93 protein-coding genes, 1 tRNA gene and 4 pseudogenes (1 of these 98 running past the window's edge) are annotated in these 115,343 nt (G+C 44.4%); 38 read left to right on the top strand and 60 right to left on the bottom strand.

Annotated features, from left to right (window positions below; translation table 11 throughout):
- Nucleotides 1-2,010 carry the 3' portion of a heparinase II/III family protein gene (locus tag R7O03_RS15850; protein WP_318131839.1) on the top strand. Its footprint begins 171 nt before the window's first position, so only the last 2,010 of its 2,181 coding nucleotides appear in the window; the start codon falls outside the window, past its left edge; its stop codon occupies nucleotides 2,008-2,010.
- A 322-nt stretch (nucleotides 2,011-2,332) separates the two neighbouring features.
- The gene (locus tag R7O03_RS15845; RefSeq protein WP_318131838.1) at nucleotides 2,333-4,084 is read left to right on the top strand and encodes a polysaccharide lyase family 7 protein; all 1,752 of its coding nucleotides are present in this window, start codon (nucleotides 2,333-2,335) and stop codon (nucleotides 4,082-4,084) included.
- A 470-nt stretch (nucleotides 4,085-4,554) separates the two neighbouring features.
- On the opposite strand, the gene R7O03_RS15840 is transcribed toward R7O03_RS15845, so the two are convergent.
- Complete coding sequence (locus tag R7O03_RS15840) at nucleotides 4,555-6,120, bottom strand: polysaccharide lyase family 7 protein (protein WP_213867772.1); 1,566 nt, start codon at nucleotides 6,118-6,120, stop codon at nucleotides 4,555-4,557.
- A gap of 76 nt (nucleotides 6,121-6,196) precedes the next feature.
- Nucleotides 6,197-6,970: an oligogalacturonate-specific porin KdgM family protein gene (locus R7O03_RS15835; protein ID WP_017634227.1), complete on the bottom strand. Its 774-nt coding sequence runs from the start codon at nucleotides 6,968-6,970 to the stop codon at nucleotides 6,197-6,199.
- A 571-nt stretch (nucleotides 6,971-7,541) separates the two neighbouring features.
- Here R7O03_RS15835 and R7O03_RS15830 point away from each other — a divergent pair.
- Complete coding sequence (locus R7O03_RS15830; RefSeq protein ID WP_213867773.1) at nucleotides 7,542-9,287, top strand: hypothetical protein; 1,746 nt, start codon at nucleotides 7,542-7,544, stop codon at nucleotides 9,285-9,287.
- 228 nt (nucleotides 9,288-9,515) lie between these two features.
- Here the strand turns inward: R7O03_RS15830 and R7O03_RS15825 are convergent, their stop codons facing one another.
- The 3 genes from R7O03_RS15825 to R7O03_RS15815 form a co-directional block, all read right to left on the bottom strand.
- On the bottom strand, nucleotides 9,516-10,559 hold the full coding sequence (locus R7O03_RS15825) for a polysaccharide lyase family 7 protein (RefSeq protein ID WP_318131837.1): 1,044 nt from the start codon (nucleotides 10,557-10,559) through the stop codon (nucleotides 9,516-9,518).
- 197 nt (nucleotides 10,560-10,756) lie between these two features.
- Nucleotides 10,757-12,046, bottom strand: a complete 1,290-nt coding sequence (locus R7O03_RS15820; RefSeq protein WP_025998585.1) for an MATE family efflux transporter — start codon at nucleotides 12,044-12,046, stop codon at nucleotides 10,757-10,759.
- 189 nt (nucleotides 12,047-12,235) lie between these two features.
- Nucleotides 12,236-12,952, bottom strand: a complete 717-nt coding sequence (locus tag R7O03_RS15815) for a FadR/GntR family transcriptional regulator (protein WP_017634231.1) — start codon at nucleotides 12,950-12,952, stop codon at nucleotides 12,236-12,238.
- A 560-nt stretch (nucleotides 12,953-13,512) separates the two neighbouring features.
- On the opposite strand from R7O03_RS15815, the gene R7O03_RS15810 reads away from it, so the two are divergent.
- The 4 genes from R7O03_RS15810 to R7O03_RS15795 all read left to right on the top strand — a co-directional run bounded on the left by R7O03_RS15810 (nucleotide 13,513) and on the right by R7O03_RS15795 (nucleotide 19,419).
- Nucleotides 13,513-14,232, top strand: coding sequence for a FadR/GntR family transcriptional regulator (locus tag R7O03_RS15810; protein ID WP_005388529.1), 720 nt, complete (start codon nucleotides 13,513-13,515; stop codon nucleotides 14,230-14,232).
- 141 nt (nucleotides 14,233-14,373) lie between these two features.
- A complete protein-coding gene (locus R7O03_RS15805; RefSeq protein ID WP_017634232.1) occupies nucleotides 14,374-16,236 on the top strand; it encodes a putative nucleotidyltransferase substrate binding domain-containing protein in 1,863 nt (620 codons plus the stop codon).
- Nucleotides 16,236-16,952 carry a 3'-5' exonuclease gene (locus R7O03_RS15800; RefSeq protein ID WP_005388533.1) on the top strand — a complete coding sequence of 239 codons (717 nt, stop codon included), beginning with the start codon at nucleotides 16,236-16,238 and terminating at the stop codon, nucleotides 16,950-16,952. Before R7O03_RS15805 ends, R7O03_RS15800 begins: the two co-directional genes overlap by 1 nt.
- A gap of 685 nt (nucleotides 16,953-17,637) precedes the next feature.
- Entirely contained in the window at nucleotides 17,638-19,419 is a 1,782-nt protein-coding gene (locus tag R7O03_RS15795; RefSeq protein WP_031781211.1) for a sodium:solute symporter family transporter, read from the top strand.
- Nucleotides 19,420-19,761: 342 nt separating this feature from the next.
- On the opposite strand, the gene R7O03_RS15790 is transcribed toward R7O03_RS15795, so the two are convergent.
- From R7O03_RS15790 to R7O03_RS15780, 3 genes are all read right to left on the bottom strand, one after another.
- A complete protein-coding gene (locus R7O03_RS15790) occupies nucleotides 19,762-20,388 on the bottom strand; it encodes a hypothetical protein (protein ID WP_054578994.1) in 627 nt (208 codons plus the stop codon).
- A gap of 325 nt (nucleotides 20,389-20,713) precedes the next feature.
- Nucleotides 20,714-21,034: a DOPA 4,5-dioxygenase family protein gene (locus tag R7O03_RS15785; RefSeq protein ID WP_005375836.1), complete on the bottom strand. Its 321-nt coding sequence runs from the start codon at nucleotides 21,032-21,034 to the stop codon at nucleotides 20,714-20,716.
- Nucleotides 21,035-21,430: 396 nt separating this feature from the next.
- A complete protein-coding gene (locus R7O03_RS15780) occupies nucleotides 21,431-21,625 on the bottom strand; it encodes a hypothetical protein (protein WP_127891143.1) in 195 nt (64 codons plus the stop codon).
- 65 nt (nucleotides 21,626-21,690) lie between these two features.
- Between R7O03_RS15780 and pdhA the strand changes: the two genes are divergently transcribed.
- From pdhA to R7O03_RS15765, 3 genes are read left to right on the top strand one after another with little or no spacing between them, the layout of a single operon-like run.
- Nucleotides 21,691-22,785 carry a pyruvate dehydrogenase (acetyl-transferring) E1 component subunit alpha gene (gene pdhA / locus R7O03_RS15775; protein WP_025998586.1) on the top strand — a complete coding sequence of 365 codons (1,095 nt, stop codon included), beginning with the start codon at nucleotides 21,691-21,693 and terminating at the stop codon, nucleotides 22,783-22,785.
- Nucleotides 22,778-23,761 carry an alpha-ketoacid dehydrogenase subunit beta gene (locus tag R7O03_RS15770; protein WP_017634235.1) on the top strand — a complete coding sequence of 328 codons (984 nt, stop codon included), beginning with the start codon at nucleotides 22,778-22,780 and terminating at the stop codon, nucleotides 23,759-23,761. The genes pdhA and R7O03_RS15770 overlap by 8 nt, the downstream gene beginning before the upstream one ends.
- A complete protein-coding gene (locus R7O03_RS15765) occupies nucleotides 23,758-24,906 on the top strand; it encodes a dihydrolipoamide acetyltransferase family protein (protein ID WP_005375831.1) in 1,149 nt (382 codons plus the stop codon). The genes R7O03_RS15770 and R7O03_RS15765 overlap by 4 nt, the downstream gene beginning before the upstream one ends.
- Before the next feature lie 67 nt (nucleotides 24,907-24,973).
- Here R7O03_RS15765 and R7O03_RS15760 read toward each other — a convergent pair whose 3' ends face one another.
- Nucleotides 24,974-25,939 (bottom strand): electron transfer flavoprotein subunit alpha/FixB family protein, encoded by a 966-nt coding sequence (locus R7O03_RS15760; protein ID WP_017821214.1) that lies wholly within the window; start codon nucleotides 25,937-25,939, stop codon nucleotides 24,974-24,976.
- A 137-nt stretch (nucleotides 25,940-26,076) separates the two neighbouring features.
- Here R7O03_RS15760 and R7O03_RS15755 point away from each other — a divergent pair, with 137 nt between their 5' ends.
- Nucleotides 26,077-27,738, top strand: coding sequence for an electron transfer flavoprotein-ubiquinone oxidoreductase (locus R7O03_RS15755; protein WP_318131836.1), 1,662 nt, complete (start codon nucleotides 26,077-26,079; stop codon nucleotides 27,736-27,738).
- Between the two features lie 59 nt (nucleotides 27,739-27,797).
- Here the strand turns inward: R7O03_RS15755 and R7O03_RS15750 are convergent, their stop codons facing one another.
- Nucleotides 27,798-28,682, bottom strand: a complete 885-nt coding sequence (locus R7O03_RS15750) for a LysR family transcriptional regulator (RefSeq protein WP_005388553.1) — start codon at nucleotides 28,680-28,682, stop codon at nucleotides 27,798-27,800.
- A 117-nt stretch (nucleotides 28,683-28,799) separates the two neighbouring features.
- On the opposite strand from R7O03_RS15750, the gene R7O03_RS15745 reads away from it, so the two are divergent.
- Complete coding sequence (locus R7O03_RS15745; RefSeq protein ID WP_318131835.1) at nucleotides 28,800-29,471, top strand: type 1 glutamine amidotransferase domain-containing protein; 672 nt, start codon at nucleotides 28,800-28,802, stop codon at nucleotides 29,469-29,471.
- 84 nt (nucleotides 29,472-29,555) lie between these two features.
- Here R7O03_RS15745 and R7O03_RS15740 read toward each other — a convergent pair whose 3' ends face one another.
- The gene (locus R7O03_RS15740; protein ID WP_170893283.1) at nucleotides 29,556-30,203 is read right to left on the bottom strand and encodes a glutathione S-transferase family protein; all 648 of its coding nucleotides are present in this window, start codon (nucleotides 30,201-30,203) and stop codon (nucleotides 29,556-29,558) included.
- 118 nt (nucleotides 30,204-30,321) lie between these two features.
- On the opposite strand from R7O03_RS15740, the gene R7O03_RS15735 reads away from it, so the two are divergent.
- On the top strand, nucleotides 30,322-31,152 hold the full coding sequence (locus R7O03_RS15735) for a LysR family transcriptional regulator (RefSeq protein WP_318131834.1): 831 nt from the start codon (nucleotides 30,322-30,324) through the stop codon (nucleotides 31,150-31,152).
- Nucleotides 31,153-31,161: 9 nt separating this feature from the next.
- On the opposite strand, the gene R7O03_RS15730 is transcribed toward R7O03_RS15735, so the two are convergent.
- The 5 genes from R7O03_RS15730 to artP form a co-directional block, all read right to left on the bottom strand.
- Nucleotides 31,162-31,734, bottom strand: coding sequence for a protocatechuate 3,4-dioxygenase (locus tag R7O03_RS15730; protein ID WP_318131833.1), 573 nt, complete (start codon nucleotides 31,732-31,734; stop codon nucleotides 31,162-31,164).
- A gap of 138 nt (nucleotides 31,735-31,872) precedes the next feature.
- Complete coding sequence (artM, locus tag R7O03_RS15725) at nucleotides 31,873-32,541, bottom strand: arginine ABC transporter permease ArtM (protein ID WP_005388569.1); 669 nt, start codon at nucleotides 32,539-32,541, stop codon at nucleotides 31,873-31,875.
- The gene (gene artQ / locus R7O03_RS15720) at nucleotides 32,538-33,227 is read right to left on the bottom strand and encodes an arginine ABC transporter permease ArtQ (RefSeq protein ID WP_042521067.1); all 690 of its coding nucleotides are present in this window, start codon (nucleotides 33,225-33,227) and stop codon (nucleotides 32,538-32,540) included. Before artQ ends, artM begins: the two co-directional genes overlap by 4 nt.
- Nucleotide 33,228: 1 nt before the next feature.
- Entirely contained in the window at nucleotides 33,229-33,960 is a 732-nt protein-coding gene (locus R7O03_RS15715) for an arginine ABC transporter substrate-binding protein (protein WP_054579000.1), read from the bottom strand.
- 88 nt (nucleotides 33,961-34,048) lie between these two features.
- Nucleotides 34,049-34,777, bottom strand: a complete 729-nt coding sequence (artP, locus tag R7O03_RS15710) for an arginine ABC transporter ATP-binding protein ArtP (RefSeq protein ID WP_318131832.1) — start codon at nucleotides 34,775-34,777, stop codon at nucleotides 34,049-34,051.
- Nucleotides 34,778-35,204: 427 nt separating this feature from the next.
- Between artP and R7O03_RS15705 the strand changes: the two genes are divergently transcribed.
- Together R7O03_RS15705 and R7O03_RS15700 are read left to right on the top strand one after the other, a co-directional pair.
- Nucleotides 35,205-37,439: a hypothetical protein gene (locus tag R7O03_RS15705; RefSeq protein WP_318131831.1), complete on the top strand. Its 2,235-nt coding sequence runs from the start codon at nucleotides 35,205-35,207 to the stop codon at nucleotides 37,437-37,439.
- A 141-nt stretch (nucleotides 37,440-37,580) separates the two neighbouring features.
- Nucleotides 37,581-38,576, top strand: coding sequence for an ABC transporter substrate-binding protein (locus R7O03_RS15700; protein WP_005375798.1), 996 nt, complete (start codon nucleotides 37,581-37,583; stop codon nucleotides 38,574-38,576).
- 82 nt (nucleotides 38,577-38,658) lie between these two features.
- On the opposite strand, the gene R7O03_RS15695 is transcribed toward R7O03_RS15700, so the two are convergent.
- The 7 genes from R7O03_RS15695 to R7O03_RS15665 form a co-directional block, all read right to left on the bottom strand.
- On the bottom strand, nucleotides 38,659-39,036 hold the full coding sequence (locus R7O03_RS15695; RefSeq protein ID WP_005390944.1) for a nuclear transport factor 2 family protein: 378 nt from the start codon (nucleotides 39,034-39,036) through the stop codon (nucleotides 38,659-38,661).
- 142 nt (nucleotides 39,037-39,178) lie between these two features.
- Complete coding sequence (locus R7O03_RS15690; protein WP_025767672.1) at nucleotides 39,179-39,910, bottom strand: DUF3726 domain-containing protein; 732 nt, start codon at nucleotides 39,908-39,910, stop codon at nucleotides 39,179-39,181.
- Entirely contained in the window at nucleotides 39,907-41,643 is a 1,737-nt protein-coding gene (locus R7O03_RS15685; protein WP_318114073.1) for a hypothetical protein, read from the bottom strand. Before R7O03_RS15685 ends, R7O03_RS15690 begins: the two co-directional genes overlap by 4 nt.
- 101 nt (nucleotides 41,644-41,744) lie before the next feature.
- Nucleotides 41,745-43,346 carry a BCCT family transporter gene (locus R7O03_RS15680; RefSeq protein WP_017634251.1) on the bottom strand — a complete coding sequence of 534 codons (1,602 nt, stop codon included), beginning with the start codon at nucleotides 43,344-43,346 and terminating at the stop codon, nucleotides 41,745-41,747.
- Nucleotides 43,347-43,455: 109 nt separating this feature from the next.
- Nucleotides 43,456-44,445: a membrane dipeptidase gene (locus tag R7O03_RS15675; protein WP_005388594.1), complete on the bottom strand. Its 990-nt coding sequence runs from the start codon at nucleotides 44,443-44,445 to the stop codon at nucleotides 43,456-43,458.
- Between the two features lie 69 nt (nucleotides 44,446-44,514).
- A complete protein-coding gene (locus R7O03_RS15670; RefSeq protein WP_137282552.1) occupies nucleotides 44,515-45,975 on the bottom strand; it encodes an aldehyde dehydrogenase family protein in 1,461 nt (486 codons plus the stop codon).
- A 73-nt stretch (nucleotides 45,976-46,048) separates the two neighbouring features.
- Complete coding sequence (locus R7O03_RS15665; RefSeq protein WP_005375789.1) at nucleotides 46,049-46,447, bottom strand: RidA family protein; 399 nt, start codon at nucleotides 46,445-46,447, stop codon at nucleotides 46,049-46,051.
- Between the two features lie 155 nt (nucleotides 46,448-46,602).
- On the opposite strand from R7O03_RS15665, the gene R7O03_RS15660 reads away from it, so the two are divergent.
- Entirely contained in the window at nucleotides 46,603-47,493 is an 891-nt protein-coding gene (locus R7O03_RS15660) for a LysR family transcriptional regulator (RefSeq protein ID WP_104970091.1), read from the top strand.
- A gap of 80 nt (nucleotides 47,494-47,573) precedes the next feature.
- Here the strand turns inward: R7O03_RS15660 and R7O03_RS15655 are convergent, their stop codons facing one another.
- From R7O03_RS15655 to R7O03_RS15595, 13 genes are all read right to left on the bottom strand, one after another.
- Nucleotides 47,574-48,680, bottom strand: a complete 1,107-nt coding sequence (locus tag R7O03_RS15655; protein ID WP_053303714.1) for an NADH:flavin oxidoreductase — start codon at nucleotides 48,678-48,680, stop codon at nucleotides 47,574-47,576.
- A 661-nt stretch (nucleotides 48,681-49,341) separates the two neighbouring features.
- Entirely contained in the window at nucleotides 49,342-50,256 is a 915-nt protein-coding gene (cyoE, locus tag R7O03_RS15650) for a heme o synthase (protein WP_047100930.1), read from the bottom strand.
- The gene (cyoD, locus tag R7O03_RS15645; RefSeq protein ID WP_005375783.1) at nucleotides 50,217-50,528 is read right to left on the bottom strand and encodes a cytochrome o ubiquinol oxidase subunit IV; all 312 of its coding nucleotides are present in this window, start codon (nucleotides 50,526-50,528) and stop codon (nucleotides 50,217-50,219) included. Before cyoD ends, cyoE begins: the two co-directional genes overlap by 40 nt.
- Nucleotides 50,528-51,130 (bottom strand): cytochrome o ubiquinol oxidase subunit III, encoded by a 603-nt coding sequence (gene cyoC / locus R7O03_RS15640; protein ID WP_005375782.1) that lies wholly within the window; start codon nucleotides 51,128-51,130, stop codon nucleotides 50,528-50,530. The genes cyoD and cyoC overlap by 1 nt, the downstream gene beginning before the upstream one ends.
- Nucleotides 51,120-53,156 (bottom strand): cytochrome o ubiquinol oxidase subunit I, encoded by a 2,037-nt coding sequence (gene cyoB, locus R7O03_RS15635; protein ID WP_005375781.1) that lies wholly within the window; start codon nucleotides 53,154-53,156, stop codon nucleotides 51,120-51,122. The genes cyoC and cyoB overlap by 11 nt, the downstream gene beginning before the upstream one ends.
- A 5-nt stretch (nucleotides 53,157-53,161) precedes the next feature.
- Nucleotides 53,162-54,043 (bottom strand): ubiquinol oxidase subunit II, encoded by an 882-nt coding sequence (gene cyoA / locus R7O03_RS15630; protein ID WP_005388604.1) that lies wholly within the window; start codon nucleotides 54,041-54,043, stop codon nucleotides 53,162-53,164.
- A gap of 799 nt (nucleotides 54,044-54,842) precedes the next feature.
- The gene (locus R7O03_RS15625; protein WP_053307782.1) at nucleotides 54,843-55,601 is read right to left on the bottom strand and encodes an SDR family oxidoreductase; all 759 of its coding nucleotides are present in this window, start codon (nucleotides 55,599-55,601) and stop codon (nucleotides 54,843-54,845) included.
- Nucleotides 55,602-55,711: 110 nt separating this feature from the next.
- On the bottom strand, nucleotides 55,712-56,617 hold the full coding sequence (mmsB, locus tag R7O03_RS15620) for a 3-hydroxyisobutyrate dehydrogenase (RefSeq protein ID WP_053303716.1): 906 nt from the start codon (nucleotides 56,615-56,617) through the stop codon (nucleotides 55,712-55,714).
- A gap of 11 nt (nucleotides 56,618-56,628) precedes the next feature.
- Entirely contained in the window at nucleotides 56,629-57,768 is a 1,140-nt protein-coding gene (locus tag R7O03_RS15615) for an enoyl-CoA hydratase/isomerase family protein (RefSeq protein ID WP_262665074.1), read from the bottom strand.
- Nucleotides 57,769-57,776: 8 nt separating this feature from the next.
- Nucleotides 57,777-58,562: an enoyl-CoA hydratase gene (locus tag R7O03_RS15610; protein WP_318131830.1), complete on the bottom strand. Its 786-nt coding sequence runs from the start codon at nucleotides 58,560-58,562 to the stop codon at nucleotides 57,777-57,779.
- 38 nt (nucleotides 58,563-58,600) lie between these two features.
- A complete protein-coding gene (locus R7O03_RS15605; RefSeq protein ID WP_262665076.1) occupies nucleotides 58,601-59,755 on the bottom strand; it encodes an acyl-CoA dehydrogenase family protein in 1,155 nt (384 codons plus the stop codon).
- Between the two features lie 19 nt (nucleotides 59,756-59,774).
- Nucleotides 59,775-61,268: a CoA-acylating methylmalonate-semialdehyde dehydrogenase gene (locus tag R7O03_RS15600; RefSeq protein ID WP_213915508.1), complete on the bottom strand. Its 1,494-nt coding sequence runs from the start codon at nucleotides 61,266-61,268 to the stop codon at nucleotides 59,775-59,777.
- Nucleotides 61,269-61,291: 23 nt separating this feature from the next.
- Nucleotides 61,292-62,503 (bottom strand): thiolase family protein, encoded by a 1,212-nt coding sequence (locus R7O03_RS15595; protein ID WP_005375769.1) that lies wholly within the window; start codon nucleotides 62,501-62,503, stop codon nucleotides 61,292-61,294.
- A 275-nt stretch (nucleotides 62,504-62,778) separates the two neighbouring features.
- Between R7O03_RS15595 and R7O03_RS15590 the strand changes: the two genes are divergently transcribed.
- The 5 genes from R7O03_RS15590 (at nucleotide 62,779) to R7O03_RS15570 (ending at nucleotide 67,796) form a co-directional block, all read left to right on the top strand.
- Nucleotides 62,779-63,153, top strand: a complete 375-nt coding sequence (locus R7O03_RS15590) for a MerR family transcriptional regulator (protein WP_017821195.1) — start codon at nucleotides 62,779-62,781, stop codon at nucleotides 63,151-63,153.
- Between the two features lie 66 nt (nucleotides 63,154-63,219).
- Nucleotides 63,220-64,389, top strand: coding sequence for an isovaleryl-CoA dehydrogenase (locus tag R7O03_RS15585; protein WP_262665077.1), 1,170 nt, complete (start codon nucleotides 63,220-63,222; stop codon nucleotides 64,387-64,389).
- Between the two features lie 25 nt (nucleotides 64,390-64,414).
- Nucleotides 64,415-66,019, top strand: a complete 1,605-nt coding sequence (locus R7O03_RS15580) for a carboxyl transferase domain-containing protein (protein ID WP_318131829.1) — start codon at nucleotides 64,415-64,417, stop codon at nucleotides 66,017-66,019.
- Between the two features lie 29 nt (nucleotides 66,020-66,048).
- Nucleotides 66,049-66,888 (top strand): enoyl-CoA hydratase-related protein, encoded by an 840-nt coding sequence (locus R7O03_RS15575; protein ID WP_064354630.1) that lies wholly within the window; start codon nucleotides 66,049-66,051, stop codon nucleotides 66,886-66,888.
- On the top strand, nucleotides 66,888-67,796 hold the full coding sequence (locus tag R7O03_RS15570; protein ID WP_262665079.1) for a hydroxymethylglutaryl-CoA lyase: 909 nt from the start codon (nucleotides 66,888-66,890) through the stop codon (nucleotides 67,794-67,796). The genes R7O03_RS15575 and R7O03_RS15570 overlap by 1 nt, the downstream gene beginning before the upstream one ends.
- Nucleotides 67,797-67,842: 46 nt before the next feature.
- On the opposite strand, the gene R7O03_RS15565 is transcribed toward R7O03_RS15570, so the two are convergent.
- The 7 genes and pseudogenes from R7O03_RS15565 to R7O03_RS15540 form a co-directional block, all read right to left on the bottom strand.
- The gene (locus R7O03_RS15565) at nucleotides 67,843-68,721 is read right to left on the bottom strand and encodes a DMT family transporter (protein ID WP_262665080.1); all 879 of its coding nucleotides are present in this window, start codon (nucleotides 68,719-68,721) and stop codon (nucleotides 67,843-67,845) included.
- 391 nt (nucleotides 68,722-69,112) lie between these two features.
- Nucleotides 69,113-69,466 (bottom strand): annotated as a pseudogene (locus tag R7O03_RS22775) (methyl-accepting chemotaxis protein); the annotation flags it as partial.
- A gap of 180 nt (nucleotides 69,467-69,646) precedes the next feature.
- Nucleotides 69,647-70,333, bottom strand: a pseudogene (locus R7O03_RS22770) (PAS domain-containing protein); the annotation flags it as partial.
- 1,314 nt (nucleotides 70,334-71,647) lie between these two features.
- Complete coding sequence (locus tag R7O03_RS15555) at nucleotides 71,648-72,562, bottom strand: hypothetical protein (protein WP_025577788.1); 915 nt, start codon at nucleotides 72,560-72,562, stop codon at nucleotides 71,648-71,650.
- A gap of 349 nt (nucleotides 72,563-72,911) precedes the next feature.
- Nucleotides 72,912-73,214, bottom strand: a complete 303-nt coding sequence (locus R7O03_RS15550; RefSeq protein ID WP_031781024.1) for a hypothetical protein — start codon at nucleotides 73,212-73,214, stop codon at nucleotides 72,912-72,914.
- 205 nt (nucleotides 73,215-73,419) lie between these two features.
- Nucleotides 73,420-74,358, bottom strand: coding sequence for an alpha/beta hydrolase (locus R7O03_RS15545; protein WP_005386208.1), 939 nt, complete (start codon nucleotides 74,356-74,358; stop codon nucleotides 73,420-73,422).
- A 72-nt stretch (nucleotides 74,359-74,430) separates the two neighbouring features.
- Entirely contained in the window at nucleotides 74,431-75,345 is a 915-nt protein-coding gene (locus R7O03_RS15540) for an alpha/beta hydrolase (protein ID WP_017821078.1), read from the bottom strand.
- Between the two features lie 128 nt (nucleotides 75,346-75,473).
- Here R7O03_RS15540 and R7O03_RS15535 point away from each other — a divergent pair, with 128 nt between their 5' ends.
- On the top strand, nucleotides 75,474-76,403 hold the full coding sequence (locus R7O03_RS15535; protein ID WP_137282529.1) for a LysR family transcriptional regulator: 930 nt from the start codon (nucleotides 75,474-75,476) through the stop codon (nucleotides 76,401-76,403).
- A 68-nt stretch (nucleotides 76,404-76,471) separates the two neighbouring features.
- Here R7O03_RS15535 and R7O03_RS15530 read toward each other — a convergent pair whose 3' ends face one another.
- Nucleotides 76,472-77,665, bottom strand: coding sequence for an acetate/propionate family kinase (locus R7O03_RS15530; protein WP_005386205.1), 1,194 nt, complete (start codon nucleotides 77,663-77,665; stop codon nucleotides 76,472-76,474).
- A 363-nt stretch (nucleotides 77,666-78,028) separates the two neighbouring features.
- On the opposite strand from R7O03_RS15530, the gene R7O03_RS15525 reads away from it, so the two are divergent.
- A complete protein-coding gene (locus R7O03_RS15525; protein ID WP_031781023.1) occupies nucleotides 78,029-79,567 on the top strand; it encodes a putative bifunctional diguanylate cyclase/phosphodiesterase in 1,539 nt (512 codons plus the stop codon).
- 72 nt (nucleotides 79,568-79,639) lie between these two features.
- Here R7O03_RS15525 and R7O03_RS15520 read toward each other — a convergent pair whose 3' ends face one another.
- Complete coding sequence (locus tag R7O03_RS15520) at nucleotides 79,640-81,571, bottom strand: DEAD/DEAH box helicase (protein ID WP_005375680.1); 1,932 nt, start codon at nucleotides 81,569-81,571, stop codon at nucleotides 79,640-79,642.
- Nucleotides 81,572-81,984: 413 nt separating this feature from the next.
- Between R7O03_RS15520 and rnb the strand changes: the two genes are divergently transcribed.
- Both rnb and R7O03_RS15510 read left to right on the top strand, forming a co-directional pair.
- The gene (rnb, locus tag R7O03_RS15515) at nucleotides 81,985-83,988 is read left to right on the top strand and encodes an exoribonuclease II (protein WP_318131828.1); all 2,004 of its coding nucleotides are present in this window, start codon (nucleotides 81,985-81,987) and stop codon (nucleotides 83,986-83,988) included.
- Nucleotides 83,989-84,059: 71 nt separating this feature from the next.
- The gene (locus tag R7O03_RS15510) at nucleotides 84,060-84,869 is read left to right on the top strand and encodes a helix-turn-helix transcriptional regulator (protein ID WP_151515454.1); all 810 of its coding nucleotides are present in this window, start codon (nucleotides 84,060-84,062) and stop codon (nucleotides 84,867-84,869) included.
- A 33-nt stretch (nucleotides 84,870-84,902) separates the two neighbouring features.
- Here the strand turns inward: R7O03_RS15510 and R7O03_RS15505 are convergent, their stop codons facing one another.
- Nucleotides 84,903-85,256, bottom strand: a complete 354-nt coding sequence (locus R7O03_RS15505) for a DUF3024 domain-containing protein (protein ID WP_017635751.1) — start codon at nucleotides 85,254-85,256, stop codon at nucleotides 84,903-84,905.
- Nucleotides 85,257-85,522: 266 nt separating this feature from the next.
- On the opposite strand from R7O03_RS15505, the gene R7O03_RS15500 reads away from it, so the two are divergent.
- Complete coding sequence (locus R7O03_RS15500; protein ID WP_017635752.1) at nucleotides 85,523-86,347, top strand: phosphate ABC transporter substrate-binding protein; 825 nt, start codon at nucleotides 85,523-85,525, stop codon at nucleotides 86,345-86,347.
- Between the two features lie 63 nt (nucleotides 86,348-86,410).
- On the opposite strand, the gene R7O03_RS15495 is transcribed toward R7O03_RS15500, so the two are convergent.
- Nucleotides 86,411-87,091: a MaoC family dehydratase gene (locus R7O03_RS15495; RefSeq protein WP_005386198.1), complete on the bottom strand. Its 681-nt coding sequence runs from the start codon at nucleotides 87,089-87,091 to the stop codon at nucleotides 86,411-86,413.
- 329 nt (nucleotides 87,092-87,420) lie between these two features.
- On the opposite strand from R7O03_RS15495, the gene R7O03_RS15490 reads away from it, so the two are divergent.
- Nucleotides 87,421-87,511 (top strand) — tRNA-Ser (locus R7O03_RS15490).
- Between the two features lie 161 nt (nucleotides 87,512-87,672).
- Here the strand turns inward: R7O03_RS15490 and R7O03_RS15485 are convergent.
- Nucleotides 87,673-89,223 carry a PAS domain-containing methyl-accepting chemotaxis protein gene (locus R7O03_RS15485; protein WP_213916936.1) on the bottom strand — a complete coding sequence of 517 codons (1,551 nt, stop codon included), beginning with the start codon at nucleotides 89,221-89,223 and terminating at the stop codon, nucleotides 87,673-87,675.
- A 285-nt stretch (nucleotides 89,224-89,508) separates the two neighbouring features.
- On the opposite strand from R7O03_RS15485, the gene modF reads away from it, so the two are divergent.
- Nucleotides 89,509-90,963 (top strand): molybdate ABC transporter ATP-binding protein ModF, encoded by a 1,455-nt coding sequence (gene modF, locus R7O03_RS15480; protein WP_104976535.1) that lies wholly within the window; start codon nucleotides 89,509-89,511, stop codon nucleotides 90,961-90,963.
- Here the strand turns inward: modF and R7O03_RS15475 are convergent.
- Nucleotides 90,951-92,423, bottom strand: coding sequence for an EAL domain-containing protein (locus tag R7O03_RS15475; RefSeq protein WP_005386194.1), 1,473 nt, complete (start codon nucleotides 92,421-92,423; stop codon nucleotides 90,951-90,953). The genes modF and R7O03_RS15475 overlap by 13 nt on opposite strands.
- 348 nt (nucleotides 92,424-92,771) lie before the next feature.
- Between R7O03_RS15475 and R7O03_RS15470 the strand changes: the two genes are divergently transcribed.
- The 3 genes from R7O03_RS15470 (at nucleotide 92,772) to R7O03_RS15460 (ending at nucleotide 97,686) form a co-directional block, all read left to right on the top strand.
- Entirely contained in the window at nucleotides 92,772-93,506 is a 735-nt protein-coding gene (locus R7O03_RS15470; RefSeq protein ID WP_005386192.1) for an IclR family transcriptional regulator, read from the top strand.
- A 6-nt stretch (nucleotides 93,507-93,512) separates the two neighbouring features.
- The gene (locus tag R7O03_RS15465; protein WP_213960757.1) at nucleotides 93,513-94,352 is read left to right on the top strand and encodes an arginase family protein; all 840 of its coding nucleotides are present in this window, start codon (nucleotides 93,513-93,515) and stop codon (nucleotides 94,350-94,352) included.
- A gap of 307 nt (nucleotides 94,353-94,659) precedes the next feature.
- On the top strand, nucleotides 94,660-97,686 hold the full coding sequence (locus R7O03_RS15460) for a DUF6701 domain-containing protein (RefSeq protein WP_318131827.1): 3,027 nt from the start codon (nucleotides 94,660-94,662) through the stop codon (nucleotides 97,684-97,686).
- A gap of 64 nt (nucleotides 97,687-97,750) precedes the next feature.
- On the opposite strand, the gene R7O03_RS15455 is transcribed toward R7O03_RS15460, so the two are convergent.
- The 4 genes from R7O03_RS15455 to pcp all read right to left on the bottom strand — a co-directional run bounded on the left by R7O03_RS15455 (nucleotide 97,751) and on the right by pcp (nucleotide 101,363).
- A complete protein-coding gene (locus tag R7O03_RS15455) occupies nucleotides 97,751-99,043 on the bottom strand; it encodes a DEAD/DEAH box helicase (protein ID WP_005375652.1) in 1,293 nt (430 codons plus the stop codon).
- Nucleotides 99,044-99,213: 170 nt separating this feature from the next.
- On the bottom strand, nucleotides 99,214-100,200 hold the full coding sequence (locus R7O03_RS15450; RefSeq protein WP_213872395.1) for a CobW family GTP-binding protein: 987 nt from the start codon (nucleotides 100,198-100,200) through the stop codon (nucleotides 99,214-99,216).
- Between the two features lie 63 nt (nucleotides 100,201-100,263).
- Nucleotides 100,264-100,527, bottom strand: a complete 264-nt coding sequence (locus tag R7O03_RS15445) for a hypothetical protein (protein ID WP_318131826.1) — start codon at nucleotides 100,525-100,527, stop codon at nucleotides 100,264-100,266.
- A gap of 197 nt (nucleotides 100,528-100,724) precedes the next feature.
- Nucleotides 100,725-101,363, bottom strand: a complete 639-nt coding sequence (pcp, locus tag R7O03_RS15440; RefSeq protein ID WP_025768981.1) for a pyroglutamyl-peptidase I — start codon at nucleotides 101,361-101,363, stop codon at nucleotides 100,725-100,727.
- 289 nt (nucleotides 101,364-101,652) lie between these two features.
- On the opposite strand from pcp, the gene R7O03_RS15435 reads away from it, so the two are divergent.
- The 4 genes and pseudogenes from R7O03_RS15435 to trpB all read left to right on the top strand — a co-directional run bounded on the left by R7O03_RS15435 (nucleotide 101,653) and on the right by trpB (nucleotide 104,712).
- Nucleotides 101,653-101,901, top strand: a complete 249-nt coding sequence (locus R7O03_RS15435) for a hypothetical protein (protein WP_005375646.1) — start codon at nucleotides 101,653-101,655, stop codon at nucleotides 101,899-101,901.
- A 306-nt stretch (nucleotides 101,902-102,207) separates the two neighbouring features.
- Nucleotides 102,208-102,420 carry a cold-shock protein gene (locus R7O03_RS15430; protein WP_005375644.1) on the top strand — a complete coding sequence of 71 codons (213 nt, stop codon included), beginning with the start codon at nucleotides 102,208-102,210 and terminating at the stop codon, nucleotides 102,418-102,420.
- Nucleotides 102,421-102,779: 359 nt separating this feature from the next.
- A pseudogene (locus R7O03_RS15425) lies at nucleotides 102,780-103,088 on the top strand (S1 RNA-binding domain-containing protein); the annotation flags it as partial.
- A gap of 400 nt (nucleotides 103,089-103,488) precedes the next feature.
- Nucleotides 103,489-104,712: a tryptophan synthase subunit beta gene (gene trpB / locus R7O03_RS15420; protein ID WP_005375643.1), complete on the top strand. Its 1,224-nt coding sequence runs from the start codon at nucleotides 103,489-103,491 to the stop codon at nucleotides 104,710-104,712.
- A 131-nt stretch (nucleotides 104,713-104,843) separates the two neighbouring features.
- Here the strand turns inward: trpB and R7O03_RS15415 are convergent, their stop codons facing one another.
- Nucleotides 104,844-106,301, bottom strand: coding sequence for a DUF3360 domain-containing protein (locus tag R7O03_RS15415; RefSeq protein ID WP_005375642.1), 1,458 nt, complete (start codon nucleotides 106,299-106,301; stop codon nucleotides 104,844-104,846).
- A gap of 418 nt (nucleotides 106,302-106,719) precedes the next feature.
- Between R7O03_RS15415 and R7O03_RS15410 the strand changes: the two genes are divergently transcribed.
- Complete coding sequence (locus R7O03_RS15410) at nucleotides 106,720-107,136, top strand: VF530 family DNA-binding protein (RefSeq protein ID WP_005375544.1); 417 nt, start codon at nucleotides 106,720-106,722, stop codon at nucleotides 107,134-107,136.
- A 151-nt stretch (nucleotides 107,137-107,287) separates the two neighbouring features.
- On the opposite strand, the gene R7O03_RS15405 is transcribed toward R7O03_RS15410, so the two are convergent.
- Nucleotides 107,288-108,538: a DEAD/DEAH box helicase gene (locus R7O03_RS15405; protein WP_213903698.1), complete on the bottom strand. Its 1,251-nt coding sequence runs from the start codon at nucleotides 108,536-108,538 to the stop codon at nucleotides 107,288-107,290.
- Between the two features lie 329 nt (nucleotides 108,539-108,867).
- Nucleotides 108,868-109,662 (bottom strand): AraC family transcriptional regulator, encoded by a 795-nt coding sequence (locus R7O03_RS15400; protein WP_005389423.1) that lies wholly within the window; start codon nucleotides 109,660-109,662, stop codon nucleotides 108,868-108,870.
- 122 nt (nucleotides 109,663-109,784) lie between these two features.
- On the opposite strand from R7O03_RS15400, the gene R7O03_RS15395 reads away from it, so the two are divergent.
- Nucleotides 109,785-110,591, top strand: coding sequence for a sulfite exporter TauE/SafE family protein (locus tag R7O03_RS15395; RefSeq protein WP_017635743.1), 807 nt, complete (start codon nucleotides 109,785-109,787; stop codon nucleotides 110,589-110,591).
- Between the two features lie 123 nt (nucleotides 110,592-110,714).
- Here R7O03_RS15395 and R7O03_RS15390 read toward each other — a convergent pair whose 3' ends face one another.
- The 4 genes and pseudogenes from R7O03_RS15390 to tnpA all read right to left on the bottom strand — a co-directional run bounded on the left by R7O03_RS15390 (nucleotide 110,715) and on the right by tnpA (nucleotide 114,338).
- Complete coding sequence (locus tag R7O03_RS15390) at nucleotides 110,715-111,734, bottom strand: hypothetical protein (RefSeq protein WP_318131825.1); 1,020 nt, start codon at nucleotides 111,732-111,734, stop codon at nucleotides 110,715-110,717.
- A gap of 348 nt (nucleotides 111,735-112,082) precedes the next feature.
- A pseudogene (gene tnpC / locus R7O03_RS15385) lies at nucleotides 112,083-113,617 on the bottom strand (IS66 family transposase).
- A gap of 59 nt (nucleotides 113,618-113,676) precedes the next feature.
- Nucleotides 113,677-114,030: an IS66 family insertion sequence element accessory protein TnpB gene (tnpB, locus tag R7O03_RS15380; protein ID WP_318131824.1), complete on the bottom strand. Its 354-nt coding sequence runs from the start codon at nucleotides 114,028-114,030 to the stop codon at nucleotides 113,677-113,679.
- Nucleotides 114,027-114,338: an IS66 family insertion sequence element accessory protein TnpA gene (gene tnpA / locus R7O03_RS15375; RefSeq protein WP_318131823.1), complete on the bottom strand. Its 312-nt coding sequence runs from the start codon at nucleotides 114,336-114,338 to the stop codon at nucleotides 114,027-114,029. Before tnpA ends, tnpB begins: the two co-directional genes overlap by 4 nt.
- Nucleotides 114,339-114,938: 600 nt before the next feature.
- Here tnpA and R7O03_RS15370 point away from each other — a divergent pair.
- The coding region (locus R7O03_RS15370; RefSeq protein ID WP_318131822.1) for a hypothetical protein at nucleotides 114,939-115,343 on the top strand (405 nt) is incomplete at its 3' end.

Genomic DNA, 115,343 nt, shown 5'->3' with positions numbered 1-115,343 from the left:
GAAGGCGGCGGTTACGAGCACAACCGCCACAAGCAAAACTACATCCACATTGATCTAGCAGGTCGCCTATTCCTTATCACTGGCGAACAGAAGTACCGCGATTACATCGTGGACATGCTAACGGCTTACGCGAAGATTTACCCTCAGCTCGAAAGCAACACCAGCCGTGACTCTAACCCTCCGGGTAAGATCTTCCACCAAACTTTGAACGAGAACATGTGGATGCTATACGCATCTTGCGCGTACAGCTGCATTTACCACACGTTGGAAGAAGAGCAAAAAACACTGATTGAAAACGACCTGTTCAAACACATGATTGAGCTGTTCGTAATCACTTACGGTCACGACTTCGACATCGTACACAACCACGGCCTGTGGGCAGTAGCAGCAGTGGGTATCTGTGGTTACGCAATCAACGATCAAGATGCGGTAGACAAAGCGCTTTACGGCTTGAAACTGGACAAAGTCAGCGGCGGCTTCCTAGCTCAGCTAGACCAACTGTTCTCGCCAGACGGCTACTACATGGAAGGTCCTTACTACCACCGTTTCTCGCTACGTCCAATCTACTTATTCGCAGAAGCGATTGAACGTCGTCAGCCTGAGCTTGGTATTTACGAGTTCAACGATTCAGTCATCAAGACTACGTCTTACGCAGTATTTAAGACGGCATTCCCAGATGGTACTTTGCCAGCACTGAACGATTCATCGAAGACGATTTCGATCAATGATGAAGGCGTAATCATGGCTACATCAGTATGTTTCCACCGTTACGAGCAGTCTGAAACGCTACTTGGCATGGCAGACCACCAGCAAGACGTTTGGGTTCATATCTCAGGTAAAACATTGTCTGACGCGGTTGCAGCAACAGACAACATCAAACCATTCAACTGGGGTAGCCTATTCGTAACGGACGGCCCAAAAGGCGAAAAAGGCGGCGTAAGCATTCTTCGTCACCGTGACGAGCAAGACGACGACCCCAATACCGCAGATACAATGGCGCTTATCTGGTTTGGTCAACACGGCAGCGATCACCAGTACCACTCAGCGCTAGACCACGGTCACTATGATGGTCTGCACCTGAGCGTGTTTAACCGCGGTCATGAAGTGCTGCACGATTACGGCTTTGGTCGCTGGGTAAACGTTGAGCCTAAATTTGGCGGTCGTTACATCCCAGAGAACAAGTCTTACTGTAAGCAGACGGTGGCGCACAACACAGTAACGGTTGACCAAAAGACGCAAAATAACTTCGACACAGCGCTAGCAGAAACCAAGTTCGGTTCTAAGCACTTCTTCAAAGCTGATGATGAAAAGCTGCAAGGCATGAGCGGTCGTATTTCTGGTTACTACAACGGTGTAGACATGCAGCGCAGCATCATTCTTGCTGAATTGCCAGAATTCGAAAAACCACTTGTGATTGATGTTTACCGCATCGAAGCAGATCAAGAGCACCAATACGACCTGCCAGTGCACTACTCTGGTCAAATCATCCGTACGGATTTTGAATACGATGTAGAAATCACGCTACGCCCAATGGGCGAAGACAACGGCTACCAACATCTATGGAATGTGGGTTCAGGCCAAGTTCAAGGCAGCTCACTTGTAAGCTGGTTGCACGACAACAGCTACTACTCGCTAATCACAAGCGCAACAAACGGCAGCAAAGTGTTCTTCACCCGCACAGGCGCAAATGATCCAGACTTCAACTTGAAGAGCGAACCAGCACTTATCCTACGTCAATCAGGTCAGAACCACGTGTTTGCCTCAGTGCTAGAAACACACGGTTACTTCAACGAGTCTATCGAAGCATCGGTTGGCGCTCGTGGCCTAGTTGAGTCAGTAACCGTCGTTGGCAACAACGAAGTGGGTACTGTGATTCGTCTGCAAACCACAACAGGCAACGCTTATCTGTTCGCTATTTGCAACTTAGATGAAGACAAGCAAAACGCTGCACATCGCGTTGAATTCGACGGTGTGGCTTACACTTGGGAAGGCGCATTCGCACAAATTTAATCTTTAGCTAGTCACTAAAAATTAATGTAAAAATCGGGAACTAATTCAAAGCCGGACGTCATGTTCGGCTTTTTTTGATTGTTTACATGACTCTACATGAGCTTATCAATTAGCGTTTAATCATAGTAAAACCGTTAATAACTCTTAGGAAAAACAGACATAACTTAACCTTACGCCTTATCAAAGACACCACTTATAGATATAGAACTCTTCTGAGATTTAATTAACACTTTTACTATTTAACTTATGACTAAACTACTCCCCAACAACACTAAAATGATATTGTATTACAAATATTAAATAGTGTAAGAGACGTACTACTGTGTTTATAAAATCAACTAAATTGCTTCTAATAAGCTTCTCTGGGCTTGGATTAATAGGGTGTGGAGGAAATACCTCCCCTACAAGCCAAGATGATAAACCAAATATTCCACACCAAGAGCATGTAGCACCATACTCAATAGCAAAATTTCAAAACATATTGAGTAATTCAGATTTACAAGTATCAGATCCCAATGGGAAGGAGGGAAATAAAACCAGTGACGTCAAAAATGGAGCATTCTCGGATTATAAGAGTGACCACTTTTACGCAGAAAAGGATTCCAATTACCTTGTCTTTAAAATGTCGAACTACAAAATGCGCTCAGAAGTTCGTGAGCGAGAAAACTTCAACATTTCAGAACAAGGCGTCTCTAGAACTTTGTATGCAGATGTTCGATTACCAGAGATTAACCTTGCAATTGCTAGCTCCCCTGCAAACCATGATGAAGTCACTTTCCTGCAAATTCATAACAAAGGCACAGATACTTCTGGTACAGGTGCTATCCCACACCCTTTGTTACGAATCGTTTGGGAACAAGAACGAAACAGTATCACTGGTCATTACTGGGCGGTAGTAAAGAACAATGCCATAGATTGCAGTCTACCTTCTAGCGCATCAGATTGTTATGCAACATCATACGATCGTTATGATTTAGGAAAAGCCGATCTCAACGCATTCACGCGATTCGAAGTAAAAATCGGAGAAAACACATTAACCATTAAAGTGAACGATGAGCAAAAGGTAAATGTAGATGTATCCTACTGGCAGCACCTCCTGAGCTACTTTAAAGCCGGAGTTTACAACCAGTTTGAAAACGGTGAAGCAAAGGTACAATTTAAGCAGTTAGGACTAACCAAAACTGACCATACTGATTCAATAGCTTGGAATATTGACGATTGGAAATTAACCATTCCTACAAGCAAAAATGATTGGTATGGTTTTGGCGGTGACAGCGCGGCTGAATTAGAGCCTGAGCGTTGTAATTCAAGTAAAGATCCTCTGTCTAACGAAGAGAGCGTTTACCAACGCGAGATTGATTTATCATACTTCAATGTTATTGACGGTAGCATGCATTTCCGCGCCGATATGGGTTACGGCACGTCAACGGCCAACTCCAGTTACATCCGTTCAGAATTGCGAGAGCTCTACATCAGTACTAACTCCCCGGATTGCAGCACCAGCGATGAAGAGACAAGTTGGTATATTGAAGATAGTCGTACCGGTGCAACTTCGCATACGCTAAACGCAACACTAAGAATTAACGAATACCCTAAAATCGACGGTCAATTACCAAAAGTCGTGGTAGGCCAGATACATGGTTGGAAAATCAGCCAAGCACTCGTGAAGCTACTTTGGGAAGGTGACAATAAGCCAGTCAGAGTTATTCTGAACGATAACTACAAACTTGATAACAACAAAGACTGTACTGATTGCAACGCATTCAGCGTTAAGCTTGGTACCTACGCGGTAAACGAAGACTGGCAATATACGATCCGTGCCGATAAGAAAGGACTGTTTTTAGCCTCCTACGATGCAGATGGCAGTAATATGGTCTCGCACACACTGAAGTGGGGAGAAGCATACTCAGACACCGCTAACAACAAGTCCTATACTCTGACTGAAAGATGGGCGTCGCCTGATATTGCGTTTTACTTCAAAGCCGGAATTTACCCTCAGTTTAAACCTGATAATGCATATCGAGGAGAAATCTTTGATGTGAGCTTTAGTGCTTTGAGCACTCTTCATCAATAGTCATTTCAATCTCTTAGCAATAGGCTTGCTACTTTGCTCTAAAGCAACGAACAAAGCTCATACCGCCGCCACGGGAAATTTATTTTCTCGTGGCCTCTTCTTTTAGAACACCACAATTCAACTCGCTTCACGCATAGTGTTTCCTTCTACGATAAATATATAAGTCAACCTCCACTTAGGCAGCTTAAAAACAGCTTCTATAGTTTCATGAGATATTTATCTACCCTAACGCTGAGCTATTTTAAATTTAACCAATTAAACTACTCTAATATACATTCGCACTTAAAAATAAACATTGTCAGAAGATAAAAGCAATCAATAATTATTACCTATCTATGGTGATAAATTTTTAAATTAATTTATCTATGTCAATTAAAATAATATTTGAGCTGTTTTATTCTTCTATAGAAAAAAAGCCCTCAGCTACAAAGCTGAGGGCAAAGGACTTCAATCAACTATAAGTGATAGAACTAGCCTTGGTACTTACCAAAAGATTGTTTTAATTTATAGAAAGTAGCTTGTGCGTAATCATCTGGATTACCGTACATATTCTGGTTATAGACACCGGCTTTAAAGTACATATACCTGCCACCTTCGTCATAGCCACTGTCACTCATATCTACGACTTGAACAACATCATCTTTACCATCACGTTTTACCGTAACTGTCATTGTGTTGCCTTTCACATCAATGATGTAGCTGAATTTTTCACCTAGCGCGATGCCATCGTCACCGATTTCACCAGTCATATCACCCACTAAGCTGTAGTAATCCTCTGTTCCAGTTTTGGTTTTTTCGTGAGCAAAGTAAACTGTACCTGTTGGTTGGTCTGGTAGCTTACGATAATAAAGACGAATTGGCTCATCATCTTTGTCATGAATCTGGCCGATAATAAAGCGGCCAACTTCATGCGACTGACCCGTTGTGGTTGCGTGGTCAATCTTCAGAGTAGCTTCAAGCGTACCGTCTACACCACCCGCTTCTTTTTGATCTTCAACTGGTGCAGAACTGAATACCCAGTTATTAGGATTTACACCCTTTGTGCTGTAAGACTTATCACCAGCACGAAGCATGGTACGTAACTCAGTTCGCGCGTATTTAGTGTTTTCAGAAGTTCGAGCGCCTTTCACATAGCTCTTGAATACCATTCCGCCATCATCTGCTGTGTAGAATATATCAGAGTGTTGGAAGCCGTTAGCCAAGTCCCACTCATCAATATCATCAGCACGACCATCTTTGTCATGGTCGAAAGGTGTCGTCAGTTTCCAACGTGTTAAGTCAAAGTTTTCACCCGGTGCATTTGTAGCGAGTGGCTCTTTCGGTAACGTAGGGTAAGGCATCGCTTTAGAAAGATCACACGTCACAGTCGTTTCACAAGGACGGACGATTGGTGCTCCAAAGTCGCCTTTACGATTCTTTTTGAGTAAATCCTTTTGTGCCTTTTGCTCCGCTTTCATTTGCGCAATCATAGCCGCTTCAGCGTTAACAACGTCATCAGTAATGATGTGACTTGCCGGACAGGCATTAATTCCGCAATTAACTGCAGCTAACTCAGTAACTGAGTTCCATTGGTTTTTGCTATTACCGTGGCCAACGTAACGAACATAGCGTGCTTTTACTGCAGGCTCAAACTGGAAGCGCTCTAAGCCAAGCGCGCGACCAGAGCTTTGCGCACCCGCAATAACCGTCACCCAGTTTTCACCATCTGTACTAAACTGAACATCAAATTTGCTGACGCGTTCGTTACCTTTGCTGAACGAGGCTTGAATTGCGTCGAACTCATAAACCGAGCCGTAATCCAACATCGCCCACTCACCATCACCATTTGCTGACCAACGTGTCATAATATCTTGGTCAAACAACTGCTCTGGAACATTACCATCATGACTACTCGCCGTTATCGTAACGGGAGTCAGAATATCAGCACCAGTTTCTTGGTTGTTTGGAAATGGATCTACCATGGTCGCCGTACTATTACAGCCCACAGCAAGTAAAATAGAAGAAGCTAACAAGCTTTTGAAGAAAATATGCTTCATGTAATCTAACACCTACAATATAAAAATGAATTAACAGCTCTTTTGCTGTAACAACAATTAAGCAATAACACTCGGGTTAAAAGCTGTATTTAAGGCCAAGGCGTGTTCTCAATTGGCGGTCATCCGTGGTTGAACCGTCCTTACCTTTGACATTCCACAATTCAAAGTAAGGACGGAAATCTCCCATTTGGTAACCAACAATTAAGCCAGCATCCCACTCAGAATCTTTCCAATCAGATAAACGCACTTCGTCATAGTTTTTGTTGTAGTTGATCTCATAGCTCAGCTTGACGTTATCAAGGTACTCGTTATCAAACTGACGCATATCGTAAGAGCCTGTCAGTGTCCACTTACCTTGTTCAACTGTTTTCCCAGCAACGCTTACCGAAGTACCATCCGTTAGTGTTTTGTTACCTGCACCATCTGAATAAACTTGAAATTCGTGTCGGTAACGTAAAGCGGTACTTAAGCCAAAAGAGGATTTGTAACCAACACGAACTTGTGGTTTATAAGTGGTTTTTTCGTCATCATCACCAAAAGTAATAGGCATCCCTGGTTGGATAAACCATTGTTTATTTATTTGGTAGCGAACTCCCCAATCAAACTCAGAATCACCAGCAACGAGTTGATCCCAAAAATGCGAGTTGTCGTAACTATGGAATTTTTGTTCAACACCAAAGTTCAGTTTGGTCTGATCGTTAATTTTAGAACTACCACTAATTTTGATACGTTGGGCATAAGTTTCACTCTCATGCTTATATTCTGCGCGATAGTCTAAAGTTGCTGCGGAAACCGCTCCCGCCATTAATGTGGAAGCAACGAATAGGGACATTGTTGTAACTGCTTTCATGATTATATCTCTCTGTATATATTTTTTGGGATACCACTTAAATCCCTGGATTTGATTCAACACTATTGAATTAATGTATGACAAATACTAGTTAATTCATCATGAGAGTTCTGTGATATTAATCATGTAAGTGCCCCTCAACTGACAATTTGTATTATTATATATTCAAAAGTGTTAGCTATGTCTGATTCTAAAACGACCTTTGTAGACATCACTTACAGAGAAATGTTTTAACTCGTTTCATATGATAAAGAAGAAGATTAAAAAAACATAAACAACAATAACTTCAATGATTTAAAGTCAAAAATCTTGACATGAAATCAAAATTCCCTTGCTAAATCACCTTTAGTTTTTGCTGTTCCTCTATAAAGAAAGCTGTCAACCTCATAAAGGTTCAGCTCTTATTGATGTTGATATTCAACTATTTTGTGTGACTTATTCATCACTTCAGTGAGCAATCATTGTATCTAGTGTGAGTCGGATCATTCTATTGATAAAACCATCTAGATGACAGAAATTATTTGTCTAACAATATTACATAAATAAAAACACATAGAAGTGAGTACCTACCATGCAAGTAACAAAAATTGCAGCAGCAATTGCTATTTCCACAGGTTTGTTAACCGGATGTAACACTGATTTAAGGGATGCACCATCGGCTCCCCCACCAACAGAAACTGAGTCTGAGTTGAGCCAAGGTATGTGGGATATTTCAACACCAGCCACTGTGGCGAAATCCGATGATGAGCACGACCTGCCAAACGTCTATGTCTTTGAAGACGGTACGCAAAAGTATTATAACGATGATGATAACTTCGGTACTTACACAATCTACACTTCAACTTATACCGAAGATAAAGATACAGAGACGCTTACATTCAACCTTTATGACGAGAGCGATCTAGGTAACCCTACCGAGTTAACAGGGACTTATGAAGTTTCAAACGGCATGTTAACCATCTCAGGAACAAATGACGGAAACTTCACCGGTAACGATGAATCAGAAAACGATGCGGTGAAAGATGCAGTTGCAGCGGCAAATAATGACGCTGGCGATAACAACGTCGTACAAATTTTGGATACCAATAAAGGTGGAACAGAAGAAGACACCGGTGAGTTACGAATCAAGCTGTCTGATTCAACGAGTGTTTCAGAAATTTCAACAGGCCGACTAACTGTAGATCTAACTTACCAGCATCATGAAGAAACAGAACAGGAAGCCGACGGTTCTGGTGACAATGCTTACATCTCATTTTATGCAGCAAAAACCTCGAATTCCAACTTGCATGGCGAAGTGGCATTTGAAAACGGCAAAATCAAATACCGCGATGCAAGTGGAAACTTGACGGAAACAGGCGACACGTTTGAGTTAGGTGAAAACCTCGCGATAGAAGTCAGTTGGATAGAAAACTTCTTCTCTTTTTCGGTTAACGGTAAACAAATAGGTGAAATGTTACCTGTCGCTGATGGCACCGCTGTAACCTATGTATCACTGAGACTAGGTGATAATGGCAACACTACAAACTTTGAATTAAATGCAGACAACTTGAAGATTTACTCTAGTGATTCGGGCTCTGAAGTGTTGGTTCTAGAAGAGGATTTTGACAACTACATTCCAGGCTTAGACCTCGCGACAATTTACAACAGTGCATCAAGCGAAGCGGTTGTCATTTCAGACGGAAGTTCTAATCCTGATAAACCGTCAGAAGACGTGAGTGAAAACTTTGACTCATACCGAGTAGGAACAAATATCAGTTCAGCAAACTCTAGTTGGAAAGAATACAATACGGTTGCTGATGACTCCTCCACCTTGACGTCCGTGGCTGTAGTAAGTGATGACGTATCAAAGAGCGGCGCTAACTCTCTGCTAATATCCGACACAGATACGACCAACAAACCATACGTTACGCGCGAGTTTTCAAACGGAGCAACATCAAACGGTAGCGTGTCATTCGATGTTTACATTCCGTCAGACAACGAAAAAACTACATACATTAATGTTGGCTCAGGTAAAAACAACTCAGATCGTTACTACGAATTGAGAATTTCGGGCAGTGGTAAAGTTGAAGCCGAAGCAGGATCAGATGACGTAGAAATAGGCACTATTACGACTGATGCTTGGAACTCAATGTCCCTAGCTTGGGATGGTGATGAGATTAACGTTTCTATTAATGGAAAAACGGTTGATGCGCCAAGCCAGTCCGAAACAGGCTTAGACGCAACGAATACACCATCACAGCTAACTATTTACGTAGGGGACACAAGTGGTGCTTCAACAAAAGCATATTTCGATAACATCGATTCAAAGCAACTCTAGTGTTATTTTGTAGCACTTGATACTAGGCCAGGCTTTCGAGCCTGGCTTTATTTTTTTACCTCTTCAGAAGAACAAAATTCAACACAATACTCTAAATTCAAGCCAGTCCCAGTGATTGCTTGCTCTATCTTGTTTCTTACCTTTTAAAGAATTCCACTGAAAACAAAAGCCTCATCAAATCGATGAGGCTTAAGTAGAAATCGAGTAGCTCTTAGCTTTCTATTAGTTTCAATTTTGATTTAGCTTGAGCTTAGAAAATGTCACGCTGTTATAGTCACCGTTTTTCTTGTCGACTGAAAAATCACCGGTGCCCGCACATCCTGTACCCCACACAGGGTGAGACTCACTGACGCTACATTGACCATAAGCTCCTGCTTTAAAATAGAACATGTCTTCTGCGTAGCCATGCTCAAAGTCCTTACTATCAATCCCCTTACTGAGATCTATGGAATAAGTCACTGTCTCGTGGCGGTCTGTTTCAAACCTCAAGTTCATCATAGTTCCTTGAACTTCTATCTTGTAGCTGAACTCTTCACCAAGAGCGATACCTGCTTGGCCTGGTTCTTCAAGGTTATCCCAAGTATTTCCCCATACTGGATATGCAATATCAATACGATTTGGATCTTCCTTCGCTAGGTTACGCTCGTAGTTCCAAAATACAGAGCCCATTTTGTGTTCTGGGAATTTTTTATAGAAGATTTTAATGGGTTCATTTCCATGTCCATAACCTTTACCCTCTTTTATTCTTGCATCAATTTTTTTCGCGTGGATTTGACCGACAACAACAGAATGAGCAGGCCCTTTTTCTGGAAATTTGGCGTGTTCAGAAACATGGTTCACTTTCAAGGTCGCTTCCAACGTTCCACCTACGCGACTGTGTTTAGCAGCCTGAGGGTGGCTCGATAAAGCCCAATGGTTTGCTAAATCATCGGTTTGAATAGAAAAGTCAGCGCCACGAGGCATTTCACGTAGTTCAGAGCGAGCATTCTTCGAGTTTTTTGTCGTTACCGCTTTATTCTGCACTTCAAACACCAAGTTGCCTTCTTCGTTCAAGAAGAAGAAGTCTTTGTGTGAATAACTCAGCATCGCCACACCCTCGATTTCGTCCACTTTTCCGTCTTCATTGATATCGGAAGGAATAGTGATCTTCCAGTTTCGCATATCAAATTTATCGGCAGGGACTGGATAATCAACGCCATTATTTAAATCAGAAGCGATAGCAAGAGTTGGTAAGGTAACAGCCATTGCGGCTACGAGTAGATTGAGTTTCATGTTCAAACCTTATTATATGTAATATTGTCATACATATAATAAGGTTTGCAACGGAATGATTCGAGGAAAGAAGTTATGATGTGCTCTATTGATCACAATTTATAAACTCGATAAACCCCAAAATGATAAGCTAGACATACTCCTCTTTAGTCCATAGCATCTACGAATATTTTCGACCTAATCCAATAGTCATAGAATCAATCGTACATTAGCTTGTCTGCCTTATTAATATCGAAATCTTTCAGAGACTTACGTGCTAAATGCCTAAATGGCCATGCCTTAACAATTTCTTCAAACGGCATGATTGCAAACACCCAAAACACTGAAAGGTCCAAGTATAAAATCATCAAAGCACATAACGGTATTGAGATTACCCACTGACCGGTAAAGTTAATCTTAAACACCTCCGTTGTTTTACCTAACGCTCTCAAAATATGACCATGAACGGTGTTATAGCCACGTACTATCGGTAGCAGTATGTAAAGTGGAGCAATCGCGGATAACGCTTTGTAAGTACTCGGGTCTAAGTCGGGATACAAATCAGGAAGAACGAAACTAAGTGCAAAAAAGAAAAATGCTGAAACGAACGAGATCATCACGGCCATATCAATACTAATATCGACATTGTTACGCAGCTCATCCATTTTTCTTGATCCAATTGCTTGGCTAATCGTGATTGCCGATGAATGCGCCCAAGCAGTAATGAACTGAGTACCCGCTTTGATCCAAGGCATCACGATAGTCATAGCGACATAAGCATTTAAGGTCAGTTGCGAGTACAGCAACATGTATATCGTTGCGCCAGTTTGTAACATTGTGACGTTCGCCGCGACGGGGAAAATCTCTTTAAAATGCTTATGTATATTGCTTTTCAATGACGCATCAAGCTTCTTAATAGACAAGATGATAGAATCATCAAGCTTAATGCACATGGTTAAATATAACAGCCGAATACTAATAGCAACCAAACTACCCGCCGCGGCGCCTTGAACGCCAATACCTTCAAAATTAGTCAGGCCGTGAATCAGAACATAAGACATCGCCACGTTGACTGGCAATTCAATCAAATAGCCTTTAAATGGAACTTTGGTCCGTCCAAGCGCATTGAACACCGCAATCATAACCTGAGTAATGGCATTGAATATGACGATGAACTTAGCAATTGCAAGGTAGCATTTTGTCTCCGCATAGAGATCAACGTTATCCGTCAACTTACTGATTAACGCTTCATCAAAGACAGTAATCAACAGCCAGAATAAGGATGCGACTAGAACGTTGATAACTAAAGCTGCCCAGAAACCTTTATTTAACGATAGATAATGACCAGAGCCTACCGCACGGCTAAGTACCAATTGAGACCCATTTGCTAGAGCCATTTGGATACCTAAAACAAAAGAAACTATTGTTGTAGCAATCCCCATAGCAGCAAGTGAAACTTCACCTAATGGCGTAACAAGCAGCGTATCAATCATAAGCATTGATTGCATCAACAAAGCATTAAGAGCAAGCGGCCAAGCAAGAGATAAGTTTTTCTTTATATATGGTTGGGAAAACATTAGTAAACCTTTGTAATGAGGTTAAACGTTTAAACTAAAGAGCTCTGTCATTAGGCAAAGTTCATGACAAAAAGAAACGACAGAAAACTCTTTTTAGTCAATAAAAATGTACGCAAGCTCTTAACTATTCACGGCGTCGGAAAGCCTCTGATTCTCATCATTTAACAGCGTTTGAGAGGCTAAACGAGCTTGAAATGAGTTTCCGACCATAATTGCATCATAAATTGCACGGTGCTCATTAAGGCAGAACCTCCCTCCTTCAACTGACTTGTCAATAAACACCTTAAATATGGTCGAAAGTATATTGCTGAAGGGAACGTAGAATTGATTATCGGTACAAAGGAATATCGTTTGATGAAACAAATGATCGTTAGCAATCCACTCATCATAATCGTGACATCGTGCTGCCATCGTCATTCTTTGAAATACAATTGACAACAGCTTTCTTTGCTCAGCATTGGCATTTTGGGCTGCCAGCGCACACGCCTCTGGTTCTATGGCTTTACGCAATCCTAAAAACTGAGATAGAAACGGCTTAGTATCTTCTAAATCTTGGATCCACTCTAAGAGTTGAGGATCAAGAAAATGCCAATAGTTTCTTGGTAGTACCGTAGTTCCAACTTTTGGTTTAGAGATAATTAAGCCTTTAGCAGACAGCAACTTCGTCGACTCTCGTAGTGCTGTCCGACTAACACCAAACAACTTACACAGTTCTATTTCACTCGGGAGCTTCTCATTTTGACTTAATTCTCCTGACAATATTTTGCGAGAAATCTGTCTTGCTACTTGTACATGTATCTTGTGATTTGAATTCCCGAGAAGTGAAAACTCTGCCATCTATATTCCTCATTGCCAGCAGCCTAAACGACTTGTTTAGCTAATAATTAGAAAAGGCCAAATGAAACACGCTTTGAAGGCGGAGACTTTCTGTGTAAATGTAAAGCACTGTTATTTAGCGTCTAAAATCTAACGATCTTATGAATATGATTTTTACTCGCGAGGTATATTGGCCAAACTCAATATTGAATGGTCGAGTAGTAACATCATGCACACCGATCTTTAGTATATAATAATACAATATCACTTTATTTAACAAGAAACCTGACCTTCTATTCAAATTGTGTGCTGTGTATTGAAAATCAGTGAGTACAATAAGTAGGCGCGACTAGAGTTAACTAACATATTGAGCTAACAAATAAATAAGGAATGATGTAAGAATCGGTGGCCTCATCTGTTATACGCTAAGTATCATAATCATGAAGGCTTCATAAAGCAGTCGGAGATTCAAAATGGATTTGTGAAGACAACTGTTATTACGTAAACATCTTCTTGGTGAGCTACACTTTGGATGATATAGTCCAAGCTTAAATAATACAATTTTAACGATAAGTGATTTTATGTCTGGTGAATTTCATTCTATCTCCGGTTCCAAGCGCAGCTTACATGTACAAGTAGCTCGCGAAATTGCTCGTAGCATTTTGTCAGGCAAGATCCCTCAAGGGTCCATTCTTCCAGGAGAAATGTCCCTGTGTGAACAGTTTGGTATCAGTCGCACAGCTTTGCGTGAAGCCGTAAAACTTTTAACATCAAAAGGTTTACTCGAGTCACGTCCAAAAGTTGGTACTCGAGTCATCAACCGAGCGTACTGGAACTTTTTAGACCCACAATTAATTGAATGGATGGACGGTCTAACAGAGATAGATCAGTTCTGTCATCAATTTTTGGGGTTACGACGCGCGATAGAGCCTGAAGCTTGTGCACTCGCAGCGAAAAATGCCACTGCGGAACAGCGAATTCAGCTATCAGAAGCATTCCAAGATATGTTGGAAGTCGCTAAAGCAGACGAACTGGACAAAGCGCGTTGGATGGATGTAGATATTCGTTTCCATAGCATTATTTTTAACTCAACCGGAAACGACTTTTTCTTACCGTTTGGGCATGTTCTGACTACAATGTTCATTAACTTTATTGCACACTCATCTGAGGAAGGCAATACGTGCATCGAAGAACATCGTGAGATTTATGAAGCAATAATGGCAGGCAATGCTGAAAAAGCACGTCAAGCTTCGGCTAACCACTTGTTGGAGTCAAAACATCGCTTACCCGAAGCCAGTTAAGCTTGGGCTTGGGCGATCTAATAACTAGGCAAAAGCACGCATCTCGCGTGCTTTTTTAATTTCGTTTCCTCCAATTCTTTATGGCACACCATCAATATTTTGATATATAGTAATACAAATGTATTTTGAGAATGTTGTGTTATGACCGACTCGCTACTGCCAAATATCATACAGTTTATCAGCCAGATTGATCCGTTTGACAAGGTACCTAAAGGTGCACTTCGCGAGCTTGCTTCATCTGTTAAGATCACTTATTTAAGCAAGGGGGATGTTGTTGATCAGTATTCTTCTAAGAACGAAAAGTCACTTTATATTATTAGAACTGGCTCTATCGAACAGCGTAAATCTGATGGCATATTGAGAGCTAAACTTGGTCCGGAAGATTTGTTTGGCTTCACTTTTCTTGGTAACGAAGTCGAAAGCGGAAAAGAATACAAAGCAATTGCAATCGAAAATTCATTAGTTTATGTAATTCCAAATGCTGCGCTGAAAAAGTTGTGCACTTCTCATCCTGAATGTGCTGAACATTTTGCATCACAAGCTCAGGTACGGCTAAAGTCAGCATTAGATGTCGTGTGGTCTAACAAAGAAAAAGGGTTGTTTATTCGGCGTGTAGAGGAAGTTGCTAGTGGTCGAGTTGCAATTGTAACCGCTGAGCAATCCATTCAGTCAGTCGCCAACGAGATGATCGATAAGTGCTCTCCCTGCGCTGTCGTTTATCGTGATAATAAAATAGTTGGACTGATTACCGACCGAGATATGACAAAGCGAGTCATCGCCAAAGGATTAAGCATCTCAACACCAGTCGTCGAAGTCATGTCGCCTGATCCTAAAACAATTCATCCTGACGATTTAGTTCTGCACGCAGCCTCCATTATGATGCAGCACAACATAAGAAACTTACCCTTAGTCAGAGACAATAACGTCGTTGGCGTTTTGACCACAACGCACTTGGTTCAAAACCATCGAGTCCAAGCTATATTTTTAATTGAAAAGATCAAATATGCTGGCAGTGTCAAAGCGTTGTCTAGTTTTACGTCCGAGCGCCAAGCTATTTTTGAAGCATTAGTCGAAGGACGGGTTTCACCAGAAATCATTGGTAAAGTGATGACCATGATTATGGATGCGTACACTCGTAGGTTAATACAAATAGCCATTGATAAGTTGGGAACACCTCCCTGTGACTTCTCTTGGATTGTGGCAGGCTCTCATGCTCGCCAAGAAGTACATATGCTGTCAGATCAAGATAGCGCCATCGTATTAGATGATTCGGCAACAGATAACGACCGTATCTACTTCAAACATTTAGCAATGATAGTAAGTAATGGCCTGAATAAATGTAACTATCCATTGTGTCCAGGGAAGTTTATGGCAGCGACCCCTAAATGGTGCCAGCCTCTCTCTGTTTGGAAAAAGTACTATAAGAAATGGGTGGCAAATCCTGAATACGAGCGCCTCCTCAATATCAGTGTCTTTTTAGAAATCCGAACCGTTTATGGAAACAAAGACTTTGAACAGATACTTCGCGATGAGCTTCACTCTAACATCAACGCTAATAGAGAATTCCTTACGATGTTAGTTAACGATGCGGTGAAAACAAACCCACCGCTAGGAATATTCAATAGCCTAGTATTACAAAAATCGGGAGAGAACAAGAAAACGCTCGACGTAAAAAAATACGCGATTAATCTAATCATTGATCTTGCAAGGATTTATGGTCTGGCAGTTGAATGTGACCTCACTGCAACTGATGAGCGTTTTAAAGCAGCTAACGAAAAAGGACTGCTCAGCCATGACGCGTACAAAAATATAATCAACGCATATCAATTCATCTTGTCGTTTCGATTTGCCCATCAATTAGAAGCATTAAAAAGTGGAGATGAGCCAAATAACCACATTGACCCCAATACGTTCGGTAGTTTTGAACGTCAACATTTAAAAGACGCGTTCCGCATCATTGCAGATCTACAAGAAGTCGCCAAACTCCGTTTTGGGAGCCGATAATGAAGCGCTTACTTGAGTACTTTCATCCATTGACACGAAAAAATCGTCAGAGACAAAAGCACTGTAAAAAGAAGCACATCCCTCTTTATCTTAAAAAGCTGCTTCGCTCGCCAAATCTGGACGTAAATCAACGAGCTTTTGACACTGAGTTCATCGTTCTAGATCTTGAAACAACTGGCTTAGACAGTGAGGAAGAAGTCATTCTTTCCATGGGCTGGGTAGAGATTCGACAAGGCCATATTGACTTAGCAACAAGCCAACACCTTTATGTACATAGCGACTCAAAAATTAAGCCCGAAACCATAGTTGTTAACCATATTACCCAACAAATGCTGACTGATGGAATCTCTATTCATGAAGCAATGCGGACATTCTTTAAAGCAGCAGAAAACAAAGTTATTGTTGCGCACGGATGTATAGTCGAAACTAGCTTTATTAATCAATATTTACAGCGAGTTTTCAACATAAAAGAGTTGCCGCTCATTTGGATAGACACCTTGCGAATAGAAAAAAGGTTACAAAGAGCGATCAATGCTTCCGATGAATCAGATGTGACTCTAGCAGCGACAAGGGAACGTTACGGGTTACCCGCTTACAACGGCCATAATGCACTTGCAGATGCAATTGCAACTGCAGAGTTACTATTAGTTCAACAAACCCGTATCGCACCTCAGACAAAAGCGACAGTCGGGCCCCTTTATCGGCTTAGCCTGTAATCATCCAGATCACAGGCCTATTTGCTAAACATGTTCTCTGTCACAATTTGGTATTATCAGTATTTACCTTAATTAATAATACAATATCATTAATGGGGCGACGTTAGCAAAATGCAGCGAATAGCCATTGTCACTTGCCAACATCAGAGCGAGTGTAAACTGATTAGTTGCTCCATATCATAACTACATTTTAGAGAGCTTAGCATTGCATGTGCGCAATGATTGTCGAAGATCTAGCAGCGTTACATAAACAACCGAATTCAGGTGATGTCCCCTCGAACGTCATCTGTAGTGGTTAGTAATCATGTAAAGCCGCTGTTGCGAACTTCAGCCGACAGCTCGCGGTACTAGTACCGTTTGGCCCATGCAGTACAGGCTTGCATGGGCTTTTTTTTAACAATCCTACATCAATCGATGTTAAATCCCTCTGCCAGATATGCATAAATCCGCGTCCATTCTTATTAGAGGACTTAAGATTCTTTATAAGTATATTCATAGAACCCATACCTAAACTCTACACTTTTAGCAGCTTCAGAGAAAAGCAATATCTGACACCGATCACTTGTATGATTAATTAAAGGGTTTATTACGCCTTACCGGTCACGATTTTGAGTTATTGTACTACAAATAAGAGGGGCGAACGTTACTATTACTTAGGACAATAAACTACTTCAAAGGTCTAAAGATGGAACTCAATACTCTCATTGTGGGCATCTATTTTCTATTCTTAATCGCAATAGGTTGGATGTTCAGAACTTTTACTAGTACTACAAGCGACTACTTCCGAGGTGGCGGCAACATGCTTTGGTGGATGGTTGGAGCAACGGCGTTTATGACTCAATTCTCTGCTTGGACATTTACTGGCGCCGCTGGTAAAGCCTACAATGATGGTTTTGCTGTCGCTATTATTTTCCTTGCAAACGCGTTTGGTTACTTCATGAACTTCGCTTACTTTGCACCGAAATTTCGTCAGTTACGCGTCGTAACTGTCATAGAAGCCATTCGTATGCGTTTTGGTACAACAAACGAACAAGTATTTACTTGGTCTTCGATGCCAAACAGTGTTGTCTCTGCAGGTGTATGGCTTAACGCCCTCGCTATTATAGCTTCAGGTATTTTTGGTTTTGATATGACAGCAACCATCTGGATTACCGGTTTAGTTGTACTTGCGATGTCGGTAACTGGCGGCTCTTGGGCGGTTATCGCCTCCGATTTCATGCAAATGGTCATCATCATGGCGGTAACGATCACATGTGCAGCCGTTGCTATTGTTCAAGGTGGTGGCGTTACTGAAATTATCTCTAACTTCCCAGTCGCAGAAAGTGGGAGCTTTGTTGCAGGTAACAACCTGAACTACTTAAGCATCTTTAGTATTTGGGCGTTCTTTATCTTCGTTAAGCAGTTCTCTATTACAAACAATATGTTGAACTCTTACCGTTACCTAGCTGCAAAAGACTCTAAAAATGCAAAAAAAGCAGCTTTGCTAGCATGTGTATTGATGCTGGGTGGAGTTTTCATTTGGTTCATGCCTTCTTGGTATATTGCAGGCCAAGGTGTTGATTTAGCGGCAGCTTATCCAGATGCTGGTAACAAAGCAGGCGACTTCGCGTACCTATACTTCGTTCAAGAATACATGCCAGCAGGTATGGTTGGACTTCTGGTCGCTGCAATGTTTGCTGCTACGATGTCCTCTATGGACTCTGGTCTTAACCGCAATTCAGGTATTTTCGTAAAGAACTTTTATGAACCGATCGTTCGTAAAGGCCAAGCATCAGAGAAAGAGCTAGTCGCAGTTTCTAAAGCAACATCGGCGGTATTTGGCGTTGCAATTATTCTAATCGCGCAGTTTATAAACTCTCTAAAAGGTCTGAGTCTATTCGACACTATGATGTACGTTGGTGCGCTCATCGGGTTCCCAATGACAATTCCAGCGTTTTTAGGCTTCTTTATCAAGAAAACTCCAGACTGGGCCGGTTGGGGAACTCTAGTCGTGGGTGGCATCGTTTCCTACCTTGTTGGGTTTGTTATCACAGCTGATATGGTGTCATCGGCGTTTGGCCTTGAGGAGTTGACTAGCCGAGAATGGTCTGATGTGAAAGTAGCAATAGGTCTAATCGGACACATGACGCTAACTGGTGGCTTCTTCATGTTGTCGACTCTATTCTACAAGCCTCTAACTGACAAACGCCAAGCAGATGTCGATAAGTTCTTTGAAAACCTATCAACGCCTCTTGTAGCGGAATCAGTGGCACAGAGAAAACTCGATAACAAGCAACGTCAAATGCTGGGTAAACTTATCGCGGTCGCAGGTATAGGTGTCATGTTTATGGCTCTGCTACCTAACCCAGTATGGGGGCGCTTAGTGTTTATTCTATGTGGTGCCATCGTCGGAGGTGTTGGTCTACTACTTGTAAAAGCTGTGGATTCAAGCGCTGAACAAGCCTCTGAACCTGTGACAGAAAGTTAAATCTCTTATTCTAATAAACGCGGCTATTCTTTGGCCGCGTTTTTTAATTCTAAGTTCCCAGTACGAACACTTCACCCTTTTACGAAGACATATCATCTTGTCTAGGGTTATCGAATTGCAGCTTTATTTTGTCATTCGATAAGGCTAAACCAGAACGTGATAATCTGATCGAGTTAAAAGTGCAGCCTACCTTGCTTAAGTAAACGCCCCAAAAATACCTGATGAAGTAAAGATCTCGGCTCGTATACTTTGTTGCCACTTCGTGATTTAGACTCGCTAGTCCTTTACATCACTACCTGGTCTACAAGCCAAACTATTCCCGCTGAACAAACCATCTCGGGATTACTTAGGTACACTATTTTCTCTTTTTGCAGATGGCACAACAACCGCTACCAATAAAGCTAACAGCAGGAACACAGGGCTAAGCATTAATCCATGCCAGATTGAATACCCATCATGGAACAGCCAGAATATACCAAGCGTCAGTAGGTACGAAAAGTAGCTGCAAAACACCAAGCTAATCGCGACAAAGCGCTTTTGATTAATAATAAGAATCCGCACTAGATACTGGCTAAGAATACCGGAGCAGCGCATGGCAAGTTGCCAATTAATGATAAAGAAAGCAAGCGCAATAAACCCAGCTACGACCAGTGCATCATGCGTACTTAAAATGAAGTAGCTACCAAATCGGCTTATGATGATCGGATAATCGCCTTCGTATATCGTTGACCAAGATATTGCGTTCGCTGCTGCTACGTAATTGGCAAAATAAGCAATGGCGTAGAAAGTCGTTTGAGAACTGAACGGCTGAAATACGTCTGTACAAAACCCTCGCCATTCTTCTTTGTTGGCGGTAGGCCCAACCCAGTCACGTTTTTTTTGAGCGGTACGCCCGGCAAACGCAGGCTCGTTGCGAAACAACAGCCAAAATATATAGAGTGCAAGTATAACCAAGAGTATCGAAAACATACCCTTCCCCCTCATAAATTATCGGCGCCACTGCCAATGGCGTTGGGGTCGTAAACTGCACTTCCCTGCTATACCTATTTGATTTATCAAAGACTTATTATTTTATTACCACCAAAATTCATTTAATGGCATGCTAAACAGCGATATTTTCACGCTTTGTGCGTGAAGTTCGAAAGCCTACTTTTAGGTTTAGCACAAAAATAGCTACAGCAAAGCGTAAGAGAGGGATTCCGCACCCATCAATGAAGATGAGGCGTTAAGCAGAAGCTGCGACCGCAATGAGAAGAGAAGGATTCAAAGCGGTCATGCATGGGCGAGAAGGCAACTATTTCTCTAACTTTTCTTCAAATACACCAATCTCTCTGCCCAACCAAATCGCGCGTTCTGTGTGATCGAGCAACTCTTCTTCGCTTACTGGGTGAATAAGCACAGAAAAATCGCCTCGAATCGTATCAAGCCACGCCAAGAACTCTTCACTCAATGATTCTAGGTGAATTTCAAACATCGGCATTTTGTGTGGGCCAACTAACCTTCCAACTAATGGAAACACACGCAGCACATCTTGACGCTCTTGACGGATGATCTCGTTCAAGGCTTGCGCTTTATCTTGTTCTCTTAGGGGAAAATAAACATGAGCGTGGTACATAACTTCTCCATAATCACTTCCGCTTGAGCACCACCTACTTTGGATAAGCTCAAGGACTGCCGAGGGTATACATTTGTAATGCCGTCACCCTACCTTGATTCCACTCAGTTGGGAAGAAGTTATGCATTCTCATAAGGTCGAGGCTTCGAGCACAACAAAAATTTGCAATTCATCATATAGCAACTGTTTGAGTTGATTCATTAATAATGACTCACTTTGTCAAATTTTACAGCCAAATTTTGTTGCAAATATGTTTCATTAACCAGTAATTAAATTCGAGTTTAAAAATACCACCAACAAAATATCAGCATATTACTCTGCAAAATCAGGGTGTAAGCAAAACTTTACTACTGATCGAAAGTCAAAATGAAGCATAATTTAACAACTTGTTTACACTTATTGTATCTGGCTATACCACGATTTAGTTAGAGGGTTAGATACAGAAAAGCCTTTCTCTGTATCTTGCGGTGAAATAGTCGCAGCGATGTTATCGACAAATAGTTTAAGGGACGAACAGATGCCTACCGCTATCGAAAGCACACGCAACCTTAGGTATGGCCTTTGCGCTGATATCAGAGTTTGAGTACCCATACAAACTCTGGTTTTGTATGAACAGCTGCAGTCCAAAAGACCCGCAGCGTCAAAAGGAGCTTGAGATGAACGTTCAGGCATTACCCATGCATCGGTTTATCGACCATCGTGGGGACCTCGTCGGCCAACTACCCAACTGGGCTGACACTGAAACATTGGTCGGGTTTTACCGAGACATGGTATTAACTCGCACTTACGACAACAAAGCAGTTGCCTTGCAACGCACCGGTAAGCTAGGGACCTATCCCTCACACTTAGGCGCGGAAGCCATAGGCATTGCGGTCGGCAGAGCACTTAAAGCCGATGATGTGTTTGTCCCTTACTACCGCGATATGCCTGCGATGTGGTGTCGTGGCATTGGCATGGAAAAGAACCTTCAATACTGGGGTGGCGATGAGCGCGGGAGTGATTTTGCTCCTGAGGGCAGTCCGGTTCCTAGCCGAGACCTTCCCTACTGTGTACCCATAGCGACGCAATGTACGCATGCTGTCGGGGTGGCTTCCGCGCTAAAAATTCAAGGTAACCATGAAGCTGCGCTAGTCATGTGCGGCGATGGTGGTACATCCAAAGGGGACTTTCTTGAGTCAATAAACTGCGCAGGTACTTGGAATATTCCACTTGTTTTCGTCGTAAACAATAACCAGTGGGCAATTTCAGTGCCGCGTAGTCTCCAATGTGCCGCCGATTTCTTATCAGAAAAAGCGCAAGGTGCAGGTATACCGGGTATTACTGTCGATGGTAACGATGTCGTCGCCGTTTATGATGCAACTAAAACCGCCCTTGAGAGAGCAAGAAAAGGGAAAGGTGCAACACTCATCGAAGCGGTGAGTTACCGACTGAGTGACCACACTACGGCCGATGATGCGACTCGTTATCGTAAAGAAGATGATGTTCAAACTGCATGGCAATACGAACCTATCGCACGTCTTAAAACGTACCTCCTTAATCAAGGCGCTTGGAGCGACGAACAAGAACAGCAATGGCTAGATTACTGTAAAGAGCAAGTAGAGTTAGCTGTTGAACGCTATCTGAGCTTACCGCCACAAGCACCAGAAACCGGTTTCGATTATTTGTATGAATCGCTACCTCAAGAGCTTCATGCACAAAGAGATGAACTCATCAACAAGGCAATGAGAATGCAGGGAGGCAGACATGGCTGAGCTAACGTTGGTTGAAGCAGTAAACCTTGCCCTGCACCACGAAATGCAACAAGACCCCAATGTTGTCGTACTAGGTGAAGACGTGGGCGATAATGGTGGTGTATTTCGTGCCACTGTTGGACTCAAGCAAGAGTTTGGTCTTAAACGAGTCATCGATACGCCACTCGCTGAAGCCTTAATCGGCGGGGTTGCGGTCGGTATGGCAACGCAAGGATTACGACCTGTCGCCGAATTTCAGTTTCAAGGTTTCGTTTTTCCTGCGATGGAGCACTTAATGTGCCACGCGGCTCGAATGCGTAACAGAACTCGCGGTCGGCTCACTTGTCCCGCGGTTTTTCGTGCGCCATTTGGCGGCGGTATCCACGCTCCGGAACACCACTCAGAAAGCGTGGAAGCGCTATTTGCTCACACTGCTGGATTTAAAGTGGTGATTCCTTCTTCTCCACAACGCGCATACGGCTTACTTCTCGCTGCAATTAGAAGCAATGATCCCGTCATGTTCTTCGAACCGAAGCGCATATATCGCACCGTTAAATCTGAAGTCGTTGATAACGGCGAAGCACTCCCACTCGACACCTGCTTCACCTTGCGTAAGGGGCGAGATATCACGCTCGTTACTTGGGGCGCATGCGTCGTAGAGTCACTTCAGGCCGCGCAAACCTTGTCTAGTCAGGGGATTGAAGTCGAGGTGATTGATTTGGCGAGTATTAAGCCAATTGATACCGCGACGATTTTCAGCTCACTAGAAAAAACTGGACGTTTACTCGTTGTTCATGAAGCGAGTAAAACTTGTGGTGTGGGCTCTGAGCTATTAGCTCGAACCGCTGAACATGCCATGTGCTTACTTAAAGCCCCACCTAAACGAGTAACTGGAATGGACACCATTATGCCTTATTACCGTAACGAAGATTATTTCATGGTTCAGGAAGAAGACATTGTGACCGCGGCGCGCGAACTCGTGGAGGATTGGAAATGAAGACGTTTAATTTACCCGATCTCGGTGAAGGTCTCGCTGAGTCAGAAATTGTCAAATGGCACGTTAATGTCGGAGACATGGTTAAATTAGATCAAGTGATCTTAACTGTAGAGACAGCAAAAGCGACGGTAGACGTCCCTGCCCCCTATTCGGGCCGTGTGGTCAGCCGTCATGGTGAGGAAGGTGAAATCGTCAATATTGGTGCATTACTGCTAGAGATTGATGAAACAGGTGCCGGGAGAGAAGTAACGGCAGAGAAAAAAGCCACTGCTGACGCTGCAACCGTCGTCGGCAGCGTTTCTCACCAAGCGCATCATGTAAACGTTGATGATTTCTGGATTGGTGGCAACCACAACACGACAGAAAGTAACCTCGTTACCGCCCTGCCTTCGGCTCGCTTGTTGGCACAAAAACTTGGGGTAGATCTTAACCTCGTGTCAGGTAGTGGCCCGAACGGACTTATCGTAGATGCCGATATTTACGACGAAGCCGGAAAACAGCGTCCAGGCACCGAAGTTTTGAAAGGCGCTCGACGTACCATGGTATCGTCTATGACCGAGTCGCACGAACATGTTGCCGCCGTAACCATTACGGAAGAAGCGTTGTTGGAAGATTGGCTGCCAAACGAAGATATCAGTATCCGCCTTGTTCAAGCGATTGTTCATGCGTGTCAAGAAGAGCCTGCTTTAAACGCTTGGTTTGATGCCGAAACCATGACACGCTGTGTACACACAACGGTCAATGTAGGAATTGCAGTAGATAGCCGTCATGGATTGTACGTACCAGTCTTGCGCCACGCAGATGAATACGAGCCACAAGATGTTCGTCGTTGGCTCGATCAAACCGTTGAAGGGATCAGAGAGAGAAAAATCGGTCGTGAGCAATTGCAGCACGCAACGATTACGCTTTCCAACTTCGGCGCGATTGCCGGTATTTACGCAACACCTGTCGTCACACCGCCACAAGTCGCTATTGTCGGCGCGGGCCGAATACTCGACCGAGTTGTGATAAGAAATGGTCAAGCAATTTCGGTGAAAGCAATGCCGCTATCCGTAACGTTTGATCATCGCGCTTGTACTGGTGGTGAAGCTGCAAGGTTTACGAAAGTACTTGCAGAGCACCTGCAACGTCCGAGCGAAAAGTAACTTATTAAAATCAAATGATAAAGGCTTCCAGTCCGGAAGCCTTTTGTTTTAGGAAACAAGACTATATCTACAGCTTCTCTAACAGCTCTGGCATTACCACAAACAAATCGTCGACCAATCCATAATCTGCAATGTCAAAAATAGGCGCATCAGGATCGCTATTAATTGCAACAATCACCTTGGAATCTTTCATTCCCGCCAAATGCTGGATCGCGCCAGAAATTCCGACGGCAATGTATAACTCCGGTGCAACAATTTTGCCAGTTTGCCCGACTTGATGGTCATTAGACACATAGCCCGCATCGACAGCCGCTCGTGACGCCCCTACCGCTCCACCTAGCTTGTCAGCCAATTGTTCTACTAAAACAAACTTCTCTTTACTCCCGAATGCACGACCACCCGACACTACTACTCTAGCCGCTGGCAATTCTGGTCGCTCACTTTCTGGCGTTTGTTGCGAAACAAACTCACTAAGTTTATTGATAATCACCGTGTCGACTTGAGTAAGCTTAGGGACAACTGGCGTGTCAGATAGCTCTGCGGCATCAAAAGCCGTACTTCTTATGGTCATCACTTTATAGGGATCATTCGACGTGACTCTCGCCAATGCATTTCCAGCATAAATTGGACGAATCACCGTATCGATAGACTCGATTGTCATCACGTCAGAAAGTTGACCAACATTAAGCAACGCCGCCACACGAGGCATCACATTCTTACCAAATGTACTGGCAGGAGAAAGAATGTGTGAGTAGTTTTTGGCTACTTGTGAGATCAAAGGTGCGATATTTTCCGCTAATCCATGTTCATATCCCTTCGCATCAACCCAGATAATTTCTGCAACACCTTGAACACAATTCAACTCATCCAAAACTGATTGGCACTGATAACCAATAAGCAACACAGAAACAGGAAGCGATTTATCATCATCCTTAATCTCAAATGCCGCTTTAATTGCACACAGCGTCCCTACAGCCAACGATTGGTTGTCATGCTCTGCGAGCACAAGTGTTGCTAATGGTCGGTCTTCCATGGTCATGCCTCATATAACACGTCAGATCCATTACTTGAGCTTAGTCCACTTCACGTTAACGTCAACTGAGCTATAGTTTTCTGTATAGAAACCAAAACCTGTCACGCAGATGACGATAATAGAAAGGAAGCATAAAGATGGAACGAGAATGCATGGAGTTTGATGTCGTGATCGTGGGGGCCGGACCCGCAGGCTTAAGCGCCGCTTGTCGGCTAGCTCAACTCAACCAAGACAGTGAAGGTGACGCACTTTCAATTTGCGTTGTAGAAAAAGGCTCAGAAGTGGGCGCACATATTTTATCTGGCGCTGTTTTTGAAACTAGTGCCTTAGATGAGCTTTTCCCCGACTGGAAAGAAATGGAGGCCCCGCTAGCAGCCTCGGTTCAACGAGATAATTTCCTTTATCTTACTACTGAACAAAACCATATTCGAGTTCCTCACATCCTTACACCGCGTCCAATGATAAATGGCGAGAATAATTACGTAATTAGCCTTGCCAACCTTTGCCGTTGGCTCGCTAACCAAGCAGAAAATCTTGGGGTGGAAGTTTTTCCGGGCTTTGCCGCTGCAAGCATCAATTATGATCAGACTGGCGCCGTGACAGGCATTAACACGAGCGATATGGGACTAGATAAGAACGGCCAGGCCAAACCTAACTTTGAACCAGGTATCGAGCTAAGGGCAAAATACACCCTTTTTGCTGAAGGTTGTCGCGGACATCTGGGTAAAGAACTTATTCAAAGGTTCGACCTAGACGCAGGAAAGCAACCACAGCACTACGCGCTTGGCCTAAAAGAGATATGGGAGTTACCCACTGACAGTAAGGATGTATCTGGCAGTGTTATCCACTCCGCTGGCTGGCCCTTGAGTGAAACAAATACCACAGGCGGCGGTTTTCTCTATCACATGGAGAACAACCAAATCGCCGTCGGGCTTATTGTCGACTTGAATTACAGCAATCCTTACTTGAGTCCGTTTGACGAATTTCAACGCTTTAAGCACCATCCTGCTATTGAAACACATTTGAAAGGTGCTCAGCGCATCGCTTACGGCGCAAGAGCCATTGCGAAAGGTGGGCTTTCCTCTCTGCCGAGACAGCAATTCCCTGGCGGTTTATTGATTGGTTGTGATGCGGGGACTTTGAACGTCGCAAAAATTAAAGGCAGCCACACAGCAATGAAATCCGGAATCATTGCAGCAGAAGCGGTACATACGGCCCGACAAACTGGAGCTTCTGAGCCAGACTACCAGTCGTTGTTTGAATCATCATGGTTGTATGGCGAACTCGCCGAAACGCGCAACTTTGGCGCGAACATTCATAAGTTTGGCAGCATACTTGGCGGTGCTCTTTCGACTTTTGAACACAACCTGTGGCAACCACTGGTTAAGAAGCCGTTACCTTGGTCTATCAAGGACTATTCGCACGATCATGAGCAGTTAAAACCTAAACAAGAGTGCCACCCAATTGCATACCCAAAACCAGATGGTGAAATCAGTTTTGATAAGCCTTCGTCGGTATTTTTGTCGGGAACACAGCACGAAGAGAATCAACCTTGTCACCTTGTTCTGACTTACCCTCACATTCCAATTGATGTGAATTTAGGTATGTATGACGAACCAAGTCAGCGCTATTGCCCCGCTGGGGTTTATGAAGTGGTGGAAGTGAACAATAAGTTGAAGTTTCAGATAAATGCCGCCAACTGTGTGCATTGCAAAACCTGTGACATCAAAGATCCTTCACAAAACATCACATGGAAAGCACCAGAAGGCGGCGGTGGACCGAGCTATCAAAACATGTAGATACGTTAGTATGTTGACGATCTAACAAATGGATAAACAAACCGATTGGCAGAGCCTCATTACTCCTGCCAATCGGCAAAATGATCAAGCAAGAAGTCGATAGCCAATCGCGCTCGTAGTGGCAGAAAGTGACGATTCTGATAAACAATCCAGCTGCTGTTACCACTTCCCCAATAGGGCTCTAGGATTGGCACCAAACGACCAGACGAAATAGCATCGTTGAAACTGCTCTTCGGTAAGTACGCCACACCTAATCCTTCTGCACAGGCTTGCAAGACCGTGTGTGCGTTATTGCTCTTCCATCTGCCCTGCACTTTTACGCCATCTAAAGGCTTGCCGTCTTTTTCAAACAACCAAACGTCCTTATTGGCAATAATGCAGCTATGACGCTTGAGTTGCTCTGGGTGCGTTGGTAAACCATGTTCATCGAGATAACGCTGACTGGCTGCCGCTGCCATGGGACGATCCACCAGCTTTCTCGCAACCAAGCCTGAATCACTCAACCTGCCGTAACGAATGGCAAAATCGAAACCATCTTCAATAAAGTTGACCATGCTGGTGTTGAAGTTAATTTCAACCGTGAGATTAGGATGTTGCTTGGCAAACGCCATCAAGGCAGGCGCTACATGGTTCTCAGAAAACGCACCAGCGGCACTCACGCGTAACGTACCACTCAACTGAGTTTGCTGCGTGGTGAGCTGTTCATTGGCTTGCTGAAGCCCAATCACCAATTCTTTACACTGCTGATAATACGCTTGCCCCGCTTCCGTTAGACTCACCATTCTTGTCGAACGGGCTAACAAAGCGACACCTAATCGCTCTTCTAATCTTGTGACTTGGCGACTGACATGACTGGTACTGCAACCTAACTGTTTTGCCGCTGCAGAAAACCCTAAGCTCTCAGCAACCGTAACAAACTCATTGATGCCTTCAAAACTGTCCATACTTACCTTTGCTATATAGCAATAATGTTTTGCCAATTAATCGTATTATCACTTATTTGTTTAGCAATTAGTATGAAGGTGTTCAACAAATACACGTAAGCCAAAAAGGAAACCATCATGAAGAAAGTACTCATCATTGTGACGAACCATGCGACCCTTGGTGAAACTGACCAAGCAAACGGAACTTACGCGCCAGAGCTCACTCATGCGCTTAGCGAACTAATAGATGCAGGCTTCGATTACGACATTGCCTCTATCAAAGGCGGGCAAGCACCACTGTACGGAACCGACATCGAAGGCGACGCAGTCAACGAGAAAATCTTAGCGGATGATGATTTCCAGAACCGCATCAACAACACGATTCCAGTGTCACAAATCAACGGTGACAACTATGATGCGATCTTCTATCCGGGTGGTTTTGGTCTTCTTTCAGACCTAGCGAGCAACGAAGATTTTGCCAAGATTTCTGCAAAACACTATGAAGATGGCGGTATTGTTGCAGCAGTTTGTCATGGTCCGGGCGCTCTTCTTCCTATCACGCTTAGCAATGGCGAAAAGCTGCTTGCGTCTAAATCAGTAACAGGTTTCACTCGCGAAGAAGAGATCGACTTCGGCACCATCAACGATATCCCATTCCTATTGGAAGAATCTCTTGCACGCAGCGCAGCGCGCTACTCTAAAGTGCAACCATGGCAAGAGTTTGTAATTGTGGATGATCGTGTCATCACAGGTCAAAACCCAACGAGCGCACACGGCGTAGGCAGAGCGATTGTTGAACACCTAGCTTAAACGCGCCGGAAACTACAACTATCCTAGAAGAGGAAAGCGTGCTTTGTCATGCTTTCCCTTGCTACAGGCGATCGCAAGATGCGCTTATACTTCTTCCCCTGCCTCGTCCTCTTCTACGATATCCGTTTCTTGGCTCGCCTCTTCCAACCATTGCTGTAAAGATTCACTTGCTAGCACCTTCTGTTGGTAAGCTTTGGCACCTTCGGATAACTCGATACCGTAAGTTTGGAAACGCAATGCCACAGGTGCATACATAGCATCAGCTATCGACCATTCTCCAAATAGCCAACCGTTGGGATACAGCTTGGCTTGTTCTGCCCAAATAGCGTCAATGCGTGCAATATCTTTACGTGCACCATCCGTTAGAACGACTTTTCTGCGCGCGCGGATGTTCATTGGGAGTTCGTTTCTTAAATCAAAGAACCCCGAATGCATCTCTGAGGCAATGGCGCGTGCTTTAGCTCGTTCTACGGAGTTGCTTGGCCATGCTTTGCCTTGTAAGTATTGCTCGTTAACGTATTCCAAAATCGCTAATGAATCCCACACGGTTGCGTCACCATCCACCAAGGTAGGTACTTTCGCCGTTGGTGTAATACCTTCCAAGGTTTTGTAAAAATCTTCCGTGAATAATTTGAGCTTGGTGACTTTCACATCCAATTTGAATTGAGAAAAGATCAGCCATGCGCGAAGTGACCAGCTCGAGTAGTTTTGGTTAGCAATAAACAGTTTCATGACGCCTCCATGCGGTTCGTGTTTTGATTACCCATTCACAATATCTGATTGTATTTAAGGGGACTAACGGATAGTTTTGATGGAACACTTCAACAAAAACGATGGATGAGTTTTAGATATGGATATCGATGCGTTACGCAGCTTTCTGGCTTTTGTCGAAACGGGAAGTTTCACTCGTGCAGCCAAGCAGATCAATCGCACCCAATCCGCGTTCAGTGCGCAAATGCGTAAGCTAGAAGACGAACTCAGCGTCAGTTTGTTTGAAAAAGAAGGTCGCAATCTTGTCTTAAGTGAAGCGGGATTAGCACTACGCTCTCACGCAGAGCAATTGGTTAGCTTGCACAATCAAGCACTGAAACAAGTGAAACGTTATGAAGATAAGCGTCCTCTTCGATTAGGTTGCCCAGAGGATTACAACGACAATATCTTGCCTAAAGTCATCCGCGTATTACAGCAATCTGAGCCCACATGTTCGATTCAGGTCTTTAGTGAGCCGAGCATCACCTTGAGAGAAAAACTTGATGAAGGAAAGCTAGACGCCGCTATTGTGACAAGAGCACCGGACAGTGAGGAAGGTTACTGGCTAGCAAGCGACAAAGGCGTGTGGATTGCTCATCCTGATTTTGACATTGAGAACGCCCAACCTCTCCCTCTCGCCCTATTCCAAACCGACTGTAAATACCATGCGGCAGCAGTAGACGGATTAACCAAACGTGGCACTCCTTATCAACTACTGGCATGTTGCAATACGGCTTCTGCACAACGAGCGATTGTACGTTCAGGCATGGCTATCGGTGCGATGGGCAGTATTAGCGTTAGCGAGGATCTTAAGATCTTAGACGATATGCCATCGCTGCCTTCCGTGGATATCGTTTTGGTCACGGGCGTCGAGCCTCATCCGATACTGGATAAAGAATGCTTGGCGCAATTGGTTGCGTTAATGGTTTAACCGGATTAGCTAACCAATCACAAAGTTAAATTCGCCCGTTAACCGCCCGTCGATTCGTATAGTTTCAAACTGCAGATAATCACGGGCTTTTCCGCCCCACCACTCGTTACCAGTTCGCCCTTTCAAATAAAGCTGAGTCGTTAATAACTCTTTCCCTCCACGCCATAGTTTGACGTGGATGTGGGGAGGTCGAGAGCTGTATGGAACCGGAAATAACGTTTGAAAAAGGTAATTCCCATCTTCGTCAGTTAAAACTGCACCAAAGCCAGCAAAGTGAGCATCAAACTTATCATTATTTGGCTGCTTAGGATGATCGTAAATCCCCTGCCCATCGCATTGCCAGATTTCTACTTTGATGCCTGAAACTGGGTTTCCCGATGTATCTACTACTCTGCCTTGCAACACGATAGGTTCACCGACCAAGCCTTCTGATTGCAGAATCAAGTTTTGACGAAGAGGAATATCCACTACTGGATAAAATGGCCCTTCTGTTTGTGCTGGCGTCGGCCGCATTGGTGTCGTCGCTTTTAAAGAGGGTGCGAACAACAATGTCCACAGCGCTAAAAAGTGTCTTCTTTCCATGGTGCCACCAATACAATTGCATTGAATTAAGTTTGGTGGAACTTGAGGGATTTGCCATAACGAATATAAAAAATGCCCCTGCAAGAGAGTCATTTGCAAAGGCACTGTGGAACGAGATGATGAGTGTTGATTGAAGGTTTATGCGGCTTCGAACGCCAATGCTTTCTTCTCTACCTGACGGAAAATAAGAGTTAGCACACCATTTACCGTTAAATAAAATGCGCCCGCAATACCAAATACCGTCAACGTATCGTAAGTTTGTGCGTTAATGCGCTGCGCGTAACCCATCAGATCCATGATCGTAATCGTGCTTGCTAGTGACGTGCCTTTGAAGACCAAAATCACTTCGTTCGAGTAAGCCGGAACCGCACGACGAATAGCGTATGGCAGCAGCACTTTTAGTGTTGCGGTTTTGTTCATACCTAATGCACGACACGCTTGCCATTGACCAGAAGGAATCGCGTTAAACGCTCCTTTGAACAACTGAGTGCTGTATGCAGCGGTATTGAGTGCTAGCGCTAACATCGCACAGAACCAAGGTTGGCTTAACCATGTCCAGAATACACTTTCTCTTACGGCATCAAACTGACCCGGACCGTAGTACACCAAGAAGATCTGTACCAGCAAAGGCGTACCTGTGAACAAGGTGATGATGCCACGACTTACCCAATGCAAACCCGGAGTACGTAGGATCAGAGTCAGCGTCATCATCAGAGCTAAAAGACAGCCCACAACCAAGGAAGCGGCGGTCAATTGGAGGCTAGTGCCTAAGCCATCCAGCATTTGCCAAACGTGTTGTTCGTTCATGCGGTCGCCTCCTGTCCCATGCTCATGCCTTGAATTGAGAACTTCTTATCAATCAGTTTGACGGCACGTTGTGTAATCAAAGTAATGCCTAGGTAAATCACCGCAGCGGTTGCGTACCATGTAAACGCTTCATGCGTCGCTGCAGATGTTAGCTGCGCTTGTTTCAACAAATCCGTTACGCCAATCAGTGATACAAGCGCGGTGTCTTTCAGCAGAACCAACCATTGGTTAGTTAAACCTGGTAGTGCGTGTCTTACTGCTTGTGGTAAAACAATGCGAACGAAAGCGTGTGCTTGACTGATGCCGAGTGCACTTGCTGCTTCTCTCTGCCCTCTTCCAACGGCTTTTAATGCGCCACGTAGAGTTTGAGAAGCGTAAGAAGCGAAGATCAATGACAACGCCACCACGCCAGACAAGAACGGGCTAACTTCAATAAAGTCGCCGGTGATTAAAAACAGAACCTGCGTCGAACCAAAATAGATGAACAACACGACAAGGATTTCTGGCAAGCCACGTACAATCGTCACAAACGCCGTCATTGGCCATTTAACGAAAACGCGGCGAGACATTTCACCACTGGCGAATACCACTGCCAGAATCAAACCGACTAAGAGGCTTGTGAAGGCTAGCTGGACAGTCATCCAACTAGCTTGAACAAGCGATAAAGAGTAACCCGTTAGTGCCATATTACTTACCGAAGTATTTGTTGTAGATTACGTCGTATTCGCCGTTTGCTTTCACTGTTTTCAGTGCTGTGTTCAGCTTGTTCACTAGCTCGTCGTTACCTTTATTTACTGCGATACCGAAACCGTTACCGAAGTATTTAGGGTTAGTGATGTGCTCACCCACGTAAGCTAGGTTGTCTTCTTTCTTGAACCATTCTGCTACGACTGCTGTGTCACCGAATACAGAATCAATACGGCCATTTTTCATATCGATGAACGCGTCTTGGTAGCTTGAGTAAGGAACCGCGGTTACGCCCGGCATTTGCTCAATCAGGTAGCTTTGGTGTGTTGAACCGTTTTGAACACCAACACGCTTACCTTCTAGTGCTTTTTGATCAGCCACTTTTTCTTTGATAGAAACAAACGCTGCTGAGTTGTCATAGTATGCATTCGTGAAATTCACTTGCTCCAAACGCGCCTCAGTAATGTCCATTGCAGAGATTGCCGCATCGTAGCGCTTGAATTTTAATGCAGGGATCAGGCTGTCAAAAGATTGGTTGTGGAAGGTGCATTTTGCTTCGATTTCTTTACATAGTGCATTCGCCAGATCCACATCAAAACCTTGGATTTGGTTGTTTTCATCCATGTATTCGAATGGGGCGTACGTCGCTTCCATCGCAAATTTGATCTCTTCTTGTGCTGCTGCATTCGCTGAGACAAGTCCGATTAGTGAAGCTAGTAGAATCTTTTTCATTGCAATACTCCGTGTGTACTTAGTGGGCTGACACTCGCAATGACAGCCGAGCTTATCTGTTAAATAGACTGAACTTTAAAAACGTGATTTAGTGATTTAAGTAGTCAGCAAACTGGGCGGTTTGCGGGTTAGAAAACGAATCATTTGTGCCGTGCTCAACGATGTGTCCTTTTTCTAAATACAGTACGTGGCTAGCGATTTTCTTGGCGAAATCCACTTCGTGCGTCACAACTACTTGTGTAATTCCGGTTTCGCTTAAATCTTTAATAATCTTAACGACTTGGTTAGTAATTTCCGGATCAAGCGCAGCGGTCGGTTCATCAAAAAGCAAGACTTCCGGTTTCATCATCAATGCACGAGCAATCGCCACACGTTGTTGCTGACCACCAGAAAGTTGCATCGGCCATGCATCCGCTTTGTCTGCCAAATGCAGCGTCGCAAGAATTTGCATTGCCTGCTTCTTCGCTTCTTCTTTATCCATGCCAGCGACTTTTACCGGAGCCTCAATCAGGTTCTCCATCACTGTCATATGCGGCCATAGGTTATACTGTTGGAACACCATGCCCACTTTACGACGAAGCGCTAAACCTTGCTTCTCTTTGATTTCAGTTGAAAAGTCGAATGCGTCATTTGCGATGTTTAGCTTGCCGTTATCCGCCCCTTCAAGAAGGTTAAGAACACGTAGTAGAGAGCTCTTCCCTGCGCCACTTGGACCAAGTAACACCAGTGTTTCCCCGCTTTCACACTTAAAGCTGACATCGTGAAGCACTTGTGTCTCACCGTAGGATTTATTGATTCCGCTTACCTGAATAGTCATGCTGACATACCGCATTAATTGTCACTTGGTATTTATATTACTCAACTGGACTTTTTATGCAATAAAAATGTATAAAAATTTAATTTGTTAATTTTTTGTATGATCAGCTACCACCAAGACAGAGTATCTGACTGGTTTGAAGAGTTAGTTTTAACTGAATTTGTTGAAGAAAAATCCAACAACATGGTGACGACCGAAACAAGGTTAAAATGGTGGTTATTTTTGTGCTGACGTGTAGAGGAAGTTTTGAGTCTATGAGGATGATCTATTCCAAGTACACCCGCTCATTTTTGCACAGCATCCCCTGTTAGTTTTCCTGTAAAGTCCTCTATGGCAGGGTCCTGATTACGACTTCGCGAATGGACTATAATTTCTCTTTGTATCTGACTCTTAATTTGAGTCATCTAAGTATTAATGGGATAACTCCATGTTGAAGTCGCATTGTTTTTCTCTCGTTACACTCATTTCTTTGAGCTTGCTTTCTGTACCCAACGTTTGGAGTAGAACAGCAATCGTATTACCTGGGTTGCATGAACAGGGTATTGATCTTCAAGATAAGCCTATCTCTGCTGCCGCTGCACTTGAATGGGAGTTGGATAATGCCGATATCGTGTTTGGAGCTTACAAAGATAAGAGTGATAACGAGCGTGTAAAAGCGCTTGGTTACATGTACAACCAAAAGCTGGAACTTAACTCAGGTTGGCTGGAAAACGATATACGTAACCAAGCAGAACTGAATGGAGTTGACTACGAAGATTTCTTTCTCCACTTTTCTGAAGACACTATCCTAGCTGAAGTCGACTCAAGCCATGGCGAGAATACTCTACTCAATCGAAAACCGATGATCGTTGGCTATACCGCCAGCGCTGACCACGCCGGTTTTTGGCTATATCAACCACCGCCATGGGATGCTGATGTGTTCGGTCAGGCGAATAATGGTGGTGCCCTCTATGTTTATCACTCAGAGAAGTTCGACCGCTTAACCTTTACGTTTTCTCAGTTTGCTCAAGGCGGCAGCTTCACGATTGAATACCCTTTTGCTATCGACTCGTTTGGTCGGGTAACTGAATGGAAAAGCGTCGCGATTAAAAAAGACAAAACTGAGAACATGACTAAAAACCAAACAGTAAGCTGGTCAGTTCCTTTGGATTGGGTTCGCGCTACAACGCATGATGGTAGCGGAAAAACTTATGGTGGCGGTCAGTACTTTGGCTCCACCTTTTTACGCGACGGCGGCCGCCTTTACGTTGCGAAAATTACTTGGCATGACGACAACATAGAAAACCGCCCACGTCTCGAAAACATTCAACTCAAAGATAGCTTCCCTGCCGTCTATATCTCAGGAGCACCAACGGAGACACCTGAAGGTCAAACCATTCAACGCTGGCGTAAAATTCGTGGCTTCGACACATCTGCAGATCGAAACCAAGACAATTATCTTTCTTGGAATGAATACAAAAACCGTTCAAATAAGAATGCAACCGCACGATTTCGTTGGGAGTCACGCGTTATTCCATTTGGTCGTATGTGGAATCAAACCTCTTCTTGGGCATTGACCAATCTCGGCAATCCCTTTTTTGCCAATACAATGCGCCACTCTTACCAAGCTGAATGGGCGAAACAAGGTTTAAATGGTGCGTACAACGACGATACGAATAAGTTACTCGGTGCAAATCAGTTCTACATATATTCCGGAGGCACAGTGGATGAGCTTGGTTTGGTGGCGGGTAGCCAAGCTGCTGACGATGCGTACAAGGCGCAATTCTCGGCGTTCTTGAATAAACTGGCAACGCTGGATGAAGATGCGTTAATTGGCCTCAACATAGGTACGGCAAACTTATTCGGTCGTAATGGGCAAAACCACTTGGTTAACGCTGGCTCCTTGTACTTGCGCGAGCACTACCTTTTCCCTTCTACCGGCTTTAGTGGCTATGCTGGGTTAGCTAAGTTTTGGGATAACTCTGCACTCGCCAAAGCTGGCCAGAAAGTGATTTATCAAGCGACAACGCGTTATGGTCGCGTTCAATACTTTGGGAACACAGAAGACAATTGGAAACAGGACCAATACTCTGCACTAGCAGTGTTCTACTTAAACTATCACCCTGAGCGCAGTTACTTTAATCAGTGGAACAATGGCTACTTATATGGAAGTAATAACACAACAAGTGACAACTTCTGGAAGGCAGGCGTACCAATGAATATTGCTTATCAACCTAGCACCTTGCTTGCCGTTGATTTGGGAGAGCCTGCCAATCAAATACCAGAGGGGTATCAGGCGACTCCGGTAATGATGTCCACCAGCACGCCCTATCCTGCCGATTACACGGTGATTGGAGATGCTTCTATGAGCAAAGTGGCTCATCCTGACTTGCCCAATGGCGCTATCGATTTGTTACCAACCCATACGTACTTTGCGTATCACTCAGACGATACGGTAGTGATGCATGGCCCTACAGAGATGGTGTTAGCCCGCGAATTCACCAAAGGCCGAGTTCTGTATCGAACTGATTTCTTTGGCAAGAATATCGATTATTTCACCTCACCGAAGATGACAATCGTGCTTCCAGAGCCTATGCGACCTGTAGATCAAGACGGTAACATCGGCGACTATGTTTCTCATATTGAGATTGGCGGCTACGAAGGAGTGTTCTTGCTGTATTAACTCCCTTTCAACACGCCTCACCAAACGCTTCATAAATCACCGTTTTTATGCTTAACGTCACTGAAAAAAACTTGTTCACTGAATCTTTATAAACCGATGTATATACTGAAGTAAATGACAACGACAAGGAAATTCAGTCACATGAAGACGACACCTTCAATGCTCTCTGTTCTGCTGCTATCAGCATTATCTACTCATGCAAATGCGGACGAATGCGGAAAAATAACCATCGCAGACATGAATTGGAATTCGGCCAGCTTAATGGCGCACATCGACCAATTTGTCTTAAATGAAGGCTACCAGTGCGATGCGGAATTGATCCCTGGTGATAGCGTTCCTACAGGCACCTCTATGATTGAAAAGGGACAGCCTGACGTTGCGCCAGAGTTATGGACAAACGGTATTAAAGAAGCACTTGATAAAGGGATTGCGGATAAACGCTTGCGCATCGCTAGTGAATCGCTTGTCAATGGTGGTGAAGAAGGTTTTTGGGTTCCCGCCTATCTGGTAAAACAGTATCCAGAACTCGCGACGATAGAAGGCGTCATCAAGCACGCCAAACTATTTGAACACCCAGAAGATGATGACAAGTTCGCGTTCTATAGCTGCCCTGCTGGTTGGACATGCCAAATCACCTCCGGTCACTTGTTTAATGCATTAGGGTTAAGTGAGCACGGCTTTGAGATGGTTGACCCAGGATCTGGCGCAGCATTAGCTGGCACCATCGCCAAAGCCTATGATCGCAAAATGCCTTGGTTTGGTTACTACTGGTCACCGACCCCCGTATTGGGCAAGTATGATATGGTCAAAGTGGATTTTGGTAGCGGAACAGATTTAGAAGAGTATCGTAACTGTACCACTCAGCCTGATTGCGCTTCACCAAAAGTAACAATGTACCCACCTTCTCCAGTTCGCACAGTAACAACGGAGGCGTTTGCGAGCAAAGAACCCCAAGCATTCGCGTACTTGCAGAAACGCGGATTTACCAACGAGCAAATGAGTGAAATGCTGGCCTGGATGGAAGATAACTACGCGGACGGTGAAGAAGCGATGTTTTACTTCTTTAATACCTACCCTGACTTGTGGAAAGGCTGGGTATCTGAAGACGTCGCGGTGAGAATCGAAAAAGCGCTTTGATGATTAATACTTAAAGTGCCACAAATCATTTAACCTCCCATGCCGTTTGAATAAACGGCATGGGAGACTCGTCAACGACTCGTTAATACATGGTGTGACCATTCAATGTTTCTTTGGGTATCTCTTGCAGAGCGTCCCAATGTTCGACGATTTTCCCATTATGATCAAAACGAAAGAAATCCATCGTCACGTATTCAATATCATTAGGCCATGTTTGGTGAGTGTGTAGTGCCACCAGATTCCCTTCAGCAATAGCTCGCACAAACGTAATGTCTTTATTGGGATACTCATTTTGCATTCGCTCAAAATACTCGATAAAAGCCTCGGGGCCATTTCCAACTAATGGATTGTGCTGAATGTACTCATCGCCAACATAGTCTTCAACCGCTTTTCTTGGATTACCTCGATAGGCGGTTTCGTAAAACGCAATGGCATTTCTTTTATTCTCTTGCAGATCCATTTTTCTTACCTGTGTTGCTCCATCTTGCGGATAACGGTAATCATAGTCTTTGAACTTCAGAAGTGACCAAACATCGCGCACAAAAAAGGCCGCTAAACCGCAGCCTTCATCACTTCTACTTGGAATCATCGCCTTTCATCGCTTAAACCACACCACCAGCACCGAGCATAGAGCGCTCACTGTTCTCCACCAGCAACGCGGTTGCGGTTTGTTTCAGTGTTTCCCATTCTTGGTCTTCGACAAAGATACCATTTTGCCAAGAAGCTTGTTGCGTGCGGCTTAACTCATCACCTTCAATGTGGGTGGTATACCCTTGTGCACTTTTCTCGATATCGAAATCGTTCACGGAGAGCTCGATAACCATACTATGCAAATCCGTATCATGCCCATCAAACTGATCCGAGAAAAAGACTTCTGGTGCGATTCGTCCGCGGTTTAACACATAAAGCGTTCGCTTGGGACTAGAGCCATTGACCCATTGTGCGCGACACGCGATGCCTTTCGCAGAGAGCTTCAACAACTCACTGAAACCCAACCAACGGTTATGACACTGTTTCAACGTAATGGTAATCGACTTACGGTTGATCATTTTCTCGAGCGCGAAATCCAACACCGCGGGTAAATGACACGCTACACTCCCGTTGTGCAGTTCTACCTCTATGCTTGACGGCGTACTGTTGGTCACCGATACGGCGCAGTCTGAATCTAACCCAAGAAACAGACTGGCGTTATTAAAATGACGAACTCCATGTAAGCCAACCATTTGCAAGTCCGCCACCATGTTCGCAATGACATCCGCCTCACCACAGTGACGGCGCATGCCAAGAAATGCCTTATTAACCGCGGCCACCAATTCGTTGTGAGAGACGATCATAATGCAAATCCTCCACTGATTTTTTGATTATCACTTTGCGCAATTTCGTCACGTGGCGGCATGCTAGGGAAAATCCATGTGTCTGCCAGTTTAGGGTCGTGAATTTCATCTAACAACGGCGCACCTTGGAAGAAAGTTACTCGAACCCAACGATCCGAGCGCGGATCAAACTTAGTCGCGCCAAAGATCGCCAATTTACAGCGCAGTAAGTGCATTGGTAACGCATCTTTACGCAGCACATTCATTTGAATATCCCCCATCGCACGGTTGCCTAGCGTCCATACGCGACGTGTGATCGAACGATAAGCCGGTTTTTGCAATAGAAACTCTGCTACGGACATTTCTACATCACAGTCAAGCAAGGCCTGGTACAAGCGATTCACTTGTCTGCCGATATCAAGCGGCAGTTCTTTTTCTTCTCCAGCCTCTTCCCCGCGAACACCAAGCCTTGGCTCTTCTTTATCTTGTGAGCGATACCAGAACCAGTAGTTGTTCTCGGCTAGTGAGTAATCCGCATCAATCGCCCAGCGGTACTTGCTTTGCAACACTTCCAGTAAATCTTGGATCTTTTTCCCGCCCGGAATAGATAACATTTCATCCGTATTCATTTGGCTAGCAAATTCATCCACTAAAGATGGGTAGAGTTCGATCAAGCAAGAGGTGAGGATTTCTTGGGCTTCCACACTCATTGTTTTCTTATGCTCGACCAAACTCGCCCAGTTCGGATGTGATGCCATTAACGTTGTTAGCTCTGATAGCAGTTGTTTGATGTCTGATATCGCTTGGTGATTGAGCCTATCTTGATGTTCATTGATGGTGATGACTTGCTCTAAATGACGCTGTGCTTTTTGTAGTAATCCTTGCAAAGGAGCATGGAATGAAGCTTCACATGGCATCGCAAAGACTCGCGCTACCGCACGTTCGCGAGCGGTCATCCATTGGTCAACGATGCACGGGTGATTAATCAAGTATGGAGCCATGCCTAAGCCAGTCGCATTGCCGACACCAAGGTAGCGCTGCAAGCCACGATGCAAAGCCACCGCGTTGTCGCCACCTTGTTGAAGTGCCAGATAGTGCACCCAATCTAGGCTGAATTCACGCAACATATATACGGCACACATTTGCGCACTAAAAGACTGGCTGAAATCTGAGTTGTTCTCTAACAGTTTGAAATCGGCGATACCAAACTTTCCGTTACCATAAACTGCTGTGGTACGCAGGATATAACCCACTTCCGCTAACTCTTTCGGCTCAGGCTGCTCGCCTTGAGAAAGTGCGCTAACAATGTGCTCAAACACGCGCACACTTTTATTTGCGCGAGCAAGAACAAGTACGTTGTTTGGATTACGTCCCGCTTCTTGCAGCGGTACATTTTCTCGCAATCTTTCCAACAAAGTAACATCAACATCGCCTTGAACCAGTGCAAATGTGACGTCCCACTTTTCAGCAATTACGCGATCATTACGCTCGTCGTCGGCAATTTCATCACAGAATACCACCAAATGATAAACGTGCTCTGGCGTGGTCAATTTGTAAATCACATGACCATAACCACGAGGACAAAGCTGCCACTCATGCTTGGTTACTTGCCAGTTTTGGCTTGCCATATTACGAATCAGACTGCGTACAAAGCTGATTCGGTTTTGGTGCATTGCGCCAAGCCTTTCGGCTGCCATGACAATCGCTGCATCGCGCATAGTTGCTTCCGTATAAGTAGAACGATGTGCATCCATTTTGCTCACCACCTATTTGTTATTGTAAGAATACTAGGGTTTGTGCGGATGCAGGAGGAAAACACCCGCACAAGCTCCACGTTGTTTGAATTAGATAATTGTTATAGCCCTTGCTCTTTCGCCATTTTGATTGCGATTTGCGGCGCATTCCAAAGTGACGGTAACAGAATCAACGAAACCGGAACCGCGGTAATCACAATGAAAGATTGCAGTGCAGAGATGCCACCAGAGCCAAGAGAAATCAGGATTAGTGCCGTCACACCCATCATTACGCCCCAGAAGGTACGGATGATCGCATTCGGCTCCGTTTCACCACTGATCACGACACTGATTGTGTAGGTCATTGAGTCGCCCGTCGTGACGATGAAGATCGTGGTTAAAATCAGAAATAGAATTGAAGTCAGCATTGGCATTGGTAGTTGCTGAGTCACCGCAAGCAAAGCACCTGGCAGGTTAAAGCCTTCGAACGCCGCACTCACGCTACCCGGTTCAGCAATTTCAAACGCAAGGCCTGAGCCGCCCACAATCGTGAACCAAAAACAGGTGGTTAACGGAGCCACAATACTGATGGTGGAAATGATTTGGCGGATAGTTCGACCACGGGAAATACGCGCAATAAAAATTGCCATCATCGGACCATAACCAAGGAACCAGCCCCAGAAAAATACTGTCCACCAGCTTAGCCAACCTTCATCACCACGGTAGGTCGCCATTGGGATAAAGTTATCCAGCATGCTCCCTACACCTTGAATGTATCCGTTAAAGATAAAATTCGTAGGGCCAAAAAACAGGATGTAAACCATCAATGCCATTGCCAGAATCACGTTGTAACGACTAAGCAGTTGCATGCCTCGGCTTAATCCACTGAGTGCTGACAGGGTGTAAAGAGCAATCGCAAACAAGATGATGATAAGTTGAGTGGTAAAGCCATCAGGAATATCAAACAGCGCATTTAACGCGTAGCTAACCTGCAAGCCCAGAAACCCAATGGGCCCGATGGTGCCCGCGGCTACCGCGATAATGCAGCATGCGTCAATCAATGCACCGAGTTGGCCTTTAAGTGCTCGTTCGCCCAAGACTGGGTAAAGCAAAATACGGGGTTTTAGTGGTAAACCTTTGTCGTAATGTAGGTGCATCACCACGATGGAAGTTAAGCTACCTACAATCGCCCAAGCTAGAAAGCCCCAGTGCATAAAGGATTGCGACAACGCATTCACCGCACCTTGCTGCGGGTTATCTTGCGCGCCGTACAAAGGAGGTGGGCTAACATAATGCGCGATAGGCTCAGCCGCGGCCCAGAAAACGCCACCACCAGCCAATAAGGTACAGAAAATAATCGCCATCCAGCGGAAAGAATCCATTTCTGGTTTTGCAATCCCGCCCAACATCACCTTGCCTGTTCGCCCTGCAGCCAAGCCAAGACCAATAAGAAAAGTGAGAAGCAGCAGTAACTGCCAGTATGGACCAAATACCTGAACTGCCCAGCCAAAGCCAGCGTTAACGATCGTAGATAACAGCTCGCCGTCATAAAGTGCAATAGCAACGAACAACGCGATGAAACCACCGCTATACCAAAAGGCCGGGTTATTCAGTCCTAATTTGTCCGTCGTGTTTTCTGTTGTTGATGTGTTGTGTTTTGCTTTTGACTTGCCCGATGACACGCTCATCGTGGAAGCTTTCATGCTATTGGTTAAATCAGACATACTCTGGCTCCAGAGGTTCTTTGCAGCAGCCAAAGACTGGCTACAAATGTGAGTTTTACGCCTGCCGTATTGTTATTATGTGGGCAGGCGGTTCCTACTTTGGGGAATGCTATGAAATAGGCTCTAATCCTTCTTTAAGGAAGTTGAACCAGTTTTCACCCAATATTTTTCCAGCCTCAGATTCACTGAATCCGTGACCCATTAATCCGTTGTAGATGTTCTCCATCCCTGCGCTGCCGCAGAACCATGGCAGCGCATCTGGCCATCCCGAGTTACTTGCTGAACCTTCGCCGTAATCCATCGCTTTTGACCAACGCCCGTTGCGCATCCATTCCAATACTTGTTGCGGTTGGTTTAAGCACAGATCACTACCGATGCCTAAATGGTCGACGCCAAACATGTCTGCGGTTTTCGCTACCATCTGGCAGAAATCATCCAGCGTGCACTGGCTGCCATTTGGCAAATGGAATGGATATAAACTGAATCCAATCAAACCACCGCGCTCCGTCAGTGCTTTGATCACGGTGTTGGATTTGTTGCGCAGTGCGTCATGCGCAAACGTCGGGTTAGCATGGCTGATACAAATTGGACGCGAAGAAAGATCGATGGCTTCCAACGTAGAACGCTCCGCACTGTGGGACATATCAATGATCATCCCGACTCGGTTCATCTCTTCAATAGCTTGCTTACCAAAGCGAGTTACGCCGGAATCGTTTTGTTCGTAACAACCTGTCGCCAGTAAGCTTTGGTTGTTGTAGGTCAGTTGCATGATCAGCAGACCTTGGCGGCGCATCACTTCAATCAGACCAATTTCATCATCGATTGGTGAGCAATTTTGCGCGCCGAAGAAGATGCCGACTTTGCCTTCTGCTTTGGCTTTTTCTACATCTGCCATTGAATAAATAGGCATGATGAGGTCCGCATTTTGCTCGAAGCGCAAGTTCCACTCAGCAAAACGCGTTAAGGTTTCGCGCGCAGTTTCGTGGTAGACGATGGTGGCATGAACGGCAGTAATGCCACTCGCCTTAAGCGTTTGGAAATACTCTCGATCCCAATTGCAGTACTGCAATCCGTCAATCACAATCCGTTGTTGGTACATAACCACTCCTTAAACAATTTCTTAGCCTTTTCGTGCGGGCAACTGACACCATCAGTTACCCTGCCGATCTTAGTAAGGACGCTGATAAGCGGTTTTCACTACGGTGTAGAACTCTTTGGCGTACTGACCTTGCTCACGAGGACCAAAGCTAGATTCTTTACGGCCACCAAATGGAACGTGATAATCTGTACCCGCAGTTGGCAAGTTAACCATGACGCAGCCCGTTTGGACTTGCTGTTTGAAGATCGCGCTATTGCGCAAGCTTTGCGTGATAATGCCGCCTGTCAGGCCAAAGCGCGTATCGTTCGCGACTGCAATTGCCTCATCCAGATCAGAAACGCGAATCACGCTCGCCATTGGCGCAAAGACTTCTTCTTGGTTCACTTCCCAGCTGTTTTGTGTGTTCAAGAACAGGGTTGGTGACATGTAGTACCCGTCATGCTCTAGGCTCAGACGCTCGCCACCAAAAGCCAGCTCTGCGCCCGCTTGGCGAGCGTTTTCGATCCACTCAAAGTTCGCATTCAGCTGGTTACCATCAACAACAGGACCCATGAATACGCCCTCTTCTAGAGCGTGACCCACTTTAAGTTCGCTCATGCGTTTGATTAGCGCTTCAACATACGCGTCGTGAATTCCGTCCATAACCACAAGACGAGAAGACGCGGTACATTTTTGACCTGCACCCGAGAATGAGCCTGCGATTGTCGCTTCGACAGCAATTTGAATGTCTGCATCATCTGCCACTACGAGCGCATTTTTGCTACCCATCTCTAGCTGACAACGCACAAAATTTGGTGCTGTTGCCGCTGCAACTTTGCGGCCAGTGTCCACAGAACCAGTGAAGCTAACGCCGTTCACATCCTTCGAATTGATAAGGGTATTACCGACTTGCGAACCGCTACCCAAAACGAGGTTAAACGTGCCAGCAGGTAAACCTTGGCGATGGATAATCTCTGTCAGCGCAACGGCACTTGCTGGGGTGAGGTTGGCAGGCTTCCAGACGACGCTGTTGCCAAACGCAAGTGCTGGCGCGATTTTCCAAGCCGCTGTTGCTGTTGGGAAGTTCCAAGGAGAGATAATGGCGATAACGCCGACGGCTTCGCGAGTAACTTCAACGGAGACACCTGGACGGACGGAAGCAGCGTTATCGCCAATTTGACGCAGAACCTCAGCAGCAAAGTATTGGAAGAATTGGCCAGAACGGTATATCTCACCTCGACCTTCAGCAAATGGCTTGCCTTCTTCACGCGAAAGCAAGGTGCCCAATTCGTCACATCGTGCAATGAGCTCATCACCAATCGCTTGTAGCACTGCTTGCTTGCGCTCGATTGGTGTTTTTTCCCACTCTGGCTGCGCTGATTTAGCCGCTTGAATCGCTTGCTCTACTTGCGACACACTCGCTTGTGCGAAATCGCCAATGTTTTCGCTGATATCAGAAGGGTTAATATTGGCGATGGTGTCCATGCCCGATTGCCATTCACCTGCTATATAGAGGGATTTTTCTGCTTGAACATTGTTAATAAAAGTCATGGTTCTTTCCTTGTTCTTCCGATTTGTGATGGCAAGCCACCCACTCACTGATCTCTAATTGTTCTTATTGGATTTATTCTGGTTGGCTTGCCGACGCGTAGACAACAAACTCCACCAACATCTCTTCTCGCGCTAACCCTGCAACCACCATGGCGGCGCGATTTGGGTACGGCGCTTCAAAATATTCCGCGTACACTTGGTTAACGGTCTTTAAGTATTCTCTGTCGGTCACATAAATCAGGACCTGCAACACCGAGTCCAAAGACTCCCCTGCACACTCCAGGGTGTGAATGAGATTGTTAAAGGTTTGACGTGTTTGTGCTTCGATACCGCCTTCCACAACCGCGCCTGTGTCATCAATAGGAATTTGAGCCGTATACAGGGTTCCGTTGTTGACTATCGCCCATTCAAGCGGCGCTTTAGAAGCAAATAGACTGGTTTTAACTGGGTGTTTTTTAGTAGGAGTATTCACGTGCCTTTCAACCTTTGTAACAACTTTGTTTCAATATGGTTAAATGATGCACATTGACAGGCGATAAATCTAACGGTAAATTTTTGACATTTGATAAGTTAAACTTATCGCTCTATTTAAAATAACGTAAATAAAGGGATTAAGAGGCATTAGGGATGAGTATTAAGCTTCAACAATTAATGCATTTTGTGATGGTAGTCGAGGAAGGAGGCTTTCGAGCCGCTTCACATCGTGCAAATCGTTCTCAGGCGGCACTGTCAACATCGATAAAAGAGCTTGAAAGAATTCTAGGACAAACGCTGTTTGAACCCGGAAACAAAACCAAATTGACCCCGTTTGGTGAAATTTGTCTTCCCAAAGTGGTTCAGTTTCTCAATATCTACAGTGCACTAGACAACGATCTCAAAGCAGCCGCTGCCGGACAGCAAGGGAGAGTGCGAATTGCGAGCGTTCCTTCTGTTGCAGCGAAGCTCATTCCTAGCGTGTTGGGCGCCTTTTGCGAACAGTATCCAAATGTAGAAGTAAGCTTGATAGACGATAATGCCGCTGGCGTCGAGGCTCGCCTACTCTCCGGTGAGGTCGACTTAGCGCTCGGTAACCCCTCTCACCTCGATGAGGGCGGCATTGACTTTACGCCGCTGTTAGCCGATCCAATAGGCGTGGTGTGTTTAAAGGACAACCCTATTGCGAGTCATCCAGAAGGAATCGAGTGGCAAACTTTGTTGGAACAACCCTTTATCCGTAACGGCACTTGTACACTTCTCGATCCAACCCCAGCAAGAGCTCTGAGTCAGCAAGCGCTCTATTCGGTCGAAAATATTACTTCGCTGTTTTCTGTCTTAGAACTTGGGATTGGTGTCACGACCCTACCTAAGCTTGCTTTCCCAACCAATGAAACACGCTTGGTTTGGATTCCGCTTATCGATCCACCACTTGAAAGGCAAATTGGTATATTTACGTTAACCGATCGCACGATCTCGCCTCAAGCTAAAGCATTTCACGATCTTTGTGTCCATTATTTAAACTATCAAAAAGAAGATAAATAATGGTTCGATTAACATGCGGATAATTAAAAGCCTCCATATTCAGAGTGGAGGCTAATTTGTATTTGTGTATTCGCTTCGTTCTATTTTTTGCGACGATTTCGGTTCTTATACACCACGCAAAAGTTACCACGCTTGGTACGACACTTTGAGCAACGTTCACAATCTACTGGTGCGCGATTGCCTTCTTTCCAACGTTTGATCAACTGTGGCTCAGCCAATAAAGGGCGTGACACAGCAAAAAATTGGATATCTGTGTTTTCTGCAATTTTCTCAATCGCATCAATGTCGCTCAGCCCGCCGACAGTAATCACCGGTATGCTAACGTCCTGGCTGATCACGTGACCATATTCGTGAAAGTAACCTTCTTCTTGTAGTGTGTAACCATCGAACGTTTGACCAACAAGTTCGTTTGCTTTGCCGTGAACATTGCCAGATACGATGATCGCATCAACGCCTATTTCTTCAAGTTTCTTGCAGACGACGCGAGTTTCATTGAACGTTAAACCGCCGTCAAAGAACTCTGTTGCCGTCAGTTTAACGAGGATGGGAAATTCGCTTCCAACCAGCTTTCTGGTTTCAGAATAAATTTCTAAAAGAAAGCGCATGCGATTTTCTAAGTCACCACCATATTCGTCTTCGCGACGATTATAGTACGGGCTTAAAAACTGGTTAATTAAATAAGTGTGCGCCGCATGAATCTCTACGCCGTCAAAACCAGCGTCTTGAGCACGTTTACTCGCCAATGCGAATGCCTTTACGATGTAGTCTATTTCGTCCTTTGTCATCGCTTTGCCTTGCGTATTTGTACCACGCTCAGGCACGTCACTCGGAGCGAAGATGACACGCTCACCGACGTTATGGGTGGTTTTGGTGCCACCGTAAGCAATTTGCATCACGATTTTAGAATCTTGTTGATGTACTAGCTCTGTTAGCTTTTTGTATTCTTCAATAAAAGAGTCGTTGTAGATCCCCATCATACCTGCGTTGGGTTTCTCTTCTTCAACGATATTGGCATAACCCGTGACAATAAGCCCAACCTCCCCTTTCGCAAGCGTTTCGTAAATATCGTAAAGCTTTGCCGTCATGTGACCATCTTCGGTCGCCATGTTCTCCCACGTTGCGCTTCTCACAAAACGGTTCTTTAGGGTCATGTTGCCAATGCGGGCTTCGGAAAACAAAATGCTCAAAACCAGTCCTCTTAAAGTTGTCTTTATGTTTTATCTTTTCGCAAGTAAACAAGAACGAAAAAGGAACAGCGATACACGATGTATGGCTGTTCCTTCTCTGAATCCTTGAGACCTGCAAACTACAGGCGCACCTTAATGCCTCGGAGACGACAAAACTTTAATCTGGGTTAAGGTTTAGTGAGTTTTTAGATTATGTAAAAGGATGATTCTTAATCGTGTTCATTTCACTGGAGTTAAGATGCTTCCTCACCCACTTTCAGTCGTAAAACTTTTGTATTTCGCTAGCTGGTGATTCAACTTAAACATTCACATTGTTAGTTTGTATGCTGCTATGGGAACTAGCACTACCCCAAATGTTTACATTACAAACTATCGATATTGAATTCTCATATGGTAAGTAGAGTTATTGCGCTGTTTATACTTTTAGCTTAATCGTCGCTATCTCTTGGCATTATTACGCGTCAGCGGAAACGCGCGATCTACTATGTTTTACACACTGGTTGTTTTTGCTTTTAGATATGAATACGTGATAGTGAAGCTAGAGGAGGAACAGGGAAAATAAAGGACAATAGAAAGTTAAATGACCTTACTTCTAGGTAAGGTCATTCATGCATTCAGCAGCAAAAGATATTGGCGCGTAGCAAACGCTTAGGTCTGGTTGTTACAGAGCTAGAGGAATCAACTCGACACCAAGCACACCACTGATCCCCATCACCACTAGCAGTGAGACTTTAAACACCGACTTTGACCAAGCGATGTAGTTGTTCTCATCAATGCTGCGAAAGGTCACTTTCGTCCACATAAAGCAAACAACCGCTGCAACCGCTAAGTATTCATACCCGGCTTCACCTAGTAAAAATAACCCCAATGATGCTGCCCCAAAAGCCACGACATACGCTTTCATGTGTCGATGCGCTTTATGAATACCTTCTTTAACTGGCAATACGGGAATCCCGGCTTCTCGGTAGTCTTGCATGCGGAACATGGCAATGGCATAAGAGTGCGGCATTTGCCAGAGACAGAACATGGTAAAGAGTAAAATCGCTTCCAAGCTAATGAAGTTTGTTACCGCTAAGTAACCCACCAATGGCGGAACTGCGCCTGAGATACTTCCCACTAAGGTTCCATACACCGAGTTACGTTTGTACCACATCGTGTAAAAGAACACGTAATACACGTAGCCAAGCAACACGACGACAGCGGATAGTGGATTCACTCGGATAAATAAGAGTGCGGTTCCTACCAGCAATAAAGCAAGTGCATAAACAAACGCAATATCGATATTGATGTTGCCTTTCACTGTTTCACGATTTCGTGTACGTGCCATCTTTTGGTCGATATCACGATCGAAAATATTATTCACCACACAACCTGAAGCGATGACTAACCCAACACCAACTAACGTCGTAACGAACAACATTAGACTGGCTGGTTCTGTTTTTGCGGCGAGGAAGAACCCCGCCGCAACAGAAATCAGGTTGCCGAAAATAATGCCCGGTTTAGTGATAGACAAATAACTTTTCAGCATACCTTGGCCTACAACTTCATGTTGACGTTCATGTTGTAGATGATCCATACCGAGCCAGCGATAAGGATAAGTACAACAATGGCGGTAAACATCAGTGATACAAGGTTCCAACGTCCGTCGGATGTTTTTGTTTCCATGTGCAAGAAGTATTTAAAGTGAACAAATATCTGCACTAATGCACATCCAAATAGAATCGCATAGGTCGTTGTATCTGGTAATGATTTCGTCCAAACAAAGTAGAACGGAATTACCGTCAGAATCAGTGAGGCAATAAAACCTTTCACGTAATCTGACGAACTGGTTTCTACATGTTGATCCATTACATTACCCCCAGTAAGTAAACGATGGTAAAGACACAAATCCAAACGATATCTAGAAAGTGCCAGAATAGGCTTAAGCAGTTAAAGCGCATTGCCATATTGTCGTTCAGACCTTTCGTCGACAGTTGATGGTATGCTACCGCTAACCAAATCAGACCAAAGGTTACGTGCAGGCCGTGCGTACCAACCAACGTAAAGAATGCCGACAGGAATGCACTGGTTTGTGGGCCATAGCCTTCTTCAATCAGGTGATGGAACTCATAGACCTCCATACAGATAAAGCCAAGACCAAGCGCGAACGTGACTAACATCCAACGTTTGAGACCAGCAACGTTGTTGCGCTTCATCGCGATAATGCCAAAACCAAATGTGATACTGCTAAACAGCAGCAGCATGGTTTCGACAAAAACGAATGGGAGTTCGAAAATGTCTTTACCTGTTGGGCCCGCAATTGAATTGCTCGACAGCACAGCGTAAGTCGCGAACAAGGTCGCAAACAGTACACAGTCACTCATCAGGTAAACCCAGAAGCCAAATAGCTTGTTGCCATTCGTGTCATGGTGGTGATCATGGTCGTGATGTGCTGCGATATTAGTTTGCATACGTCACCTCCAGATCATCTTTACTTTCGCTGTCTTTCACTGAGTTTTTCTTCGCTTCTTCAAGCTGAGCTCGACGTTCAGCCTCAATTGCTTTGATCTCTTCAACTTCCACGTAGTAATCCACATCATCGTTATAGCTATGCTGAATACACGTCACGATAATACCGACCAAACTTGCCGCCGCTAGCCACCAGATGTACCAAATCATGCCGAAGCCAAATAGGAGCGACCAAGCCGACACGTAGATGCCTGTTGCCGTGTTTTTTGGCATATGAATACGTTCGTATTCCACTTCTTTAGTTGGATCGAACTCGCCACTTTGTTTCTGGTACCAGAAGGCATCCAGCACATCACCTTTTGGTAGGTGCGCAAAGTTGTAGAACGGCGGTGGAGACGATGTTGCCCACTCAAGAGTACGACCACCCCACGGGTCACCAGTTAGATCACGGTTTTGCTCGCGGTCACGGATACTCACGTAAATTTGGATGAACTGAGACAATACGCCCAGCGCAATCACAACCGTACCTGCTGCGGCAATCGACAACAGTGGGAAGTATTCTGGGTTGATGTCTTGGCTTAAACGACGAGTCATCCCCATGAAGCCCAGCGCGTAAAGCGGTAAGAACGCCATTAAGAAACCAATAATCCAAAGATAGAACGCGCGTTTGCCCCAAGTTTCATTCATGGTGAAACCGGTCGCTTTCGGGAACCAGTAAGTGATCGCAGCGAAACATCCAAACACCACACCACCGATGATAACATTGTGGAAGTGAGCGATAAGGAATACTGAGTTATGCAGAACGAAATCTGCGCCCGGAACAGCCATTAGTACGCCCGTCATACCACCAACAGTAAAGGTGATAAGGAAGCCCACCGTCCACATCATTGGCGTCGTAAAGCGGATGCGGCCTTTGTACATCGTGAATAGCCAGTTGAAGATCTTCACCCCTGTTGGGATAGAAATGATCATCGTGGCAATACCGAAGAAGGCATTTACGTTCGCGCCAGACCCCATCGTAAAGAAGTGGTGTAGCCAAACGACAAAGGCAAGAATCGTGATAACTACGGTAGCCCAAACTAGCGATGTGTAACCGAACAACTTTTTACGTGAGAAGGTTGCGGTGACTTCTGAGAACACACCAAAAATTGGCAAGATCAAGATGTACACTTCTGGGTGACCCCAAGCCCAAATCAGGTTGACGTACATCATTACGTTGCCGCCAAGATCATTGGTAAAGAAGTGCATGCCTAGGTATCTATCCAGCGTAAGCAGAGCGATAGTCACCGTTAGGATTGGGAATGAAATGATGATCAAAATGTTTGCACACAGAGACGCCCAAGTGAAAACTGGCATCTTCATCATTGGCATAGACGGTGTACGCATACGCAAAATGGTCGCGAAGAAGTTCACGCCTGTTAACGTCGTACCAACACCTGATATCTGCAGCGCCCAAATCCAATAGTCGACCCCGACTCCTGGGCTAGCCTCAATACCTGAAAGCGGCGGATACGCCAACCAGCCGGTACGACCAAATTCACCTAAGCCGAGAGACATGTTTGTTAGGATGACACCTACAACAAACAGCCAGAAGCTCAAGTTATTCAGATACGGGAAAGCTACGTCACGCGCACCAATCTGCAATGGCACGATGATGTTCATCAGACCAATGACCAATGGCATCGCTACGAAGAAGATCATGATCACGCCATGGGCAGTAAAAATTTGATCGTAGTGATGCGGTGGTAAGTAACCTGCTTCACCCGCAGAAGAAAGGAGTTGCTGACTACGCATCATGACTGCGTCAGCAAAACCACGAACAAGCATCACCATCGCTACTGCGATGTACATGAAGCCAAGTTTTTTATGGTCTACTGAAGTAAACCATTCATTCCACAAATATTGCCACTTTCCGGCTTTGGTCACCGCGTAAACTACGGCTAAACCAACCAGCGCCACAACCGCTAGGGTGATGACAATAATAGGTTCGTGGAATGGAACTGAATCAAGAGTTAATCTTCCAAACATTACGATTATCCTTGGTTTTCAGGCAAACAGTTCATTGAACCAGGATGCTGAGTCACAACGTCGGTGAACAAGAACGGAGGAACGCTAGAGAACAAAGTGACTGGCTCTGCGATACTTGGCGCTGCCAGTGAGCTGTATTGCTCCCAATCTTCAATACGATCAGGGCTCGCCTTCACTTTCTGCACCCAATTTAGGAACGCAGCACGATCAGACATTGCTGAAGCTGTGAACTTCATTTGCGAAAAGCCTTCGCCGCTGTAGTTCGATGCAAAACCCTTGTAGTCACCTTCGTGGTTCGCTATGAGGTTGAGCTTGGTTACCATGCCTGGCATCGCGTAGATCTGTGTACCTAAGCGAGGGATGAAAAACGCGTTCATGATGTTGTCCGAAGTCAGTTTGAACTGCACTGGCACGTCTTTCGGGAACGCCACATAGTTCACCGTCGCAATGTTTTCTTCTGGATAGATGAACAACCATTTCCAATCGAGTGACACCACTTCGATGGTCATTGGTTTAACATCACTTTCCAAAGGTTTGGATGGCTCTAGTTCATGAGTCGAACGCCATGTGATCGTCGCAAGAATCGCAATGATGATGATTGGAATTGTCCATACCACCACTTCGATTTTGGTCGAGTGTGACCACTCGGGTGCGTACTCTTCTTCAGTGTTAGAGGCGCGGTATCGGTAAGCGAAGTAAATCGTCATTAAAATCACAGGGATTACAACGATCAACATCAGCAAAAGAGCAGTAATAATTAACTCTTTTTCTTGCACACCAATGGCACCTTTGGGGTCAAGTAAAGCTGAATTACATCCTGAGAGCATAAGTATGACGGACGCCAAACTTCCCCTCGACAAGATGCGTTTATATCTTGAGGCTTCCATTAACTTTCTCGATGGTTGTCTGGTTTCAAAGCAGATGCCAATCAAAGTAAATAAGAGCTCACAAATAGCGCAGAGGTAATGTATGAGAACAAGAAAAAACCTCGATAAGTAGTTATTCTACTTACAATTTTTTCAACTTCGTCATCAAGCATTTTACCAGCTAGGATGAACCGTTATTTGCTACGATACGATTGGTATCAAGCCAAGAACCAGTTGTTATAGTCATTAGAATGTTTATGTGTTGAGCATGAGTAACGTCGGGCTCAGAGCGAAACAAAACGGAATTGAGTGGAGATCAAAACCACACTCTTAGTGTGAGTTTATTGTTACACTTTGAAACACTATGTTACATTTGGCGCATTATGAGGAGTAAAAAGTTAAAGCTCATTAGCCACAACTGGAAACTAACCTTCCATTAATGGAAGTTACACACTTTAAATAGAATATTAACCTCAACACGAATTTCTCGTGCTTCAACAATTAATTATTTAAAAACAAACAGTTGAAACTAAAAATTGATGAGACTGACTATCAACTTCATTTACGCAGATAGCCTTAATGAGAAGCGGAAGCTAAAAAATCAAAAGTGTGATCAACATCAAATTAATGATTTCACTTAATATTTGAGTGGTATTTACATCTCTTTATTGGATTGTGAGAAATCATTCTCAAGGTAAATCCAAACATAAGTTGTAAATACATTTGGGTTGCGCAGAATTAGCACTCCACAACATAGAAAATGTTGAAATGGAAAGAGACTTATTATTCAGGTCTATCAGAGCCTTATTTCAGTGGTCACTTACATACGAATGCCGCCATCCACTTCTAAAACCCTGCCAGTAAAGTAATCACTCTCAATAATGTATTTTACTGCATGCGCGATTTCGCTTGTTTCGCCCATCCTGCCAACTGGGATCATCTTTTCTAGTCGCTCTATGGCTTCGGGTTTCATTTGCTCTGCCATCGCGGTATGAACTACACCTGGTGCAACCGCCGCCGCGCGAATACCGTATCTTGCGAGCTCACGAGCCCATGTTGTCGCCATGGTCGCGACCGCCGCTTTAGATGCAGAATAATTGGTTTGTCCGATATTCCCTGCTCTCGCAACACTAGAAATATTGATGATAACGCCTCGGGAGCCACTCTCAATCATCTTGACGGCAGCTTCACGCCCACACAAAAATGTTCCTGTCACGTTAACGTTCATGACCAAATTGAATTGATCCAAAGACATCTTACTGATCACGCCATCTTTTGCTTTTACAAGTAACCCATCTCTTAACACGCCAGCGTTATTGACTAACCCATTGAGTTGACCAAAATCTTGGATAATCGCTTCAAACGTGGTTTCAACATCGATTTCGTTGGTGACATCCACTTGATATGTCAACGCTTTCGCACTCAGCATTCGACACTGCTCTTGTGTTTCCATTAAGCCACTGGCGTTTACATCCAACAACGCTAAATCAGCGCCAGCTTGAGCAAGGGTAATGGCCATCATTTGCCCAAGCCCCTGCCCTGCTCCTGTAATGGCAATAACACTACTTTTTATGTCCATATTGGTGCACTCCATAGCTCGTAATGTTCTCTATCTCAACCAGTCTAAGTTGGCCGAAATGATGCGCGTTTTAGGTCACCATCTCGGGCTGGTTTGTCACAAAACTCGGTCTAGCCTTTCTTACTCTTGTATAACTCAAATAAGCTTGAGAAATCGAGCTCGCCGTGGCCGCTCGCGTTGTGGAAAGAATATAAGTTGCGCGCTAACGACCCCATCGGAACCGAAGAATGTGTTTGTAACGCCGCATCTAACCCCAAGCCGAGATCTTTTAGCATGAGTTTGCTCATAAAGCCCGGCTGGTAATCGTGACTGGCTGGCGCACTGTCCATCACGCCTGGGCAAGGATTGTAAAGCTCCAATGCCCAATTTCGGCCAGAGCTTTGCAGCATGATGTTTGATAGCACTTTTGGATCGAGTCCATGATCGATACCTAGGTTTAATGCCTCGCACGTACCAGACATTAAAATGCCGAGCATAAGGTTGTTACAGATTTTCGCCATTTGACCATCGCCTGCTTTGCCAGCATGGAAAACATTTTTTCCCATATACTGCAAAATCGCATTGGCTTTAGAAAACGCTTGATCCGAACCACCAACAATAAAGGTTAATGTCGCCGCTTTAGCGCCAGCAACGCCCCCCGAAACGGGTGCGTCGACAAACAACACGCGTTTATTTGCCGCTTCATTGGCGACTAATCGCGCGGAGTCCGGATCAATGGTTGAACAATCAATTATCAAGGTACTTGGCGAGACAAGATTGAGGACACCTACGCCACCGTGTAAGTCACCAAGATACACGGAACGAACGTGAGACCCTGCTGGTAGCATCGTGATGACTGTGCTAGCACCATCTACTACCTCTTCGATAGAGCTCGCCACCACGGCACCAAAAGGTACTAGTTGCTTTGCGGCTTCGCTATCGACATCGAATACTTGCACGTTAAATCCAGACGCGAGTAAGTTTTGCGCCATAGGATGCCCCATTCTTCCTAAACCGATAAATGCGATGGTACTCATGATCATTCTCCTTATTGACCTAGTGTTTGTTCACCCAAATTAGCAAGCGGATGCTCGTTATCTGACCAAAGCGAGGTAAACAAAGTATCGATAACATCTTCATCGACTTCACTGACACTGTTAAATATCCAGCTCGGCTCGCCATCCCGGTCAATGAGCCGAGAACGGACGCCCTCTTTAAACTCACCTAATAAGGCACTGCGAACCGACAAACTCAACTCTAAACGGAAGCAATCTGCAAGCGGTAAGCTGTGGTACTCTTTCACTTGTCTAAAGCAAATATGCGCGGTGATCGGACTGCCCGATGCGAACGTTTGTTTCGCGTTTTCTATCCACTGGCTATTCCCTTCGATAGTCATGATTCGCTGTGCTATCGCATTAAGATCAAAGCCTTTGCACGCTTCCTCTATCTGATCTAAGTATGGACAAATTTGCGTGGTTGGTTTGCTATCAATAACCTGTTCTTCCATTAATTTTAGTAGCGCAGTTACCAACTCTTTCGCATCTTCTTTGCCCCACTGGAGCCGCTTTAGCTCATCCAGTAAGGTGGGATACTGCTCTTCCAACAGTAACCAATCGGCCAAACCAATAGTGACAGCGTCACTTGAATTTACCATTGAACCTGTCAATCCGAGGAATAAGCCCACTTGCGGATCTATCTGGCTTAAAAACCACGTACCTCCCACATCAGGATACAGTCCGATATTGATTTCTGGCATAGCAAGGCGTGATGTTGTTGTCACAACGTTATGGCTGGTTCCCATAAAAAGCCCCATCCCACCGCCCATGACAATGCCTTCTCCCCAACCGATAATGGGTTTGTTGTAAGTGTGGATGAGATAGTCACACTCATACTCCAACGAGAAATAGTTCGTACAGAACTCTACGATTTTTTCTTTACTCTCGTTATGCATGACGTGATACATAGCTCGAACATCGCCACCAGCACAGAATGCTTTTTCTCCAGCGCCAGTAAGTACCACACAAGTCACATGCGGATCGTCTTGCCACTTGACAAGCTGATCGTTAAGTTGGACTAACATGTCATACGTCAATGCATTCAATGAAGCGGTGTTGTCTAACGTTGCGATACCAATGCGGTGCACGCCATCTAAGCACTCTATTTCACTGATGGTTACCATCCCTGCCATGTGGCCTCCTATCGGTTTTTCCATTGCGGTGGGCGTTTTTCTAAAAAGGCGCGAACACCCTCGACTTGATCTTCCGTATCAAAAAGATTCAGAAACAACTCTCGCTCTTTCATTAAGCCGTGCTTAAGTGGCGCAGAGCGCATATTTTGAATGAGCGCCTTACATGCGGCGACAGAAGATGGTGACTGGTTCGCAACAGATTCAGCAAGTTCCAGCGCTTTACTTAAAGCTTCACCTTTGGGAACCAACTCCTCAACTAGGCCTAGTTCTTTTGCTTTGTCAGCGCTGACTTGCTCTCCACATAAAATGATACGCTTTGCCCAGCCTTCCCCTACTAACGCTGTGAGGTTTTGGGTACCGCCAGCGCAGGGCAAAAGTCCGACTTTGGCTTCAGGTAAAGCAAGTACCGCTTGCTCTTCAACGACTCGAATATCACAAGCTAATGCCACTTCTAAACCTCCACCCATGGCGTAACCATTAATAGCGGCAATGGAAACACCACGGAATTCCGAGAGCATTTCAAAGGCTTCACCAAAGCATCGCGCCATGTCTAACGCAACCGCTTTGTCACCGTCAGAAAATAGCTTGAGATCTGCACCAGCAGAGAAAAACTTTTCTCCACTGCCGGTTAAAACCAGTGCGTAGACCTGCTTATCATTGTTAAGTGTGAGTATCAGCGACTTCAGTACCTTGAGGCTCTCTGCTGTCCACGTATTGGCTGGCGGGTTGTTTATCGTCACCACCGCAACGTGATTAGTGATCGTATGTTGAATGGCTTCTTGGGTTAATGGCATATCTGAATCCTTTCTCAATGAGCAAATCCAATACTTCGCTACAGCAAGGCCGACTCCTCAGAGAGCAAACGGCGCGCGATGATCAAGCGCATGATTTCGTTCGTTCCCTCCAGAATTTGATGCACACGCACATCTCTGAAATGACGCTCCATTGGATACTCTTTGATGTAACCATAGCCGCCATAAAGCTGCAGCGCTTGGTCGCAAACCTGAAAGCCCACATCGGTTGCGAACCGTTTTGCCATCGCGCAATAAGCCGTGGCATCTGGGTCATTTCGGTCGAGCTTGCTGGCGGCATAGCGCACTAACTGCCGAGCAGCCACTAGCTCTGTCGCCATGTCTGCTAATTTGAATTGTAAGGCTTGAAACTGCGCAAGCGACTTGCCGAACTGCTTACGCTCCTGAATGTATTGTGTCGCCTGTTCAAGGGCCTGTTGAGCCGTACCGACGGAACAGGTCGCAATATTTATACGCCCTCCATCAAGCCCTTTCATCGCAAAGACAAAACCTTTCCCTTCTTCGCCCAGTAAATGGCTAGCTGGAATAACGACATTTTCAAAAGTAACCGCTCGTGTTGGTTGGCTGTTCCAACCCATTTTGGGTTCTTTGCGCCCATAGCTGATACCATCTGCGTGAGCAGGAACAACAAATGCAGACACGCCTTTGGCACCCGCTTCTCCGGTTCGCGCCATCACGACCAAAACATCTGTCTCTCCTGCGCCAGAGATAAAGGTTTTGCCGCCGTTGATGACATACTTATCTCCCTTTTTTGTAGCGGAAGTGGTCAGTGCAGCGGCGTCTGATCCTGCGTTAGGCTCAGTTAAGCAATAGGAGCCTAACCACTCCCCCGTAACTAATTTCGGACAGAACTGCGTTTTGGCTTCATCGGTAGCAAAACTGGCTATCATCCAACTGACCATGTTGTGAATCGTCATAAACGCCGTAGTGGACGTACATCCCATGGCCAGTTGTTCAAAGATAATTGAAGCATCCAAACGGCTTAACCCTAAGCCGCCATGTTCTTCTGGTGTGTAGAGACTGAGAAACCCCAGTTCCCCCGCCTCTCTCAATACGTCTTTGGGGAAAATCTGCTTTTCATCCCACTCCGCCGCCATCGGTGCTAAACGCTCATCGGCAAATTGTTGAGCGGTATCGGCAAATGCACGTTGATCTTCATTAAGTTCAAAGTCCATAAAAGCTCCTTTTATTCACTCAGCGCAGTTGGATGGTCAAATTAGGCCCCGTTGGAATATCGTCATCAAACCAACGCGCCGTCACCGTTTTGGTCTCGGTATAAAAACGTACCGCTTGTTTACCATACGCATGTAAATCACCATAGAAACTGCCTCTCCAACCAGTAAAGGAGAAAAATGGTAAAGGGACTGGAATAGGCACATTGATCCCAACCTGACCGACTTGAATGTCATGCTGATATTTTCTCGCAGCAGCGCCATTAGCGGTAAATATAGAAGTTCCATTGCCGTAAGGGTTGCGATTCACTAACTCAATAGCTTCTTGCAACGTTTCGACTTCCATACAAACTAAGACAGGGCCAAATATCTCTTGCGTGTAAATCGACATGTTCGCTGTTACACCGCTAAACAAGGTTGGGCCAATCCAGTTTCCATCGGGAAAGCCTTCCACTTCACACTGACTGCCATCGAGTTCACACACTGCGCCTTGTTGTTTGCCATCTTCAATTAGGTCCAATACGCGTTGTTTAGCTTGCTCACTGATCAGTGGGCCATAAGCAGCTTGCTCATCGTCCCAAGGCCCTGGGTGTACTTTCGCCATTGCCTGTTTGAGGTCTGTAATCCATTGTTTTGAATCACCGACAAATACCGCAACAGAAATTGCCATACAACGCTGCCCCGCAGCCCCTACGGAGGCTCCGATTAGGTTATTCACCACTTGATCTTTGTTTGCATCAGGCATGATCACCATGTGATTCTTTGCACCAGCAAAAGCTTGAACCCGTTTAAAATGTTTAGTCCCTGTGGTGTAGATATAACGGGCAACGGGAACCGAGCCAACAAATGACACCGCTCGAATATCAGGATGAGCCAGAAGAAAGTCGACTTGCTCTTTGCGGCCATGAACGATCTGCAACACTCCTTCCGGCGCGCCAGCTTGCTCAAATAGTTCAGCTAAACGAATAGAGGTCAACGGCACCTGTTCGGAGGGTTTAAGCACAAATGTATTGCCCGCAGCGATAGCGATTGGGAACATCCACAACGGAATCATGGCAGGAAAGTTAAATGGCGTAATGCCGCAACACACACCTAGGGGCTGAATCATTGAGTAACTATCAATATCCGTGGCAACGTTTTCGACGGTTTCGCCCATCATGTTGCTGGCAATATTTGCAGCCTGCTCAACAACCTCTATGCCTCGCCACACATCGCCTTTAGCATCCGCTAAAATCTTACCCGTTTCATGAGAAAGCAGTGTGGCAAGCTCATCATGATGCTCTTTGAGCAAGTGCTGATAACGAAGCATGACTCTGGCACGCTCGGATACTGCCACTTCCTTCCAGGATTGGAATGTCTCTTTCGCATTATCAATGGCGGCTTCCATCTCGTGCTCTGTGGAACATGGAACGTACGCAATGACATCATTAGTGGCAGGATTGGTTACCTCAACCCAATCCGATGTTTGAGATTCACGAAACTCGCCACCAATAAACAAGGGAACCAAACGAGTCATCATTTACTCCTTTCTGATTTCAATTAAAGCGGTATTTCAATGCCTATCGCCGTGGCTTCTCCACCACCGATACAAAGTGATGCAACACCCCGCATCACTTTTTTGGCTTCGAGATCACCATTGGTGCCTAACGCTTGTAGCTGACGTAAACTGTGAATCAATGTCACCAGAATTCGTGCGCCACTAGCCCCTATCGGATGTCCAAGCGCACAAGCTCCACCTTTAATATTTACTTTGCTCGTATCTAGTCCAAGTTCCGCCACCGCTATTTGTGTCACGACGGCAAAGGCTTCATTGATTTCCCACAGGTCCACTTCATAAATTGACCAATCTAGCTGGAACAGCAGTTGCTCAATTGCGTAGACGGGTGCCAAAGTAAATTCTGCAGGTTTTCTGGCATGTGTAGAGTGCGCCTTGATGATCGCAAGTGGTTTAAGCCCCTGATGACGCGCAGTGTCTTCATCCATAAGCACAAGAGCCGCCGCGCCATCAGAAATGGCACTCGAATTAGCAGCGGTCACCGTACCTTTTTCATCGAATGCAGGTTTGAGTTGAGGAATTTTACCAAGGTCAATCGAGCGAGGGTGCTCATCGTAGTCCAGCACCGCTTGTTCTGACTTGGTATTGAGTGAAACCGGCGAAAGTTCATCGGCAAACAAGCCTCGCTCTTGAGCTTCCAACGCACGCTTTGCCGACATCACGGCCCATTCATCCATTTGCTCTCTGGTGAACTTAAGCCTGTCAGCGACTTGCTGAGCATAAACACCCATTAAGTGCCCTTCGTAAGCATCTTGTAGCCCATCGAGAAACATGTGGTCATACGCAGACTGGTGCCCCATACGCATTCCCTTTCTCGCCTCCCTCAGCAAATACGGCGCATTGGTCATACTTTCCATACCACCAGCAATGGCTGAGCGAATCGTTCCAGCTTTAATGAGATCGTGCGCTAACATGACGCTCTTCATGCCAGAGCCACACACTTTGTTAATGGTGGTACACCCTACACCCAAAGGAAGATCTGCCCCCATAGATGCTTGCCTCGCAGGAGCTTGTCCACACCCTGCTGGAAGCACACATCCCATGAACACTTCATCCACCGAAGTTACATTCACTTCGTGCATTGCCGCCTTGATCGCCAGTGCGCCTAATTGAGGAGCAGAGTAAGTTTGCAACTTGCCTTGAAAGCGCCCAATTGGCGTTCTTTTCGCGCTGACAATCCAGATGTCTTTTCCCATGATTCGCATTCCCTTAAGGTATATGTGAACACTTGGCAGACTGATGACACCCTACATAAAATTACTCACCAAGCGCCGCACCAGCCTTTATCGCCTTTTTCACTAACAAACTTTCATTCCGCGATTTCTTGACGTTTACGTAAGCATAGCACTAGCCTTTACAATGAGATGAAAAAATACACCAAGCAGACGTTTATATTTCAAAGTTGATGTTCGGCCTTCCCATTTAAGGTTCGATTTCCAGAAACTGGATTTTTATTCGAGGTAAGTATGTTATGGAAAAATACAAGATCAGTGACCTCGCCAAGGAGTTTGATATTACTACTCGCAGTATCCGGTTTTATGAAGACGTGGGTCTGATTGAACCAGAGCGAAAAGGCAATATGCGCGTTTATCAACGCAGGGATAGAATTCGCCTCAAACTGATTTTAAGAGGGAAACGACTCGGTTTTTCGTTGGCAGAAATTCGTGAACTTTTCGAGCTCTACGACATGCAACAAACCGAAGGACAGTTATTGAAAATGCTCAATATCATTGAAGAGAAACAAGCCGTCCTACAGCAACAACTCAACGACATCAGCGTCGTTATGGCAGAGTTGAATGCCGCTAAGGAGCGTTGTATTCAAACGCTCAAAAGCAAGCAGACATAAACGCTATACTCAATTAGCAACACCGCTATCGGCTTTTCCACCTTACCTCTGATACCGGGAGACGTTATGAAAAGCACCTATACCCCACTCAATTTCGGACTTGGTGATACCATCGATATGCTCCGAGAACACGTTAATGCCTTTGCTACGGAACATATTGCGCCCATCGCCGCTGAGATAGACCGCGATAACCAGTTCCCGAATCATTTATGGCCTTTGTTCGGAGAAATGGGGTTGCTTGGTGTGACCGTCGATGAAGAGCTTGGTGGTGCAGGCATGGGATACCTCGCTCACGTTGTTGCCATGGAAGAAATCAGCCGTGCCTCTGCATCTGTCGCTTTAAGCTACGGCGCTCATTCTAACCTGTGCGTCAACCAAATCTTTCGTAACGGCACGCCTTCTCAACGCGAAAAATACCTTCCAAAACTCATTGATGGTACGCACGTTGGCGCCCTAGCGATGAGTGAGCCCAATGCCGGTTCAGACGTGATAAGCATGCAACTGAAAGCGGAGAACAAGAGCGACCATTTTGTACTGAATGGCAACAAAATGTGGATAACAAACGGGCCCGATGCTGACGTAGTGGTGCTTTACGCTAAAACGGATGTCAGCGCAGGTTCACGTGGCATTACCGCATTCATTATTGAACGTAACTTCGCAGGTTTCACTCATGCACAAAAGCTGGACAAACTAGGCATGAGAGGCTCGAATACTTGCGAACTTGTATTTAACCATTGCGTAGTGCCAAAAGAGAATATTCTTGGCGAGTTGAATCAAGGCGTCGAGGTGTTAATGAGTGGGCTGGATTACGAGCGCGTCGTCCTCGCTGCCGGACCACTCGGGATAATGCAAGCTTGCATGGACATTGTGGTCCCGTACGTACATGAACGAGAGCAGTTTGGAAAACCCATTGGCGAGTTTCAGTTAGTTCAGGGCAAGATCGCCGATATGTACTCTCGAATGAGTGCAGCAAAAGCGTATGTATATACCGTCGCAGCGGCTTGTGATCGAGGTAACGCAACACGCAAAGACGCCGCTGGCGCGATTTTGTACAGTGCAGAACTCGCCACACAAATGGCACTCGATGCAATACAACTGCTCGGTGGGAATGGCTACATCAATGAATACCCTGCTGGTCGTTTGCTACGTGATGCAAAGCTTTATGAAATCGGCGCGGGTACCTCAGAGATTCGCCGCATGTTAATAGGCCGAGAGCTGTTCGAAGAATCTCGCTAACGGAACATACGACAAGGAAGTCATTATGGCCATTATCAAAAGTAAAACTAAGCCAACTGACGAGTTATTTCTTTCCAATAAAGCTGTGATGGAAACGTTGGTCACTCAACTTAATCAACACATCGAGACCATCAAACAGGGCGGCGGTGAAAAAGCCATTCAGCACCAGAGGCAAAAAGGAAAACTCCCCGCCCGAGAACGCATCGCGCGCTTGCTTGATGACAACACTGACTTTCTTGAAATCAGCCAGTTTGCCGCCTGGCAGGTGTATGACGAAGCGATCCCCTGCGCTGGTGTTATCGCAGGCATTGGTATCATAGAGGGGATTCAATGCATGGTCATCGCCAACGATGCTTCGGTAAAAGGCGGAACCTACTACCCACTCACGGTAAAAAAACACCTTAGAGCGCAAGAGATTGCCCAACGTTGCCAACTCCCCTGCGTGTACTTGGTGGACTCCGGTGGCGCAAATCTCCTTCATCAGTCCGACGTCTTCCCCGACAAAGAACACTTTGGTCGCATTTTCTTTAACCAAGCGAGAATGTCAGCGAAAAGCATCCCCCAAGTTGCTGTTGTGATGGGGCTTTGCACTGCTGGGGGCGCGTACGTTCCTGCCATGGCGGATGTGTCCATTATGGTTAAAGAGCAAGGCACCATTTTTTTGGCGGGGCCACCTTTGGTGAAAGCGGCCACTGGCGAAGTCGTGACGGGTGAAGAGCTCGGCGGTGCAGACGTGCATTGTCGAAAATCTGGTGTCGCAGATTATTACGCTGAAAATGATGAACATGCCCTAATGCTTGCGAGAGAAGCCATTGCCAATGCCAATAGAACAAGACCTGTTAAGCCAGAAAACACCGTGCTACCTCCCCGCTACGACGCTGAAGAAATCTACGGAATCGTGAATGCCAACTTACGACTGTCATTCGACGTTCGAGAAATTATTGCCCGCATCGTCGATGATTCTGATTTCGACGAATTCAAAGCCTTGTACGGCAGAACGCTAGTGTGTGGTTTCGCTCGTATTCAAGGACACTTGATTGGCATTGTGGCAAACAACGGTATCTTGTTTTCTGAATCGGCACAAAAAGGCGCGCACTTTATTGAGCTGTGCGCCAAACGGAAAATACCGCTTCTCTTTCTCCAAAACATTACCGGCTTTATGGTCGGAAAAAAGGTTGAAGAAGAAGGCATCGCAAAACATGGCGCCAAGCTAGTGATGGCCGTCGCTTGTGCTGACGTGCCGAAGTTTACCGTGATCATCGGTGGATCGTACGGCGCTGGTAATTACGGCATGTGCGGCCGCGCGTATGATCCAACCATGATGTGGATGTGGCCGAACGCGCGTATTTCTGTGATGGGCGGAGAACAAGCAGCAGGCGTTTTAACACAAGTTCGAAAAGACGCGAAGGAACGTCAGGGGGAAGCGTGGTCAGAGCAAGAAGAGCACATTTTTAGAGAATCGATCATAGACTTGTATGAAACACAAGGACATCCCTATTTTGCGAGTGCTCGGCTATGGGATGACGGAATTATTGACCCTAAAAAAACGCGTCAGGTGTTGAGTCAAGCGTTAACGGCAGCATTAAATGCCCCCATTCCTGATAGCGAGTTTGGCGTCTTCAGAATGTAAACATCCAAAGATGAATTAAGGAAGTTAGTATGCAGGAAATGCAACCAAGCATTATTCCCAACGCCCAAAGGCAAGATGATGTTCTTTGGCATGTCGATGATAATGGCGTAGCGACCATTACCCTAAACAGAACAGCTAAACACAATGCTTTTGACGCTTGTACGATCGACTTGCTGATCCACCGCCTAGATTATCTCGCTTTACGAACGGATGTGCGGTGCTTGGTATTAAGAAGTAACGGTAAGCATTTTTCATCCGGGGCCGATTTGAATTGGATGCAGTCGATGGCCGAAAGCACGAGGCAAGATAACTTCGTTGATGCCCAAAACTTGGCAAGACTCATGGAAACACTAGATTCGTTCCCTCAACCCACCATCGCGGTTGTACAAGGTTCCGCTTATGGTGGCGCTTTGGGTTTGATTTGTTGTAGTGATATCGCCATCGCAAGCCAAAGTGCCAACTTTTGCTTAAGTGAAGTTAGGCTTGGTTTAGTTCCAGCAACCATTGCGCCTTACGTCATGCGCGCGATGGGGAATAGACAAGCTAGACGCTATATCTTAAGTGGTGAAGTCATTTCAGCCGAAGATGCCGAACGGTTTGGTATTGTGCACGAAGTGAAAGAAGCCAAACAGCTTGAAAATGCGGTCGATAGCGTAATCAAGACGTTGCTACTTAATAGCCCAGATGCGATGCGTAAAGCGAAAACGCTCTGCCATCAATGTCATCAAAACCCCATCGATCAACAACTGATTCACTATACTAGCAAGCTCATTGCGGACATTAGAGTATCACCCCAAGGTCAAGATGGGCTGCAAGCGTTTCTTGAAAAACGTAGCCCAAGTTGGGTCACCAAGTCACAGGACAAGTAATGCTACCTTCCAAAGTAAAGATTGTCGAAGTAGGTCCTAGAGATGGGTTGCAAAATGAACCTCCTGTTGCGACCCAGACTAAAATCCGGCTGATCAACTTACTCTCTGATACTGGGTTAACGCATATTGAGGCGGGCTCTTTTGTTTCGCCCAAATGGGTGCCACAAATGGCGGACTCAATAGAGGTCATGAAAGCAATAACACGGCGAAATCATGTTACCTACTCTGCCCTGACTCCAAACCTAAAAGGCTTAGAACAAGCGTTGGAGGCTGACGCCAATCAGGTCGCAATTTTCACTTCATCCTCAGAAGGATTCTGCCAACACAATATCAATTGCTCGATTGCAGAAAGCCTAACTCGCTTCGAACCTGTAATGCGATTAGCCACCAAATACGGCATCCCTGTTCGTGGCTATCTATCCTGCGTTGCCGACTGCCCTTACGATGGCCCGACAGCCCCTAAACAAGTGGCGAGCGTGGTCAAATCACTCATCGATTTAGGGTGTTATGAGGTGTCTCTAGGCGACACAATCGGTACAGGCACGCCAAACCGTATCGCTGCTATGCTAGAAGCCGTCATGTTGGTTGCACCTCTTCCCCGGCTTGCTGTCCATTTCCACGACACATGGGGACAAGCTCTCACCAACATTTATCAGGCACTGAGCATTGGCATCAATACCATCGACAGTAGTGTAGCTGGGCTGGGTGGATGCCCATACGCTCATGGATCATCAGGGAATGTCGCAACGGAGGATGTACTGTATTTATGCCAAGGGTTAGGAATAGAGACGGGGATTGACTTAGAGCTACTGGCTAAAGCTGGCTGGATGATCAGCGAAGAGCTGGGTCGGCAGCCTACATCAAAAGTGTCATTAGCATTGCGTAACCGCGTATTATCACTTTCGTAGAAGGCCATCCGGCACCTCAAATTCTCCCAACCCAAGTTAATTTGCTCTACTTTCGAGTAGGGAAGCGAAACCGCCCGCCAGTACGATAAATAATTAGAGAAAATAAGATAAGCACACAACCTAATAGTTTATTTGCCGTTAGCACTTCGCCATACCACAGCACGCTCAGAATAACCGTCCAAACTGGTTCTAATATCATAATTAGAGCAGCGTTACCTGCCTGAACAAATTTTTGCCCCATGGTTTGCATTACGTAACGCAAGCTCGTCGCTAATAAGGTACTCAACGCAAACCACCACCAAATAGAGGAGTCCACCTCTGCCGGGAAAGATTCCATAAAAAATGAAACCAACAAACCTAAACAACCTGCTGAAAAAAGTTGCACGCAAGTAAGCAGCAGCACAGGTAGTTTTTGAGAGTATTTGCTGTTCACATTAAAATGAAGCGCCAAAACCAGTGCTGCACCAAGAAACCACAATTGACTGGCCGATTGTTTCCAGCCACCAACTAAAGAAAGACAAGCAAGACCTAATACAGCGATAGGCAAAGAAAGCCAGAAAATTCGTTGTGGTCGTTGACGAAACATAACCCATGCAACAATCGGCACAAACAGCATGGAAAGGCTCATGATAAATGCGCCTTCCCCGAGAGTATCACTGATAGAAATAGCGTAAATCCATGTCATAACGGCACTGCCTAACAGGAGCCCGACACCACCAGCAGAAAGCACATCTTTTAAGTTTGCTTTCAGCAAAGGTCGGTAACATAGAGGCAGTAAGCAGAGCGAAGCGATAGTAAATCGCGCCCCAATAAAGCCAAAAGGTGGTAAACCCTGTATTGTTTCCTTAGAGAATATCCAGCCAAGTGCCGCGATCATCGTCGTCGCAACCAGAATAACCGTCGCTTTGCGTTCTGAGTTAAACATAAGTACTCACAAAATATGGAACACACAATAGCGCAGCAAGAGAGTTTTACTGCGCTATTGTGTAAATTTGAAAGGGGTTTGTGTCGAGCGAAAAAGTGAAAGCCCGATCCTCTCCTGTATTGTTGTCACGCAGATTGAAGTTCTGCTGCTAGATACATTAAATGCAGTCAAAGTCTTAAGGCAAGCCTTTTCGCATACTAAATTACTTTAGCATTCTATACAGCAAGCAAACTGGCTAAAACCTGTACCGGGTGTCGAACTACCTCCCCTTCAAAACGCTTAACTTGACTGCGGCAGGAGTAGTATTGCGACTTCAGCGCTCCTCAATACAGGTTGAATAAGGCGAATTGCTTTTTACCAATCGCCTCTGCAATGAAAACTTATTGATTAACTACAACGAGCGGTTAAATTGCTCCACGGCCTCTACAACACGGCTAGCGCCATCTTGTATTTCATTCATCACATTGCCTGCTTTTTCAGAGAGCTCTAGCGTATCTAGTGCTTCTTTTTGGCATTTAGCGATCAGCTTAACTGCGTTATCCGTTCTCTGTAGGTTTTCACTTACCATTGTGACAATTTCATCGGTGGTTGCATTGGTTCTTGTAGCAAGCTGTCTGACTTCATCAGCAACAACGGCAAAGCCTCTACCATGCTCACCCGCACGAGCCGCTTCTATCGCCGCATTTAACGCCAATAAGTTAGTTTGGTCAGCGATACCACTGATGCTATTTACCAACTCGCTAATACGCGATGAGTGCGCTTTAAGCTCGTCAATCGCCGTGTTCGCTTGCTGCATTTGCTCGGAAAGTATCTGCATCTTTTCTAACGTTGAGCCTATAACCTCTTGCCCTTGCAGGGTTTGTGTTCCAGTTTCTTGGGAGATTTCGTTCGCCAATTGTGCAGCCTGGGCCATTTTCTGTTCCTGCATCACCTGCTGGGTAATATCTGTCGCGAACTTAACGACCTTGTAGAGCTCTCCTCTGTCGTTATGGATAGGGTTATATGAAGCCTCTAACCACACCTCTTCACCATAACGGTTAACTCGTTTGAATCGCTCTGATGAAAATTGCCCTTTTGCTAAACGTTGCCAAAACTCACGGTAAGCTTGAGAGCTCGACTCTTCCTGATCACAAAACATGCGATGATGCTTCCCTAGAATCTGATCAAGCGTATAACCCATTGTGTTTAGGAAATTATCGTTGGCTTTTAAAACATGACCATCTAATGTGAACTCAATCACCGCCATAGAACGACTTAATGCATTTAGCATGTCCTCTTGCTCACGAGATGATTTGATCGTTCGCGTAAGTTCAGAAGCAAAAACAAAAAAGCTTTCTACTTCTCTGCGCTCATTTAAAACAGGCTGGATAATCGTTCTTAACCAGGCTTCCTCACCATTACCTTTCTGTACTTGCAATGCCCCATTCCAGAACACTTTATCTTGGACGGCTTTCTTCATTCGATGAAAGTGATCTGTATTGCGCGAATTTGACGGTACCAATTCAGTAATTGATTTCGTTAAGATCTCATCATCATTTAAGAAAAGTTCTTGCTGTAGCTTAGTATTTGCAGAAGTAATGATGCCTTTACTATCCAATGTTAAGCGGATCATCTCTTCATCTAAACTGGTTTGGATTTGCTGCAGGATTTGCAACTCCTGCTTTAATCGTTGATTTTCTTGTTGAAGCGACTTATTAAAAAACATGACTTTCTCTCATTTGACCGACCTTCGGACTAGTCAAAGGTTTATTATTTGTATACCGAATAAACTGCAAGCGGCAAAATCATTTGGTTGCATATTCAAACGCGATTTCTATTTCTCATCAAAGGACCCCGCTGGGAATACGGCGATTTTTTCTACAGTGTAACCTAAGCGCAGTATACTGAAATTTCTCCAGCGCCCAAGATGTTTATATATTTATCAATATTAAAGCTCTTTATCGCCAGTTTGAGGTTTGTATTTGTGGATATACTTATATGGAGAAGTGTTGTGTTCAGATCAATAAGCCTTTTCATTAAAAAAAGGACCTTGACTTAATTCCAATAGTTTTTGCCGTTTTATCGCTGTTCCATCCGCCGTTTGAGCGATTATCCACTCCTTATTCGCTTGTATTTCTATTAACAACGCACGGAGCAACCAATAACAGCACACCGACCAACAAGCTTTTGGACATTTTTGAGTTAGTGATTTTGCTAAATTAGCGAAATACTGATTAGTTTATGTATGGATGGGCTTCAAATGCGTGGCCAAACTCCTTTGGCCACTACAAACTGTAGGATTAGTATTCCATTAACCAACCAAGGAGTGTTAGCTCCAAGAATGGTAAGAATGCTGAAAATTGGCTCGGACATTCGTGACGTGCACCACCCAGTGGACGTTAACGATATTGCCCCTATGAAGATGCCTCTGCGCTATGTGACGAAGTATTGGCAGTGATTACCAAGCTTCCTCAAAAAGTAAACGGCTATTGACTTTCATTGGTCACCAGTTCGCTAGTGGCCATCTTCACTAAACCTTTAATCGCAAGTCTCGGGGGGAAGAACATAAGTTTTGCTTGAGAACTTCAATGCAAGCTCCCGTTCAGATACACATTCAATATAGCCTTTCTCATTAAGCTCTTGCTTTGTTGATACATTCGTATGCCAACCATATGCAAAGGAAGCCAAGAATAAGCAGCTTAGAACTAACACAACCACTTTAGGTAACCATCTTAAGCATCGGCCAGTAATGAATACTATCAATGACAATAACGATGCAGTGATCATTGCGTAGCTAAGAGCCAGTAATGACGCGTCATTTAGTGGGCTGTATATCTTGACCACATTTGGGAGACTTTCTGAGTCGTAAAGGCCATTGGTAGAGAAAGGGACTATGAGCAATGATGATGCTATGCATGCCGCCAAAAATAGTCCAGAGCGAAAACGATTAATTTTCATCAATCAACCTCTCAATTTCTTTTTTCATTGGTTCGGTGAACTTGTATTGGTCATCAATAGCCGAAACAACTTTACCAATACCGAAAGCAGTAAGCACAAAGAAACCCAACAATAACGCTGTTGGTGGCGCTGCAAACGCTGCGGTAACTCCAACTCTAAGCCCTATCGTTATGCCTTGAGCAATCACACCAGCAACCACACCTTTTGATACATCCGATGTAAACTGTCCTACTACCTCACCTAGCGTTTTTTCATCGTGCAATATGTAATCAACTGCATTAACCGCACCACTGAACACAAGTTCTACATAGATATTGCTGCTCAAGAAACTGACATTGCCTCGAACGGTGTTTAGGGCGTGGCCAATTTTAAGCATTTTAGGCGTTGCTTCCTGCCAACGGACACCTAAATCTAAATATCGAGGCTTGTAGTTCTCAACCACAATGTTCATTACACCATTGATATTGACGGCTTTGGCGGTTGCCCCAAATCCACCGAGATCTTTGGCCACGTCATAAGCGTCTTTAAGTCCCTTGCTAACGCCAGTGTAGTCCTTACCTATAGTGAGCTGTCCGTGCGTGTCTTTAATGAGCAAATCCAAATACTCGTTGGCTTCTTCAACGGTTAGTACGGCAATACTGACGTTCTCTTGTTGAGAGGTGTCCCATTGATATTCTTTAGCTTGCTTTTGTAAATCATCGTCCCATTCTTTTTCTGTTAAGCCATAAGCTTGTTGGGCAGCTTTGCGTTCAGCAAGAACGCGCTCTCTATTTTCAGCCCATCGTTTCTCATCGCTCGCGGTATATCTCAGCTCTTCCTGACGTTCTAGGCGTTGACGTACTGTACGTTCTCTTGTGGTTTTTTGTCTTTCTACTGGAGCTACAGGAGCGGATTCATATCTCATGGGGTTTAGTTTTACTAGTAAATGAAAAAGGATAATAACAATATTTTCAGTGCTTTATCATCCTCCAACAAGATACCTCGAGGAATTAACTGGTTAAATAGGCAAATTGCCAAGTCAAACAAGCATAGTGAAGGGGCAAGTTATGTTGGTTTGTATTCTATCGGATAACTTTTTGTAGGGTAAAACGCAAGCACCAAATTTTGTAGAGTATTTATTCCAGCTTATTTTGGGGCAAAGATAAGTTTGGCAGAGAAAGCCCAAGCTTAGTCTTCAGGCTTTATATCAAAACTCATAAAATGAAGCTTTGGATGCCTAAAACAACCCTAACTCACTTCAATTGCTGCCCGCACTAACACTTTTGTTTTGTATCGTAACTGATTTGCTTACTGACGTTCTTTAGTTGCACTCCTACCTTATTAAAGGCCTTTTGAATAGTTGTGGAAACATGCTGGCGGCCCTCTCCTTCAAAAAAGTTAGCTCGATCTTGCTTCGTTTCGAAGACGCAGACTATTTCTAAGCTTTGTGGAAAAGAAGAGAATTTGACGGTATGAGTCACCCAAAGAAAGCCATCGTAGCCTTTTAGCGTATCTTCACAAACTTCGGTCAACACTTCTCTAATTAGATTCTCGACCTTCTTATCTGATTTGCGCATAAATTAAACTTCATTCCTATCTAACGCCTTTAATTAGGTTTCAGTGTACATTGTCTTAAACAGTATTTGGCAGTGGTATTTAGTCAATAGCCTGTAGATGAGGTTATTCGCACGAAGATTTACCGACCTACTCGCTTCGAACTACATCTTACGCTGTTAAAAATAAGCGCTTTGCAACTCTACAAAACGCTTCTAACTTATTAGATTATTTTAAGTGTGTTTCAAGGAATGCAGAAACCTTGTCCATTGCAATGCCGACTGCTTCTGGATGGTCATACAGTTCATAGTGAGACCAATTTTCCAAATTAACCAGCTGTCGGTCTTTTGATTGAACAGAGCGGCCATAAATTTCCTGCCCATCACGATAAGCACCAAATGCCCCGACTTTTTGCCCTACCACGGCCATAACAGGCTGAGTCAATAACGTTTCGGCAAATGCAAAGGCATCCCAGCTCAGTGTTTTCTGTGCATGTGAAAACAGCATACGAGTTGCACCACCTTCGGTTTGTCCACGTGATGTTTTGTAGTATTCAGTAGCTTCGAACACGTCTCGTTCTGTTAATCCATTTTCTTTTGCAAATTCAATATTTGGAGGAAGAAGTTCATCGATTTTCAGCTCTGAGCCGCGAGCTTCGGCTGTTCTCTGTGCAGCCATAGCTTCAAGATTGGCGATAGGGTCGTACATACTAAAGCCTTCACGGAACAAGCGGCCTAAGTTAACAGGCGTAATACCTACGACAGCTTTCAAGCGCTTTTCGGTTAGGGCTGAATTGATCATGTAACCACCACCGCCGCAGATACCGAGTCCACCAATTCTATTCTCATCGACATATGATAAAGTTACTGCATAGTCGATAACGCGACTGATATCTTCAACACGTTGACTTGGGTCTTCTACGTAGCGAGGCAATCCTCCCGATTCTCCTTGGAAGCTCGCGTCAAATGCGATCACGACGTAACCTAACTCAGCAAGGGCTTTACCATAGACAGCGCTGGATGTTTGTTCTTTACAACTACCAAAAGGATGAACACTTATCATTGTTGGGTAGCGTTTCGATTCATTGAAGCCTTCTGGGAATAAAATTAATGCAGACATATCCCAAGACATATCAGCATTTCTAAAAGTGATTTTTTGCATATTCATAATCAATACCTTAAGAGTAAAAAGCCTTGAGAGCAGAAAGGCTCGAAGCAATTGAGCCTTTCATCGGGAATATTAAAGAGTGCGTTGGAAGAAAGATGCGAGTTGGGATACTGCGTCATCGACGTATTCGGCAACATCATAAAGCGACATATGGTTTGCACCATCAATGGCATACAAGGTTTTATCTGAACTCGCTGCACGTTCTATCAGGTCATCACTCATCCATTTGCTGCCTGCGTCACTACCAACGACAGCAAGAATTGGCTGAGTTAGGAATGCTTCCGCTTTGTGGTACGCATCGTAAGTAATGATCTGGTTTAAGTTACGAGTTAGAGCAAAACCCGGCGCATTTGGATGTTCACAACGTGGTGTGTGGTAATACTCCCAAGCTTCGCGTAGCTCTGCATTTGAGGCATCTTCTTCACGCATCGGAGCTAGAGGAATAGTCGCGAATTCTGTACCATTCGTGTCGGTTGTGCGAGCATTCGAACCAAATTCTAAGTAACCAACAGCGTCAGCATCGTTAACCGAATTATCCCAACCATTACGGAACATTTGGCCAATGTTTACGGCACTAACCATACCCAGTGCTTTGATTCGACGATCATTGATCGCTGCATTTGCACTATAGCCCGCACCAGCACAAATCCCCATTGCGCCAATTTTATCGTTATCGACGTACTCTAACGTTGTCAGATAGTCGACGACTGCGCTCACGTCTTCAGTACTCGTGTAAGGGTTTTCCATTTGGCGAGGCTCACCTGTACTTTCACCTTGATACGAACGGTCAAACGCAATGGCAATTATGCCGCTTTTTGCAAGTTTACTCGCATATAGGCCTGCGGTTTGCTCTTTTACGCCACCACCTGGGTGTGAAACAACAACCGCCGCATATTGTTTACTTGCATCAAAATCTGTAGGGAAGTTGATAACCGCTGAAATCTCAATACCTTGACCATTGAGATTTTTGAAAGTGACTTTAGACATAGCGACATTCTCCATTAGAGGTTAACTGTTCATCTCAGGCTGACCTAAGCTTCGATGTAATATTAGTCAACACACTGTTTCGGATAAATATCGTTTTATCTACATGACTGTTTAGTTATACTTAACAAATGAGAATAGAACCTTCTTTAATTTCATCACTGACGTGGTTTGCACATATTGCTCGCCATCGCAGTTTCACTAAAGCAGCCTTAGAAATGGGGGTAACCCGTGCTGCCTTATCACAACACCTAAAAGCGTTAGAACAACAGCTACAAGTTCGGTTAATTAATCGAACCACCAGAAGTATGTCGCTGACGGAAGAAGGCCAACGTCTGCTTGATATTTTGCAACCTTCATTGGTGAACATTGAGCAGGTCGTTAACGAATTGAACGACTCTCATCTTGAGCCTTCGGGATTAATTCGTATCAGTGTATCAAGAACCGCTGCTCGGCTGCTTATTGAGCCCTATCTAGGTGAGTTCCTCTCTCGTTATCCTAAAATACGCCTAGAGCTAATCATGGATGATGGCTTTTCTAACATCGTCGCAGAAGGCGTTGACGCTGGCATTCGCTTAGGATTAAGCTTAGATGAACATATGGTTGCGGTCCCTATTACTCCGCCGTTAACAACGGCAATAGTGGGCTCTCCTGAATACTTTAGGCAAAATGGACTACCTCAAACTCCTGAGGATTTAGAAGGTCACAATTGCCTTGCTTATCGTTTTACCTCTAGCGGAACAATTGATCATTGGTCCCTAACCTCTCCAGATGTTGCAAAGCGCACCCTAGTTTTCGAGCCTAAAGGCAATGCTATTTTTAATGATGACTATAGTATGTTACAAGCTGCAATACAGGGTGTGGGTTTAGTGAAGCATATTGATTTATGGGTGGAAAAGCACATAAATGAGGGAAGATTGACCCGAGTTCTGACACCTTGGTGCAAAGAGTTTCCTGGGTTTTATTTATATATACCTTCACGAGAGCATATGCCGAAAAAAATCCGCGTCTTGATGGATTTTTTAATCGAAAAGCGCGAAGCTCTGAAACTCAAAGAGTAATTACCAAATTGCTTTAAATAAAAAAGCGAGCACGAGGCTCGCTTTTAACTTTCTGTTTTCGTTATATATTACAATAGCTCAACCGATTGTTTAGCTATCACAAATTCCTCGTTAGTAGGAATAACAAGAGCTTTGGCACCTAACAACTCAGATGTTGCAATAACACCTGCGTTACCAAATCTTGCATCTTCGTTACCTTTCTCATCTTCAACAAAACCTAACAGTTTTAGGTTTTTCAAGATTTCACGACGAATTGGTAGTGAGTTTTCACCAATACCACCAGTGAAGATGATGCCGTCTAATGAATCCAGAGCCGCTAGGTAGGAAGTAATGTATTTCGCAACGCGGTAAGTGAAGATCTCAAATGCCAACTTCGCACGTGAATTCCCCGCTTCCATTGCTTCTAGTACACCACGAGCATCACTTGTCACACCAGATACACCTAAGAAACCTGACTTCTTGTTCATCATCTCGAACACTTCGTCTTTTTCCCAGCCTTTACGGAAAAGGAACTCGATAACACTTGGGTCTAGGTCACCACAGCGAGTGCCCATCATTAGGCCAGCTAACGGCGTCAAACCCATACTTGTATCAACACATTCGCCATTTTTAACCGCACTCACTGATGCACCGTTACCTAAGTGCACAGTGATAAAGCTGCTTTCTTCAACCGGCTTATCTAGCATTTTCGCTGCTTCACGGCTTACGTAGTAGTGGCTTGTGCCGTGAGCACCGTAACGACGCACTTTATGCTCTTCGTAAAGCTCGTAAGGAAGTGCGTACATAAAGGCTTTGGCTGGCATTGTTTGGTGGAAAGCAGTGTCAAATACAGCAAATTGAGGCAGTGAAGGGAACGCCGCCATTGCCGCTCTCATGCCTTCAGCGTTCGCTTTGTTATGAAGTGGTGCAAGTTCAGCAAGGCGCTCTACTTCTTGAATAACTGTTTCATCAACTTTCACAGTTCCTTTAAAGGTTTCACCGCCTGCGACAATGCGATGGCCTACAGCGACAAATTTTGAGCTCAAACCTAGAGTTTCGAGTAGTTTTACCACTCGCTCAACAGCGTACTGATGATGGTTACCGCCAGCTGGAATTGCTTCAACGGTTTTTTCTCCCTGATATTTCCAACTGATTTCAGCTTCAGGTAGACCAAAACACTCACCAATACCTGATACCAAAGCTTCACCGGTTTCAGAATCAATAACAGCAAATTTTAATGAAGAGCTACCAGAGTTGATCACCAGTACAAACGAATTAGACATGAAATAGTTATCCTGTTGTAGAGCAGAGGTTGTAATAGCGCTTGTGCGCTGCGTACTTCTTGTTTGCCCCTCTATTATTCAATAATTTTTTAATCTTTCAACAATCTTTTAGTAAAAGCGATTTGATTGAACAAATTTTGTTGATCTGTAGCAAGTTTTGATTTTATTTGAAGACTAAAAAATATCACTTGTTAAACATAATTTATGAATAGGTCAATTTGTACAAAGTCAGATATATAAGCTACGTTGTTTATTGGGTGAACAAAAATAACAAACCAATCAATAAATCGGGGTAATAATGTGCCCACTATTGCATTTCTATTAGTGATCTTAGGTTTGATTTTGCTCTGCTGGGGATGGCAGATGACAAAAAACATTTGCTCGAAAACTGACGTAACCGGGTGGACTTTCCTATTATTGTTAATCAGCTGTTTCATTTTTGCTTATGCCGTTTTTTTGCACGCCATCATGCAAAAACCTATTGCTTCTCTCTTAGAAACGGGGGTTTCTCTTATACTTTTTGGCGGCAGTATCTTTGTCGTGCTGGTGATTAAGTGGAGCAACGATTCGATATTAGAGCTTCATACCGTTGCTGAAAGAGAGAAGCGCAATGCTGTCCATGACGCTCTTACTGGGCTCCCTAATCGTAAATACTGCTTTGAGTCTATCGAAGGCAGAATACAATCTAGAGACCCATTCTCGGTGATCCTTTTTGACGTGGTTAATTTTAAACAAGTCAACGATGCAATGGGTCACTTTTGTGGAGACCAGTTACTTATTCAAATTGGTCAACGCCTTCAGGGGAAACTGAAAGGCAATGACCAGATATTCCGCGTTGGTGGTGATGAATTTGTCATCCTGACATCTTCTGCATGCGAGGAAACGGGTAAAAAACTCATAGAAGAACTAGATTCTGCAATGTCTGAACGCTTTCATTTAGATGAGTTTCAAGTTTCCTGCCGCGTTGTTTTCGGTATAAGCACCTACCCATATGACGCCCTAACCAATGATCTTTTGATCAAGCACGCAGATATCGCTATGTATCACGCCAAGCGTAATGGCAATCTTTTTGCGTTTTATAATGAGGATATGAACGTCGGGGCTAAGTACCAACTTGAGATATCTTCTCGTATTCAATGTGCGCTTGAAAAAGAAGAGTTTCAGTTGTATTACCAACCGTTGATTGATGCACACACTAACTTAGCTGTCGGTTTTGAAGCAGTGATTCGTTGGCATGACGAAAATGGTAAAACGATCTCACCCAACGACTTCATTCCTATCGCAGAGCGTAGCAATCAGGTGCATAACATTACCATGTGGGTTCTTAACCAAGTAGAAAGGGATCTGCAAACATTTATAGAGAAAGGCATTAAGCTTCCTGTCCACGTAAACTTATCAGCGAAAGATCTCTCATCTAACTTGCTGTTTAATCGCTTAGAAACTTTGCTCAAAGTAAACCCGCAATTCGCTGACCTAATAAGTTTAGAGATCACTGAAACGATGGCGATCGATAGGGTCGTTGAGCTCAACCCCTTAATTCATCAAATTAAAGGATTAGGTATAAAGATCAGCTTGGATGATTTTGGCACTGGGTATTCATCTTTGTCACTGTTAAGAGATCTTCCGGTTGATCAAATTAAAATCGACCGCTCATTTCTTTCCACAGCAAGCCGCACAGAAGGCTCCCGCTCTATCGTTGAGAACACGATTGCGCTAGCACATGGATTAGGGTATTCGGTCGTAGCAGAAGGCGTTCAAGACATGGACACACTGCATTTTTTGAGAAGTCGAGGCTGTGACATCATTCAGGGTTACTTGTTCTGTCCAGCCCTGCCCTTAGACGAAGTAATAAGTTGGGTAAACAAACACGATGAAAAGCAAAACCGTATTAGACGCGCATAAAAAAGCCGAGCGCTTTGCTCGGCTTTCAATTCTTTTTGTAGCAACTTAAACCGTCGCTTTAATCACTCGTGATTATGCGTCTGTACGACGGCCACGACCGTGACCACGTTCACCACGATGTGCACCACGGTGATCACCACCACGGTTGCGATCGAAACGACGTTCGCCACCTTCACGATTGCCATCGCGGTTGCCGTCACGGTTACCACGGAAGCCACCTTCGCGACGGCCGCCTTCACGACGATCACCACCACGGTTGCCGCCTTCGCGGTTGCCACGGTAACCACCGCCATCACGACGACCACCATCGCGACGACCACCGTCACGGCGACCACCACGAGACTCGCGGAAATCATCGAAGTCACATACTACAGCACCAACATCTTGTTGACGGATACGTAGTTTGCTTAGCTTGTTCGCCGCGTCTGAAGTCATTGCTTTAGGTAGCTGTACGAATGTGTGACCTTGAGCTAGTTTGATCGCACCGATAGAACCTTTACCTAGACCTAGTTCGTTTGCTAGAGCGCCAACGATGTCTTTAACTTGAACGCCTTGCTCACGACCAACTTGAAGCTGGTAAGTATCCCAGTCTTGGTTGTTGAAGTTACGACCGCCATCGCGACCACCTTCACGACGCTCTTTACGACGTTGCTTGTCACGCTCAATTGCTTCAACCATTGGGTCTTCGCCAATGTAGAACAGAGGACGTTTGCCTTGCTGACGCTTAAGAAGCATAGCAGCAAGTGTTGCTGGGTCGATGTCTAGAGAAGTTTGTAGTTTCTCTACCAACTCAGCAAATTTGTCTAGTGCTTTGTGCTCTTTCTCTGCTTCAAGCTCAGCGCCTAGCTTAGCTAGACGAGCTTCAGCAACTTGGTCACGTAGAGGAAGTTGGATTTCTTCCATAGATGACTTAGTTACACGCTCGATAGTGCGAAGCATACGAATTTGGTTAGTGCGAACTAGAAGGATCGCTTTACCCTTACGTCCAGCACGGCCAGTACGACCGATACGGTGGATGTATGACTCAACATCAAATGGGATGTCGTAGTTGAATACGTGCGTAATACGTGGAACGTCAAGACCACGAGCTACAACATCAGTTGCAACTAGGATGTCAATAACACCTTGTTTGATGTGATCAACAGTACGTTCACGTAGAGACTGAGGAATGTCACCGTGCAGTGCAGCTGCTTTGAAGCCACGTGCAGATAGCCAGTCAGCCAGACGCTCAGTATCTTGACGAGTACGTACGAATACGATTGACGCGTCAGTTTCTTCAGTTTCAAGAAGACGAGACATTGCTTCATCTTTCTCTACACCTTTCACTACCCAGAACTGTTGTTGAACTTTGTCTACAGTGTGGTTTTTACCAGCAACGTCAACCGTTACAGGGTCACGAAGGAAACGTTCAACGATCTTCTTCAGCATTGGAGGCATAGTTGCAGAAAACAGAACGCGTTGTGCTGACTCTGGAGCGTGCTCCATGATCGCAGTTACGTCATCTACGAAACCCATGTTTAGCATTTCGTCTGCTTCATCAAGAACGAAAGTACTAACTTCGTCTAGGTGTAGACGTTCGCGATTGATAAGATCTTGAACACGGCCTGGAGTACCGACAACTACATGAGCGCCACTTTTAAGAGCACGCATTTGGTCGACAATAGATGCGCCACCGTAAATCTCTAGAACTTTCAAACCTTTGATGTTTTTACCAAGGTTTTTCATTTCCGCTGCAACCTGAATTGCCAGCTCACGAGTCGGAGCAAGTACAATCGCTTGCGGTTTGCGTTGGTTTAGATCGAGTTTGTTGAGAAGAGGCAGAGAGAACGCTGCTGTTTTACCTGTACCTGTTTGAGCTTTACCCAGCGCGTCAGCACCTTCCAATAGGTGTGGGATTGCCGCAGCCTGAATTGGAGTTGGTGACACGAAACCCATTCCGTCTAGAGCAGAAAGGATAGAATCATTCAGAGATAAATCACTGAATTGAATAACAGAATCTTGCATTGGGATCCTACTTAATTAAACAAAAAAACAGTCCCATATGCTCTTCCAATTCGATACTGATCCATCCAGATACTGATTCCATTCAGACGGGAACACAGCACAGTACACAACCGCGATAAGCCATTAGGGACGACTAAGGGAGGCGGATTATTCCTTAAAAGCATAAAAAAATCCAGAAAAAATTGAATTACATCACAATTTATTCTCAACAATGGTATTTTTAGCATATTTTTCCACCAGCCCTACCATTCCCCGTAGATTCGCGTAACTCACAGATGAGAATTTCATCAATATTTAAGCCAATTTCTCGTGGTTAAATTGGCAAAATTCACGGCGAAATTACGCTCCACAGGTAGTAATAATAGCTCGCAATGATTATAGTGTGCCCAACTCCATAGGTAATTTAAGAAAAGATGTTTCAAGATAACCCACTACTCGCTCAGCTTAAGCAGCAAATCCAAGAAAACCTGCCTAAAAAAGAAGGCTCAGTAAAAGCCACAGATAAAGGCTTTGGCTTTTTGGAAGTGGACAGTAAGACTAGCTTCTTCATCCCGCCTGCGTACATGAAAAAGTGCATGCACGGTGACAAAGTCGTCGCCATTATCCGCACCGAAAATGAACGCGAAGTTGCAGAGCCACAAGAGCTGCTGGAACAAGCCGTGACTCGCTTTATTGGTCGAGTAAAAATGTTCAAAGGCAAGCTCAACGTAGCACCTGATCACCCACAGCTTAAAAAGCTGTCTCTTAAAGCGAAACTAAAGAAAGGTCTTAAACCTGACGAGTTCGCCGAAGGTGATTGGGTTGTCGCACATCTTATTCGCCATCCTCTAAAAGGCGATAACTCTTTCTTCGTAGAAATTTCTGAAAAAATCACTGACGCGAATGATAAAATTGCGCCTTGGTGGGTAACGCTTGCTCAAAACGATCTACCAAACTCTGAGCCAGCAGGCATCGATAACTGGGAACTGAAAGACGACGCGGAGCTAGAACGCGTAGACATGACTCATGTTCCATTCGTCACTATCGACGGTGAATCGACTAAAGATATGGACGATGCGCTGTACGCGAAGAAAACCGTATCTGGCGATTTCGAACTCACCATCGCTATTGCGGACCCAACCGCTTACATCACACCTGAAGATGAAATGGATAAAGTAGCGCGTGAGCGTGGCTATACTATCTATCTTCCAGGACGCAACATCCCGATGCTACCTCGCGATTTAGCGGACAACCTATGTTCTCTGATTGAAGGTGAAACCCGCCCTGCTATTTGCTGTACCGTAACGGTAAGTAAAGATGGTGTGATTGGCGACGATATTAAATTCTTCGCGGCAAACATCAAATCACATGCACGCCTAGCATACGATCACGTGTCTGATTGGTTAGAAAACGGCAGCTCTGAAGCATGGACGCCATCTGAAGAGATCGCGACCATCGTTCGTGATCTTTATGAGTTCTCTCTTGCTCGCGCTGAATGGCGTGAGAAAAACGCAGTGGTCTTCCCTGATCGTCCTGACTACCGTTTTGAGCTCAGTGAAGATAACGATGTAATCGCTATCCACGCTGACATGCGCCGCAGTGCAAACCGCCTTGTTGAAGAATCCATGATTACCGCAAACATCTGTGCAGGTCGTACATTACGCGATAAATTTGAAACAGGTGTCTTCAATACGCATGCAGGTATCAAGAACGAGAAGATTGAAGAAGTGGTTCAACTTGTCAATCCAGAAGGCCAGTTGGAGTTCACAGCGGAGTCTATTGCTACGCTAGAAGGCTTTGCTGCGTTGCGCCGCTGGTTGGCTGCTCAAGAAACGTCTTATCTAGATAACCGTATTCGTAAGTTCCAAGCATACAGCGAAGTGGGTAATCAGCCTCTGCCTCATTATGCAATGGGTTTAGACATCTATGCAACTTGGACATCACCAATTCGTAAATACGGTGATATGATCAACCACCGTATGTTGAAGGCCGTCATCCTTGGTAAAGAACCTGTACAAAAACCAGATGACCAAGTAGGCGAAGAGCTAGCTCTACATCGTAAACATCATAAAATCGCTGAGCGAAATGTCTCAGATTGGCTATATGCACGCACGCTTGCTGATGAGCCGAGCAAGAAAACTTGTTTCACAGGTGAGATTTTCGATATTAATCGTGCAGGCGCACGTGTCCGACTTCTCGAAAATGGCGCAGCAGCCTTTATTCCTGGTGCACTAATTCTTGATAATAAAGAAAGAATTGAGTGCAATGGCGACAACGGTACCATCTCTATCGATAAAGAGGTCGTATACAAACTTGGGGATACATTGGAAATTGTCCTTACGGACGTAAACCAAGAAAACCGCAGTTTAGTTGCAAAGCCAACCCAGGTATTCGCTGAACAACCAGCAGCACAAACAGAACAGACTGTAAGTGAATAATACCGAATGAAGTTAAAAGGCGCTCTATTGAGCGCCTTTTTTATTTGTTATGTAAAACGATAAGAACGAGTATGCCGAACATTGAGATCATTCGCTTTAATCACTTCACTGCGCGCAAAAGTGAGCGTTACACTGCAACACATAATGGGTTATATATTGTTGAAGAAGGTGCCCTATTAGTTCATCAACCTAATGGTGAGCAATTTGAACTTAAAGCCGGAGATTTCACACTCTATAACTCCGCAGATCTGAGCAGTGCAGAGGCCGTCTCTAGTGACGGTGGCTTTAAAGCACTGGCTTTGGTCTTCAACCCAAACATATTCTGTGACTTTAAGAAAGCGCACCCGATGCTACGTTCCAAAACGGAAGAAAGGCGCTTCTATCCTTTTTCGACGCAATCCGGTAGCGAAGTAGCACAATTGAAGGACATGTTGGTTAAGTTAGCGAGTCGCAACGCTCCAGACTACACACAAAGCCATATCGCAATGGCATTGCTGTCGTTGATGGTTGAGGTAGAGCCAAACATCCTATCTATCATAGATGATGCAAGTAGCCTGAGCGACTCTCAAAAAGCCATTAAGTACATTGAGGGTAATATTGAAAAAGACATCACGCTAGAAGGCTTAGCGGCTCATATGAGCATGTCCATCGCGACCTTGAAACGTCGCCTCGCCGCAGATGATCTTTCGTTTTCTCAGATATTAAAGGTGAAACGGATAAACTTCGCAGCAACCCAACTGCGCAAGTCAGAAAAATCAATAACAGAAATAGCGTTTGAGTCTGGTTTTAAAAGTGCAGCGCATTTCAGTACAGCATTTAAATCCGTTTACAACATGACCCCCAAAGACTTTAGAAACCAAGTCGTTAAGCCTAAAGTATAAATCATGTCGGCATTCGCATCCGTTGGGCTCACCCTATTCCCAAAAACACGCTTGAGGATCACGCTCCAATTCGTTGAGTAAGTCCTCAAGCATTCGGCTAAATGGAAGTGGCTTATAAGGCACCCACCTTAACAGCTCGTTGTGATATGTGGGAACATAGAAATACCAAAGTTGGTTGTCCTCATCAAACATGATCTTCGCGACGGGAGAAGTATACTCGCTATGCTGGGAGTCGAGGAGAAAATGCGCCCGATGAAGCTCAACGCCATTTTCTACTAGCTCATAGAGGCACTTGCCCTGTTCGACAGGCAAGTTAGCATTACGCGCAGAGCAGAGCGATTGAACTGATTTGTATAAACGACTTGTCGCCATTTGGGACACTGACATCAACGTTCTCCCGATGGATGATAGTTAGAGCTGTCGATCCTAGTATATAACCTTTACATCATCACCGATGGTAGTTATCTACCTAACTCAAGTATAAGATAGCTATATTATCATTTGCCCAGATTATCATCTCAATCCACTTGGAAACGCTAGCTCCATCACCTCTTGACTAGAAACAATTCCCCTGTTTAGCGCTAACAGTTCACAAAAGTGTAACCTGAACGCAATATCATAAACTCTGCTTTATCCCGTATATGGAGTTTAATATGTTACGTTTTACTGTGGCGACTTTATTGGCCATAGCAGTCTCCCTCCCTACCATTGCAAAAGAAATCAACATCTCAGGGTCAACGTCGGTTGCTCGCGTGATGGATGTACTTGCTGAGGAATACAACAAAACACACCCAGACGATTACGTTGCTGTTCAGGGCATTGGTTCGAGTGCTGGTATCACCATGGTCAATAAAGGAGTAGCCGAAATAGGCATGAGCTCTCGCTATCTGACTGAAAGCGAAAAAGGTGAAGATCTCAATGTATACCCTATCGCTTATGATGGCCTCGCTGTTGTTGTAAACCGTACCAACTCTGTAGAAAACCTTTCTCAGCAACAGCTGTTTGATATTTACAAAGGTAAGATTAAGAATTGGAAAGAGGTCGGGGGCGCAGATCAGCCTATCGCGGTGGTTACTAGAGAAGCGTCTTCAGGTTCACGTTACAGCTTCGAAAGCTTGCTGGGACTGACCAAAATCGTTAATGATCGCCTCGTCTCGGATATCAGCCCAAACAACTTGGTTGTAAACAGCAACAGCATGGTAAAAACCATTGTTAACCATAACACTCGCGCCATTGGTTTTATCTCTGTAGGGTCAGTAGATCGCTCGATCAAGGCGATTCAGTTAGATGGTATTGACCCAACCTCGACAAACATTAGCAATCATAAGTACAAATTGGCGCGACCATTCCTAGTGCTATACAAAGTAGATAAGATTAGCGATGCAGGTAAAGGTTTTATCGCTTTCCTTCGTTCAGAGCAGGGACAAAAAGCGATTGCAGATTACGGTTATACGCCAGTAAAAAACTTTAATCAGTAAAAATAAAAAAGAGAGCACCTTGATGCTCTCTTTTCCTATGTAGTGTTCTCTCCGGTTTCGGAATTAGAAATGCAGTTGAATTACAGAGACCACAACCGCACCAGGTCGACGAATACCTTCAATTTCCACTTTAATTTCGCGCTCAATCTCCAAACCTTTTTTGATTGGCGTTACTTTTGTTAACGTGCTGACTGCACGAACATTATTGCCCGCTTTGACAGGGTAAGGGAAACGAACTTGGTTTAAACCCAAGTTAACTACCATTTTAGCTGTTGGGAACATTGGCTTTTCTGGATCAACTGAATCCGTCAGTTTAGGCAGCAATGCTAATGTTAAAAAGCCATGAGCGATAGTTGTCTTAAATGGAGATTCAGTTGAAGCACGCTCTGGATCAGTATGAATCCATTGCATGTCTTCCGTTACCGCACCAAATTGGTTAATACGTTCTTGAGACACATGAACCCAATCACCAGTGTGAATAACTTCGCCAATTTTTTCACTTAACTCGTCATAAAGCTTTTGAGCCTCTGGTGCCATTACGATCGGTGCAGGTTGAGGTGCAACTTCTTCGTTGACGGCTGGCTGCTGGTGATCACGAACTTTTGAGAAAAGAAAGCTATTTTGAGCTTTCCCCAAAAAGTCACTCCAATAATCGCGTAACGTTGGAGACATCCAATTCATAAACTCGGATTGATGAGCAGAAATCGCATCAACTTTGTCTTTAAATAGATTTGTGACCTTCATAAACACCCTTAAGAATTCTAAGCACAACTGGCTATACCAGTTAATTTTGAATTAGTTCACAAAGTCTTGCAAATACTTTCGGGCGAACACATGTACCCTAAAAGCATGTTATATCTTATATATCAGCAAGATAACAATAAAACACCATTTTATTGACGTGCGCCAATATAAAGTAAAAACTCTATAAATTGGTACTTTTTGTCCCTTTTTCACTCCGCTTTCAAACTGTCCAACATCACATCAGTGATCATAAAACAAGCAAACAGTACTTCTATTATAATTCAGCACTTTACAAGTCGGACTATGCTCCTTATTATACCGCCCACAACGGAGAGATGGCTGAGTGGTTGAAAGCACCGGTCTTGAAAACCGGCATACGTTAATAGCGTATCTAGGGTTCAAATCCCTATCTCTCCGCCACTTATTTAGAGAGCTCGCATTTATTGCGAGCTTTCGTCGTTTTAGCTCTTACAAAGACGAGATTTAGAAATCCTCGCTCGTAAACGAATCCAGCACTTCACTATATTCCAGTTAAAAGCCCGCTAATGTTTAGCGGGCTTTTAACTTCGATTTTCTAAAGTTTAAGCAAACTTTTTAATCATTTCAGACAGGTCATTGGTGCAATTTTGCACTTTGGTGTTCATATGATTCGTTTCAGTCATCAGTTCATACGATTCACTGTACTTTAAATTAAGCGACTGGATGTTTTCATTTATTTCATCCGTTACATAAACCTGCTCTTCTATCGCGACCGCAATTTGTTGGTTTCGTTCGACAACGTCTTGAACAAGGGATTCCAGTTGTTGAATGCTATCCAAAGCAGTACCTAACAATGTTACCGTTCCGGTCGACATTTCGTTACCTTTCTCTAACGCAGAAACCGCTGATTTGCTCCCATTTTGAATTCCTTCAATGGCCGATTTAATCTCTGTTGTCGATTCCTGAGTTCTTTTAGCTAAGGTTCTCACTTCATCTGCTACAACGGCAAACCCTCTGCCTTGTTCGCCTGCCCTCGCGGCTTCAATTGCAGCGTTCAACGCTAATAAATTAGTTTGTTCGGCAATACCGTTGATGACTTCAACAACGGTTCCAATTTGCTCGGTTTGTTGGTTCAAACGTATGACCACTTTAGATATTTCGCCGAGCTCATCAACCAACTCTAAAACCGATTGGTTAACATTATCGATAACGCTACGGCTGTCTATCATCGTATTTTGCGCTTCTAACGTAGCCTCGGCGGTCGCTTGAGCATTATTTGATATCTCAGATGAAGAGGCTTGCATCTCGTTGACCGCTGTTGCGACCGAGTCAATCTCCACTTTCTGTGCGCTTAAGTTCTCCGTCACTTGCTGGCTATTTGTCGCAGCACTGTTAGCACTTGCGCGCGTTTCTTCGCAAGAGTCTTTTACAGACACGCCAACGCGCCCCAGTAGCGCATTGGCAAATTGCTTACGCATCTTCATACCCAGCTCAATCTCAGCCAGATCGTTGATTCTTCCGCAATAAATATATTCCATGAGTGGATTGTTGAAGTCTTGCCTAGCCTGTTTAGCGAGCTTCTCAACTGGTCTGGTTAATACATAAATAGAGAAAACGGAAAGTAACGCAACAACGCCAAACGCTATCACTGGTGATTGATTCATTTGTAGAATGAGTAAGCCAATAAGGTTTGAAATTAAAAGGAAGAAGGCCGATCTCATCCACAAACGTGTACGAGGAAGATACATTTTCCACGGCTTACGATTATTTCGAAGCTTCGAATACGCTTTTTCCGCTCGCTGGATGTGTATACGCTCAGGTTTAAATCTCACTGATTGGTATTCCACAACTTCACCATTAGATTTTATAGGAGAAGCAAACGCGTCAACCCAATAATAGCCGCCGTTTTTACGTCGATTTTTGACCATTCCCATCCAGTGTTTGCCAGTTTTCAGGTGAGTCCATAAATCTTTAAAAGCCTGTTTTGGCATATCAGGATGACGCACAACATTGTGGGGTTTACCGATAAGCTCCCCTTCATCAAACCCCGCGACTTCATTAAAGTTTTCACTGGCATATTTGATGTAACTGGAGGTATCGGTAATGGAAACTAGGCTGTAACTCGAGGGGTAATCGTATTCCGTTTCACTCATAAACATGTGTCCTTACATTGATTAATTAACAAACGGCAAATATGAATTTATCAGCATAACATATACATGCATAATGATAGGTTGATTCAAAAATAAAACAAAATTATTGACAAGTTTACTTGTTACTTAATGACTCTAGTCGCATTTTTATCCTCTAATACAAGGCTTCGTTAATATGCACAAGACTGAGCACTGTTCAAAATTAATACACAAAAGCGCTTCCGTACTGAGTTCGTAAATTGTTATAAGTAATCCACTAAAACGAAAACAAGGAAGACAAACGCAATGACTATTCACTTTCGTCAGCTTGCAGCTAAGAGAAACACGACACACTTGTTTATTGACGATTGGAAAATTAACACTCAGCAGTCTTGGGGGATATTCAGCGCGGATGGAGATATTGGCTCTCTGCTTGGAGACCTTATTTGTGATGAAATATCACCAAATAGTGGGGAAATTGAGCTAAATGGGCTGTCCGTTGCGCAAGTGTCGTTATCAGAGCAACAGCGATTACTGGAAAGAGAATTAGAAAAAGATGATACGGATTTTCTTGATCGTATCGACCAAGGAAGCACTGTTTATTCATTAATCCTAGAACAGAGCCAAGACACTAACTTAACTGAACAGCTAGTTAATGATCTCGACCTAAGTCATCTTAGAGATAGTGGCTTCCGTGTTCTCTCTACCGGAGAAACCAGAAGAGTAATGCTCGCCCGAGCTTTAGCCACACAACCTGACTTAGTATTACTCGATAATCCATTTACTGGCTTAGATATTGCGCACCGAGCTGCTCTCGCTCGCTATTTACACTCGCTTTCTCAAAATGTGCAACTACTCATAACCTTCTCTCGCGAATCTGACATGCCTGAGTGGATCAATAGCATCGCGCTTTTCAGTGCAGGAAAGCTTGATAGTACAATGGATAAGTCCAGTTGGGATAATCATCCAATCATTGGACAAATTAAATCTCAGTCAAAGCAACAGAGTGAAGAAATGATGAGCTTGATACGTCAGCATCAGCACTCGACACCATTCAACAACCCAATATTTGAACTAAAGAATGGGACTGTTGAATACACCGATAAGAAGATTTTTACTGACTTGAACTGGCGCATAGACAAGGGCCAACATTGGCAGGTCAAAGGCCCAAATGGTTGTGGAAAGAGTACCTTACTTGGATTGATCTTTGGCGATCATCCGCAATGCTACAGCAATGACATTGATATTTTTGGTAAAAAGCGTGGTACTGGCGAGACAATCTGGGAAATTAAGCAGCATATCGGTATGGTGTCTTCAGCGCTACACCTCCAATATCGAGTCAATTGCAGCGCATTAGAAGTCATTTTGTCAGGATTTTACGATTCGATTGGGTTGTATAACCAGCCAACTCGCAAAGAAATGGATATTGCAAACGAGTGGCTCGATATCTTACATATGAGCCAGTACAAAAAAACCTCATTTAAGCAATTAGAGTACGGCCAGCAGCGACTGTTACTGATTGCAAGAGCCATCGTGAAACAACCCACATTATTGATTTTGGACGAGCCGTATCAAGGGTTAGATTTTTTGGGTAGACGGTTAGTTAAGAACACACTTGAACTCATCGCTAGAGAGAATTTAAGCCAACTATTGTATGTGTCTCACTACCAAGAAGACCGCTTAGATAGCATCAAAAATGAGTTAGAGTTTGTGTTTGATGAAAATGCTCAGTGTTATAGAGCTAACGTCTACCAATCATAATGACTTCGCTGCGCAAGCTGCTCATAAGGTAATGGTTTGGAGTACAGGTATCCCTGATGATATCTCACTCCCATCTGCTTTAAGTGTTCAGCTTGCGCTATGGTTTCCACGCCTTCAGCGATCAATTGTACTTGTAATTCTTCCGCGAAGTGAACCATCGCTTTTAAGACAGAAGCACTAAGGCTAGGAATACCAATAGTTTCGACAAAACACTTATCGATTTTTAAGTAATCTATGCGCATGTGCTGTAGAAATGCTAACGAGGTTTGGCCAGTTCCAAAATCATCGATCAGCACATCAATACCATGCACTCGCAGCGCTGCAATGCATTTTCTCGCCTCTGAATCAATGAGCTGACGCTCCGTTATCTCTACCCCTAATGAGACTTTGTTTCGGCTCAACTGTCTGTCGAGCAATTGAATTTTTCTGATCGCGTTTGGTCCGACTAAATAACCAGGCGGCACGTTAATACCAAGGTGGACAGGCTGATCAAAGCCTAATTTACTGAAGTCCTCTGCCGCTTTATCCAGAACGAAATCAGTAAGTAAAAAAACCAATCCACTTTGCTCTGCCGCAGGGACAAACTCATCCGGAGAAATGAACCCCTTACTTTGATGCTCCCATCGCACTAGCGCTTCAAACCCGAATAACTGACCGGTATCAACGTTAACTTGCGGTTGGTAATACAGGGTCAACTCTCCTCTTTTTATCGCTCTTTTAAGATCCAGTATCAAATTGCGATGGGGATCAATAAACTTATTCAACGCATACAAGCAAAGGTAGATAACGAAAATAATTGGAATTGAGTACAAAAAATAGGAAAGTGTTCTCTGTTTGACGAAAAGATCGCTGGCTTCGCTCAAAGCTTCATACTCAAACATTTGCGACGATTTGATACCGATAGGATTACTTCCCGCTCTTAATGCTCCTTCTGGTGAAACTTGATCATGGATAAACAGCGCAGAGCGTTTTAGGCGTAAATCGTTGTTAAACCCTATTGTCGCATTAAAGTAGTCATGATCGATAATCGTTACGGCTTGATAACCCCGCTCTCCTTCCGTTACCACTAGCAAGAACTGATCGTACAAGCTATCAACACTACCAAGCGCTAGCGTTTGTCCCTTGGGAAAGGCGATGTGCTCAGCTAACGGTTTAGAGATACTTCCCAATTTCGAAGAACAAGTAATGACTCCCTCTTTCACAATGAGCATTTCTTCAATATCTCGTTCAAACATTAAGCTTTGCTGGAGCTCTTCACATCGTTCAGGGTGTAGCAGCGCCGTGCGGTTTTCTGTCTCTATTTGGAATAAAATTTCATCTGCAATTTGCACATTTTTTTCTAATAAATGATTGAGATTGTTTTGCACGCTTTCACGAGCTAAATACAAAACCTCTCCAATAACCAAGGGAATAGGCAGAAGGAAAATGATGGCTTTTTTAAAAATCGCCTTATTCAGCATATAAAAGTAACCTTTTATAAAACCGATTTACTGAGATGGTATCTCGATTCCGATACCCGCTAGCAACTCACGTTTTTTAACATTATTTGTTTGGATTAACTCAGTATGCGAAACGCTGAGTAATACCGCAAACTAAACAATGTCTTATTCACTCCTGTTCCAATTTAGTATCAAGCGCCTCAAACCTGAGACTTTAATTCGACACCATGTTATGTCTATCGGTACTTGCGAAAGTCTTTACCTGTCTGTTTCTCATCATGTAAGAATTACCCATTAAAATTATTTTTCTTTTCTCAGTGATTAAGAATTATATTTGTCGTAACTCCTACAACACGTTACAACACTCTCATGACGACAAACAAAGCTAATGCTAACCAGGTAAACGAAAAATCACTGCAGTTGTTAATGCAAGTTGCAGTTAGTCCGTTCCCAGTTTCTGCGAAAACGCTAAGCGAGCAATTGAACGTTCCTTTAAGCAGCCTTTACCGACACTTAAAACTGCTTAAAGAATGGAACTTGATCGAAGAAAGCGTTCACGACAAGACATTTGTCGTTGGTCCGGCGGCATTATTACTCATGCACAGCTATGAGACCGCGCAACATGGGCTCGACATGGTCGAAACCATACTGGCTAGGTTGGTACAACAAACCGGGGAAATGGCCGCTTATATGGTACCAGCGGGTTATCGTGCGCTTTGTGTCAGACAGAAAGAAAGTATGCAGGCGCTGCGTTGCAGCTTCGTCCAGGGTCAAAGTCAACCTCTGCTGCGCGGTGCCTCATCTAAAGTGATGCTCGCTTTTATGCCTCAAAGTCGATGCGAGAAAATCTTGAGATATTTTAATCAAGATCACCGACGTGACGAGTGGGAAAAAGAGCTCACAACCATCCGTAAACACGGATATGCCGTCAGTACTTCTGAGATTGACCCTGGTGTTTCAGGTATTAGCGCACCGGTAATGAAAGGAAGCAAACTGATTGGCGCAGTCTCGGTGATGGCTCCGGCCCACCGAGTCGAAAAGGATAAGCAGCGCATTATTTTACATGTACTGCAAGCGGCAAGGGCACTACCACCAGAAAGGTAATTCATCATGTTAAGCTTTTTCAAACGCTATAAACTCCATCACACAGTGAAACAGCCGCAACATTACCCTTTTTCTTTTATGACAGTGTGCGAGTATTTACCTCCTATGTCGAAGGGTGCGTTTGAATTAGCTGACCAAAATTTGGAAAATGCTAGTGATTGGCTTTACCAACAACATGATCATGAAACCGCTGAAAACTATGGGCACTTCAACCACGACAAACTGGAGAATGGCGAGTTTCAAGAAGCGTTAAGCCTTTCGCTTTCTCGCCACTCAATTCCTGTTTTAGTAACTAACTGTACCGAGGCAATCTTGTCCATGTTACCTGTGGTCGTGTCCTATCGAGACGAAGTGGGTGTGGTAAATATTGGACATGACATGAACTTGAAACCAACACTTGAACCACGTTTAGGCTCGGCATTCCATTTTGCTCTTTCTCGCTATCAAAACGTGCGATTATTTTTTGCTGGTGTTAGCGAACAAGATACAAAGCAAGAAACGTGGGAATACGCGGAGGATCAAGGTTGTGACTGGGTAACCGATAAAGAGTTTTCTTTTCGTCATCGCAATAATGTTAAGCAACAGATCGGCAATTACCTAGACCACTGCGACCAAATAATCATTAGTATCGACCTTGGATCTCTAAAAACCAAAAACAGCCTTGATGGCGCGTCAGAAATTGATATCCAAATGGTTCTACGCACGATTAGGCAATGTTTGGTTGCAGGTAAAGTGAGAGCAATTCAGCTCGTTGGAGATCGAGATTGTCTGGTGTATTCGAGACAAACGAAAGCCATACTAGAAGAGTTATATCAGATGGCTCCACTCATCGTTCACGCTGCCTAGCGTTGTAAACGTTCAGAATCAGGATCGCGTCCTTCCTGATTCTGAACCAACATGCTTACTTATTATCCTTAACTAACAAATAGTTACACATATAAATCGACACACATCACACTTGCCTCTTGAACTAACCTGACACTTACGTTGTAATAAGGCCGCTAAACTTTGGTATGACATACGAAATAAAAAATAACCAAAGTTCAATAACTAAGCGGCTTCAGAACAAAAAAGTACCGCAGCTATTCCAATTTCAGTGAGCATTTGCTCACGCTCGCTTGATGCCATCTTGTTCCACTCATTAGGACATTTGATGATGCGTCTTTGCAGTATTTTCACTGCGGTTCTTTTTTTACCGCTAACCTCACACGCCACCACTTATGACGTAAAAGATCTATCTGAGTTAGGTCAACTTTGCTCACACAAGAGTTTTAGTATCGAAAGCGATGGCACGACTTATCTCTGTACAGGGAAACTAGTCCTACCCGCTGGTGATAAAATTGTCTCCTCATTACCGGAAAAAGAGATAACATTAAAAGCAGATTATGGAATTGTGTTAGAGGGGAATAATACAATTGGTGAACCCAATAAACGTATCTCTCTACACGCCCTCGCTACCGGATTAACGGTTAACAATGAGAAAGCATCAAACCTCGACGATTACCAAAACAAGCACACTGTTATCTATGGTGATCTTCTATCGGCTTATCCAACAAAGCTGCATAACGTTCTCATCGATGGGGATATAGAGCTAACAGGTGAGGCCCTTCATATTAATGGTGAGTACAACACCATTATTGGTGACATTTTGACTCACAGCACGACCAATATATTTAATACAAACATCTGTGGTAAGGTCGAATCACAAGGCGAAACACTACACCTAAAAACAAACCATCCTTTACAAGACCATTTTGTCGTCGGTGATGTTTCTGCGCACAAATCTCTGATTATAAAAGATATGTCGATCTATGGTACGGCTGAATCTGTAGGATCGTCAGCTACATTAAGTGGCTCATTCTATAGTTCCACCGCAGCAATTAAATACTTCCAAACATTGAACTTCAACAACGCTCCAAATCAGCCTAGTCAAGTTTGTGGTGAAATCCAACAAACGCCAGGAAGTGCACAAACGAAAGCACAAGACAACAAATACACGCAATACTGTGGATTGGGCGAGGCTGATTGTCACTACTCTTCCCAAGTCTGTCCAATCACCCCTCAAGATGTTCCGAATTGCAGCATGCAGCCTCCATCGGAGAACGACTTAAACCTCAGCGTCACACCATCGGACAACATGGCACTGATGTGCGGCGACGATCTTCCGCAATTTACAGCAACAACAACCAATAATGGAGAAGTTGTAAGCGCAGAAGTCAGTGCTGTCCTATCACACCCTGACTTGTTCACTTTAGAGGTGGTTAAAGGTCAGCAGACATTAGGAGCCAACCAATTTATATCTGACGAGAATGGTGAACTTGTTGTTCGAGTGGTTCCGAATAATATTGATACGATCTCGTTAGATACCAACTACACACTAACTTTCACTATGGCGAAAGACACGAGCAAGCATCAAACGGTTAGCTTTATGTTTACGCCATTTATGTTTGAGGCCTACTCAAAGACGAAAAGCGCAACTTTAAATATAATACGCGTTATTGCAGGTAAACCAGAAAACGTGCATACGCGATTGCTTGCTTGTGCCTCCACCGGCGAACCTGTAGTGGCAAGCAACTACAATGGTACGCCTAAGATTTTTCATCCATTGGTTCAACCATTAGGAGGAAGTGAAGGAAACTTTAGCTATTCAGCGGAATTTAAAGACGGCTTGTCTGAACATGGTCTTATCACGAACGAGTCCGGCATATTTGAAGTGACATTGTCCGATCATTTTGAATGTGAGGGATTTGAAGAATGTCCAGAAGAAGGCAAAGTGGAAGTGAAAGGGACATTTAATGTGCACTCGCGACCATGGACACTCGCTATTTGTGACAACCAACGTGCTTTGCCTTCTGGCACCTCTGAACAAGGAGAAGGGTTTCTTGCTGCCGGAGAACTTTTCTCTCTAACGGTGAAACCAATCATTTGGCAACCTGACGGCTCTGTGAGTGGGTCTGTTGAATCAGCACGCTATTGTGATGCTTCTATCACCCGTAATTTTACGCTTGATGACGCTCCAGCAGCATCCGTTGTCTTGTCGAGTGAGCAACATACGCCATCAGAGACAGCGAACCAAACCTCAAAATTGCTAAAAAGTAGTGACTCGCTAGCTCAGGCGCATAATTCAGCCAAGAATGATCAATTCGTCTTTAATGGATTATATTGGGAAGAAGTCGGGAGCTTGAGAGTAAAAGCAAACCTAGAAAGTAAATATCTAGGTATGACTGTGAACGAAGGCTATCGTTACGTTGGTCGTTTTTACCCAAAATATTTTCAAGTGCAAGACCAAGAATGGCACTACCCACATGGCCAAACTTTTGCTTACATGAATCAACCTTTTGAGAAAGTCACTTACGATATTGTCGCACTCAATGCGAATAAGGAAAACGTGAAGAATTACGTCCACTTTTCGTCTAACCTTCAACAACATTTCGATTTAGGCGAGCTAAGCTCATACTCCGATCGGTTTTTGCCGCCTAAGCCTAAGAAGGTAGACTGGAAACTACTGGGTAGCGCGAGTGTTGGAACGTTTGTTATAGAGAAGCCCTCGACCAATGCGACTTGTAACAATAGCCCATGCTGGAAAAAGAACACGACAGATAAGCAATATCCTGATGGCCCATTTAATAAAGGGACTAACAGTGACAGCAGCAAAATAGGTATAGTCACGACTAAAGCCGTTGATGAGGTAAATTTCTTTGATAACAGCGAAATGCTCACTCAACAACCGGACATTCGATTCGGTCGTTTGAACTTTCAAGATGTAGGTGGCAACCAAGGCATGGTGATCAAAGTGCCACTTGCTGTAGAAACTTGGCAAAACGGTCGATTTACGACTAACTTCGATGACAGCTCAACAACGGCGAGTGGTGAATATTACTTCAGCACGCCAATTTGGTCTCATGCGCCAGCAAACAACGCCCTGCTTTCTGGCGTTGGAACGATGAGTATTGGCAGAATGACCGATATCGTTGCAAGCCAAATTGACTCAGCACGCGAGCAAATACAATTCCACCTGGATTTAGACGGCTCAGGTAATCGCATCCCTTGGCTGAAATACGATTGGGATAACACGACAAGTGAAGAGGAAAATCCACCTGTTACAGTTACGTTTGGTATTCACCGAGGAAACGATCGCATTATTTATCGTGGTGAGCCAAATATGCTTGGCCTAAATTAACGCGAAACGACAAAACAAAAAAAGCCCCTCAATTGAGGGGCTCTTTTCACACAGACTGTGTAATTTACTTTGCGCCACGACGCGCTTTCAGGCGCTTCACCATAGCAAGACGACGCTCTGCCGACCCTTGGTCTGTTGCCGACTGGTTCGGATTATTACGACGACCTTGACGATTCTTGAATGCTGGTTTTGAGTGCAGCTTTTCAATGTAAGATTCACGCTGTTTTGGTTCATAGCCAGCAAGCTCAATACGGCGAATTCGCTGCTGGATTAGATTTTCAACCTGAACAACCGTGAGTTCTTCATCTCGATTTACAAATGAAACGGCATGACCTTGTTTACCTGCACGGCCTGTACGACCAATTCGGTGAACGTAATCTTCCGCTAGGAAAGGCATGTCATAGTTCACAACGTGAGGTAAATCTTCAATATCTAGACCTCGAGCAGCGACATCGGTAGCCACCATGACACGTGCTTTACCGGACTTAAACTCTTCTAGCGCACGACGACGAGCGCTTTGAGCACGGTCACCATGACAAACCACCGCTTTGATACCATCAAGTTTCAGCTCTTTTACCACTTCGTTTGCGGTCTCTTTGTAGTTCACAAATACCAACACTTGTTTCCAGTTCTTACGACCAATCAGCTCCGAAAGCAGTTCCGTTTTTCGCTCTTGATCAACTGGATATAACACGTGAGCAACTGTCTGTGCTGTCGTATTCGCTCGCTCAACTTCAATACGCTTAGGCTTACGCAGGATATCTTTTGCTAACAGATTTAGTTGGCTCGAAGTCGTTGCCGAAAACATCATGATTTGTGGGTCTGTATCCACATCCAGCATGATCTTACGAACTGCATGAATAAAGCCCATATCCAAGATACGGTCTGCTTCATCAAACACTAAAAACTCTAAGTGTGCGACCGAGACATTACCTTGTTCAATGTGCTCTTCCAATCGACCAGGTGTAGCCACTAGGATATCTACACCGTTTTCTAATGCCGTTACTTGAGAAGACATTTTACGGCCACCGAAAATCGCAGCCACCGACAGGTTCGTGTACTTCGTGTAAGCTTTGATGTTGTCAGCAATTTGTTCAGCAAGCTCACGAGTTGGAGCCAAGATAAGTGCGCGAGCAGTCTTACGAGAAGCGCTACGGTTACTGTCTAGCAGCTGCTGAATCATAGGCAGAGAAAACGCAGCCGTTTTACCAGTACCTGTTTGTGCTGTAGCGAAAATATCATGGCCTTTGCGAGCCATTGGAATCGCCTTCTGTTGAATTGGCGTTAACTTTTCATAACCGCATTCTGCCAGTGCTTTAACCACTTCTGGCGCAAAACCTTGAGATGAAAATGACATTGAGCGTATTCCTTAAACAAACCACTAAAAATAGCTTTAAAAATTTAGCCGTGCACTATACCCGAATTTGAGTGATTTATCTCACTTTTCTCATTGAAATCCTACAAAAGAAAAAACGGTGAGCACAGATATATTAGTGGTTCACCGTTTTCGTTTAACCTTTGCGCGATTTAATGTTTGATGCCAGATAACTGAAGGAGAATTCGCTCAAGCTCATCCCATGGCAACAGCTGAGAATCTATCACTTCTAATCGTGATTCAAAGCCTTCTAAGCTGATTTCATTCACCGACACGACTCTGTTGGCAACATTAAACGCGTAACAACCTTGATCCGTATTGACCACTGCTTTAACACGTTCAGCCGTTAAGTCCGAAAGCATTGAGAAGAGTTTATCAAAATCAAACGTGTACTCTGCCCCAAACAACCACCCGCAACTAAAATACCCTTGCCCTTTGTTCTCTTTACGCACAAAGGCTTCACCTGGCGGCAACTGGAATTGAGGCTCTTGGTGAGCATGGTCATGATGATGTGACTCGATATGGGAAGAAGCGCTGCCGTAAACCCGTTCGATATCCAAGACTTCTATCGGTAACTCACCATCATGAATAAGCTTACTGAATACTTTTGAGGGAGATTGGTCCGTCACCCAGTCATTAAACACATCAATGTCGTGACTGGTACAAAGGTCAACCTTACTGCCTATAACCACATCTGCGCTGTCTAACTGGTCCACGAAATTTTGGTTAGAAAGATATTTTTCATCACTTAAGTTACGCGGATCAACCAGAGCGATCGTCGCTTTTAGATCAACGTAAGGTTCATACTGCTGTGAGGTAAGCGTCGCGATAACCTGTTTTGGATGACCAAGGCCTGTCGGCTCAATCAATAAACGGTCCGGTTTTTGGCGCAGTAACGCGGTAATACCGACCGACATTGGCACGCCCGCCGTACAACACATACAGCCACCCGGCACTTCTTTAATCAGCGCACCTTGGTCGGTCATCAATGCACCGTCGATGCCAATCTCACCAAATTCATTGACCAAAACCGCCCAGTTTTCGTTTTCCGGTTTGTTCTTCAGTAGATTTAAAATCGTGGTCGTTTTACCGACACCCAAAAATCCGGTCAGTATGTTGGTTGGTACTCGATTTGACATGCTTATCTCCGACACGTTAGTGCATTAATGCTCCAGCAAAGTATACGGAGAATGTGACTCGCTTCAACGCTTTTTATCGCGCTCATCAAGCTCATTGCGTGATGCGTTGGAACACATTTTTCGAGCTTGTTTGGGTTGACTTATCAACTCTGAACGCTTCATATCAGACAGGTATCTACTGGTATAAATAACGCAAGTAAAAAACGCGATAATAGCGACTACGATGGGAAGAACTCCGAGTGTGTTTTCGAATTTAAGCGCAGCGATAGCCAATGCGAAAACAACGACAGAGATAAGTGCGATAAACTTACTTTTGTTGCTTTTCATGATAACTCGCCTTTCGTAAGGGTAGCCCCTAATACCTCCTGTATTAGGGGAGTGCCAGTTTGAACAACATCCAACCTGACTGTTCAATGCTACTCCTTTCGCTACTTGTGAAATTTGACAAAGCTAACATTTATTACAACATCAAACGATGAACTTATTACTAGCTTTCAGACACTTAGTGGACTGTAAAGCACTTACTAGCAAATCGACCCGCCGCTGACCAATATGTCGTTTTCATTGGCAATACAAACTTGCGCCACCAGCCTTAGCCCTTCGACTATCATCTCCAGAGACATGGAAGGCTGACTGCCATCTACTGCTTGTTCTGGCAATAATGGGATATGAACAAACCCATGACGAATAGGTTTGTCTTTTAGATAATGTTGGATCCCATAAAAAAGGTGGTTACATACAAATGTTCCGGCACTGTTGGAAATCTGGCTAGGTATCCCCTGCTTTTGCAGCGTTTGAACAATACGCTTTATCGGCAGTGTCGAGAAGTAAGCATCAGGACCATCAGCCACCACGGGTTCATCAATCGGTTGATGACCAGCGTTATCTGGAATACGAAAATCATCGACATTAATTGCGACACGTTCTGGGGTTATCGCGCTACGCCCGGCCGCTTGCCCTACAGTAATTACACAGTCTGGCTGGTGCGCTTCTATTGCTTCAATAACGACTTTCACCGAGTCATATCGAACTACGGGGACTGGGCAAGTAACTATCACACCGCCTTTTATGGCCGCAGCCTCTAATTGCTTGACCGCTTCTAAGGCGGGGTTAATGGCGTCACCACCAAAAGGTTCAAAACCGGTAATCAGGACTTTCTTCATAACAGCCTTTAGGAAAAGAGTTTTACAAATTATTGCACTCCCCTTCACCCCATCCAATAGCAAAAGTATTGATGAGATAAACCAGACAACATTATGTGACTCATGTCTAACCAGAGAGTGTTTTCTGCCCCATTGAATCTAGGCAAGTTCCGGACTATCGAGACTAACTTATTGATGATTAGTGGCAGGGCAAGGTTCTCTCATTACATGACGCACGTAGAAGCTTGGTTTCCACGCTTAACTTAGGTAGAGTACGCGACCGCAATGCAATTCGAAGAGATTGAATACAATGAATATTGATAACCATGTAATCGAAACGATTGAAGAGTTAGAGGCATTTCTGCATTTAGTAGAAAGCGGCGCTCTGGGTCTTGAAGGTGTCACTGGCGTTGCGCTAGCCACCTCTAATACCGATGGCCGTCCATTTGTTGCCGTATTAGGAGAAAAGCACCAATTGCTCCTCGGTCGCTGGGTTTCGCAGCACGTATATGACAATGGTAAAGACATCGTTCGTAACGGCCCAACCAGAAAACACTAAGCGCTCGACGCCACCTATAACATCACGCCGTCTTATACACCAAGCGTATGCTTTGAAAGCAATGCGCTTGGTGTACTCAAAAAATAAAAAAGAAAAGGCTAGCCTTTATTAATTTTGTCGGTATACTGCACATCAGCTCTTACGGAAAGAGCTATTAATGTAATTAAAGATCAAAGTTTCTCTCAGTTCCACATCGAATTCCTCGTTTACGTTCCTGCGACAAAATAGTTATCTCTAAAATCATATAGTAGCACTTGATATTAGCTAAAAATTCAATATTTAAAACAATCAAATATAGAGGTATCTATGTCTAATAAATTAACTGGTTCAGTAAAATGGTTCAACGAAACTAAAGGTTTTGGTTTTATTTCTCAAGACAATGGCGGTGATGACGTATTCGTTCACTTCCGTTCTATTGTTTCTGAAGGCTTCAAAACTCTTACTGAAGGCCAAAAAGTATCGTTCGTTGTTGAACAAGGTAACAAAGGTTTACAAGCAGCTGAAGTAACTGCACTGTAATTCTTTGTGTGGCATCAATGTTGTTGGTGCCACAACCCCCTTCCACTTGTTACTGCCCTTACTATTCTCTATCTAAGTTTATATAGCCAAATCACTTACCTCTCCCACACCATCATTAATCACTTTCAATAAAGTCACTTTGGTATACATCTTTAGGTAATCACACAACCTACCTTGCAATTCCAGTTTGGAATTAAATTAATCTCATTCATATCTGAATCACTTCGCCTCATGCTTTGCTCATAAAAATAAAGTTTATAAAATAAAAGCGATTGGCGAATATAAGAGAAAAAATGAAATTAAATATATCTGCTCAATCAATAAATTCTAATAACTACGAGCATATAATCCCTAGCTGAGAGGTTGAGTCAACACTGAAATGTCATTACATGAAGCCATTTATCGGACAACACTTCATAGGGACAGCGTCTGGATTCACACACTTCGGAGCATTTGTTGAGTTAGAGGAAAACCGAATCGAAGGTCTCATTCCTTTATCAAGTTTCCAAAATGGTGAATTCGAATTTGATGCAGTCAAACAAAAAATTTCCAGCCAGAGCACCACGTTTACTCTAGGAGCTAAAGTGCACGTGTTGTTTAAATACGCCGATTCGAAACAAAGAAAGCTCATGTTCAACTTAAAAGATGCGGAACACGCGGTAGGTTAGCCTGTTTTAGATTACTTTCTAATCCATTAATCAAAAATAAAAAATAAGCTTTTAATACCGCAATTAACTTGTGACATTTCGCTGACATCGACTCATTCTAAAACCCTAATATCTGACAAAGGAAACGAATCTAATTTTTGTTTCCAGACACCATCGCAGAGTGTATTTCCAGCACTCTGTTTGCCTCGAGAGGTTCTTATGACAGCCTAGGATCTCTCGAGGCTTTTTTGCACCTATTCAAACCACCTGATTCTACATCACAACTATTATCCCCTACCCAAGCTGTACTTTTTAACTAGTTCACTAGATCGACAATTGTTATTTAAGCAACTGATCACACAACCTCTTCCAAATTTTGGGTATAAAAGTAGCAATACTTTCGTTAACTAGGATGTAAATAATGAAAAACTCGTTTGATCTCACTATGCCCAACGAAGAAGGATACTTTGGTGAATACGGTGGTAGCTTTGTTCCACCTGAGCTTGAACAAATCATGCATGACATCAACGCAGCTTATGAGGAATGCAGCAAAGATCCTGAATTTAAAGCGGAACTCGCTCGTCTGTATAAGCACTTTGTTGGACGACCTAGCCCAATCTTCCATGCGGAAAACTTGTCTAAAAAATACGGAGCAGACATCTACCTAAAGCGCGAAGACTTAAACCATACTGGCGCACATAAAATTAACCACTGCTTAGGAGAAGCCATTCTCGCTAAAAAGATGGGTAAGAAGAAACTAATTGCAGAAACTGGCGCAGGACAACACGGTGTTGCGCTTGCTACAGCCGCGGCATTGGTTGGCTTGAAATGCGACATTTACATGGGTGAAGTTGATATCGCCAAAGAACATCCGAATGTCGTCCGCATGAGAATCCTTGGTGCTAATGTCATTCCTGCCACTCATGGGCGCAAAACCCTCAAAGAAGCGGTAGATTCTGCATTCGAAGCTTATCTGAAAGATCCTGATACACAACTTTATGCGATAGGCTCTGTCGTTGGCCCTCACCCATTCCCTAAAATGGTGAGAGATTTCCAATCAATTATCGGTAACGAAGCACGAGTTCAATTCAAAGAAATGACCGGTAAGTTACCCAATAATCTCGTCGCATGCGTTGGAGGTGGTTCTAACGCGATGGGGCTATTTACTGCTTTCTTAGAGGATGAACAAGTCGCCATTCACGGCGTTGAACCTGCGGGCCGCTCTTTGCAAAAGGTTGGCGAGCATGCTGCAACACTCACACTCGGTGAGCCAGGTATCATGCACGGATTTAAGTCTTACATGCTTAAAGATGCGCAAGGCGAACCTCAGGAAGTGTACTCTGTAGCAAGTGGCTTGGATTACCCATCGGTTGGGCCTCAGCATAGTTACTTAAAAGACATTGGCCGTGTCAATTACGGCTCAATCAGTGATGACGAAGCGATTGATGCCTTCTTTGAGCTGTCTCGTGAAGAGGGAATAATCCCTGCTATTGAATCCTCACACGCTGTCGCTTACGCAATTAAACTCGCACAGCAAGGAGAAACCGGCTCGATTTTGATCAACTTATCAGGCCGTGGTGACAAAGACATTGATTTTGTCGTTGAACACTACGGCGCAAAATACGGCATTGAATCACTCATATAGCCTAACTCCGTAGCCTAACCCTACATGCAAAAAGCTACCTGGTACTAGGTAGCTTTTTGTTTTTGTCTACTATTTTAAGAAGCAAGTCCCTTTACTCACTGCTCTCACTATACCTTTAGAGCATAATTCGATTAACCGATAAGAGCTGGAATGCCTGGAAGCTGACCAACAATAGCAAGGGAGCCTGCACAAACGATAAACGCAGTGCCAGGAATCAGATATTTATCTTTGCGCGATAGTTCGTTAGCACGCTCATGGTCGCCGATAAGCCCGAGGTTATCCAACAGCATCGTGATTGCCCAACCGAAGACTGGATTAACGAATGCACAGGCAAAAATACAGATACCTGCACTGAGTGAATCTTTATGCTTATGGATCATCTGCATACCGGCTTCAAGGAGTGGTAAGAATACACCCACAATCAAAGCAACGCGCAGAACAGGTTCCCACATTGCTAGATCCATTGGGTAGCCAATTACCGCCGCCGCAATACACATGAAACCCGTCAACAGAGCGCCACCTGGAATAGGACGCTTGGCAATTGCGGCAGGAATCATGTACGTTCCCCAAGAAGAAGCTAGGTTTCCGCCCCCTAAGAGTGAACCAACCCCCTGACGAACAGATGCTCCGACCATCGTGTCGTCGACATCCATGAGTACACCTTTCGCTTCTTTTGGGTAGTTAAGTTCTTGAAACACACGATGGCCGAGATAATCAGGGGACCACATAGCGACTGCCAGTAGAGCAAATGGAGTCACGGCAATAAAGTGCTCTAGGGTTGGCCAGCCTAGCTGCCAGCCTGTATCTTCCCCCCACCAGTAGAATGGACTGAAATTAGGCAGGCCCGGTTCCGTGGTAAAGGCAAACTCAGCGCCCATCAAATAAGCAACAATACCCGCGAGTGCAGAGCACAATGGGATAGCGAGCCAACGTTTATTGATCTTGGCTAAGTAAGCGTAAACCATAACGGTTAGGCCTATGACCACAAACGAAATGTAACCTTGGTCCGTACTTGCAGCCCACGCTTCCGTCTTATTAATTTGCCCGAGCAACCCAACGGCACCAAGGTAGATCAACAACCCTCCTCGAACCCCGATACCAGTCAGAGTCATGAGTTTAGAGCCACCTTTGGTTAAGGCGAGAATTAACCCAAAAACACATACCATCAAACCTAGCGCGAGAGGGTGTCCTCCTGCAGCTGCAATCATAGGAATCAGCGGTATCATTGGGCCATGGGTGCCCGCTAAGTTTGCATTCGGGTTTAGGATGGCAGAAAACAGAATGACGAACAGGGCTCCAGCGATAAGTAATTCGTAACGCACGTTTTCTGCAATGAATTCCGGAGATAAACCAAACTGAGCAGCAAAAGCGGAAACCATGGCAGTGACCATCACCACCTTACCAATAGTTGCTGCTAATGCAGGTACCCAGTCTTCGATTTCAATACTGTAATCACGTGAGGGCAAATGAATTCCCCAGCGACGGAAGCTCATGACGGTTAAATCATGATTTAGAAAGTCTTCTCGGTTTTCAAATTCATGCGGTTTTTTGCGCACATCCCTGTAAAAAGTCTTACTTTTGTCAGACATTGAGTCATCCTTTTATGTTTCAACGTTGAACTACGTCAACTAGAGTTTCGCTTGGTAGACAGACCTTCGACCAATACGAGACAACACCCACATCAAACTTCTAGGCCATACTAAGAAAGCGGCATGAACCAATTTTGATTTTGAGCTTATTAAGCATGTGTTGCTATGGGTAGGAATATTAGACATTAGTAAAAGAACAACAAAAATCTCACTTATTACACAATAATTTAACATCGAGCTGGAACGCTTGAACTTTTAAGAGTCATTTTTGAGCAGAGAGCCAAGTAGAGCGGCCAATTCCGATTTATACTTTCAAGGTAGAGAGCACTGTGCTCGCATCCATCGCAAAGTAACTATAGATATCTCTACATTGTATACTTTGTTAAACTCCGCCCTTTAATGAGTAAGGCCCTTAAAAATGATGACTGACGAAGAGAGAATCGAGCTGCAACAGAACAATCCACTGCACGGATTAAAGCTAGAGACTATGTTGCAAGAGTTAGTGGATTTTTACGGCTGGGACATTCTAGATACAGCAATGCGTTTTAATTGCTTTAACACTAAGCCTTCGATTGCAAGTAGCGTGAAGTATTTAAAGAAAACCGAATGGGCGAGAGAAAAATTAGAAAACTTTTACCTTTATCGCTTTAAGCGTATGCCACGCGCGAGCGAAGAAGAATACAACTTACCACCAAGAGCTCGTACCTTCCCTCATGGCCTTGAACCTAAAGAGCCAATGCCGCTAACCGTTGACTCTATTCTTAAGTCACAAGCTAAAGCAGCGTCTGCATTTAAAAAGCGTTCACCTCGCGGACGCCCTGCTCGTCGCCAATAACACTATCTTGAAAAGCAATAGAGCCCTACTGGTAGCTCCAGCAGGGCTCTATTGTTCTTTAAAGGAATGGCTAGAAGCGAAGACTCAAGCTAGTGAGCATTCCCTTTCTCCAGCAACTCCCGTAAGTAAACTCACATGTAGTTTACGTTTTCTATTGATTACGCTTTTTCTTCTTTTTACCCGTACCTGCTGGCTTCGCTCGCGGCTTCATTGGTAAAAAGTAGGCTTCACTCTGATCGTCTTCCACTTCAAAACCGACTACGTGCTCGCGTTCAAGTTGGAACTTATTTTTCTTTTCTATCACTTTGAAATGGTGGTAGTCGTCGTAATCGATAAGAGATAATCCTAAACCTACTTCACCAGCACGACCACTACGACCGATTCGATGCATATAATCAGCAGGGCTACGCGGAAGATCGAAGTTAATCACCACTGGAAGTTTTTCAATATCAAGGCCGCGTGCTGCGATATCGGTGGCAATAAGAACTTGAATCTCGCCAGACTTAAAACCGTCAAGGACACGAGTACGAGCGCCCTGCCCTTTATCACCATGGAAAACTTCAGCGGTAATACCGCGTTTTGACAGCTTTTGAGCTAAATGGTTACAGGCATTCTTAGCATTCACAAAAATCAAAGTCTGTCGCCACTGATGCTGTTTGATTAAGTGCGCGAGTACCGCCGTCTTCTCACCTTTATTTACACTAAACACGCGCTGCACCAAAGTGCTGGCTTCTGCGCTCTGCAACTGAACTTCAACAGGGTCGCGGAGCAACTGCTGAGCCAGCGTCGTGACTTTATCAGGGAAAGTAGCAGAAAATAACAGCGTCTGTTTCTTCTCTGGTAGTAACGCAAGAATCTTATTCAGTTCTTCGGTAAATCCGAGGCTCAACATTCGGTCGGCTTCGTCAAGAACAAGCGTTTTTACTTGGTCCAACTTAATCGCGTTACTGGATACCAGATCAAGTAATCGACCCGGCGTTGCAACAATGATGTCACAGCCACCACGAAGCGCCAGCATTTGTGGGTTCACCGATACACCACCAAATACGGCAACCGTTTTGATCTTATCTCTGAGATGGTATGAGTAAGATTTGACGTTATATGCCACCTGTGATGCCAACTCACGAGTTGGTACTAAAATCAGGTGGGAAACGAAGTTGCCACGGCGATTGTTTGATTCGTCTTGCTGAACAATTTTTTGCAAGATTGGCAGCGAAAAAGCAGCGGTTTTACCAGACCCCGTATTGGCACCACCAATAATATCTTTCCCTTCAAGGATATCAGGAATAGAACGGGATTGAATGGGCGTCGGTTGGCTGTATTCCAACGCTTCTAGTCGCTCGACTAATGTTGGAATCAGGCCAAGATCGGCAAATGTCGCTTGCTGTGTTTTATCTGTCATTACGATGAGTGGCTCAGTGCTAGTAAAGGCCGTGTATCTTATGCTATTTCGCGTCTGGATGTTAGAAATAATGGCCCAAACAGAAGATTGGTGAAAGAAGCACTATAGGGTTCAGGAATTTCCTTTCACTAACATGAGTTAATGGTTTCCGTAACCAATACTCTACGACCAAGATGGTAGCGTTCGCGACGAATCTATTATCCACTTCGAAATTGATTTCAGCTCATTCGGGCAGAAAGAAGCTAGAAGCACTTGCTTATGTTGCGTGAGTAAATGAATGTAAACCTCAGTACATAAAAACGAACCTAATTTAGGTAAGCTCTTGGCAACTATATGCCACGACTCGAAAAGTAACGCGTGGGTGAATCGCCATAGACCCGACGAAACATCGCAATAAAGTTACTGGGCGTCGAATAACCTAAAGCATGTGCAATATCTCCCACCGATTCCCCTCGAGCTATCATTTCTAATGAATGTATTAGCAGTACTTGTTGCCGCCATTCACTAAAACTCATGTTTAACTCACTTCGAATCAATCGTCTTAACGTCCGAGATGAGACTGCCCCAATATTGGCCCAATGCTCTACAGAATGCTTGCTGTTTGGGTCTATTAAAATTGCTTGAGTAACTTTTTGCAGTCTCGGATCTCTGGGCAGTGGGATGTGGAGTGACTCATGAGGGCTATTGACGATTTCATCGGATATTACGGCGAGAATACGTAAAGACTGTATGGATAGATCGTCTGTTTTGCTCCATATCGATGCTCTAACCGATAGGGCTTTCAACACATCGCTCATTTGGATAACACAAGGTCTCATTGGAAACCGCTCACAACTCTCTGGAGTAAACAGTAATGAACGACCTTTCAGAGAACCACAAAAATAAACACTGTGCATCGCACCCGGGGGAATCCAACCAGCTCGGTGAGGTGGTAGTATCCACGTTCCTTCATCGGTTTTTACCTGTATTAGCCCTTCATCTATACACAGTAACTGGCCTCGATGATGACTGTGCCAATTATGTGGCCGTTGATCCAAATGGTTGAAGTCGCTCCTTTCATGCTGCCACTCCTTAGCGATCAGTGCGGCGCCATTTTTCCATTCGCTGTAATCAGAGTTTGTCACTTTATTTACTCAATTCCATTTTGGCCATTATTCATTATTTTCTGTCCTCTTAACGTTACCATAGCAAGTTAGCGTTCGAGTAACATTTTAGCAACGATCATTTTATCGAAGGCAGAACCATCATGAACGAACCTATCTTTATTATCTATTACATTACAGCAGGCTTGGGCATTGGCTTTCTCGCTGGACTCGTTGGTGTGGGTGGTGGTGGAATGGCCGTCCCTATTTTTGCGTTTCTATTTTCACTACAGGGAATAGCTGATACGGAAGTAGTGCATCTTGCGTTAGGGACATCAATGGCTTCGATGATTATTACAACATTGGGCAGCATGCGCGCTCACTACAAAAAAGAGAATGTAGACTCGACAATGGTAGGAAAAATGTTGAGCGGAGTTCTAGTCGGAACATTTTGCGCCACATTCGTAGCATCGTATCTACAAGGAGTCTATCTGGCAGGCTTTTTCAGCGTATTCATGTTGTATGTTGCTTATAAGATGTTTCTCAACACTGAAAATGAGTACAATCCGAACCCACATGGGGCTATCGGTAATATCACTGTAGGCTCGGTGATTGGCTCTGTATCAGCACTTGTCTCTATAAGCGGTGCGGGGTTGATCATCCCCTATCTTGTCCAGCAAAATTTTGAGGTAAAACGTGCTATTGGTACCTCTGCTGCGATAGGTTTCCCTATCGCGCTGTCAGGAAGCCTCGGTTACATGTTAAACGGATGGGGAAACACAGATTGGAACAACTTAGTATTAGGATACATATACCTTCCTGCAATGCTCAGCTTCTCCATTAGTAGCTACTTAACTACTAGCCTCGGCGTGCGTTGTGCAGAGTATTTCCCAAATAAAGTTCTTAAGAAAATCGTTGGTATTTTGTGTGTTCTTCTAAGTTTCAAAATGTTGGTACAAGTACTTAGTTAGAGCAAATAACACGGTCACTAGTAGGCCTTGCACTATGGTGAAAGGATAAGCCTGCAAAAACTTACTTCTCGCTTTGCTGGTCCAAGCACACAATGTGTAAGAAAGCTCCTCATTGTTGCACTCTTATGGCTTTGTTAACCTGGCCAGAATTACATCCAAAATGTGCTGATGATTGTCCTTTCTGGAAACCTCGTCACGCTCCTGGCAAAGTGCTTCCTCCCCTTCTGATGCGAGAATTTTAATGCCACGCTCAGTACATTCTGCGAACGCACTAAACTGACTCGCACTAGGAATCTCTTGAAACGTCACATTGGGAAGATCAACAAGTGATTCGGCTGGTGTCAGTGCGGGATGTAGCCGATCAGAAAGCGTCACCACGGTGATAGCATTGTTCATCAAGGCCAGAGTTTCAGGGACAAAAGTTTTCGTTAGCTCAGGGTTGATAACGACGACCGATTTCAGTTTGTTTTCAGACTGAAATCGGGGGAATTTTTGATCCGGGATGCTGGTAATATCAACGTTATTTTCACGTAACCAATGACAGTCTACATTGGTGGCGTTGTGACACGATGTTCGATATTTCTCCGGGCTTATTTGCGCTCCGGAGAGCATCAGCATAGATGTGCCGCCCAGAAAAAAGCCGACCCCCTGCACTGCATCAGTATCTACGCCTCCGGACAGTATCCCGACTGAACTTAATTCGTTCAGCCCAAGCATCAAATCACTGGTTCTGAATGTGATTTCATCAACAGCCATTTCTGCATTGATTTCGTTCGGTGCAGGAGGCTTTGGTACCACAACGACATAACCTTGTTGCGCCAGGCTCGAGGCTATCCAACCACTGTGGGAAAACGCTGACCGTGTTCCGCCCTGCGACAAAAGCACAACGGGAAATTTTCCACTTGCTAAAGGGGCATCTAACTGCGTTTCGACTGATTTAAAAATGTTCCCCCTACCAAACGTGAAATTGTTTTTTTCGTTCGTTGTGGGATACCAATAATAGACTTCTACTGGCTTATCTCTGTCTTCACTGAATCCCGTTTTGATTGTTAGCGCAGAATGGTATTTCGGCTCATTCGTACTGGCGCTGACACTGACACACAATGAAGCGAGTAGAAACGACATTATTATTTTGGTTTTCATTTTTACCCCAGCCGATCAATACATTACTCTGCACGGCATCTGGAAAAATAACGCGCAGGAGATTCTCCATATATTTTGCGAAACATAGCAATAAAGTTACTCGGAGTCGAGTAACCCAAAGCAAGTGTCTGTGAACTGCGCCAGCAAGCTTTTGGACATTTATTTGTCAGTGCCTTTGCTAAATTAGCAAAATATGAATAATCACAGGTATTGCAAAGTTGTGGAGAAGAGCTAGTGCAATGAGTAACATCGCACTAGCAAAAAGATTGGTTTAGACACGTGTTCGTTAAACCTGTTAAGTTAAATACCTCTAATGTATGCGCCCCATGAACCCACGGGGTGATGTTGTTAATGTTTGAAGCTCCAAGGTAGGAGCGCATCGATATTAGGCTCAGCTTTCGCGAGCTCTTTCATGCACTTGACCATGTAGTCGTAGAGGATAAGGCCGTTGGCTTTTGCAGTCTCGACGATGCTGTAAAGCATCGCGCTCGCATCAGCACCATTTGGTGTGTTCGAGAAGAGCCAATTTTTTCTGCCAATGACCAGCGGTTTAATTGCGCGTTCAGCACGATTATTATCGATAGATAAATGACCGTCATCGATATAGCGGATAAGTTTCGGCTATTGGCCGAGCGTGTACTTAATCGCTTTACCTAATGGACTAGAACTTATCACTTGTTGAGTCGTCATCCATTCGTACAGCTCATCCAGTATCGGCTTGGCATGCAGTTGACGTTCTGCTTTTCGTGTTTCGACCGTCGCACCTTTTAAGCGCGTAAGCGCGATTCTATCCCATAGAGCTTCTGGATTTTGGCCAGCGCTTTATCTGCTTTGCCTGACTTACCTTTACCTTGAAGCTTCTTAGCATCCATGAACTTACGCCGTGCATGCGCCAAGCAACCCACATTGGTTACGTGATGAAGACCATCATAGGCACCATAGCCATCGGTTTGCATATAACCACTGTAATCCCCCAAGAAGGCAACAGGGCATGCCCTCGCGCGACTGTTTTGATAGTCGTACAAGGCGATATTCTTTACATTCGGCAGTGCAGCGTCGGGCGAGTCTGCGTCCGAGCAGTAGAGCCACATATAACACTGTTTATCTTCTTTGAGGACATTGAGCGGCGTTTCATCTGCCTGAACCACCGCTTGTTGAAGTAGATGCTCTTTTAAGGCGGCATAGAGGGGTTTGAACTTCTCACTGACTTGGATAACCCACCTTGCCATGGTAGTTCGCGATAGCTCAATACCCGACTGAGTAAACAGCGACTCTTGGCGGTACAGTGGCATTGCGTATTGATATTTACCAAGGATGATGTTGGCCAGCAAGCTTTCTGTGGCAAAGCTTTTAGAGATGATGCTCTGGGGCACTGGCTTTTGAACGATACGGCTGTTGTCTTCAGTTTGCTCGCACTGACGACAAGCATATTTAGGACGAACATATTCCAGCACTTTGAGCACGGCTGGTGAGAACTCAAGTTTCTCACTGCGGTCTTCACCGATTTTATGCAGACTATGTTGGCAGCATGCATACTGTTTTTCATGGTCGTCTAAATCAAGTTCGATAACCTCACGAGGCAAAGTCTTTGGAAGTGGCTTGCGTTTACCACGCTTCTTCGTTGTGGTCGTCGTGACCTCAACCTCTTCTTCCTTAGCGGCTTCACATTCCACTTCGTTGAAGAGGTCACCTTGAGATTCATCGTAAGGCTTTAACGCCTCCGAGCGTTTTGCGAACTGGCGGTCGAAAGCAAGTTTGAGTTGCTCAAGCAGAGATTGACGCTCTTGTTTCCATTGGTTTTCTGACGCCATCAGCGCTTTCACCATCGCTTGTAGCTCGGCAACATCTTGGCTTTCTGGGTTGATATCTGGCGTCTTTTTCATGGCATTTATTATACTAAAATCATGCCATTCACGCTTGGTAGATAAGGCTTTATTATCGATTAAGTCATTGTGAAATCGTTTATTTGAACGGGTTTATGGCCGATAATCGTGAAGCCAGAAAGCAGTCTATCAAGCTCGAATTGAGTCAGGGTAAACACTTCATTTTGCTCTTTTGTAGGCCATTTATACTTGGCTTTTTCAAGGCGTTTATACCAAAGCGCAAAGCCAGTTTTATCCCAGTACAGCACTTTGATTTTGTCGCACTGTTTATTGGTGAACAGGAACAGTGCGCCGCTTCCCAACGGTAAATCGGTGTCACTTTCGATAATCGCCGCGAGGCCATTGATGGACTTTCTAAAATCGACACTCTCACGATACAGATAAATCTCTGGTGCGCTGAGCATATGTTTCATGACAACGCTCCAATGAGTTCTGCCAGGTAGGCAACGGGCGTGCCTTGAGGAATGCTCAGCTCAACATCATTGACGAGCAGAGTCATGTTAGCCGTTGCCACTGTAGATTGATACTTGGTTGTTTTTTCGACGACCTCTGCCCGTACAAAGCCTTGAGAGACATCTGCTTTTTTGAGTTGCTGGCGCTTAGCATAAAACGTCGAGGGATTGAGTTCATTAAGCTTACAAAATGCAAGCGTTGACAATGAACTCGATTCAGATTGCTCGATGAGCGTTTGCCATTCTTGATTAGTGTGTCGTTTTCCCATTTCAAATCTCCTCATGGTTGGAGACTTGATCTTATTCTTCGCGCTAGGCGATTAGAATGCGGGTTTTATGGAGCGCTTACTTTTAAGTCGCTAAATGGCGGCGTAACAAGTTGCTCTGCTTGACTGTTTCTTAATCCCAAGTGTTCATGACCCAATATTGATTAAAGCTTAGTTATATTGCTTATTGCTAGTTGTCTTGTAACTAGACTTGGGTATTAGCCAAAATATTTAGATGGACTAGCTGTGCAGCTAATGAGTGATGACTTGGTTCGCTGGTTTGATAAACAAAGCTGTGCAACACCACATTACTAAAATTACTTTATGTGTCGAAATTAAATAAATAGGCATGATAATTTAGTAACTTACGTTCATTTTGAGAAAAAAATCTGAGATGTATATCTTGAAATTGCGCTTAGATATTATGTCAAATGACAATAAGGATAATTTTTCTTGACGTCGCATGTTATCGCCATGTAAAAAGCGTGTTGCATTTGCCTTTTAACCTATTGATCGCAGTGTGTTTTTGTGGTGCTAGGTTATTGGGTTGAATATGTACTTATAAAAGAAATAGTCAGTTAACTTTAAATGGAACAAATGTAAATGGACAAAAAGAAAATAGTGGCTACGGTACTTGCTAGTTATTTCTTAGGTACGTTACCTTTCTCTTTAAATGCTAAAGAGGTGGATGTAGTTAACGAGATCATTACTCAGCAGGAGTTAAATGGTATCACCTTTGAAGGAACAATGAGTCGTCTAAGGCTAGAAAAAATTATAGAGTGGAATGCTGAAAGAATTTACCAGTTAGACCCAAAGCAATTAGAAACTCTAGAATTTATCATTCAAAAGCACAAAGACCTTGAAGCTGTTTATGGGAAAAATACACTCGCAAGTGAGTTATATAATACTTATGATAATATCAATGAAGTTTCAATGCCTCGCCCAAACAGACCACGTTGTATGGCATCAATCCCAAGTGATATAGATAATATAGTTGAAAATATCAAT

Origin of the sequence: Vibrio sp. Vb2960 (assembly GCF_033337665.1) — a bacterium.
GTDB lineage: Bacteria > Pseudomonadota > Gammaproteobacteria > Enterobacterales > Vibrionaceae > Vibrio > Vibrio alginolyticus.
The sequence above is the reverse complement of the archived record's forward strand: the minus strand, read 5'-3'. Positions and strand labels throughout refer to the sequence as shown.

Coding starts and splice junctions, on each gene's coding strand:
- R7O03_RS15840 (WP_213867772.1), bottom strand. CDS start 6,120: ATGAAGCATATTTTCTTCAAAAGCTTGTTAGCTTCTTCTATTTTACTT.
- R7O03_RS15835 (WP_017634227.1), bottom strand. CDS start 6,970: ATGAAAGCAGTTACAACAATGTCCCTATTCGTTGCTTCCACATTAATG.
- R7O03_RS15830 (WP_213867773.1), top strand. CDS start 7,542: ATGCAAGTAACAAAAATTGCAGCAGCAATTGCTATTTCCACAGGTTTG.
- R7O03_RS15825 (WP_318131837.1), bottom strand. CDS start 10,559: ATGAAACTCAATCTACTCGTAGCCGCAATGGCTGTTACCTTACCAACT.
- R7O03_RS15820 (WP_025998585.1), bottom strand. CDS start 12,046: ATGCAATCAATGCTTATGATTGATACGCTGCTTGTTACGCCATTAGGT.
- R7O03_RS15815 (WP_017634231.1), bottom strand. CDS start 12,952: ATGGCAGAGTTTTCACTTCTCGGGAATTCAAATCACAAGATACATGTA.
- R7O03_RS15810 (WP_005388529.1), top strand. CDS start 13,513: ATGTCTGGTGAATTTCATTCTATCTCCGGTTCCAAGCGCAGCTTACAT.
- R7O03_RS15805 (WP_017634232.1), top strand. CDS start 14,374: ATGACCGACTCGCTACTGCCAAATATCATACAGTTTATCAGCCAGATT.
- R7O03_RS15800 (WP_005388533.1), top strand. CDS start 16,236: ATGAAGCGCTTACTTGAGTACTTTCATCCATTGACACGAAAAAATCGT.
- R7O03_RS15795 (WP_031781211.1), top strand. CDS start 17,638: ATGGAACTCAATACTCTCATTGTGGGCATCTATTTTCTATTCTTAATC.
- R7O03_RS15790 (WP_054578994.1), bottom strand. CDS start 20,388: ATGTTTTCGATACTCTTGGTTATACTTGCACTCTATATATTTTGGCTG.
- R7O03_RS15785 (WP_005375836.1), bottom strand. CDS start 21,034: ATGTACCACGCTCATGTTTATTTTCCCCTAAGAGAACAAGATAAAGCG.
- R7O03_RS15780 (WP_127891143.1), bottom strand. CDS start 21,625: ATGGGTACTCAAACTCTGATATCAGCGCAAAGGCCATACCTAAGGTTG.
- pdhA (WP_025998586.1), top strand. CDS start 21,691: ATGAACGTTCAGGCATTACCCATGCATCGGTTTATCGACCATCGTGGG.
- R7O03_RS15770 (WP_017634235.1), top strand. CDS start 22,778: ATGGCTGAGCTAACGTTGGTTGAAGCAGTAAACCTTGCCCTGCACCAC.
- R7O03_RS15765 (WP_005375831.1), top strand. CDS start 23,758: ATGAAGACGTTTAATTTACCCGATCTCGGTGAAGGTCTCGCTGAGTCA.
- R7O03_RS15760 (WP_017821214.1), bottom strand. CDS start 25,939: ATGGAAGACCGACCATTAGCAACACTTGTGCTCGCAGAGCATGACAAC.
- R7O03_RS15755 (WP_318131836.1), top strand. CDS start 26,077: ATGGAACGAGAATGCATGGAGTTTGATGTCGTGATCGTGGGGGCCGGA.
- R7O03_RS15750 (WP_005388553.1), bottom strand. CDS start 28,682: ATGGACAGTTTTGAAGGCATCAATGAGTTTGTTACGGTTGCTGAGAGC.
- R7O03_RS15745 (WP_318131835.1), top strand. CDS start 28,800: ATGAAGAAAGTACTCATCATTGTGACGAACCATGCGACCCTTGGTGAA.
- R7O03_RS15740 (WP_170893283.1), bottom strand. CDS start 30,203: ATGAAACTGTTTATTGCTAACCAAAACTACTCGAGCTGGTCACTTCGC.
- R7O03_RS15735 (WP_318131834.1), top strand. CDS start 30,322: ATGGATATCGATGCGTTACGCAGCTTTCTGGCTTTTGTCGAAACGGGA.
- R7O03_RS15730 (WP_318131833.1), bottom strand. CDS start 31,734: ATGGAAAGAAGACACTTTTTAGCGCTGTGGACATTGTTGTTCGCACCC.
- artM (WP_005388569.1), bottom strand. CDS start 32,541: ATGAACGAACAACACGTTTGGCAAATGCTGGATGGCTTAGGCACTAGC.
- artQ (WP_042521067.1), bottom strand. CDS start 33,227: ATGGCACTAACGGGTTACTCTTTATCGCTTGTTCAAGCTAGTTGGATG.
- R7O03_RS15715 (WP_054579000.1), bottom strand. CDS start 33,960: ATGAAAAAGATTCTACTAGCTTCACTAATCGGACTTGTCTCAGCGAAT.
- artP (WP_318131832.1), bottom strand. CDS start 34,777: ATGACTATTCAGGTAAGCGGAATCAATAAATCCTACGGTGAGACACAA.
- R7O03_RS15705 (WP_318131831.1), top strand. CDS start 35,205: ATGTTGAAGTCGCATTGTTTTTCTCTCGTTACACTCATTTCTTTGAGC.
- R7O03_RS15700 (WP_005375798.1), top strand. CDS start 37,581: ATGAAGACGACACCTTCAATGCTCTCTGTTCTGCTGCTATCAGCATTA.
- R7O03_RS15695 (WP_005390944.1), bottom strand. CDS start 39,036: ATGGATCTGCAAGAGAATAAAAGAAATGCCATTGCGTTTTACGAAACC.
- R7O03_RS15690 (WP_025767672.1), bottom strand. CDS start 39,910: ATGATCGTCTCTCACAACGAATTGGTGGCCGCGGTTAATAAGGCATTT.
- R7O03_RS15685 (WP_318114073.1), bottom strand. CDS start 41,643: ATGGATGCACATCGTTCTACTTATACGGAAGCAACTATGCGCGATGCA.
- R7O03_RS15680 (WP_017634251.1), bottom strand. CDS start 43,346: ATGTCTGATTTAACCAATAGCATGAAAGCTTCCACGATGAGCGTGTCA.
- R7O03_RS15675 (WP_005388594.1), bottom strand. CDS start 44,445: ATGTACCAACAACGGATTGTGATTGACGGATTGCAGTACTGCAATTGG.
- R7O03_RS15670 (WP_137282552.1), bottom strand. CDS start 45,975: ATGACTTTTATTAACAATGTTCAAGCAGAAAAATCCCTCTATATAGCA.
- R7O03_RS15660 (WP_104970091.1), top strand. CDS start 46,603: ATGAGTATTAAGCTTCAACAATTAATGCATTTTGTGATGGTAGTCGAG.
- cyoE (WP_047100930.1), bottom strand. CDS start 50,256: ATGGATCATCTACAACATGAACGTCAACATGAAGTTGTAGGCCAAGGT.
- cyoD (WP_005375783.1), bottom strand. CDS start 50,528: ATGGATCAACATGTAGAAACCAGTTCGTCAGATTACGTGAAAGGTTTT.
- cyoC (WP_005375782.1), bottom strand. CDS start 51,130: ATGCAAACTAATATCGCAGCACATCACGACCATGATCACCACCATGAC.
- cyoB (WP_005375781.1), bottom strand. CDS start 53,156: ATGTTTGGAAGATTAACTCTTGATTCAGTTCCATTCCACGAACCTATT.
- cyoA (WP_005388604.1), bottom strand. CDS start 54,043: ATGGAAGCCTCAAGATATAAACGCATCTTGTCGAGGGGAAGTTTGGCG.
- R7O03_RS15625 (WP_053307782.1), bottom strand. CDS start 55,601: ATGGACATAAAAAGTAGTGTTATTGCCATTACAGGAGCAGGGCAGGGG.
- mmsB (WP_053303716.1), bottom strand. CDS start 56,617: ATGAGTACCATCGCATTTATCGGTTTAGGAAGAATGGGGCATCCTATG.
- R7O03_RS15615 (WP_262665074.1), bottom strand. CDS start 57,768: ATGGCAGGGATGGTAACCATCAGTGAAATAGAGTGCTTAGATGGCGTG.
- R7O03_RS15610 (WP_318131830.1), bottom strand. CDS start 58,562: ATGCCATTAACCCAAGAAGCCATTCAACATACGATCACTAATCACGTT.
- R7O03_RS15605 (WP_262665076.1), bottom strand. CDS start 59,755: ATGGACTTTGAACTTAATGAAGATCAACGTGCATTTGCCGATACCGCT.
- R7O03_RS15600 (WP_213915508.1), bottom strand. CDS start 61,268: ATGACTCGTTTGGTTCCCTTGTTTATTGGTGGCGAGTTTCGTGAATCT.
- R7O03_RS15595 (WP_005375769.1), bottom strand. CDS start 62,503: ATGGGAAAAGACATCTGGATTGTCAGCGCGAAAAGAACGCCAATTGGG.
- R7O03_RS15590 (WP_017821195.1), top strand. CDS start 62,779: ATGGAAAAATACAAGATCAGTGACCTCGCCAAGGAGTTTGATATTACT.
- R7O03_RS15585 (WP_262665077.1), top strand. CDS start 63,220: ATGAAAAGCACCTATACCCCACTCAATTTCGGACTTGGTGATACCATC.
- R7O03_RS15580 (WP_318131829.1), top strand. CDS start 64,415: ATGGCCATTATCAAAAGTAAAACTAAGCCAACTGACGAGTTATTTCTT.
- R7O03_RS15575 (WP_064354630.1), top strand. CDS start 66,049: ATGCAGGAAATGCAACCAAGCATTATTCCCAACGCCCAAAGGCAAGAT.
- R7O03_RS15570 (WP_262665079.1), top strand. CDS start 66,888: ATGCTACCTTCCAAAGTAAAGATTGTCGAAGTAGGTCCTAGAGATGGG.
- R7O03_RS15565 (WP_262665080.1), bottom strand. CDS start 68,721: ATGTTTAACTCAGAACGCAAAGCGACGGTTATTCTGGTTGCGACGACG.
- R7O03_RS15555 (WP_025577788.1), bottom strand. CDS start 72,562: ATGAGATATGAATCCGCTCCTGTAGCTCCAGTAGAAAGACAAAAAACC.
- R7O03_RS15550 (WP_031781024.1), bottom strand. CDS start 73,214: ATGCGCAAATCAGATAAGAAGGTCGAGAATCTAATTAGAGAAGTGTTG.
- R7O03_RS15545 (WP_005386208.1), bottom strand. CDS start 74,358: ATGAATATGCAAAAAATCACTTTTAGAAATGCTGATATGTCTTGGGAT.
- R7O03_RS15540 (WP_017821078.1), bottom strand. CDS start 75,345: ATGTCTAAAGTCACTTTCAAAAATCTCAATGGTCAAGGTATTGAGATT.
- R7O03_RS15535 (WP_137282529.1), top strand. CDS start 75,474: ATGAGAATAGAACCTTCTTTAATTTCATCACTGACGTGGTTTGCACAT.
- R7O03_RS15530 (WP_005386205.1), bottom strand. CDS start 77,665: ATGTCTAATTCGTTTGTACTGGTGATCAACTCTGGTAGCTCTTCATTA.
- R7O03_RS15525 (WP_031781023.1), top strand. CDS start 78,029: ATGACAAAAAACATTTGCTCGAAAACTGACGTAACCGGGTGGACTTTC.
- R7O03_RS15520 (WP_005375680.1), bottom strand. CDS start 81,571: ATGCAAGATTCTGTTATTCAATTCAGTGATTTATCTCTGAATGATTCT.
- rnb (WP_318131828.1), top strand. CDS start 81,985: ATGTTTCAAGATAACCCACTACTCGCTCAGCTTAAGCAGCAAATCCAA.
- R7O03_RS15510 (WP_151515454.1), top strand. CDS start 84,060: ATGCCGAACATTGAGATCATTCGCTTTAATCACTTCACTGCGCGCAAA.
- R7O03_RS15505 (WP_017635751.1), bottom strand. CDS start 85,256: ATGTCAGTGTCCCAAATGGCGACAAGTCGTTTATACAAATCAGTTCAA.
- R7O03_RS15500 (WP_017635752.1), top strand. CDS start 85,523: ATGTTACGTTTTACTGTGGCGACTTTATTGGCCATAGCAGTCTCCCTC.
- R7O03_RS15495 (WP_005386198.1), bottom strand. CDS start 87,091: ATGAAGGTCACAAATCTATTTAAAGACAAAGTTGATGCGATTTCTGCT.
- R7O03_RS15485 (WP_213916936.1), bottom strand. CDS start 89,223: ATGAGTGAAACGGAATACGATTACCCCTCGAGTTACAGCCTAGTTTCC.
- modF (WP_104976535.1), top strand. CDS start 89,509: ATGACTATTCACTTTCGTCAGCTTGCAGCTAAGAGAAACACGACACAC.
- R7O03_RS15475 (WP_005386194.1), bottom strand. CDS start 92,423: ATGCTGAATAAGGCGATTTTTAAAAAAGCCATCATTTTCCTTCTGCCT.
- R7O03_RS15470 (WP_005386192.1), top strand. CDS start 92,772: ATGACGACAAACAAAGCTAATGCTAACCAGGTAAACGAAAAATCACTG.
- R7O03_RS15465 (WP_213960757.1), top strand. CDS start 93,513: ATGTTAAGCTTTTTCAAACGCTATAAACTCCATCACACAGTGAAACAG.
- R7O03_RS15460 (WP_318131827.1), top strand. CDS start 94,660: ATGATGCGTCTTTGCAGTATTTTCACTGCGGTTCTTTTTTTACCGCTA.
- R7O03_RS15455 (WP_005375652.1), bottom strand. CDS start 99,043: ATGTCATTTTCATCTCAAGGTTTTGCGCCAGAAGTGGTTAAAGCACTG.
- R7O03_RS15450 (WP_213872395.1), bottom strand. CDS start 100,200: ATGTCAAATCGAGTACCAACCAACATACTGACCGGATTTTTGGGTGTC.
- R7O03_RS15445 (WP_318131826.1), bottom strand. CDS start 100,527: ATGAAAAGCAACAAAAGTAAGTTTATCGCACTTATCTCTGTCGTTGTT.
- pcp (WP_025768981.1), bottom strand. CDS start 101,363: ATGAAGAAAGTCCTGATTACCGGTTTTGAACCTTTTGGTGGTGACGCC.
- R7O03_RS15435 (WP_005375646.1), top strand. CDS start 101,653: ATGAATATTGATAACCATGTAATCGAAACGATTGAAGAGTTAGAGGCA.
- R7O03_RS15430 (WP_005375644.1), top strand. CDS start 102,208: ATGTCTAATAAATTAACTGGTTCAGTAAAATGGTTCAACGAAACTAAA.
- trpB (WP_005375643.1), top strand. CDS start 103,489: ATGAAAAACTCGTTTGATCTCACTATGCCCAACGAAGAAGGATACTTT.
- R7O03_RS15415 (WP_005375642.1), bottom strand. CDS start 106,301: ATGTCTGACAAAAGTAAGACTTTTTACAGGGATGTGCGCAAAAAACCG.
- R7O03_RS15410 (WP_005375544.1), top strand. CDS start 106,720: ATGATGACTGACGAAGAGAGAATCGAGCTGCAACAGAACAATCCACTG.
- R7O03_RS15405 (WP_213903698.1), bottom strand. CDS start 108,538: ATGACAGATAAAACACAGCAAGCGACATTTGCCGATCTTGGCCTGATT.
- R7O03_RS15395 (WP_017635743.1), top strand. CDS start 109,785: ATGAACGAACCTATCTTTATTATCTATTACATTACAGCAGGCTTGGGC.
- R7O03_RS15390 (WP_318131825.1), bottom strand. CDS start 111,734: ATGAAAACCAAAATAATAATGTCGTTTCTACTCGCTTCATTGTGTGTC.
- tnpB (WP_318131824.1), bottom strand. CDS start 114,030: ATGAAACATATGCTCAGCGCACCAGAGATTTATCTGTATCGTGAGAGT.
- tnpA (WP_318131823.1), bottom strand. CDS start 114,338: ATGGGAAAACGACACACTAATCAAGAATGGCAAACGCTCATCGAGCAA.